Genomic DNA, 101,933 nt, shown 5'->3' with positions numbered 1-101,933 from the left:
ACATAATGTCGAATATCGTGAGAAAGTAATAGAGATTTTGAGCGATATTAATAACTGGTTGGTTAAGATTGCGAAAGAAGAATCGGATGGGCCAGAAAAAATAGCAATTAATAAAATAATAGATAATATATCAAAACATGAAACTGCTTTACTGTCTTATGCTGGAAATTTAGTTGTTTTAGACAAATTATCTGACGGAATGAGAGATTCTGCTAGAGATGTTGATGATGCCTTTGATATGCATAGGCAAAAGGCTAAAAAAGAATTATATGGACTGCTAAATCAAGAACGAAATATATATCAAAGTAGTGCACATAGTCTTATCGATAGAGCAGATGATTCCAATAGACTGATAAAATATATGTTGGAAGCAAGGAGAGCAGAAAAAAACTATGTGATATCTAAAAATATAGAGTATATAACAGAAATAAATGAAATTGTTAGTAAAATGAAAAAGCTAACGTCTTCTACATTTTCTGGGGAGGATGAAAGTGCATTAATTAAATTAATTTCTTATTATAGTGTATCGTTTAATCAATATGTAGAAGTGCAAAGGAAGTCAGAAAAAGATGGACTTTTATTAGCTAAAAATACTATCGAAATAGAGGACTTAGCTGAAGCGTTGAGAGTTCAAGCACAAATAAACCTTGATGAAAGTGGTGATCAGATGGTTTTGATGAACTTTTCAATCGCGACTTTGGCTGTTCTTTTCGGAGGCGGAATATCCTATCTAATGAGTCGTTCTATTGTATTACCGTTATCTAACTGTGTGGATGGTATCCAGAAAATCGCTGATGGAGATTTGGATGTTAGCTTATCTACTGAACGAAAAGATGAGTTGGGTATACTAGCAAATGCTACTAGTGATATGGCTAAACGGTTACGGGATATGATCGGAGGGATGAAAGACAACATTTCATATATAGCGACTTCGTCCGAAGAGCTATCTGCTTTGACCAATGAAACGAGTAACGGTGTTGTTGCACAACAACAAGATATTGAGCAAGTTGCAACGGCAATGACGGAGATGAGTGCATCAGCGCATGAAGTAGCATTGAAAGCAGAAAATACTCTACAGTCAGCAAACCTTGCTTATGAAGAAGCCAAAAAAGGGAATAACCTCGTTATCGCAACTGTCACTGGTATGAACGAGTTAGCTGAAGCTATCAATGCATCAGAGCAAGTGATTCAATCCGTTCGTGTAGATAGTGAGAATATTGTATCTATTCTCGATGTAATAAAAAATATATCAGATCAAACTAATCTACTGGCTTTAAATGCTGCAATTGAAGCGGCTAGAGCGGGTGATCATGGGCGCGGTTTTGCTGTTGTTGCTGATGAGGTTCGTTCATTAGCACAAAAAACACAAAATTCGACAGTGGAAATCGAAAAAATGATCGACAACTTGAAGTCTGGGGCCGAATCTGCCGTTGATAAGATGGTTGAAAGCAAGACACAGGTATCGGCAATGGTGATTCAAACAGAAGAAGTGAATAACTCGTTGACTTCGATCTCGACGGAAATTGGTCAGATTACCGATATGAGTGCACAGGCTCATCAAGCTGTTACAGAGCAAGGTACTGTAGCAGAAGAAGTAAGTACACGAATGAACACGATACAAGGGGTTGTTGAGCAAACGTCACTAGCTTCACAACAAACAGAGGAAGCAGGTAAGGAGTTAGCTAGAATTGGGGAAGATCTTAGAGCTTTGAGTGATACGTTTATTTTGAAGAGCTAAACGGACATGCGTCAGGTGGATAATATAAATGCCCCCAAGTTTATATTGTACACCTGATTTTGAGGGCTATAATCTACTCGCTCTCGCCAACAGTTTTAATCGCTGTTGGCTTTTTTTATTTATTTGGAAAACCCGAAATAAACCGCAAACCCGATCCAGCTGAGTGCCAAAAGTATCCAAGGAAGCTTAGAGGATTTGGTCGTCATCCGAGGTTCAGTTATTGCGACTTCCATATTGTCGGCGTTTTCTGCTTGTCTTTGTTTTTTTATTTTCTTCTTCGCTTTATCTGCTTGGCGCGATTTCTCTTTTTGCTGTTTTTTGTATAGAGCAATGCCTTTTTCTATACCTTGGGCAACCAGTTTGGTCTGCTCTTTGGTTTGGCCGGGTTTTTGGGTTGCTTTGGCTATTTTCATTGCTTCTTGTTGAGTTTGCTCTGATGGGACAACTTTCTGTTTCATTGTAACGTCTTCATTATTCCTGATATTTGCCAGTCTACCATGGGGTAGTTTGTTGGTCTGCTTCGCGTTCCTGTAATTGAGATTAGAAATGCCACTTTAAGATGGGGTATTACTAAAGTGATGAATGACTGCGAGAGATGTGCATGAAAAAAATTGTCTTGGTATTGGTGATGACGCTAGTTTTTTCTGTGGTGCTTGTTGTCGGTGTTCGCCAAGGTAACTTAGGGCCTCAGTTGTCTGCTTCTACGCAGCGTTTACCAACCATCGATGTTAAAGAGCTGCACTCTCCACAAGCGTTGTCGTTACAAGATTTAATCAGCCACGATATGCAGTTAATTAATGTTTGGGCGTCATGGTGTGGTTACTGCCGGGCAGAGCATGGTTTTATCGAAGAGTTAAATGCACAAGGTATCCCCATTATAGGGGTTAACTACCGAGACAAGCGCTCATCGGCCATTCATTTTCTTAATCAAATGGGTAACCCTTTTCAGCATGTTATTTACGACCCTAAGGGAGAGTTGTCTGATCAGCTTTCGGTAACGGTCGTGCCGGTGACTTTCTTAGTTAATGGTCAAGGTGAGATTGTTTATAAACACGTGGGGCAACTTGATGCAAAGAGTTGGCAGGCAAGATTTGCAGAATATTTTCATCAATGAGTAGCAAGCTAACCAAATTTGAGTAAAGTAATGGCTGTTTTCCTTTCTATATCGCAGGCGAGATATGCGTTACGCCATTGAAGCATACGATAAAAACGGTTTTCTCCAAGCACCAAAGTGGCTTTGGCTAGGGTGGTTGCTGCTCGCGAGAGCCTGGATCGTTTTTATTGCCGTAGGAGTCACTCGTAACAGTGGTGATAAAATCCTCAATTATGTCTATCCTGATTACCACATGCTTTATTTAGGCCTTGCCATGGGTGTACCAAGTATTCTCTTTATGTGGCTGATTGGTTTACGCTCACCAGAGCGTCGTTGGGCAGTGAATTTAGTAAAGTGGTTAGCCAAACCAGTGACTCTAGTGATAACGATTATCCAACTCGGGCAAAGTTTGTATCACGTCTATCTACAGGCGGGGGCGTTCAGTTGGGTAAATGGCATGATCATGTTGGCACTTTTATGGTTTTCGATTTATCTCTATCAAAGTAAAACCGTCTCTGACTGTTTTAAGTCAAATACCGACTAAGTAAACGTATAAGTAAATTCAGTTAGGCGCTCAAACAACAGTGATGCGCCTGATCATAATCAATATCTAAGCTGAAATAACAATTACACTGAGCAAAAATACAATAACAACTGAGGAGCAAATAATGTCACACCCTCAAACGGCAATTCTTCCTGAAGCAGGACCATTTGCGCAGTACACGCTGCTAAAAATTAAGCAGAATCCACAGCAAGTCATTAACCAACTTCAAGCATTACCGCAGTTGGTTTCGGAGTTAAATGAGCAGCAACCAGATGCGAACTTAACCCTTTCGATTGCATTCACACACCAATGTTGGGCGATGTTAAATCAAACGATGCCAGCAGAGCTTATTGAGTTTCCTGTACTAGGTGAGGGCGATGTGGTTGCGCCAAGTACAGACGTTGATGTGTTGATTCACCTTCATTCAAATCGCCATGATTTGCACTTCTATACACTGCGCAACCTATTAAGTGAGATTGCAGACGATGTGGAAGTGGTCGATGAAACTGCAGGTTTCCGTTACCTAGACTCACGCGATATGACCATGTTTGTTGACGGTACAGAGAACCCGAAAGAGGCGGTACGTGAAGAAGTTGCGATCATTCCTCAAGGTGAGTTTGTTGGTGGGTCTTACGTGATGGTGCAACGTTTTGTGCATAATCTGCCGGCATGGAATCGTTTGAACATTTCAGCGCAAGAAAAAGTGATTGGCCGCACGAAGCCAGATTCTATCGAGCTAGATGATGTTCCTGCGCAATCTCACGTTGGGCGTGTGGATATTAAAGAAGAAGGCAAAGGCCTTAAGATTGTTCGCCATAGCTTGCCTTATGGCAGCGCAAGTGGTGATCATGGTCTGCTGTTTATTGCTTACTGTAATACGCTGCACAATTTTAAAGCGATGCTAGAAAGCATGTACGGTGCAACAGATGGCAAGACGGACCAAATGCTTCGCTTTACCCATGCGGTGACAGGCGCTTATTTCTTCGCTCCTAGTAACGAAATGCTACAAGCGCTTGCTGTGAAATAATCGATATCACCTGCTGTGAATTATAAAGCCGAGCCATAGTGCTCGGCTTTGTCGTTTAGTGAACAATTTAAACTAAAGAAATCCAACTCTTGCCGATACAGAGAGTAATCCCAAATAGAGTTGTATGCATTCATGACGATTACCGTTAATACCAATGTTTCTGCAATGACCGCGCAGCGCCACTTGAGCAATGCGACAGAGTTGTTGAACCAATCCTTGGAGAGACTCTCTTCAGGGAGTCGTATTAATAGCGCCAAAGATGATGCTGCCGGCTTACAAATCTCTAATCGTCTTGAAACTCAAATGAGTGGTCTAGATGTGGCGATGCGTAATGCCAATGATGGGATCTCTATCATGCAAACTGCAGAAGGGGCGATGAATGAATCGACCAATATATTGCAGCGTATGCGTGATCTTTCTTTGCAGTCAGCAAATGGCGCAAACAGTTCTGCAGAGCGTCAAGCGTTACAAGAAGAAATGAGCGCTTTGAATGATGAATTGAATAGAATCGCTGAAACGACCTCTTTTGGTGGTCGAAAATTGCTCAATGGTTCGTTTGAAAATTCAGCATTTCAAATTGGCGCAAGTTCAGGTGAAGCGGTTCAACTGACATTAAAAAACATGCGTACTGATGATATTGCGATGGGGGGCTTTAGTTATATTGCTAACGCGAAAGCCGATTCTACATGGCAGGTTTCATCGGGTCAGCAGCAGTTGGATATGACTTATACTGACGCAAGAGGCGTGCAACAGACAATCAATGTAGAGGCTAAGGTCGGCGACGATATCGAAGAACTAGCCACTTATATTAATGGTCAAACAGACAAAATATCGGCGTCAGTGAATGAAGAGGGTCAGTTACAGATCTTCATGGCGGGAAAAGAAACGTCGGGCACGATTAACTTCTCTGGCTCTTTAGCAAATCAGCTTCAACTTAATACAGCGGGTTATGAAGCGGTTGATAATATTGATATAACCAGTGCTGGTGGCGCGCAACGAGCAGTGGCGGTATTAGATACTGCGATGCAATATGTCGATAGCCACCGCGCAGAGCTGGGTGCAATGCAGAACCGTTTTGGTCATGCGATTAATAACCTAAGCAATATCAATGAAAACTTAGCGGCGTCGAATAGCCGTATCAAAGATACTGACTACGCAAAAGAAACCACACAGATGATTAAGCAGCAAATTTTGCAGCAAGTAAGTACATCAATACTCGCGCAGGCAAAACAAGCGCCTAATTTGGCTTTGACGTTGCTGGGATAGAGATAAATTCTCGAAAAAGAGAATGGTATCGACCTAACGAAGGAAAGCTTTAGCAGAAATATGCACTTTTTATTGTTTTTATCCTTTTCGTCACACCTTTCTCGCCAAACAGACTTTTTTCAAAAAAAACTTAAAAAAATACTAAAGGTTTCCAAAACCGCGCCGTTAAAGAAAGTAACTTTGAGAGAACTACTTGGTTTTCCGAGACGTCGGAAACCGGAAACATCGGAAAATCAATTGGAGAAATCACCATGGCAGTGAATGTAAATACTAACGTTTCAGCAATGACAGCTCAGCGTTACCTAAATCAAGCGACAAACTCACAACAAACTTCAATGGAGCGTTTGTCTTCAGGTTCGAAAATCAACAGCGCAAAAGATGACGCAGCTGGTCTTCAAATCTCTAACCGTCTAAACGTTCAAAGCCGCGGCCTAGACGTAGCAGTACGTAACGCGAACGACGGTATCTCTATCGCACAAACAGCTGAAGGTGCGATGAACGAGACTACGAACATCCTGCAACGTATGCGTGACCTATCTCTACAATCTGCAAACGGCTCTAACTCAAAATCTGAGCGTGTTGCGATTCAAGAAGAAGTGACAGCACTGAACGACGAATTGAACCGTATCGCTGAAACAACTTCTTTCGGTGGTAACAAACTACTAAACGGTACGTTCGAAACTAAATCTATGCAGATTGGTGCGGACAACGGTGAAGCAGTAATGCTTACACTAAACGACATGCGTAGTGACAATGCTGGCATGGGTGGTTCAAGCTACGCAGCTGCGAACTCTAAAGGTTCTGATTGGACGGTTGCTGCTGGTACTCAAAACATCACTATGGCATTTAACGATGTATCTGGTACTGCACAAACTATCTCTATCGATGCTAAAGAAGGCGACGATATCGAAGAAGTTGCAACCTACATTAACGGTCAACAAGATTTCGTTAAAGCTTCTGTAAACGAAGACGGTAAACTTCAGCTATTCGCTGGTCAAAACAAAGTAGACGGCGCTGTAACACTATCTGGTGCACTATCTACTGACCTAGGTATGGCAGCATCTGGTGACAAGACTGTAGATACTATCGACGTAACATCAGTTGGTGGCGCTCAAGAAGCAGTAGCAGTTGTTGACGCAGCGCTACAATACGTAGATAGCCACCGTGCTGAACTGGGTGCTTTCCAAAACCGTTTCGAGCATGCAATCAACAACCTTGATAACATCAACGAAAACGTGAACGCATCTAAGAGCCGTATCAAAGATACTGACTTCGCGAAAGAAACAACTGCACTAACTAAGTCGCAAATTCTTTCTCAAGCTTCAAGCTCTATCTTGGCTCAAGCTAAGCAAGCGCCAAACTCTGCACTAAGCCTACTAGGCTAATCAGAGTCCCAAATATAAAAATCCAGCTTCGGCTGGATTTTTTTGTATCTAACGGTTGTGGATTTCATCATCAACTAGAAGCGGGTCACGTTTTATCGATGCCAGTAAATAAAATCTAAAAAAATTAAATTTTTCTCTAAAGGTTATATTCCTCTCGCCGTTAAAGGATTGAGAGAAATGAGATGCGTCAAAGTGAGGTGAGAGACACTGAGATGCATTCCCCAATGCCTAAGGAGATCAAAATATGGCAATCAACGTGAATACGAATGTGTCCGCGATGACCGCACAGCGTTACGTAAACAATGCTACTGATGGTATGCAAAAGTCTATGGAACGTTTGTCGTCTGGTTATAAAATCAACAGCGCGAAAGATGATGCAGCAGGTCTGCAAATCTCTAACCGCCTAACGTCACAAAGCCGTGGCCTAGATGTTGCCGTTCGAAATGCCAACGATGGTATTTCTATTGCGCAAACAGCAGAAGGTGCGATGAATGAAACCACCAACATTCTGCAACGTATGCGTGATCTATCGCTGCAATCATCAAATGGTTCGAACTCTCGTTCGGAGCGTGTAGCGATTCAAGAAGAAGTGACTGCGTTAAATGATGAGTTAAACCGTATTGCGGAAACGACGTCATTTGGTGGTAACAAACTACTGAACGGTAAATACGGTAGCCAATCATTCCAGATTGGTGCTGGCTCTGGTGAAGCAGTACAGCTAACCATGAGTAATATGCGCTCAGATACGGCTGAGATGGGTGGTAAGTCATACACAGCAACGACAGGTAAAGCAGCAGATTGGCGCGTGCAAGCGGGTACGACTGACATAACGCTTAGCTATACTGATGTGCATGGTGACGCTCAATCTATCAGCATTGACGCTAAAGTTGGCGATGATGTTGAGCAGCTTGCAACTTACATCAACGGCCAAAGTGAAGATGTGAAAGCATCGGTTGGTGAAGATGGTAAAATGCAGTTATTCGCCGCAACCAATAAAGTCGACGGTAATGTTACTATTGCTGGTGGTCTAGGTACTGACCTTGGCTTTGGTGCTGCACAAGATGTGACAGTGGCTGATATTGATGTATCAACAGTAGCTGGCTCACAACTTGCTGTATCTGTTATTGACGGCGCATTGAAATCGGTTGATAGCCAACGTGCATCATTAGGTGCATTCCAAAACCGTTTTGATCATGCGATCAACAACCTAGACAATATCAACGAGAACGTAAACGCATCGCGTGGCCGTATTCGTGATACTGACTACGCAAAAGAAACAACCCAAATGACGAAATCTCAGATCCTACAGCAGGCGAGTACGTCAGTATTGGCACAAGCTAAGCAGACTCCAACTGCAGCACTAAGCCTATTGGGTTAAAGTAACAGCCGAGCTGACTAGGATGCGTAGCTCGTTTGAGCTACCAACCTATGAGGTGGAAGGGAGATTGTTATGGAGATACCATCCTACACGTCGAACATCCAGTCTTATGGCTCACAAAGTGGCACTAAAATTGCTTCGGGATATGATAATCCGCAAGGAGTTTCCTTACCTTCGAAGAAGGATGTGGCAACAGAATTAGATCAGTTGGCATCACGTTCAGTCGAACAGACAGCCGAAGCCATGCAAGTTAGGCAGAAGCTATCTGAGCAAGAGCGTGAAAAGGTGGTTGAACAGATGAACGAGTTTATCTCTTCAATCAACACCAGTTTATCTTTTCGAGTCGATGAAGAATCAGGTCGAGATGTCGTCACCATTTTTGAAGAAAGCACTGGTGAGATAATTCGTCAGATACCCGATGAGGAAATGTTGGAAGTCTTGCGACGCCTTAGAGAACAAACTGCTCGGTATTCATCGGGCTTGGTGATCGATAAGGTGTAATCGTATTTTGAGGTGATTAGATGAGTTTTGGCCCGATAGGGATGAATACTGGCATGGATATCAATTCCATGGTGAGCAAAATTGTCGATGCAGAGCGCACTCCAAAGCAGCAGCGCATCGACAATGAGCGCACTGAAATTGATACCAGTATTAGTGCTTATGGGCGGCTTAGAGAGTCGCTGGATACGATGAAAAACTTGATGGCAAGTTTCCGTCAAGAAAAGGCGTTTGCTGCGAGAACGGTGGAGTCTACTGATGACACCGTAGTATCAGCAACCGCTACAACTGAAGCTATTGCAGGCCGTTATGCTGTCGATGTGTTGCAACTTGCTCAAAGCCATAAGATTGCCTCTGATGTACTTCCAGAAGATGGCAAGTTTAACGCGGGTAAGTTGCGTATTTCGATGGGCAGCAAGTCGTTCGTTGTTGACGTAAAAGAGCACTCCAAGTTAGGTGATATTGTCCGTGGTATTAACGGCACTAAATCTAACCCAGGAGTGCGTGCTTCTGTTATCAATGATGTCAACGGCCCTCGTCTTATCGTTGCTTCTGACGCATCAGGTCAGGACAACGCCGTTAAAATGAGTGTTGAGACAGATAAGCCAGATAATCTGCTTAAACGTCTTGAATACAAAACCTTAGAGCAACGAGTAGAAGACCTTGAAAGCGCCCGAGCGGCTGCTCAAGAGCTACTCAGCCCGCTCACACCAGAAGAACAATTGGTCGCTGACCGAATTGCCCAAGCGAATATCGATGCGGCAAAAGTTGTCGATCAAGAAATTGCCGATACCACTAAGCAAGCGGCAAGTGTTGTCGACCCAAATGCGGCAAAAGACATCACACCAACTAACGAAATGTCATCCGCGGCACTTACTGCCGCTGCGAACGCAGGCCAAGCTGCAAACAAATATATTAAACCTGAAGACCGTATTCCCGGTTGGACAGAAACAGCATCAGGCACTTTATTGGATTCTTACTGGGAACCAGAGCCAGAGCTAGACTCAAAAGCGCAAGAAAAAGCGGGTGATGTGCCAGGATGGTCGAATACTGCTTCGGGCACATTGACCGATTCTTACGTTACGCCAAAAGAAGCACAAGCAGCACTCGATAAACAAATGGCACAAGAGCAGGCGATGATTGATGCGGCAGATAAAGTGAAAGCCGATAAAATTGATGCTGCTCTCGCGGCTGGTGAGCTTGATGATGCACAAGCAAAGCAAGCCAAACGTGATTTGCTACCGCCTGAGCAACGTGAATATTTAGAACGTATTGATAAAGCTCAAGCGGATCTAAAAGCCGCGCAATCATCTTTTGATGCCTATGGCGGCATGACTCAAGTGCAAGCGGCGCAAGATTCTAAAGTGTTGCTTGATGGTGTTGCCGAGCTCTCAAGTAATAATAACATTATTGAAGATGCCATTGATGGCGTAGATTTAACCTTGAAAGGTCGCAGCGACCCAACTCAGCGACCATCAGAAATCGATATTGAATACGATCGACAAGGTGTGCGTGAAGACATCGAACAATTTGTCGCCGCTTACAACCAGTTCCATCAGCTATCTAAAGACTTAGCAAGTGTAGACCCATTAACGGGTCAAGCGGGGCCGCTTTCAGGAGATAGTACGGTACGTAGCGCAGATTCTCGTTTGAAGTCTGTGTTCTCATCATCGATTGAACCTGCCCCAGAAGATCTAAAATCATTGACCGAGTTCGGTATTACCACGACTCGCCAAGGTACATTAGAGATCAATTACAACATGCTGGATAGGCAGTTGAATAACAACTTTGGTAAGTTGGAAGACTTCTTTGGTGGCAACCAAGGCTTTGCCAAAAAGGTTGAAGATGCGATTCATGGCATTACCGGTGTTCAAGGTTCGCTAAGAACCCGCGAACAGAGCTTGGTAGAAAGAAACTATCGTTTACAAGATGATCAAGTGAAGTTAGACCGTCGTATGGAAGGTCTAGAGAAACGAACTCATGCTAAATTCTCTGCGATGCAAGATTCGACCAGTAAAATGCAAGCTCAATTGGCAGGGATGATGAATGCTCTTGGCCAATAATTTCCTAGAACAGCTAAAGTTATTGAGTGATCTCGATCGCAATATTAAAATCACCCTTACATCCGCTGACATTGATACTGAAGAAATTCATTCGTTGGTCGATAAAAGGGAACAATTGTTGCTAACTATCATTAGCGACGTCAAAAAGTCACCTGAGTTGGCAGAAACAGAACAATGGCAAAAGGCGATTGCTCTGACTAAAGAAGTGGTGGACTTGATGGCGCAGCAGACAGCAGCGATAGGTCAGACCCTACATAAGTATCGACACGGCAGTAAGTCGGTTCAGCAATACAAAAAGTTTTTATAAAGAGGAATGTTATGCGCGGTTCATTACAGGCATACAAGAAGGTATCGGTAGATAGCCAGCTCAGTGCGGCCTCCCCGCATAAGATCGTAACGATGCTGATGTCTGGTGCGATTGAGCGCTTGATTCAAGGTAAAGCTGCAATGCAGCAAGGTAATATTCCAGCGAAAGGTGAGCGTCTAGGTAAAGCGCTAGATATCATTATTAGCTTGCGCAGTTGTCTATCGATGGACGACGGTGGTGATATTGCTCAAAATTTGGATCAATTGTACGAATTCATGATTACACAAATTACTGCGGCAAATCATCAGAACGATCCGCAGCCAATTGACGATGTTATCGACATTATTCGCGAGATTAAATCTGCGTGGGAACAGATCCCAACTGAGTTTCATAACTTAACAGCGCAAGATGTTGGTTTGTAAGCAATTTATTAAATAAGTGTTATTTTATTTGGATATTTAAAAAAAATAGCTTTGGGTTAATATCACACCCCATAATTGCTTGGTTGCCTTATTTTTTTTATCAAATAGAATAGAAGCCACTAACTAGCCTAGTGGCTTTTTTTGTTGCTGAAATTTGTATTTTGACTATCGTTAAAATTACTCGAACAAAGTTAGAGAGCAAATTACATATTATGTCAGCAGCCCCAAGTATTTAATGAAGGCAATCATTCTCACCTATGCAAGGTTTAGCAAAATTACTTGTAATTGAAGACGACGCGCAAGCACAAGCGACCTTATCTAGTATTCTAGAGTTCGTTGGTGAACAGTGCGAAGTTATCAGTGCCGCACAAATTGATACGTTAGATTTATCCGGAGTTTGGTCTGGATGCATTGTTGGCTCTATATCTAACAGCACTGAAGCAAAAAAGTTGGGTGATGCCCTCGCGCGTGCCAATCACATACCTCTTTTGGTTGCGAACAAAGAGTTTCGCAATGTCGATGATTTTACCAACTATGTTGGTGATCTTGCTTTCCCATTGAACTACCCGCAGCTCAGCGAAGCGCTCCGTCACTGCAAAGACTTTTTGGGTCGTAAAGGCGTTAATGTCGTCTCTACTGCTCGTAAGAACACTTTATTTCGCAGTCTAGTCGGGCAAAGCCATGGTATTAAAGAAGTACGTCACCTGATTGAGCAGGTTTCTTCTACGGAAGCGAACGTATTGATTCTGGGTGAGTCAGGTACTGGTAAAGAAGTGGTCGCACGTAATATCCACTACCATTCATCACGCCGTGGTGGGCCGTTTGTGCCAATTAACTGTGGTGCGATTCCGCCAGATCTTTTAGAAAGCGAACTGTTCGGTCATGAAAAAGGGGCGTTTACCGGTGCTATCACCGCGCGTAAAGGCCGTTTTGAACTTGCGGAAGGCGGAACTCTGTTTTTGGATGAAATCGGTGATATGCCGATGCCAATGCAGGTTAAGTTGCTGCGTGTTCTACAAGAGCGCTGTTTTGAGCGTGTAGGTGGTAACAGTACCATTCGTGCTGATGTGCGTATTATAGCGGCGACACACCGTAATCTTGATACCATGATCAACGAAGAGTCGTTCCGCGAAGACTTATACTATCGCCTCAACGTCTTCCCGATCGAGATGCCAGCTTTGCGTGAGCGTAAAGAAGACATCCCATTACTGCTTCAAGAGTTAATGACCCGTATGGAAGCAGAAGGCGCTCAGCCTATCTGTTTTACTCCACGAGCGATTAACTCATTGACTGAGCATGATTGGCCGGGCAACGTGCGTGAGCTAGCTAACCTAGTTGAACGCATGATCATTCTGTATCCAAATAGCTTAGTGGATGTAAACCATCTACCGACTAAGTATCGTTACAGTGATATTCCTGAGTTCCAACCAGAATACAATCCGGTGATTTCCGTTGAAGAGCAAGAGCGCGATGCGCTAGCGAATATCTTCTCTGACGATTTTGATTTGGACGAGTCAGACTTGTTCCCTAGCAGCGAAAACGCGCCGCAATCTCTGCCTCCTGAAGGGGTGAATCTCAAAGAGATGTTGGCTGAACTAGAGGTGACAATGATTAACCAAGCGCTTGAAGCGCAGGGTGGTGTTGTTGCTCGTGCAGCGGATATGCTGGGTATGCGTCGTACTACTCTTGTAGAGAAGATGCGCAAATACAATTTACAAAGATAAGGCGCTGTCAAAAAATCGACTTTACCTTAACTTATTGTAAAATATAATAAAATGGCTTGGCGTGCATTTTGCATTTCAAGCCATTGTAGTATCTGAGGCAAAAAAACGACATGCAATCTAGCCAGCAAAGCGAAAATCACCATTTAGGCTCTTTAGAAGAGCAAGTAGAACGTTACCAACAGGTATTGGATGTTATGCCTGCAGGCGTGATTCTGCTCGATACCCAAGGGGTCGTGCGTGAAGCGAATCCTGAAGCGCTGCGCTTATTGGAAGTGCCGCTAGTGGGGCAGAAGTGGTTTGAGGTGATTCAGCAGGCGTTTGCGCCGCGAGAAGATGATGGTCATGAGATCTCTTTGCGTAATGGACGCAAAGTAAGATTGGCGATTTCAGCTTCTGCAACGGGTCAGCTTATTTTGGTCACTGATTTGACTGAGACTCGCCTGTTGCAATCGCGCATCAGTGACTTGCAGCGTTTGTCGTCGTTAGGTCGTATGGTCGCTTCTCTGGCTCACCAAGTTCGGACTCCGCTTTCAAGTGCGATGCTTTATGCCGCGAACTTAGGTGCGCCGAATCTTCCTCCTGCAACAAAAGATCGCTTTCAAACCAAATTGCTTGATCGACTGCATGACCTTGAAAAACAAGTTAATGATATGCTGTTGTTTGCTAAAGGTGGCGACAACAAAGTGGTTAAGCCATTTAAAGTGTCGGATTTGATTGCAGAGTTTTCTCCGATGGTGGAAACCGCAATTAAAAATAATGCTATCGACTACTGCCTAGAGGTTGAACAAGAAGAAACAACCTTGACGGGGAATGCCAATGCGATTGCTTCAGCATTAAGTAACTTAGTGATGAACGCGATTCAAATCGCAGGCAAAGAATCACAAGTGGACGTATTTTTCCGTCCAGTGAATAACGAATTAAAAATCTCGGTTCAAGACAGTGGGCCGGGTGTGCCGCAGGAATTGCAGCAAAAGATAATGGAACCTTTCTTCACAACTCGCTCGCAAGGTACTGGCCTTGGTTTAGCGGTTGTCCAAATGGTGTGCCGTGCCCATGATGGAAGGTTAGAACTTATTTCAGAAGAGGGTGATGGGGCGTGCTTTACAATGTGCATTCCATTAGAGCGACGCATATCACCTGAACAAGCAGTAACGACTGGAGAATAACAATGGCTCAAAGCAAAGTACTTATCGTAGAGGATGATGAAGGTCTACGCGAAGCACTGGTTGATACTCTAGCCCTAGCAGGTTATGAGTGGCTAGAAGCTGACAGCGCTGAAGATGCCTTAGTTAAACTTAAGTCCAACGCCGTAGATATCGTGGTCTCTGACGTGCAAATGGCCGGTATGGGCGGTTTAGCTCTTCTACGTAACATCAAGCAGCATTGGCCAAATTTACCAGTGCTATTGATGACGGCCTACGCCAACATTGAAGATGCCGTTTCCGCTATGAAAGATGGCGCGATTGATTACATGGCGAAGCCTTTTGCTCCAGAAGTTTTACTTAACATGGTAAGCCGCTATGCGCCCGTTAAGTCTGACGATAACGGTGATGCGGTAGTGGCGGATGAGAAAAGCTTAAAACTACTCGCATTGGCAGATAAAGTTGCAAAGACCGATGCCAATGTAATGGTGCTTGGCCCGAGTGGTTCGGGTAAAGAAGTGATGTCTCGCTACATTCATAATGCTTCAAATCGCAAAGATGGCCCTTTTGTTGCCATCAACTGTGCAGCCATTCCTGACAATATGTTGGAAGCCACTTTATTTGGTTACGAGAAGGGCGCATTTACTGGTGCAGTACAAGCGTGCCCGGGTAAATTCGAACAAGCTCAAGGCGGCACCATCTTGCTCGATGAAATTAGTGAGATGGATCTCAATCTACAAGCTAAACTTTTACGTGTGCTACAAGAAAGAGAAGTCGAGCGTTTAGGTAGCCGTAAGAGCATCAAATTAGATGTCAGAGTTCTGGCCACCAGTAACCGTGACTTAAAGCAGTACGTGCAAGAGGGTAATTTCCGTGAAGACTTGTACTACCGCTTAAATGTATTCCCAATTGCATGGCCTGCGCTTTGTGAGCGTAAAGGCGATATCGCACCGCTTGCTAAACATTTGGTTGAGCGTCACTGCCAAAAATTGGGGATGCCAGTTCCAACTATTAATGAGGAAGCATTGAATAAGTTGGTAGCGTACCCTTGGCCTGGTAACGTGCGCGAGCTAGATAATGTCGTGCAGCGAGCATTAATCTTGAGCGAAAACAGCCACATCACAGGCGATCATATTCTCCTTGAAGGGCTTGATTGGCAAGATGCTACTAGCCTTCAGCACGTGGTTGAAACGGGTCATGTCGCGACGCCAACAGTTAAACCTGTGGCTGAAGCTGAGGCTTCTCAAACACTGCCTTCAGCATCAGGCCTAGGTAATGAACTAAGAGACCAAGAATACGCCATTATTCTTGAGACTTTAGTTGAGTGTGGTGGTCGTCGTAAGGAAATGGCTGAGAAATTAGGTATTAGTCCACGTACTTTGCGCTACAAGCTAGCAAAAATGCGAGATGCAGGGATTGATATTCCAAACTAACGTGCTATTTTCGATACCTTATATCTACGTGGCATAGGATTTGCAGCGTCAGTATTACAGCGAAAGAGTTAGTCAAATAGTTGACATCAGAGGTAATGATGAGAGTTGATGGATTTAATAGTGAAATGCAAGCCATGATGCTTGAAGCCACTAACGCTAAACCAGCGGCGACAGGACAGGCTGTGGGCGCTGATTTTAGTGCGCTATTGAACAACGCTATTAATAACGTTAACGATCTTTCTAAAACCTCAAGTAACCTTCAGATGCGTTTTGACCGCGGTGATGAAGGGGTTTCTCTTTCCGATGTAATGATTGCGCGCAACAAATCCAGTGTCGCATTTGAAGCAACAATTCAGGTACGCAACAAGCTTGTTGAAGCGTACAAAGAATTGATGAACATGCCAGTGTAACTTAGGTATTTTCTGTGGCAGATCCAAACCAATCAACCGATTTGACTCTTTCAGAGTCTAGCTCTGATAACGCTTTGATCACGCAATCTGATGCGGATGCTGGCGTGAGTCAAAATCCTGATCTTGATGAAAAAAGCAGTTCCAAGTTCGATATGGCAGTGGGTGATCTCGACCTACTTCGTCAAGTTGTATTGGTGCTGTCGATTTCTATCTGTGTTGCGTTGATCGTAATGCTGTTCTTTTGGGTGAAAGAACCCGAAATGCGCCCACTAGGTGCATATGAAACAGAAGAACTGATCCCTGTACTTGATTACTTAGACCAACAAAAACAAGAGTACACGCTTGAAGGCAACACCATTATGGTGCCAGTAGCTGAATACAGCGGCCTTAAGCTCAATCTTGCTCGTGCGGGTTTAAACCAAGAGAAAGAAGCTGGCGATGATATCTTGCTGCAAGACATGGGCTTTGGTGTTTCTCAGCGCCTTGAGCTTGAACGTCTGAAACTGAGCCGCGAGCGTCAGCTTTCTAAAGCGATTGAAGAAATGAAACAGGTGCGTAAAGCGCGTGTTTTACTTGCCCTACCAAAACAAAGTGTGTTCGTACGTCACAACCAAGAAGCGTCCGCATCGGTGTTCTTAACGGTGAATACGGGTAACACGTTAAAACAAGAAGAAGTCGATTCGATTGTCGATATGGTGTCGAGTGCCGTACCGGGCATGAAGCCAACTCGAGTCACAGTGACGGATCAACACGGTCGACTACTAAGTTCTGGCTCTCAAGACGCAGCCTCAATGGCGCGCCGTAAAGAGCACGAACTTGAGCGTAAGCAAGAGCAAGCATTGCGCGAAAAGATAGATTCTGTACTTATCCCAATTTTAGGCTTTGGTAATTACACCGCTCAGGTGGATATCGAGCTTGATTTCAGTGCGGTAGAACAAACGCGTAAACGTTTTGACCCTAACACTCCGTCAACGCGTAGTGAGTACACGCTAGAAGATTACAACAACGGTAATGTTGTCGCTGGTGTACCGGGCGCATTGAGTAATCAACCTCCAGCGGATGCGTCGATTCCTCAAGATGTAGCACAGATGAAAGATGGCTCAGTATTAGGCCAAGGTTCTGTACACAAAGAAGCGACCCGTAACTTCGAGTTGGATACAACAATTAGCCATGAGCGCCGTCAAACGGGTGTAGTGAATCGCCAAACGGTCGCTGTCGCGATTAAGAACCGCGCTATCGTTAACCCTGACACTGGCGAAACGACCTATCAGCCGCTATCAGAAACAGAGCTTAACTCGATCCGCCAAGTGTTGGTGGGTGCAGTCGGCTTTAGTGAAACGCGTGGTGACTTACTGAATGTTCTCAGCATGCAGTTTGCTGTGCCAGAGTCTGAAATTATTCAAGATGTGCCGATTTGGGAACATCCAAACTTCAACGATTGGGTTCGTTGGTTTGCAAGTGCGTTGGTTATCATCATCGTGGTTCTCGTTCTAGTACGTCCAGCAATGAAGAAACTTCTCAACCCTGCTTCGGATGAAGATGATGATCAAATGTATGGTCCAGACGGTTTGCCTATCGGTATGGATGGTGAGACGAGCCTAATTGGTGGTGACCTAGATGGTGGGGATCTGTTTGAGTTTGGCTCAACCATTGATCTGCCAAATCTGCATAAAGATGAAGATGTGTTAAAAGCGGTGCGTGCACTGGTTGCGAATGAACCAGAGCTTGCGGCGCAAGTAGTGAAGAATTGGATGCAAGATGCCTAACGAAATCGTACCTCAAGAACAAGGCGGTGAAGTGGCTGAAAATACCGTCGATATTTCAGCGATTCCCGGTGAAGAGCGTGCGGCAATTTTGCTGCTGAGCTTAAACGAAGAAGATGCCGCAGGCATTATCCGTCACTTAGAGCCAAAGCAAGTTCAGCGTGTTGGTAGTGCTATGGCACGCGCGGCTGATCTTAGCCAAGACAAAGTAGGCGTTGTTCATCGTGCATTCTTGGAAGACATCCAGAAATACACCAACATTGGTATGGGCAGTGAAGACTTCATGCGTAATACCCTTGTTGCGGCTCTTGGTGAAGACAAAGCGAATAACCTTGTTGACCAAATCCTATTGGGTACAGGCTCGAAAGGTCTTGATTCACTGAAATGGATGGACCCTCGTCAGGTAGCCAGTATCATCATCAACGAGCACCCTCAGATTCAAACTATCGTATTGTCTTACCTTGAACCGGATCAGTCGGCGGAGATCTTGTCTCAGTTTGCTGAACGTGACCGTTTAGACTTGATGATGCGTATTGCCAACCTTGAAGAAGTTCAGCCATCGGCATTGGCAGAGCTGAACGAAATCATGGAGAAACAGTTCGCTGGTCAAGCAGGTGCGCAAGCTGCCAAGATTGGTGGCCTGAAGGCTGCGGCCGAAATCATGAACTACATGGACAACAATGTCGAAGGCGTGTTGATGGAGCAAATCCGCGACCAAGACGAAGACATGGCAACACAAATTCAAGACCTTATGTTCGTATTCGAGAACCTTATCGAAGTGGACGACCAAGGTATTCAGAAATTGCTGCGTGATGTTCCTCAAGATGTTCTTCAGAAAGCGCTTAAAGGTGCCGATGATGGTTTGCGCGATAAGATCTTCAAGAACATGTCTAAGCGTGCCGCTGAGATGATGCGTGATGATATTGAAGCAATGCCACCGATTAAAGTATCGGATGTGGAAGCAGCACAGAAAGAAGTGTTGGCGATTGCTCGTCGTATGGCCGATGCAGGTGAGCTGATGCTCTCTGGCGGCGCAGACGAATTCCTATAATTTCCATTGTTATATTTCACAATTAGGTAAGTACTATGTCAGGTGAGAGAAAACGAGGCTTTTTGCGCCTTGATGACGACCAACAAGTAGAAAAGCCACAGAAATGGGGCTTGCCTGACTACAGTTCAGAAACCCACTCGCAAGCGCGTGAAACGGCGATGAACTACGACCCTAGTTGGATGCCTAATTTTGAACAACCGGAGGAAGAAGCGCCGGTTGAACTCACCGAAGCTGAAATCGAGCTGATCAAACAGCAAGCGTACCAAGATGGCCTGCATCAAGGCCAAGAGGCGGGTTTCAAGCAAGGTTATGAGAAAGGCAAAGAGCAAGGTTTACAAGAAGGCCATCAAGAAGGCTTAGAAGCCGGAAAGATGGAAGGGGTTGCCGCTGGACAAGAGTTTATTCAGCAGCAAGTTCAAACCTTTGTAAACTTAGCTAACCAGTTCGCTCAACCGCTTGAGCTAATGAATGCTCAGGTTGAGAAGCAACTAGTCGACATGGTACTCACCTTAACCAAAGAGGTGGTGCATGTTGAGGTTCAAACCAACCCTCAAGTTATTCTGGATACCATCAAACAATCAGTAGAATCGCTGCCGGTTTCTGGCCATGCGATTACGTTAAAACTGCATCCTGATGATGTCGAAATCATTCGTTCTTCCTACGGGGACGAGACTCTCGAATTTAGAAATTGGACATTGCATAGCGAGCCTGCGCTAAATCGCGGCGATGTACAGATCGAAGCGGGAGAGTCGAGCGTGAATTACCGTATGGAGGAGCGAATTCGAAGCGTGCTGCAAAGTTTTTGTGGTGTGAACCGCCATCAAGGTGGTGATTAGTGCTGCCACTCGCTGACCGACTCTCCCAATACAAAGTGAATGGTTTAACCTGTCGCCCTGTGGCGTCGGGTAAATTGGTACGCGTGGTGGGTTTAACCCTTGAAGCTACTGGTTGCCGTGCCCCTATCGGCAGTTTGTGTCGTGTTGAAACCATGCATGGCGAGATGGAAGCAGAAGTGGTTGGCTTTTCCGGTGACAGCCTGTTCTTGATGCCGAGTGAACAAATTACAGGTGTCCTGCCGGGCGCGAAAGTTACCCCTTTGACCAGCGAAACGGGTCTACCTGTGGGTATGGAATTACTGGGCCGTGTGATTGATGGCGTGGGTAACCCTTTAGATGGCTTAGGTCCTATCTACACAGAAAAGCGTGCTTCGTTTAACGCTGAACCTATCAACCCGCTGGCGCGTAAACCAATCTCAGAACCTTTGGATGTTGGCCTGAAAGCCATCAACGGTCTATTGACGGTAGGTAAAGGCCAGCGTATCGGTCTGTTTGCTGGTTCAGGTGTCGGTAAATCGGTCACCTTAGGGATGATGACACGAGGTACAACTGCGCAAGTGGTTGTGGTCGGTCTAATCGGTGAGCGTGGACGCGAAGTAAAAGAATTTATTGAAGAAATTTTAGGTGTTGATGGCCGTCAACGCTCAGTGGTGGTCGCCGCGCCTGCGGATTCTTCACCTTTGATGCGTCTAAAAGGTTGTCAAACCGCCTTGACCATTGCCGAATACTTCCGCGATCAAGGCTTAGACGTTTTGTTGCTGATGGATTCGCTCACTCGTTTTGCTCAGGCTCAGCGTGAAATCGCACTCTCCGTCGGCGAGCCGCCAGCAACCAAAGGTTATCCGCCTTCTGTGTTTGCTAAGTTGCCTGCATTGGTAGAGCGTGCGGGTAACGGTAGCCCAGACCAAGGTTCAATAACGGCATTTTTCACTGTTCTAACTGAAGGTGATGATCTGCAAGACCCAATTGCCGATGCGTCTCGTGCGATCCTTGATGGTCACGTGGTGCTGTCTCGTGAAATGGCTGATGCGGGTCACTACCCAGCAATAGATGTCGAGAAATCGGTCAGTCGTGTCATGCCACAAATTACCAGCGAAGAGCATGTGCTAATGTCTAAAGCAGTGCGTCAGGTGCTGTCTATTTGCCGTAAAAACCAAGACCTCGTATCCATTGGTGCGTATAAACCTGGAACAGATCCCGCGATCGATAGTGCCTTTACGCTTAAGCCAAGACTGGACGCTTTCTTGCAACAAGGTATGAAAGAAAGTGTGCCATACGAGATGTGTGTAAACATGCTCGGTAGCTTGCTGAAAGGGGAGTAAGTGAGCCATGGATAACGCGTTAGAGTTCTTAATGGAACAAGCCAAAGATCGTGAGAACCAAGCAGTACTGGCGCTGAACCAAGCTCGCACTGAACTGAGCGGTTACTACCAACAACTTGAGCAGATCGAAAAATATCGTCTCGATTACTGTCAGCAATTGGTAGATCGCGGCAAGCAAGGGCTAACGGCAAGCCAATATACTCACCTAAACCGATTCTTGACGACGCTAGATGACACCTTGTCTAAGCAAAAACAGGCAGAGTCTCACTTTAAAGAGCAAGTGGAAAACTGCGAAAAGCATTGGCTTGAGTGTCGTAAGCAGCGCCGTTCTTATGAATGGATGATTGAGAAGAAAGAGACTGAAAAGCAACGTATCCAAAATCAACGTGAGCAAAAGCAGATGGATGAGTTTTCCACTCTGCAATATTCTCGTCGTTCCTTAAACTAATTCTCTTTACCGTCAACTTATTATTCTTATGGTTGGCGCGTATCTTGCAATAACTAGAACAATCTGGTCTGTTTTAATGCCACTTTTCGTAATCTATTTGACGCAGTTCGGTAGTGCGATTGAGCATTAGAATCCATCTAACTAATATGCCGAAGCGGTTGATTACCCTCGGTTATATGATGAGTTATTGATTTATGAATGTGAATTTGTCACCGACAACGGATGCAGCTAAAGCCACAAAACTGAGTGTGGACGGTTCAAGCTCGTCTAGTGAAACCTCTGAATCTGAGGGCTTCTTTTCCAAGCTTACTTCTTTCATTAAAGGCGATTCTAAAGCCGAAAAAAGTGCCGATGCGGACGCAGACATCAAAGCTGCCACAGAGGCGGGTAAAGCGACGTCGAGTGAGGCGTCTGAAGGTGAAGCCGATGTTAAAGCCGCGGAATCTAAACAAACGGAAGCGGTAGCTAAAGCGCAGGATAGTGAAGAGAGCGAAGCTGCGCCTAAGTCGGCACAGGGAGCGTCTGATAAAGCAAGTATTCCAGCAGAGCTGGAGCGATTTATTGAAAAGCCCGCCGATGAAGCAACCACTAAAGCGGCAAGTGCAACCCAACAGGCAGAACAGACCGTATCAGAGAATGAAGAACTTCTTGGCAGACTTAATCAATCTAGCCAAGCGTTACAACCGAAAGACGGCAATGCGTTGCCACAAGACGCTAAAGCGGTAGCGGTTGAAGAGAGTGAAAGCGGCAATGCTGTCGCAACTGCTACGGCGGCAGGCTTGTCAGCGGGCACTATCGCTGCAACTAATGCCCAGAGCCAAACTGTCGCGCAGGCAAGCGATAAGATGGATTTGGCTGCCTTGCAGCAAGCTCAGTCGGTAGAACCAGAAACAATCACCTTACATGGTGAGCGTATCGTCTTACCTGCAAATAATACCTTGGAAGCACCTGTGGTGTCTGCGGAGCAGCTCGACCCAGAAACGCTAAAAGCAATGTCAGAGGAAGAGATTGCGGCTTTAAAAGCCATGCAAGATGCGCAACCTGCGACAACTCAACCAACGATGGTAGTGACGGGCACTTCATTTAGTGCCGCTTCATCGCAAGTAGATGGTCAAGCACCTATTGTGGCAATGACTACTGAAGAGATGGCTCAAGTCACACAAAACGGCGAAACCGTCGCTCAAGGTGTTGTCTCCGCGGCAACTAACCAAAACGTTGATGGTGTTAGCCCTGAGTCGGTAGACCCAAATGCAGCAGTACCGATGAGCAGCGCTGCGATTGCTTGGTCTACCAATGATAGTGTTCCTCTGACGGATGCGGAACTGGCGGCTCTTGCAGAGAACCAGCTAAAGGCAGGTCATAAACTGGCGGCTAGCCCACAAGCGGTGCAGCAAGCTCAGTTAGCCGCGTTACAGGCTCAACAACAAGGGCAAACGTCTCAAGTTATTCCGCAAAATATGCAACCTAATATGGTTAATGTAGCCAGCCCTGAAGCGGCTATTGCTCAACAGATGCAGGCAATGACAGCTCAGGCGGTTGCCGCGCCAATAAGTCCTGAACAGATGGTGACGAAAGCGGCGCTAGGCGCAAATGCAGCGGCATCAATAGGCAAGCTATCGGCCAAAGATGGCACTAATGCACAGGGTGCAGATGCGACGATCGCTCAGCAGCTCAGCCATGCAGCGGGACAGCAGGGAATCAATAACCAAATGCGTGCCGAACAAACGGCCCAAGCTCAGCCTCCAATGCAGCTAAATAAAGAGATGGCAAGTGACCAAGTGGCAGAGCGCGTGCAAATGATGTTGTCGAAAAACTTGAAGAACATCGATATTCGCTTAGACCCGCCAGAGCTAGGCCGTATGCAAATTCGCATGAATATGAACGGTGACGGTGCCACCGTGCACTTTACCGTCGCCAACCAGCAAGCGCGTGATATTGTTGAACAAGCGATGCCGCGCTTGAGAGAAATGCTCGCTCAGCAAGGTGTTCAATTGGGTGATACGTCTGTTCAACAGCAATCATCCGGGCAGCAGCAAGGGCAGTATGCAGCCGGAAATGAAGGCGGAAGTGGTCAAGGTAACGGCAATCGAACCTTCTCAGGAGAAGAAAACCTTGAACCAGACGTCAAACTTGATTTGAATGTCGCATCAAAGCGTGATGGAATCAGTTATTACGCTTAAACTATGCCTTAAGGCAATTAAAGAACTGAATAGTTAGAGAAAGTTTATCTATGGCAGAAGAATTAGAAAACGAAGCACCAAAAGGAAAAGGCAAACTGATCATCATTATTGCGGTGGTAGCAGTACTGTTACTTGGCGGTGGTGGTGCGGCGTTTTTCTTAATGGGCTCTAGCGAACCAAGTGCTGATGAGTTAGCAGCACAACAGGCAACGACTTCGCTTGAAGCTCCCGTTTCTTATGTGAATATCGCTCAGCCATTTTTGTTTAACGTAACAGGCGATAGCAAAGATCGTTTAGTACAGATTAAAGTGCAGTTGATGGTGCGCGGCAGTGAGAACGAAAACTTAGCTCGTTACCATTCTCCGTTGATTGAAAGCTCGTTGCTTGGCACATTTGCTTCTGCCACGGTAGAGCAATTACGCACCGCAAATGGTCGTGTAGAGCTGCGAGACAAAGCAACAGATGATATTAAAGCGAGTTTAACTCGCGCAGTAGGTGAGCCCGTGATTGAGCGTGTGCTATTTACTGATTTCGTAATTCAGTAGGACTAAGAGTGACTGATTTATTAAGCCAAGACGAAATTGATGCGCTGCTGCATGGCGTAGATGATGTCGATGACGTTGAAGAGGATGAAGTCCTTGGTGATTCCAGTGCGGTAGACTTTGACTTCTCTTCTCAAGACCGCATTGTTCGTGGTCGAATGCCAACGCTGGAACTCATCAACGAGCGTTTTGCTCGTCATATGCGTATCAGTTTGTTCAACATGCTGCGAAAAACCGCTGAAGTCTCGATTAACGGCGTGCAGATGATGAAGTTTGGTGAATACCAAAATACCTTGTATGTACCAACCAGTTTGAACATGGTGCGCTTTAGACCGCTTAAAGGTACAGCGCTGATCACCATGGAAGCGCGTTTGGTATTTATCTTGGTCGAAAACTTCTTTGGCGGTGATGGTCGTTTCCATGCTCGTATCGAAGGGCGTGAATTTACCCCAACTGAGCGACGTATCGTTCAGCTGCTACTGAAAATCGTATTTGAAGACTACAAAGAGGCTTGGTCGCCAGTCATGGGGGTTGAGTTTGAATATCTCGACTCTGAAGTAAACCCTAGTATGGCGAACATCGTCAGCCCGACCGAAGTGATCGTTGTGAGCTCATTCCATATTGAAGTGGATGGCGGCGGTGGTGACTTCCACGTGGTGATGCCTTACTCCATGGTTGAGCCGATTCGCGAACTGCTTGATGCAGGTGTTCAGTCGGACAAAATGGAGACAGACGTGCGTTGGAGCACGGCACTACGTGAAGAGATCATGGATGTGCCAGTGAATTTCCGCGTCGATTTACTAGAGCAAGACATTTCACTGCGTGATTTGATGGAGCTGCAAGCGGGCGACATCATCCCAGTGGATATGCCAGAACATGCAGTAATGTTCGTCGAAGAGCTGCCAACCTATCGAGTTAAGATGGGGCGCTCGGGCGAAAAACTCGCGGTTCAAGTATCAGAAAAAATTAGACGACCAGATGTGGTTAAGACCGATATCGCTTTCCTCGGTAAGGATGTTATTTCCGAACTAGAGCAAGATGACGGTGAAATTGAAGATTAAGACATTAGATAAATATCAGGTAAATAGGTATTAGGTATGGAACCAAGTGACGACCAAAAACTGGCTGACGAATGGGCAGCCGCGTTAGGTGAAGATCCAAGCGCTCCAGAGATTGATGTTGATGAAGTAATGTCAGCGCAACTGGATGAGCTAGAAGATACGTCTTCGCCAATTTCTGATGATGAGCGTCGTAAACTCGATACCATTTTAGATATCCCTGTAACGATTTCGATGGAAGTCGGTCGCTCGCAAATCAGTATTCGTAACTTACTGCAACTGAACCAAGGCTCAGTGGTTGAGCTTGAGCGTCTAGCTGGTGAATCGTTGGATGTACTCGTAAACGGTACTCTGATTGCGCACGGCGAAGTGGTTGTGGTGAACGATAAGTTCGGTATTCGCTTGACGGATGTAATTAGCCAAACAGAGCGTATTAAGAAGCTAAGGTAGCCTATGAACAGGAAAGCATTATCGCTTTTACTGCTTTCGCCCCTGTTTTCTTCAGCGGCTTTAGCGGCTCCTACGGCTCCTACCAGCCAACTAGATTGGGCGACCACCTTTGGGTCGCTCTTGTTCGTTTTAGCTCTTATCTTATTGTTAGCTTGGTTGCTGAAACGGATGCGCATGCCAGCGCTAGGTAATCAGAATGGTTTAAGCGTAGTAAGGCAAGTTGCGGTGGGCACTCGCGAGCGAATCATCATCGTTCAAGCAGGTGAAGAGCAGTTCTTGGTGGGGGTAACTCCACAAGCGATTCAATTAATCTCTAAACTGGAAAAACCTTTGTCTCAGGAGGAGCTGGCATCCAGTCCGTTTGCAAATCAACTGACTCAGCTTTTAAAGAAGAATGATAAAAAATAACGCATTATCTTCCCTGTTGTTGAGCTTGGTATTAGCCTTGTTCTCAACCAGCGTATTGGCACAGGAAGAGCTTGATACCCCAGTGAACAGTAATGTCGCTTCTAACTCAGTTACCGTGAGTGCCATGGAGCAAGAGCAAGGTTCAGCTAAAACCATATCGACCAGCACCATCACTGGTGGCAGTGGCGGTATCCCTGCTTTAACCATGACTACCAACCCAGATGGTAGTGAAGATTACTCAATAAACCTGCAAATCCTTGCGTTGATGACCATGCTTGGCTTCTTGCCTGCCATGGTTATTTTGATGACTTCTTTTACTCGTATTGTGGTGGTGATGTCGATATTGCGTCAGGCAATGGGTTTACAACAGACACCATCTAACCAAGTGATCATCGGCATCGCAATATTTCTGACCTTCTTTATCATGTCGCCAGTCCTTAACAAGGTGAATGATACGGCGATTCAGCCATACATTAATGAGCAGATTTCAGCGCGTCAGGCGTTCGATTTAGCTCAGATCCCGATGAAGGATTTCATGTTAAAACAAACCCGAGTGAAAGACTTAGAAACCTTCGTTAACATCTCAGGTTCAACTGCAACAGCACCAGAAGACGTATCGATGGCCGTATTGATTCCGGCATTTATCACCTCTGAGTTGAAAACCGCCTTCCAGATAGGCTTTATGCTGTTCTTACCGTTTTTGATTATCGACTTGGTGGTGGCCTCAGTATTGATGGCGATGGGTATGATGATGCTTTCGCCAATGATCGTATCTTTGCCATTTAAGTTAATGCTGTTTGTACTGGTTGATGGTTGGAACTTGATATTGTCCACCTTGGCCGGCAGTTTTGCCTTGTAGCGGGAGAAGCCTATGACTCCTGAAATGTTCGTTGAGCTATTCCGTGATGCACTCTGGATGGTGTTGATCATGGTCTGCGCCATTATCATTCCTAGCCTTTTGATTGGTTTGGTGGTGGCGATATTCCAAGCGGCAACTTCGATTAACGAACAAACCCTAAGTTTCTTGCCACGTTTGGTGGTGACCTTGCTGGCGCTGATGTTTTTTGCGCACATGATGACGACTATGATGACTGAGTATTTCTACTCCATCATTGAGCGTCTACCTCAGGTACTTTATTAGGAGCTCTAATGGAGTACCCTGCAAGCGTCGTCCTAGACTGGATAGCCAACTATTTTTGGCCTTACACCCGTATTGCCGCCATGCTGATGGTGATGTCGGTAACTGGGGCGCGCTTTGTTTCAACTCGAATTAGGCTCTATCTCGGCCTAGCGATCACCTTGGCAGTCATGCCGGCGATACCGGCTGTCCCTCAATCTATCGAGTTGCTTTCTTTTGAAGGCTTTATGGTACTGCTTGAGCAGATCATTATTGGTGTAGCCATGGGTACCGTGACGCAATTTATGATCCAAACGTTTGTCATCTTAGGTCAGATATTGGGTATGCAATCGAGCTTAGGTTTCGCATCCATGGTTGACCCTGCCAATGGCCAAAACACGCCGTTGCTTGGTCAGTTATTTATGTTTTTGGCCACCATGTTCTTTTTGGCCACCGACGGTCATTTGAAGATGCTGATGCTGGTGGTGTTGAGCTTCCAGTCATTACCTATTGGGATTGGTAAGCTAAATGCGGTGGATTTTCGTGAGTTGGCGTTATGGCTAGGGACGATGTTCCAGCTTGCGCTTAGTATGTCCTTGTCAGGCATCATTGCTCTATTAACGATTAACTTATCGTTCGGTGTCATGACGCGTGCTGCGCCACAGTTAAACATTTTCTCGTTAGGTTTTGCGTTTGCTCTGATCGTGGGCCTGCTTTTATGTTGGTATATTATTGGCGGTCTGTTTACCCATTACGAGCTGATCTGGTTGCAGGGTGAGCAGCAAGTATGTCGCTTTATTCGCTTAAATTGTTAGTCCATACTTTTGAAGTTATGGTACTAAAAGTCACAGGAGACTGAGTTGGCAGAGTCAGACGGTCAAGAACGCACCGAAGACGCCACGCCCAGACGCTTGCAACAGGCTCGTGAAAAAGGGCAGGTTGCAAGGTCAAAAGAGTTAGCGTCGGTTTCAGTATTGGTTGTAGGTTCAGTCGCCTTGATGTGGTTTGGCGAGGGTTTGGCGCGCGCGCTATTTAATATCATGGGGCGTTTATTCAATCTGCAACGTGAAGAGATCTTCGATCAGACCAAACTGTTTGATATTGCTTTAGGCTCTTTAGGCGCTCTTATTCTTCCTCTGTTACTGATTCTTCTTACTCTGTTTATCGCAGCATTAATTGGTGCTGCAGGCGTGGGTGGTATTAGTTTCTCAGCAGAAGCGGCCATGCCTAAGCTTTCTAAGATGAACCCACTGAGCGGCTTAAAGCGTATGGTGGGGATGCAAAGTTGGGTTGAGCTGATTAAATCAATCTTAAAAGTATCACTAGTGTCAGGTGTGGCTTTTTATCTGATTGAAGCGGCGAAAGAAGATTTGTTCCAACTGAGCTTAGATGTATTCCCGCAAAACATCTTCCACGCGCTCGATATACTGCTCAATTTTATCCTATTGATTAGCTGTTCTTTACTGGTGGTGGTCGCGATTGATATCCCATTTCAGATTTGGCAACACGCGAACCAATTAAAAATGACCAAGCAGGAAGTGAAAGACGAATACAAAGACACCGAAGGTAAGCCAGAGGTGAAAGGGCGTATTCGTATGTTGCAAAGGGAAGCAGCTCAACGCCGTATGATGGCCGAAGTGCCGCAAGCGGATGTTATTGTCACCAACCCGGAGCACTTCTCGGTCGCTCTGCGTTACAACCAGAAAACCGATAAAGCCCCGATTGTGGTAGCCAAAGGTGTCGACCATATGGCGATGAAGATTCGTGAAATCGCCCGCGAGCATGATATCTACATTGTGCCAGCACCACCGTTAGCTCGTGCTCTCTATCATTCTACCGAGCTAGAGCAAGAAATCCCCGATGGCCTGTTTACCGCGGTAGCCCAAGTGTTGGCGTATGTCTTCCAGCTTAAACAATATCGTAAGCGTGGTGGTGAGAGGCCGACCTTGAAAGGTGGTGATTTACCAATTCCGCCAGATTTAAGGCAAGACAATTAAACAAAAAATAGGGAATCAAACATGATTCCCTATTTTGTTTATGCAGTAAGTGGTTACTTCTCTGGAATAGAAAGTAATACCAGCAGTGCTCCATCACCACCAAACTCAAGTGGTGCTTGGTGGAAGGCCATGACATCCGGATGCTGTGCTAACCATAATGGCGCTTTTTGCTTGAGGATGTGTTTGCCAATGCCATGTTGAACACAGGCACAAGAAATCTCGTTCTTAATGCAGTAAGCGATCATCGCGCCTAATTCACGCTTCGCTTCTTGCTGAGTCATGCCGTGCATGTCCAAGAATACGTCCGGAACATATACACCGCGGCGCAGTCTTTTGACCTCATAAGTAGAGACGTCATCACGCGCATAACGGGTTGGGCCCTCTTCATTGAGGAGCGGAACAAACTCATCTGAGAAATAAAACTCAGAATCGGCTGCTTCGCGACCACTTCGAGTGATTTCTTTGTGCTTTGTATTTTTTTTTGGTTGCTGGACTATGGTATCCTGTGGCAACTTTTTTACGCCTTGTACTGCATCCCTAAAGAGGGCAAATTCGTCATCGGCTTCGGTGTCTTTTGAGCTCATGGGAAATAAATACGTTTATAACGATTAATAAATAAATGGTTTGGCAGTATTGTAGCGCTTTTCGGAGGCAATTTTGGATAAGATTTTTGTAGAAGAAGCGGTTTCAGAACTTCACTCGCTTCAAGATATGATCCGTTGGACTGTGAGCCGCTTTAATGCAGCGAACCTATTTTATGGTCACGGCACGGATAACGCGTGGGATGAAGCTGTTCAGCTTGTCTTGCCAACCCTTTACTTGCCAATCGATGTGCCTCCACACGTATTGAACTCTCGCCTAACCACTAGTGAGCGTATGCGTATTGTCGAGCGTGTAGTGAAGCGTATTAATGAGCGCACGCCAACCGCATACCTAACTAACCGTGCTTGGTTCTGTGGTCTAGAGTTCTTCGTTGATGAGCGCGTACTTGTGCCTCGTTCCCCAATCGGTGAACTGATTCAAGCAGAGTTCCAACCTTGGTTGATTGAACAGCCAGAGCGCATCATGGATTTGTGTACCGGTAGTGGTTGTATTGCGATTGCTTGTGCTCATGCTTTCCCTGAAGCAGAAGTAGACGCGATTGATATCTCAACAGACGCACTACAAGTGGCTGAGCAAAATGTTCAAGACCACGGTATGGAACAACAAGTTTTCCCTATCCGTTCAGATCTGTTCCGTGATTTACCAAATGAGAAGTACAACCTAATCGTGTCGAACCCACCATATGTGGACGAAGAAGACATGAACAGCTTGCCAGATGAGTTCACTCACGAACCAGAGCTGGGCCTAGCAGCAGGTACTGATGGCCTTAAGTTGGTTCGTCGTATCCTAGCTAACGCGCCGGACTACTTAACTGACGATGGTATTTTAATCTGCGAAGTGGGTAACTCAATGATCCACATGATGGAGCAATACCCAGAGATTCCATTCACTTGGATCGAGTTTGAAAACGGCGGCCACGGTGTATTCATGCTGACACGCGACCAGTTAGTTGCATGCGCAGATGAGTTCTCGCTATACAAAGATTAATAGGCTTAATCGCTGTATATTAATAAACGCCATGCCAAGTGCATGGCGTTTTTTATTGTCTGTCGTTTACTACTTGGGTTGAAAATTAGTTAGCAATTAGTTGTGGTTTAGGGCTTTACATCAAATCGTAATAAAGCCACTATGAATCCACGAACAATAGGAACAACACTAGCAAACAAGAGTATTTGCGGGTGTAAATTGAGGAAGCAATGGCAGGAAATAGTATCGGACAACACTTTCGAGTGACAACATTCGGAGAAAGTCACGGTATCGCACTAGGATGTATCGTCGACGGTTGCCCTCCGGGGTTAGAAATTAATGAAGAAATGATTCAAGTCGACTTAGATCGTCGCAGACCAGGTACTTCGCGTTATACCACTGCGCGTCGTGAACCAGACCAAGTCAAAATCCTATCGGGCGTATTTGAAGGTAAAACCACCGGTACTTCAATTGGCCTATTGATCGAGAATACCGATCAACGTTCAAAAGATTATTCAGACATCAAAGACAAGTTCCGTCCGGGACATGCTGATTACACTTATCATCAAAAGTACGGTCAACGTGATTACCGAGGCGGTGGTCGTTCTTCCGCACGTGAAACCGCAATGCGAGTGGCAGCCGGTGCGATTGCTAAACAGTACTTAAAGCAAGAGTTCGGTGTTGAAATTCGCGCTTATCTTTCGCAAATGGGTGACGTTTCTATTGAGACAGTGGATTGGAATGAAATTGAAAACAACCCATTCTTTAGCCCAGATGCGAGCAAAGTGGATGAATTTGATCAGCTCATTCGCGATCTGAAAAAGCAAGGTGATTCAATCGGAGCTAAGATCCAAGTTGTTGCCACCAATGTGCCGGTTGGGTTAGGTGAGCCAGTCTTTGATCGCCTAGATGCCGATATCGCTCATGCGTTAATGAGTATCAACGCGGTAAAAGGTGTTGAGATTGGTGATGGCTTTGATGTGGTAAGCCAGAAGGGCAGTGAGCATCGTGATACCTTGTCGCCTCAAGGTTTTGGCAGTAACCATGCTGGTGGTATTTTAGGTGGTATCTCTACCGGACAAGAAATTGTCGCGAACATTGCTTTGAAGCCGACATCAAGTATTACCGTACCGGGTGAGACGATTAACCGCCAAGGTGAGCCAACGGAGTTGATCACTAAAGGGCGTCATGACCCATGTGTTGGTATTCGCGCTGTGCCAATTGCAGAAGCGATGCTAGCGATTGTGGTCATGGATCATCTGCTACGCCACCGAGGCCAAAATCATGGCGTAAGCACTGAAACGCCACAGATTTAACCGCAAGTGAATATAGAAACGGCTCCTAGTTAGGAGCCGTTTTTTATTGCACCGAAGCGTTATTTGGATTGTTTGGATGCGATCCAGTTTTTAACGTTCTCTTCGACCACTTCCATTGGTTGTTGACCATAACTAAGCAGTTGGTGGTGGAACTCGGCATAATCAAACTTATCACCTAGCTCGGCCTGCGCTTTATCTAACATCTCTTTGATCACTAAGAAGCCAGATTTGTAAGAGACAGCTTGACCTACGTGAGCTGCGTAACGGTAGCTTTCAGATTCAATATCACCATCACCTAAAGCAGAGTTCGCACGCATGTAATCACGAGCTTGTTGAATGCTCCAACCCTTCGCGTGGATACCCGTATCAACGGCTAAACGCATGTTGCGCAGCTGTGCTTCGTTTAAACTACCAAAGTATTGTAGGGCGTTACACTCTTCTTCATCGGTATAGATACCGCCTTGGAACTCACTGTAATCAAGGTCTGCCAAACACATCCCTTTGCCATTAATAAAGGTAGGTTGACCTTGTTGGTTAAGTTCACCATAGATCCCCATCTCAATACCTAGCCACTCAGTGTAAAGTGCCCAACCTTCACCGTAAGCGGTGTACCAAATATCATCCATGTAAGCTGGGATATTCGCTGGCGGGTATTCTTTTGAATACGCATGTTGGAAGTGGTGTCCCGGCGCGGCTTCATGAAGCAATAGGGTAGAAACATTCCATTTTTGCAGGCTGTAGTCTGGGTTGGTGTTGAGAGTGAAGACATTTTCATCGTAAGAGCCTACGCCGTCATATAGCTCACCACCGGCAGGTGTTGGCTCAATGGCGTAATCCGTTTGGATGGTCTTAAAGTAGCTAGCGACGACGTCGTTAGCGTTAACCTTGAACGAGTAGTAATCCAGTAGCGAGCTCTCACACGCTGATTGGTTGGAGGCTTGTTTACATACTTCCGCGTGTTCGGTGCCTGAAACGTCACGGCCATCTCTACCAAAGAAGAACTGCTCACTATTGAGATAGGCAAAAAACTCTGGTAAGTCGATGTCACCGTTTTTATCAACCAGTTTAAATGTCCGCATTGTGACTTTCTTGGTTGCAGGTTCGCGGAATAGGGCTTTGACTTCTGTACCACGTTTAGTCACAACCGTCTTAGCCACGCGAATCATCTCAGCTTTCGCATCAGCAACGAGTTTTTCACCCATCTGATGTAGCTCTTGTGCTGACTTACCGGTGGTACTGTTTCTGTCTAGATGCCATTGATACCAAGCTTGACCGTTAGGTAAATCGCCCCAGCCGATGTGCTTGTCGTTAAGCGACCCTTTACCGCGAGCGGTTTTCGCGTAATCACTGCGGACGTAGTTCAGGAACTCTTTCGTTACACCAATGGCTTGCTTGACGGCGGAGTCATACTCAGCAATGAATTTCGGGCTGTATTCTGTGCGTGACTTAAGATCTTGTAAACCTACTTTCAAAATTGCGTAATCGTCGGTTGCGATCGTATCTAAGCTATTTTGATAGAAGCGATTGACCAATACTTTTGGCAATTGAATGTGTTGCAATTGACCTAAATGGTATTGGCTATGCAGGTTTCTTACCCATGATGTGTAGTCATTCAATTTTTCTAGTTGTTGTCGGTAAGTTGGTTCACCATCAGTTGTTTCTGGGATAGCAGCCCCAGCTTCTTCGGCATGCCACTGCATGTAATTGTAAAAGTGGGTGACGGGTACATCGGGGTTACCAAAGCGAGCATTGGCAAATGAAGCTCCTCTAATCGCCACTTCACGGTCAAAGCGGAATGTGTCGAAGTAGACTTTTTCTTCATCCGTCAATTTGCTGCGATCAACGTGTTTTAATTGTTCTAAGTAGCTTCGATCGAGGCTTTGTCGCGCCGACGCCATTTGATCGTTGATGATGCCAAACTCCGAATTATCGAGGTTTTGCATATCTTGGGTATAGTTGGTCAGCAACGTATCCAGTTGCTGAGACGGAGGAGTTGTCGAGGTGTTCGCACAGCCAGTGATGGCTAAAGCGACAACAGCGGAGCAAAGGGTCAAAGAAAATTTATTTTGCATTTGTTAGTCCTTAAATCATTAGATTGGCAGACATCTGACCCATAATTCGCGGTTTATTATTGGGCTATAGCGCAGAGCTCAGTATGAGTCAGAGTGGCGAAGACTTTCTGCAAAAACTAGGTTATAGAATGGCTTGCTTAAGATGTGTGCAAATGGTCACAGTAACAAGGGGTGAATAAATACCCAACCACGGATAAGATTATTCGTCTTGAATGATTATGCGAGTATTGCCGAGTTTTGAAACGAGTGTTCAGCGATTGGGTGAACATTCTTGCTGGTGGATTAGATATTTTTTAAAGCGATGGCAGCGTAAAGAGCGAAACAATTTGGCTAAAACCGAAACAAGGTCACAGATTAATCGGTTGTAAGTCGTGAATGAGGATATTTATTGCGCAGCGTAATTAGCGTGAGAAGAGAGGCTTATGCCAACAGCAAGTCACTGGCTATCAGTAGATTGCTGTTGGCTGAAAGATGTTGATTGCAGGGTTAGTGAACTGAGCCTTCAGTTTCCAAATGGAACGAAGGTAAGCGCCACTTAAAGCGAACCGCTGCCATGCGCAGTAGATAACCAGTAACCAGAGTGGTAATGGTTGCGGTAACATCTGAAACTTGAAACTCAAGCAGTACGAGGTATAAGCCTGAGGCAATTAAGGCGACAGAGGCGTATAGCTCTTCATGTAATACTAATGGTGTTTGACGGCAGATAAGATCACGCAATAGGCCGCCAAATACGCCAGTTACCAGCGCAGACACCATACAAATGCCCGGATGCAAGCCCATACCAAGCGCCACTTTAGTGCCGATAATGCTGAATACAATTAGGCCCAGTGCGTCTAAGCGGATAAAAAGGCCTTTGAGTTTGATCACCCATTTCGCCAAGCCAGTGGTCAGTACGCCTGCAATACAAGTGATGGCAAGAAACTCAGGGTTCTTAACCCATCCGAGAGGGTAATGGCCTAACAGAATATCGCGAACCGTACCGCCACCAATTGCCGTCGCACTCGCAACTAACATAACTCCAAACCAATCCATTTTACGACGACCAGCACTTAGTGCACCAGTCATCGCTTCAGCGGTAATACCGATGATATACAACACACTTAACAGCATAAGAAAAACTCAAAACGACAATTAAAAGTGATACAAAAGAAGCGTAAGAGTAGACCTCTTGCATCTTATAAAATTAGACGCAGAGTCTAGTGGTTATCGGTGATAAAGGCGAATGAGATTTTGTACTCACGAAATCGTTTTTCAGATAACTAAATCTAATGTCTAACGATTAGTTGAGGTTTGGCAGAGGTTAGGAAAAGTGCGAGAATACACCGGCTCAAGAGAGGTTGGTTTCTACAACCAATGAACTCAATTATTTTAATCAAGATCGAATAGCAAAATGAACCACGATTATAACGACTTAATTGCCATCTTTAATCATACTTTTTATTCCACTTATAACACCAAGCTAGAGTTAGGTGGTGATGAACCCATTTACCTACCTGCGGATAAAGAGTTTGATTATCACCGGATTATTTTTGCACGTGGTTACTATGCGTCAGCACTTCATGAAATTGCGCACTGGTGTGTCGCTGGGCCGGAGCGCCGTTTACGAGAAGATTTTGGTTATTGGTATGAGCCAGATGGCCGAACCGAAGCCGTGCAAGCGGAATTTGAGAAGGTAGAAATTCGCCCACAGGCATACGAATGGATCTTGGCAAAAAGTGCAGGATTTCCTTTTAATGTGAGTTGTGACAACTTGCATGGTGATTTTGAACCAGACCGACTTGCCTTTATGACCAAAGTACATAGTGAGGTGATGTCGATATTAGAGAAAGGCATCCCAAAGCGTGTCGCAATGCTGTCAGAGTCGTTAAGGCTGCATTATCATACTGAGCCACTTCAACCAGAGCAGTTTGTGGTGAGCTAAATGAAGGAAAACCGCCGATGTTGGGCGGTTTTCTACATTTAATGGTTTGCCATTTCTTGGCCTAGTTGATGGTCCAAGTGGTTTCACGCTGATTATTATGGCTAAGGGTGTAGGTAATAGGCTGTCTGCCTTGTTCCATAATCCATATCACCGCAATCAGTTCTTCACAGTGATTGGCGACTCGTAAATCAAAGCTTCCTTTGCCTTGGGTGAGCGAGCTTTTTAATAAGCACATCTCAAAATCAACTTGGCTGATGTCGCCATTAGCTTCGCTGTTATCACACACAGATATAAAAGCGCGTTCCGTTGAGGTTGATGATATATCAACGCTGATATCGACTTGATAAACAGACTCCAGTTTGTTTTCTGGGTCGATAGCCAGATCTTGCACCGTTAGAGTATTGGTCGATGCCGGTGGCGCTGTGCTTCCCGAGCCGCCGCCGTTATTTCCGCCACCACTACTGCCACCATCATCTCCACCGCCGCCGCCACCACAACCGACGAGAAGTGCTGTAAGTAACAAGTAAAAGTTGTATTTAATACGTGTTAGAACATAACTCATGTGACTTCTCCTTAGTCTGAATAGGCATTGTTGCTGTTAGCGTCGGTATACCAATTAGGTTCTGTATTCCCGGAGCTGTCTTGGGAAAAATCCGCAAATTTGGCGTAAGTATCTAGGATGCTGATTGCTTCTTTTGGATGCTGCCAGTCAGTCGGGATCTCAATGGCCCAAGGTAAACCATTGCTGGTTTGGAAATGCGTATTTGAGCCATTGCCACTGTCGATACCAAGATTGCGGTAACGCGTATCGAACTTGTCTGTTGGGGCTTGGTTTTTAAGGTGGATTTCCAGTCCTCTTCCCGGGTAGCCCCCAGTGAGTTGATAACCAATGTCGCCGTAGTAATACCCAGGAGATGCGAAGATGAATGGGTCATAAGGCAGATCAGGCATGCTGCTTATATTGACAGGGTTTTGGAATTTGAATTGTAAAGTCCAAACAGGGCGATAAGTGGTGCCGCATCCTTCTTGGGTTCTAAAGTAAGTACATTGCTCCGCTTCGCCAGCTGTCACAAGCTGCCACAAATCTTGATGAATAATGAACACCGCATCGGTGGTGCCAGATTCTAATATCTCACCCGTCACTGCTTGGCCATTAATGGAAAGCTCGATGGATTCTTCTCTGATATCAGAGACGGGAATATTAGGTAAGTGGATAGCAAAACCTGAATGATAATCGCCGCCTAAAGCCGCGATCTTACCTTCAATTTTCGCGCGAATAACTTGTTCGTTTTGAATGTACTCTGTGTATTTGACGTTCATTAACACGTCATTAAGATCGTAGTCACCAGAGATTGGGTACTGGTCTTCGTAGGCAAAGCTGGTGTAGCTCGACGCAGAAGGGTAGTACTCAGTTGTCACGCCTACTTCAGTTACTTCGACTTGGTAGTCTTCCACTTCCCCTTGCGCGACACCACCAAAGGGGCCGATGCCGCTGGTGTTACTGAGTCGAAAACGTGCCCAAGTATCTCCGGTAGAGGCCCACGCAGGTACATCAATGTAGAGAGTATTGCTGCCATCACTGACGGCTTGGTCTGTCAGGACTTGCTCATCGTCATCAAACTGGCCATTTTGGTCCCAATCAATCCACGCGTTGAGAACGGAATCTGAACTAGTGCCTGATGCCGTTGCGATCACAAGATTCAAACCGCCTGTTTCAAGTTGGGTAGGGAAGGAAATCCCGTCATCGTCATCACTGCCGTCGGAGGCGTCATCACTGAGTGGATATTCATAAGCTTCGGTCTCGCCGTCGACAGTGCTACCTAACATTAAGGACGTAATACCGTGGCGCGCACCGGAAGACGCATACTTGGTTTGATAGCTGTCAGGGGCATCACCAAAATCGGTATTCTCGCTAGGTTCTACGGGCGCGAGTGCACAACGAGCACCATCGTTGGAGTTACTTGATGGACCATAGGAATAAAACGCTGCTGTAGAGCTGTTTCCGTTAATATTTACTTTGTACACATAACCGTTGCTGTTGTTGCTTAAATAGAGGTTACCGTCCACATCGAAATAGATCGCGCCAAAAGTGAGCTTAAAGCCCAAGACACTTTTATCGAGTAATTGGTTAAGACGAGTGCTAGTGCCTTCATTCACGTCAATGCGATGTAAGTAACCGTTGCTATCTACGCTGTAGGCGTATCCGTTGTCTGGGTGAAAAGCAATATCAAAAATGGCAGGTGAACCGAATTGGGCGCTGTTGGCGACCAGCGTCATGTCTAACGTATCAAGGTCAATACGGTATAAGCCGCTTCCCGGTCGGTAGCCATACCACGCGTATTCGTTCACCGCCACATCGCCCACGTAAATTGAGCTAGGGACGTTGCTGGGCATACTCACAGAAAGCGCGTATTTAGTGAAGGTACTATCGATTTTTGTCAGCGTTTTTGCCCCGTAATCCCAACCATAAATAAAGTCGTCTTGTTGACTAAAACCGACACCGTTTATTTTGTCTGTTCCCAAACTAGAGTCGAGAACGGAATAGCTACCTAAGTCGATGTTCATTCCATATGCGACAGGTTCACCGCTCGGGTTTTGGACTAAAAATGCTTGCGTAGGACAGGATGAAAATGGCGTTTCAGCTTGAGCAGACATGCTAAAAGAGAGTGCGCCACTTAATGCCAGTCCAATGGCGGTGAATTTGTTGTTTTTCATTCTAATCCCTCGCGTAAATTATCGGTGTCAGGGATAGATTGCATAGCTTATGCCACACTCTGAGGCCTTGCTATTGTTAGCATTTGCGTTCGTTTTCTCAATGTGAGAAGCTCTGCTCTCTTTTTGAAAGTCAAACTGATTAAACAAAGCGAATACGATGATAATTGAATTTGAAGAGAAGCTTTTAGAGCTGATCGATGCACGAATTGAAACGGCTTCTGATGACGAACTTTTCGCTGGTGGTTACCTGCGCGGCCACATTTCTTTGTCTGCTGCGTCATGTGAAGAAGAAGGTGTCACCGATATTGAAGAATTAAAGAATCGTATTATCGCGAGCCTTGATGAAGCACGTTCAGAGTTGACGCCAGCGGATCGCATTATCGTTAACGATCTTTGGCTAGATTTACTCAATCAAGCTTGATGTTGTTCAGCTATTTCGAATAACTCATTAAATTAATTGTGGTTGTTGCTTTTTTGTTCGCTTTCTATGCTTAGGGCATAGTAAAAACAAAGTAAGGAACGCCACAATGAAAATCATTGCCTTTGGAGCATCGACGAGCTCTACCTCAATTAATAAAACCCTCGCCAGCTATGCCGCACATTTGATTGAAAATGCAGATGTGACCGTGCTTGATCTCAACGATTACGACGTTCCACTTTTTAGTGAAGATAAAGAGAAGGAAATTGGTCAAGCTGAGGGGGCTAAAGCCTTTCTTAATGATATTTCTCAAGCCGATGCTTTGGTCATTTCGTTTGCCGAGCACAACGGCGCTTACACCGCTGCTTATAAGAATCTGTTTGATTGGAGCTCGCGAATCGAGCGTAATGTATTTCAAGATAAACCAGCCATTTATTTAGCCACTTCTCCTGGCCCCGGTGGCGCGCAGAATGTCTTAGCCGCGGCTTCTGGCTCAGCAGGTTACTTTGGTGCTGATGTGAAAGCGTCGCTCTCTATTCCAAGTTTCTACGATAATTTTGATTTGGAAACGGGTGCTTTTAAAAATGAAGCGCTAGCCCAGCAAGTAAAGCAAGCTGTAGATGTATTAAAGCATGAGTGATTAAAATTGATGCTACCTACCTAAGCCAAATGTACGTATACATTTGGCTTTGTTGTTTTATTGAAATATTTCGCAAAAAGTGATGATTTATAAAACTTCGTTTTTTAACAGTTTAAGCGGCTGATAGATTGGCAAGGTCTAGGTGTTTGTCGAGGTTAACCGTTTGTTTTTAAAGTATTCACTGTTTGGAAAAATAATGTCCTTGGTAGGATTTGCTTTCCTATCTCTAACCAGCTTTGGTGTAAGTAGTCACAGCTTTGAAAGAGAAAAATTGGATACATTCCTGAATGCATTAGCTGAAGAGAATGTTTTGTGGGTGAGTGTGGATATTCGGGATAATGCTAATTCGGTTTATAGCCACCAAACGGGGTTCTCTAAGATAGAGTATGGTTGGTTTGGTAAGGTTGAACGTTTGCCGATTCAAAAGAACTCTCGATATAAAATAGCATCCATTTCAAAGACCTTTACGGCAGTGCTCGTCTTCCAACTAATTGAGCAAGGTAAGTTGAGTTTAGATACGCCATTATCGACGTTCTACCCCTCAATTCCTAATGCAGAAAGTATTACCATTGGTCAAATGCTGATGCATTGGAGTGGTATTTTCAACTATACCAGTGTCGAAAAAGAGTTGCTTATCGAGCAATGCAAAGGAGTTTACGATCAAGACAAAATGGTTGATCTAATTGCGTCTTATCAACCGACTTTACCCCCTGCAACGTACAAATCTTACTCCAATTCTAATTATGTACTTTTGTCTGGCATTGTTGAGCAAGTCGCACAGAGAGGTTTTGGCGAGTTGCTCAACGAAAAGATTATTTCGAAGTTAGGTTTAGAAAACACTTTCCTATGTGCAACCAATGAGTGTGAGGGATACATCGATTCATTCTATTTTTATGAAGGTAAGTGGTATGAAGATATGGATTGCTCAGGCAGTTATGTACGAGGTTCTGGTTCAATGGTCTCGACGGCCGAAGATCTTACCCGATTTTCTTATGCGCTGTTTAACGGAGAACTGATTTCTCCGGATTCTTTAACTTTGATGAAAGGAATGACTAATCAACATGGTATGGGCCTAGAAAAGATTCCATACTACTACCGAACTATGCATGGTCATACGGGGTCGTTAGATTCATTTTTGTCAGTCTATGGATATTTTGAAGATGATGGAACATCAATAGCGATGATTGCGAATACGTATTCGGATGGAAAATTTTTTGATGTGTTCAATGCCATTTTAGACATTTATCATGGAAAATCGGTTGATCTAGAGGACGTTGTTCAAAAGTAATTGAGCGTGTAAAAGCGCAGTAATGTTACTGCGCTTTCTATCGGTTTTGGGGTATTAGACCTCAGTAATGGCTTTGCCTTTTCTCAGTTTTCTCACCCACATTCTGCTTGGATCTAGGGTTTCTAATACATCCACAGGCAGAGGTAGTGGGTCACCACAAATTTGCGATGCGAGCAGCTCAGCCATTAAAGGAGCAGAGCTTAAACCACGTGAACCAAGCCCCAACAGACAGAACAGGTTGTCGTGATGAGGTGTTCTGTCTGCGTCATCTTGCGCAGTGGTTTGTAGGTTGGCGTAGCTTTGCTTGATTTGATCGAAGTTACCCACATTGCCGACAAATGGTAAATGGTCACGGCTAACGCAGCGAACGCCTTGACGCGATTGATTACCTGAAGTATCGACATCGTTCGGCCATGCTTGGTTAGGTACACATTTTTGCAGTTTTTCACCATTCTCTTTTTGGGCAATAGGGTCAAATACTGAGTCAATATGGCTGCGATCGTAACTTGCACCAATACAATGATGTTGGTTGTTTGGATTCACAGGAGTCATGTAGCCGTCGTAACACAATACCGTTTTCAGTTTACTGAGGTCATCGGTTGTCGGGATATGGCTAACTTGGCCTTTAACCTGCCCTAATGGAATCTCTTTACTTGGCGATAGCTGATTAAATTGATGGCCATTCGCAATCACCACACAATCGTGAGTAAAGGTTTTCTCTTCAATCGTTAACTGCCATTGCTGTTGCTGTTTTTCTAGCTTATCGACTTTGTTATTAAAGTGAGCAGTAAACAGCGGCGATTGTTCAAGCCGCGTAATGATGCCTTGAGTGAGCTCAGCAGGGCATAACCAGCCCCCTAATGGGTAATGCACGCTAGGTATATCAATCGGTAGGCCGATGGTTTGCTCTGTCTGCTTTTGGTCTAACTCTTGGATGAGCTGAGAGTCAAACTTACCACCGAGCATGTGTTTTAACTTAGTGGTGGATTTCTCATCCCACATTAGCTGAGTTACCCCACACCAATCATGGTCAAACGAAATAGTCTGAGCTGCTTGCTCTACAAACTGGCGGGCAAACAGAAAGCCCGGAGCGAACATACGTGATACGCCCGAATGGTCGCCATTCAGTAGTGGGTAGACCGCACCTTGTCGATTGCCTGAAGCGCCAAGAGCGGGTTTTTCGTCTTGGCAATACAGGGTCACTTTTTGACCACGACGTATGAGCGTATGCGCAAGTGCCGCGCTAGCAATGCCGCCACCAATGATCGCGATGTCGTCATGGGATTCACTTGCAGAGCGGTGGAACCATGGCTTCTCATTACTGTGTTCTTTTCGCTTGGTATACGCACCGGCAATCATTTCTCGTTTGGTGCCAAAGCCTTTGACTTTTTTCATGTCAAAGCCAGCTTCAATTAGGCCTCTGCGAACAAAGCCCGCCGCAGTAAATGTCGCACATGTACAATCTTGTTTGGCTAACTTCGCCATGCCATCGAAAAGATTTTGATTCCACATCTCTGGGTTTTTACTTGGTGCAAAGCCATCCAAGAACCACGCATCGACGACGCCTTGTTTTGGCACTGGCACAAGCGGCATACAATCTTTAATGTCGCCAAACCATAAATCTAGGGTAATAGCACCATCGGCTAACACAACACGCTGACATTCAGGAACGGCAATTGGGTAATGGGCTTGAAGCTGCTCTGCGTACTTAGCGAGCTCAGGCCATGATTGATGAGCTTTGACTAAGTCTTGTTGGCTTAGTGGGTACTTTTCAAAACTGATGAAGTGCAGCTCTTTTAACGGCGCGTCAGGGTTATCTTGTCTAAACTGTTCAAACCATTGCCAAACCGCTAAGAAGTTCAAGCCGGTACCAAAACCTGTTTCAGCGATAACAAAGCGGCGTTGGTCATATTGCTGCCATCTTTGTGGTAGATGATTTTGCTGCAAAAACACATAACGTGTTTCTTCTAGGCCGTTAACGTTAGAAAAGTAGACATCATCAAACTGGTCAGAAACAGGTGTGCCTGCCTCGTTCCAATCGAGCTGAGCGTTAGTTATGATAGTCATAGTGTCTGCAATTTATGAAAAATGACGAGAAAGTGATGACGATTGTACGGTTTTACGGGAAAGCTGACCACTTTTCCTAAGTAACTTGGTTATCATCTAGCGGAAATTGAAATTATAGGAATGTCATAATGAAACGAGTCGTAATCACCGGTATGGGTATTGTTTCAAGTATCGGTAACAACGTCGAAGAAGTTCTAGCGTCTCTACAAACAGGTAAGTCTGGTATTACTGCATCAGAGCAGTTCAAAGAAAAAGGTCTGCGTTCACAAGTATGGGGTGATCTAAAAATCAACCCAGCAGAGCACATCGACCGTAAACAGATGCGCTTTATGGGTGATGCGGCTGCGTATGCATACCTATCAATGCAGCAAGCAATTGAAGATGCGGGTCTAACGGAAGATCAAGTATCTAACGACCGTACAGGTATCGTAGCGGGTTCAGGTGGTGCATCATCACTGAACCAAGCGGTAGCGGTAGATACTCTACGTGAGAAAGGCGTTAAGCGTATTGGCCCTTACATGGTTCCTCGTACTATGTCTTCAACGGTTTCAGCTTGTCTGGCAACTCCGTTTAAAATCCGTGGTGTGAACTACTCAATGAGCTCTGCATGTGCGACTTCAGCACACTGTATTGGTCACGCAATGGAACTGATTCAACTTGGTAAGCAAGACGTCGTATTTGCAGGTGGTGGTGAAGAGCTAGATTGGACTCTAACCATGATGTTTGATGCGATGGGTGCTCTATCAACGAAATACAACGATACTCCAGAAAAAGCATCACGTACTTACGATGCAGACCGTGACGGTTTCGTTATCTCTGGCGGCGGCGGCATGATGGTTATCGAAGAACTAGAACATGCTCTAGCACGTGGCGCGAAAATCTACGGTGAGATCGTAGGTTACGGCGCTACTTCAGATGGCTACGACATGGTAGCACCATCAGGTGAAGGTGCTGTACGTTGTATGAAGATGGCAATGCAAGATGTAGATGCGATTGACTACGTGAACACTCACGGTACTTCAACTCCAGTTGGTGACGTGAAAGAGCTAGGCGCAATCCAAGAAATCTTTGGTGAAAGCAGCCCAGCAATCTCTGCAACTAAAGCGATGACAGGTCACGCACTAGGCGCAGCTGGTGTGCACGAAGCAATCTACTCAACACTGATGCTACACAACAACTTCGTAGCACCAAGTGTTAACGTTGAAAACCTAGATGAAGCAGCACAAGGTCTAGACATCGTAACTGAGAAGCGTGACGTTGAACTGAACACAGTTATGTCAAACAGCTTTGGTTTCGGTGGTACTAACGCAACGCTAGTTATCAAGAAGTATCAAGGTTAACTGAATTCGCCACTCCAACATGTTGGGGTAATGGCAATCCAGTTTCCAGAGCTTGACCGCTGAGAGGCGGTCGAACAGACGCAGATTTTGGCCCATGGAGAGCGGGTCAAATTCCTTTTGTTCTGGAAGTTTACCCGGCTATATAGCCGGGTTTTTTCTTTTTTAGGGTACATGTCGACAATCTCTCGACACTCAACGCGGTTTTTTGCACAATCAAAGCAAATGGATAGCGAACGAACCAAAATGAAAATAGTAATTGACGAAAATATGCCTTACGCAGAAGAGCTGTTTAGCCAACTGGGTGAGGTGGTACTTAAGCCGGGTCGCACTTTAACCGCTGATGATCTTGTTGATGTTGATGCGTTGATGATTCGTTCTGTCACGAAAGTGAATGCGGATCTGATTGCGAAAGCGAATAAACTGAAGTTTGTTGGCACCGCAACTGCGGGCATGGACCACGTTGATCAAGCGCTGATGAAAGAAAAGGGTATTTTCTTTACTGCTGCCCCGGGTTGCAACAAAGTCGGTGTCGCGGAGTACGTGTTTAGTGCCATGATGGTATTGGCGCAGCAACAAGGCTTTTCTGTATTTAATAAGACAGTAGGTATCATCGGTGCAGGCCAAGTAGGTAGTTACTTGCAGCAATGTTTAGAAGGCATTGGTATCAAGGTTCTGTTAAACGATCCGCCTAAGCTGCTTGCGGGCGATACCCGTCAATTTACTCCACTGGATGAGCTACTTGAGCAGGCAGATGTTATTACGCTACATACGCCTATCACGCGTGATGGTGAGCATCCCACTCATCATTTAATCAACCAGCAAGTCTTAGATAATCTGCGTAGTGATCAGATTCTGATTAACGCCGCTCGTGGCCCAGTGGTTGATAACCAAGCGTTGAAACAGCGATTAGCACAAGCAGATGGTTTTACCGCCGTATTGGATGTGTTCGAGTTCGAACCTCAGGTTGATATGGAGCTGCTACCTCTGCTAGCATTCGCCACCCCTCATGTCGCAGGTTATGGCCTAGAAGGTAAAGCCCGTGGCACGACGATGATTTTTAATAGTTACTGTGAGTTTTTGGGTAAACCCCTTGCAGCAACTGCACATGAGTTACTGCCGATTGCCCCTATTCCTCAGCTAGAATTAGATCGAGCGTGGGATGAAGCAACGCTGCACAATTTAACTCAGATAATTTATGATGTGCGCAAAGATGACGCCTTATTCCGCCGTGAGATCCATAAGCCGGGTGCATTTGACCAAATGCGCAAGTCATACTGGGATCGCCGTGAATATGGTGCCGTAAAGCTAGTTGGCCGTGAAAGTTGTAATCTTGCGCCATTAGCAAAACTAGGTTTTCAAATTGAGGTAGATGAATGAGCCAACAATTTAACGTGGCCGTACTTGGCGCAACAGGCGCTGTAGGTGAGACCATTATTGAGGTGCTGCAAGAGCGCAACTTTCCTGTCGGTGAAATCTTCCTATTAGCAAGTGAGCGTAGCGAAGGCAAAACATACCGCTTCAATGGTAAAACGGTACGTGTTCAAAACGTTGAAGAATTCGACTGGTCTCAAGCGCATATTGCTCTGTTTTCAGCAGGTGGCGAGCTATCCGCTAAATGGGCTCCTGTTGCGGCAGACTATGGCGTAGTCGTGATCGATAATACATCACACTACCGCTACGAATACGACGTACCTCTTGTTGTGCCTGAAGTAAACCCAGAAGCTATTGCTGAGTTTCGTAACCGCAATATCATCGCTAACCCGAACTGCTCGACTATTCAAATGCTCGTTGCGTTGAAACCGATTCACGATGCAGTAGGTATTGAGCGCATTAACGTCTCTACTTACCAATCCGTATCTGGCGCAGGTAAAGGTGGCATTGACGAGTTGGCTGGTCAAACGGCGAAGCTTTTGAATGGTCTTCCGGCGGAAACTGAACAGTTTAGTCAGCAAATTGCGTTTAACTGTATTCCACAAATCGATCAGATGATGGAAAACGGTTACACCAAAGAAGAAATGAAGATGGTGTGGGAAACACAAAAAATCTTCAATGACCCATCAATTACGGTTAACCCAACGTGTGTTCGCGTACCAGTATTTTACGGACACGCAGAGGCGGTTCATGTTGAAACTCGTGCTCCAATTGATGCTCAAGAAGTGATTCAAATGTTGGAAAACACCGATGGTATCGAAGTATTCCACGGTGAAGATTTCCCAACTCAAGTTCGTGATGCTGGTGGTAAAGACCACGTAATGGTAGGTCGTATTCGTAACGATATTAGCCACCACAGCGGTATTAACTTGTGGGTAGTAGCAGACAATGTTCGCAAAGGTGCAGCAACCAACGCTGTACAAATTGCCGAAGTATTGATTCGCGATTACTACTGATTTTATTAAATCCCTGCCCAAAGCCCTGCTAATCTAGCGGGGCTTTTTTAATCGATCTTGAAAAAAATGTGTGAGATTAATGCGATTATCGAGCTAGGCACACATTTTTTGGCTCTATAGCTATAGTTTTGCCACCATGATCCGATATATTTAGCAGATCACTGTAAAAATAATTTTTGAGCACCTAGCTGAGCCTTCTATGCGTCGACTTCTTCAACGTCTGCTAATGCCAATCGCTTTAGTAGCCGTGACTCAGACAAACATCGTAAGTGCAGAAAGTATTCGCCTAACAGGGCCGAATGGTGAGTTGCAAAGTTCACCGCAATATTCTGAACAAGTTAATCGTAACCGAGCACCGGTCAGCGAGCCTTCTCGTTTCTACGGGCCAACCTCCCAGCAAGAAACGCTATGGAGTATTGCTTCCCGTTTACGTCCTTCAAATCGAGTTTCTGTTCAGCAAACGCTACTTGCCATTTATCAGCTAAACCCTCAAGCGTTTGAAAACCAAAATATCCATACGCTAATTCCAAACAGCACCATTCGTATCCCTTCATTGACGCAAGTACAAAGCGTTTCGACTGATGAAGCCGTACGTGTGATGAACTTACACCAGGCTCGTTTAGATGCGGAGCAGCCGTCCAGTTCTCCTGCGGCTCAAACTGCAAAAGTTTCTGAGCCTAAAGCTCAACCAACAAAAGCTGATCCAGCCGTTGAAACGACCAAACCTCAAACCGCGAATGTTGACGTTAAATCAGCAACGGATGTTGAAAAGCCGGTTAAAGCTGAAACACCGAAGCCAAGCATTACTGATTCAGCAGAGATGGCTGACAGTGAGTTAGTGGCATTAGAAGAAAAGAATCATCGCTTGCGTTTAATGCTGGCTGAAGTGCAAACAGAAGTTGATGGTCTGAAAGATGAGCTGGGTGATGAAACTCGAATTCGTTCTGAGGTAGAAAAGCTACTTGAAGCGGAACGCCAACGACTTGCTGAGCAGCAACTTAATGCGCCATCAGCCCTAGATAACATTTTGTCGAACGGTTGGCTTGTGGCTGCTTTGGCTATCATCCCAGGGCTACTCATTGGTTTAATCCTAGTGATGGTGCTAGGGCGTAAGAAAGAACAAGCTGCCGCGCCAGCGGTTACTGAACAACCTCAAGCTCCTATGAGCCCAGCTGCGCCAATGGCAGCGGATACATTAGATGAAAGCTTAGATGATGACGAACTTGGCTTAGATGACGACCTATTTGGCGAATCAAGCGATGATGAGCTGCTGTTCTCTGATGAAACAGGTGAAGAGGGCCAAACATCAGACGAATTGGATGTTTTCGCTGACCTTGATGACAACGATTTAGACTTCAACCTAGAAGGTGAAGATGGCGAAGACCCATTTGCTGCAATCGGTGACGATGGCGACCTTGACGAATCGTTGGCGGATCTTGATGTTAGCTCAAATGGCATCAGCGTAAGCGGTGAAGAGAAAGCGCTAGGTCTAGAAGAAATGGAACGCGCGCTTGATGACGTCATTATTGAAGACTCTGATGAACAAGAGCAAGAATTTGACCTCTCTGATGGTGAAGTGAGTCAAAGCGATTTAGATGATCTGTTTAACTCTGCGCTTGAAGGTAGCGAAGATCTAGGCGATTCAGACCTAGACCAAGCGATGCTTGATGAACTGTTGACGGAAGCCAGTGACGATGACGACAGCTTATCGTTTGATAATTTATTAGATGAAGGCGATAGCGCCTTTGATTTAAGTGATGAGAGCGAAGAACAGCTTGATTCAGTCAATATTGCGTCAGACAGTGAAATCGATGATCTATTTGCACAGATTGAATCGCAGGCCAACTTAGAACAATTGGATGCAGAATCGGCTGACACCAGCGCACAAGATGATGGTTTGGCTCAGCTAGAACAAGAAAGCACGGATCTTTTTGATGAGCTGTTTGATGGCTCAACAGAGCAAGCTGAATCAGATTTGAGTCAGACTCAAATGCTCGATGAGTTGCTCGATGAAGCCGATTCAGGCTTCGACCTCAGTGTTGAAGAAGACAATACCGAGCTACTTGACGAGTTATTGCAAGAAGCAGAAGACGATACCTTAACGGATCTTGATACGGATTCTGCGGCGATGCTCGACGAGCTGTTGTCTGATAATGATCTAGATGAAGAGCTAGATTCAGGCGTGAACAGTGACAGTACAGATCTGCTTGATGAACTGCTCGAAGACAATGGCTTTAGTGAAGATGGCTTGACTGATTTGGATGAAAACTCAGTCGATATGCTTGATGAGCTATTGGAAGAGGATGATGTATCTGAGCAAGCCGAAGACAGCACCGCATTATTGGATGAGTTGCTTGCAGATAACGGTTTCGATGAAGAGAACTCTGTTGAGTTAGATGCAGACTCTGTCGATATGCTCGATGAGCTGCTTGAAGATGATGAGCCATCTTTAGAGGCAGCGGAAGTTACTGATAATAGTACTGATCTTTTAGATGAACTTGTTAGTGATGATGCGGAAGTAGACAGCAGCGCAGCATTAGGTGACGATGGTACGGATCTGTTTGAAGAGCTACTCGAAATCGAGAAAAGTTCTGCTGATGCTGATGCTGATGCTGATGCTGATGCTGATGCTGATCTTGAGTCAATCGTTGAACCTAGTGAAGAGGTGCTTTCTGAACTAGATGAGACTGAGCTAGAAGCATCAGAGCCTGACAATCAATCTACTGATGAGTTGTTATCTGAAAGCGAAGTCACTCCAGAGCCTGAAGTTACCAAAGAATTTTCCAGTGAAGACTTCTTAGACGACATGCTTAATGTCGCCCCTGAGGCAGACCCACTGCTTGATGAGTTTGACTATGAAGAAGAGTCGACCTTAGATACTTCTAGTGCAGATATCGCTGAAGAAAATACTGCTGAACCTGAGCTTGAACCACAAACTCCGCAGGTTGAAGAAACTCGCCCAACGTCGTCTCTTGAAACCATTGACAATGAGTTTGGCACGCCAAGTGATGATGATTGGTTGATTGATGATGAAATCGAAGCGGAAAGCCCTTTAGCTCAGCTTCGTTCAGACCCTCAGCTAGAGCCTGACGCTGAACTAGAGGTTGACGATAGAGCATTGGACGCGGTCGAAGAGCCGCAAGAACCTCCTTTCGTTGAGTCAGAATCCGAGGCAGAACTTGAAGCGCCAGCAGAACAAGCAGAAGAGTCATTTAGCTTTGATGATTTAGAACTGCCAGAGTATGGCGAAGAAGATGCTATTGCCGATGCAGTTCAAGAGCCTGTAGTTGAAGCCGAGCTCGAAGCTTCAGCAGAGCAAGCAGAAGAATCATTTAGCTTTGATGATTTAGAGCTTCCTGAGTATAGCGAAGAAGATGCAATTGCCGACGCAGCCCAAGAGCCTGTAGTTGAAGCCGAGCTTGAAGCGCCAGCAGAGCAAGCGGAAGAGTCATTCAGCTTTGATGATTTAGAACTTCCTGAGTATAGCGAAGCAGATGCAATTGCTGACGCAGTTCAAGAGCCTGTAGTTGAAGCTGAACTTGAAGCGCCAGCAGAGCAAGCGGAAGAGTCATTCAGCTTTGATGATTTAGAACTGCCTGAGTATAGCGAAGAAGATGCAATTGCCGACGCAGCCCAAGAGCCTGCGGCCGAAGCCGAGCCTGAAGCACCAGCAGAGCAAGCGGAAGAGTCATTTAGCTTTGATGATTTAGAACTTCCTGAGTATAGCGAAGAAGATGCGATTGCCGATGCCGCTCAAGAGCCTGTAGTTGAAGCCGAACTTGAAGCGCCAGCAGAGCAAGCAGAAGAGTCATTTAGCTTTGATGACCTAGAACTGCCAGAGTATGGCCAAGCAGATGCCATTGCGGACGCAGCTCAAGAGCCTGCAGTAGAAGCCGAACTTGAAGCGCCAGCAGAGCAAGCGGAAGAGTCATTTAGCTTTGATGACCTAGAGCTGCCAGAGTATAGCGAGCAAGATGCTATCGCTGATGCAGCTCAAGAGCCTGCGGCCGAAGCCGAGCTTGGAGCACGAGCAGAGCATGCGGAAGAGTTATTCAGCTTTGATGATTTAGAACTTCCTGAGTATAGCGAAGCAGATGCAATTGCTGACGCAGTTCAAGAGCCTGCGGCCGAAGCCGAGATTGAAGCACCAGCAGAGCAAGCGGAAGATTCATTTAGCTTTGATGATCTAGAATTGCCAGAGTATGGCGAAGCAGATGCAATCGCCGACGCAGCCCAACAGCCTGTAGTTGAAGCCGAGCCAGAAGCGCCAGTAGAGCAAGCAGGAGAGTCATTTAGCTTTGATGACCTAGAACTGCCAGAGTATGGCGAAGCAGATGCCATTGCTGACGCAGTTCAAGAGCCTGCGGACGAAGCTGAACTTGAAGCGCCTACGGAGCAAGCAGAAGAATCATTCAGCTTTGATGATTTAGAACTGCCAGAGTATAGCGAGCAAGATGCTATCGCTGATGCAGCTCAAGAGCCTGCAGTTAAAGCCGAGCTTGAAGCGCCAGCAGAGCAAGTAGAAGAGTCATTTAGTTTTGATGACCTAGAGCTGCCAGAGTATAGCGAGCAAGATGTTATCGCTGAAGCAGTTCAAGAGCCTGCAATCGAAGCCGAGTTTGAAGCGCCAGCAGAACAAGCTGAATCAGAAGCGAACGTAGAGTCTGAACTTGATGATAGAGATGCGTTAGCCGATTTATTTAGTGCTGATACTGATCAGTCAGCAGTGTTACCTGAGTCTGATTTTGATGAGAGCGCCTTCAATGAGCTACTTGCAGAAGGGCAAGATGACTATCAGCCGATCGCTCAATCCGTTGATAAACAGACAAGTGATGCTGCTGGCTTAGACATTGATGCCATGCTTGAAATGGGTGGTGAAGATTGGAATGGCTTTAGCCTTTCTCCTGAGCAGCAAGCGACCATCTCAGACGATATTCCTGAAGATGAGTTACAAGCATGGGATAGTGACAATCAACCTACACAAGCAAAAGTCGTCAACGAAGACTGGGAAAGCCAAGATAGCCTTGCAGACTTCAATCCGAAAGAGAATCAGTACCGAACTATTGATGAGTTAATGGCGGAAGTGGATTTAGAAGAGCAGCAAGTTAACCCTGATGAAGAAGAGTTGAAACTTGACGTTGGTTTAAGTGATTTTCCTGACGTGATTGGTAACGTGTCGCAAACCGATGTTGATGCCAATGCAGAAGCAGCAGGTAAGCTAGACTTAGCTAAAATATACATGGAAATGAATGACTCGAATGGCGCTATTAAGCTGTTAGAGGAAGCCATCGTAGATGGTAGTGATGACATTCGCCGTGAAGCTAAAAACCTGATTGATGCAATCAACGGGCGCTAGCCATCTTCATTTGAAGTCATAGAGGGGCGAGATTCGCCCCTTTCTTATTCTAAATTTTCAAAATAATCGCGGTGACTTGAAGCTCATATTAGTTTCGTTATACTGCCCGCCCCATGTTCTAAGAGAGACCAAGATGAGAATTGCTTTAGGTATTGAGTATAACGGCACTCACTACTTTGGCTGGCAACGTCAAAGAGAAGTTCAAAGCGTGCAAGAAAAGCTTGAGCAAGCATTAAGTAAAGTCGCTAATCATCCGGTAGAAGTTCAATGTGCTGGGCGCACGGATGCTGGTGTGCATGGTACTGGTCAGGTCGTCCACTTTGATACAACAGCCAGCCGTAAAATGGTGGCTTGGACAATGGGAGCGAACGCTAATCTGCCAAGTGATATTGCTGTGCGATGGGCGAAAGAAGTACCGGAAGAAGAGTTTCACGCTCGCTTTTCGGCAACCGCACGTCGCTATCGTTATATTATCTTTAACAGTGCACTGAGACCGGGCATTTTGAGCTCAGGAGTGAGTCATTATCACGGTGAACTGGATGTAGAAAAAATGCATCAGGCGGGTCAATACTTGTTGGGCGAGAACGATTTTACCTCGTTCCGTGCTGTGCACTGTCAGTCTCGCAGCCCATGGCGTAATCTAATGCACTTGAATGTAACTCGTCATGGTCAATATGTGGTGATTGATATCAAAGCGAATGCGTTTGTGCATCATATGGTTCGCAATATCACGGGTAGCCTGATTTGTGTCGGGCGCGGTGAAAAAGAACCAGAATGGATTGAATGGTTGTTGGAAGCAAAAGACCGCAAATTAGCCGGAGCAACGGCAAAAGCGGAGGGGCTATATCTCGTTGATGTGGACTACCCAGAGCAGTTTGAATTACCAAGAGTGCCGATTGGCCCACTGTTTTTGCCTGACGATTTGAACTAAATCGAGGTAAACTGTTCAAATAATGTGAGAATTTAGCTAATTAACTGATAAACCTATATAGTATTTACTGTATGGTATCGACTGTAAACGATTGGCTCAGCTTAGCAAAAATAGGTACAACCAGTTTTTTGTCTACAGTTGGCATTTTATGTGCTTTAATCCTCACGCATAAATTCAGATTTTGTATCTTTCGCATGGCGCGGAAGAGAGATAGAGAAAAGGTCTTCCATGAGTTGGCTTGAAAAGATTTTAGAAAAAAGCAACATCGTTAGTTCACGTAAAGCGTCTATCCCTGAAGGGGTTTGGACTAAATGTACTTCATGTGAGCAGGTGCTTTATCACGCTGAACTAGAGCGTAACCTAGAAGTATGTCCAAAATGTGATCATCACATGCGTATGAAAGCGCGTCGTCGTTTGGAAACTTTCCTTGATGAAAACAATCGAGTTGAGTTAGCGAACGATCTAGAACCAATGGACAAACTAAAGTTCAAAGATTCGAAGCGATACAAAGATCGTATCTCTGCTGCGCAAAAGAGCAGTGGTGAAAAAGATGCGTTAGTTGTAATGCAGGGTGAAGTCGTTGGCATCCCAGTAGTAGCATGTGCTTTTGAATTTACCTTCATGGGTGGTTCAATGGGTTCTGTTGTAGGGGCTCGATTTGTGAAAGCAGTTGAAGCCGCGATGGAAAACAACTGTGGCCTTGTATGTTTCTCTGCAAGTGGCGGTGCACGCATGCAAGAGGCGTTAATGTCTCTAATGCAAATGGCGAAAACCAGTGCTGCGCTTGAGCGTTTATCGCAAAAAGGTCTACCGTTTATCTCAGTGATGACAGATCCAACGATGGGCGGTGTATCAGCAAGTTTAGCCATGCTTGGCGACATCAACATTGGTGAGCCTAAAGCATTGATTGGTTTTGCTGGTCGTCGTGTTATCGAGCAAACGGTACGTGAAGATCTACCGGAAGGTTTCCAACGCAGTGAGTTCCTACTTGAGCATGGTGCGATTGATATGATTGTTGATCGCCGTGAAATGCGCCAACGTGTAGGTAGCCTACTTGCGAAATTGACTAACACAGCATCACCATTAGTGGTTTCTGTGAACGATTCTCCGCAAGAACCTGAGTATTCTGTACCAGAAGCAGACGAAAAAGGGTAAAGTAACACACTAACAGCAACCACCAATTTCTTGGTTAAAGTTAGATGAGTCAAACCCAAATTCCTCAAGCCACATCTTCACTTACGATGTGGCTTGATTATTTAACAAATATCCACACCTCTGCGATCGATCTCGGTTTAGACCGTGTCCAAGCTGTCGCAACTAAAGCAAACCTTACTAAACCTGCTCCTACGGTGATTACCGTTGCCGGCACGAACGGTAAAGGGTCAACCTGCGCCATGATGGAAGCTATCTTGCTTGATGCAGGCTACTCTGTTGGGGTTTACAGTTCACCACATCTAATTCGTTACAACGAACGCGTGCGTATCAATGGCCAAGACCTGGCCGATGAAAAGCATGTTCAGGCTTTTGATTTTATAGAGCAGCAACGTGGTGATATTAGCTTAAGCTTTTTCGAGTACGGTACATTAGCTGCGCTTCGCCTGTTTCAAACCGAGAAAGTAGACGTTGTACTGCTTGAAGTCGGTTTAGGCGGTCGATTAGATGCAACCAATGTCGTTGATCACGATGTTTCGTTAATCACCAGCTTAGCTATTGATCATGTTGATTGGCTAGGCGATGACATCAATGTCATTGGTTTTGAAAAAGCGGGTATTTTCCGCTCGGCTAAGCCTGCAATATGTGGTCAACCGAAAGCGCCCGCAACGGTAGCCGCGCATGCGGATGATATTGGTGCTGAGTTTTACCAAGTGGGTATTCAGTATGAGTACCAGACCACCTCAGAATCGACTTGGCGTTGGCAGCATGGCAGTTTTGAACTGACTGATTTACCGATTCCAAATCTACCATTGCCAAATGCGGCTACGGCGCTAATGGCGTTAGCGACAGCTCATTTAGATTTGAGTGACGTTAATATCGTTAATGGTCTACGCAACGCGCAGTTACCGGGGCGCATGCAATTGATTAGCTCTGAGCCTACTGTGTTGCTTGATGTGGCCCACAATCCACATTCTGCGCAATACTTGGTTGAACGAGTTCAACAACAATACCCAGATCAAGCGATCCATCTAGTGGTCGCGATGTTACATGACAAAGATATTAAATCGACGTTAGAAATTTTATCCCCCCTCGCTACTGCGTGGTATCCAGCTTCGTTAACTGGGCCTAGAGCAGCTAAAGCGGAAGAGTTATGTGCTTACTTACCTGATGGGACAACACGCTATGACAGCGCTGTAGCGGCATTTGATGCAGCGATGACAAAAGTCAGCAGTCAAGATGTCATTATTGTCGTTGGCTCGTTCCACACCGTTGGTGAGGTACTTGAGCACTGGCACAGCAAAGGAGCATAAATGGCAAGTAAATTCCAAAATCGCCTAGTCGGTACTGTAATACTCGTCTCTTTGGGTGCGATTTTTTTGCCAGACGTGTTAGATGGCAAGAAAACACATTACCAAGAAGAAATTGCGAGTATTCCAATTAAACCGGAACTGCAAAGTGATGTTGAAACTTTTGAGGTTCTTGAGCCAGAAGAGGACAGCAGCGCACTACCACCGACACCAGTGGAAGTAGTGGTAGAAACGCCTTCTCAAGAATCTAAACCGGCAGTAGAAGAAGACAAACCGCTTCCGGTCGTGGTGAAAGAAGTGCCAGAGAAGAATGAGTACCAAGACAGTGCTTGGATCATTCAGTTAATGGCATTGAAGAATGCAGATAACGCAAAGAATGTGGTGAAAGATCTGCAAAAACGTGGTTATCAAGCGCACACCAAATTAGAAAACGGTTTTACTCGCGTGATCATCGGCCCTGATGTATCAAAAAATAAGCTAGAACGCCAAATATTAGAATTGGAAAAAATTACCGGTTCAAAAGGCCGATTGCTTAAATTTAAACCACTAAATCCTTAAGAAAACGTTTGCGTCGGCATTTTTTCTGTTAAAATGCGCGCCAACTTAGAATGTGAATACACATGAATTGGTTAGATATTGTCATTTTAAGTGTGATCGGCCTATCGGCTGTGATCAGTTTAATTCGCGGTTTCGTTCAAGAAGCCTTGTCGTTGGTAATTTGGTTTGGCGCTGTTTTTATCGCCAGTACATACTACAGTCGGTTGGCGGTGTACTTTACTAAAATTCAAGATGACATGATTCGGGACGGCGCTGCAATTGCTGCACTATTTATAGCAACGCTGATTATCGGTGCGTTGGTTAACTATTTAATACGGCAGCTTGTTCAGAAAACAGGGCTTTCTGGTACTGACCGTATACTCGGTGTGGTATTTGGAGCGTTACGTGGCGTGTTGATCGTCTCTGGTGTGTTGTTCTTTGTTGATATTTTTACTACCTTGAATCAAAACGACTGGTGGCAACAATCTCAGCTGGTAGAACATTTCCAAGTAATTATTCGTCCGTTTTTCGAACATTTACAAGCTAAATCGAGTTTCTTATCTGGCGTGTCTTGACGCGCCAGCCATTGTCGCAAATCGAGGGTTAGGACATGTGTGGTATTGTTGGAATCGTGGGCACTACGCCTGTAAACCAGTCTATTTATGATGCATTGACGGTATTACAGCATCGTGGCCAAGATGCCGCAGGTATTTGTACCATAGAAAGCAATCGTTTTCGTCTGCGTAAAGCGAACGGATTGGTGAAAGATGTGTTTGAAGCAAAACACATGCAACGACTGCAAGGTACAGTAGGGATTGGGCATGTTCGTTACCCGACAGCAGGTAGTGCGAGCGCCTCTGAAGCTCAACCATTCTATGTAAACTCACCATTTGGTATTACGCTGGCGCATAACGGCAACTTAACTAATGCGAATGAAGTTCGTGCTAAATTGTTTGAGAAAGACCGTCGCCACCTAAACACCACTTCGGACTCAGAAGTATTACTTAACGTGCTTGCGCATGAGATTGATACCGTGCGTGGTGATGTTGACTCTGAAGATGTTTTCCGTGCAGTGACGAATGTTCATCGTACTATTCGTGGTGCATACGCGGTTGTCGCGATGATCATTGGCCACGGCTTGATTGCGTTTCGCGATCCAAAAGGTATTCGCCCTCTATGCCTAGGTAAACGTGAAATTGATGGTCGTACTGAGTACATGGTGGCGTCAGAGTCTGTCGCGCTAGATGCCGTTGGTTTTGACTTCGTGCGCGACGTTGCACCAGGTGAAGCGATTTACGCAACCTTTGAAGGTGAGTTGTTCACGCAGCAATGTGCCGACAATCCAGAGCTAAACCCATGTATGTTCGAGTTTGTTTACTTCGCTCGTCCAGATTCATTCATCGATAAAATTTCGGTTTACAGCGCTCGCGTTGAAATGGGTAAAAAGCTCGGTGATCGTATTCGTGACGAATACAGCCACCTAGATATCGATGTGGTTATTCCTATCCCAGAAACCTCGTGTGACATTGCACTGCAAATTGCTCAAGCGATTGATAAGCCGTACCGCCAAGGTTTTGTTAAGAACCGTTATGTTGGCCGTACCTTTATTATGCCGGGTCAGCAGCAACGTAAGAAATCAGTTCGCCGCAAACTTAACGCTATTCGTTCAGAGTTTAAGGACAAAAACGTTCTTCTGGTTGATGACTCGATTGTACGTGGTACTACATCAGAGCAGATTATTGAGATGGCTCGTGATTCAGGTGCTAAAAAAGTCTTCATGGTGTCAGCTGCTCCAGAGATTCGCTTCCCGAACGTTTATGGTATCGACATGCCTAGCGCAAACGAGCTAATTGCTCATGGCCGTGATAATGATCAGATTTGTAAGCAAATCGGTGCTGACGAGCTTATCTTCCAAACCATTGAAGATTTGGTTGACGCTGTTGGTTCAGGTAATCGTGATATCGCTAAATTTGAAACGTCGGTATTTAGTGGCGAATACGTGACTGGCGATATCTCACAGCAATACTTGGAGTACTTAGAGTCACTACGTAGTGATGATGCGAAAGTACAACGCGAGATTCAGCAAGAGCTCGTTAACCTAGAGCTGCACAACGAAGGCGCATAACCAGATTAGTGTGCAAGAGATAAAAGAAAGGCTTCCATCTTGGAAGCCTTTTTTGTGTATTGGTTTTGCTATTTAAGCGACTTTCTTCATTTGGCCAAGTAGGAACATTGCGGTCGCACTGATAACCACCGATGGGCCTGCTGGGGTATCAAAGTGCCAAGACATGCTTAAGCCAAGCAGTACGGCGATAGAGCCGATAACTGAGGCTATCAACGCCATTTGTTCTGGTGTTTGTGCAAAGCGTCGAGCTGTTGCCGCTGGAATGATTAGCAAAGAGGTCATGATCAGAGCGCCGACGAACTTCATACCGACAGCAATCACCATGCCCACTAATAACATCAAGATAAGACGCATTAAATCGGTGTTATGGCCTTCAACTGCTGCAAGGTCTTCGTTGACAGTCGTTGATAGAAGCGGACGCCAAAAAATCGCTAATACAATGGCGACAGCAACTGCGCCTGAATAAATGAAAATCAAATCAGTCGGTGAAACGGCTAATAAGTCTCCGAATAAGTAACTCATTAAATCAATTCGAACATTATCAAGGAAACTGACTGCCACTAAGCCAAGTGATAAAGCACTGTGAGCAAGAATGCCCAGTAACGTATCTGTTGCAACTAACTGCTGTTTTTGCAATGTCACTAGAATCACGGCCAAGGCTAAACAGCAAATAACGAGCGCTAGATATAAATTGATGTCTAGTAAGAAGCCAAGTGCCAAACCCATTAATGAAGCATGGGCTAGGGTATCACCGAAATAGGCCATTTTTCGCCAAACGACAAACGAGCCAAGCGGGCCAGCAATGAGTGCGATGCCAAGGCCAGCAATAATAGAAGGTAATAGAAACTCAATCATGGTGATGGTGCCCGTGAGAGTGATGTGAACAGTTATCCGCCTCTCCAGAAACCGGCTGACCGGCTAAGTCATGGTGATGATGGCTATGCTGGTGATGGTAAAAAGCCAAACTTTCTTGCGGTGAATGATGGCCAAATAGCGCGATATATTTTGGGTGTTGGGTAATCGTTGCTGGCGCGCCTGAGCAACAAATATGATGATGCAGACAAATGACATGATCGGTTTTAGCCATTACTAAATGGAGATCATGCGACACCATAAATACCGCGCAGTTAAAACGATGGCGAATGGTATTAATCAGATCGTAAAGGTCGATCTGTCCCTGAACATCTACACCTTGAGCTGGCTCATCCAATACAAGTAAGCCTGGGCGTTGCAGCAGTGCACGCGCAAGCATCACGCGCTGGTTTTCACCGCCAGACAAAGCGTGCATATTCGATTTGATAAGGTGCTCAGCACCAACCAGCTTTAACGCTTCCAATATCTCTTGCTGGCTATAGCGCCCAGCTAAAGAGAGAAAACGGGTTACGTTAAGCGGCAGTGAATCATTAAGTTTTAGCTTTTGTGGTACGTAGCCGATTTTAAGACCTTTGGGTTTATTTATTTTCCCTTGGTACGACTTCTGTAGTCCGAGTAAAACTTTTACCAGTGTGGATTTACCTGCACCGTTTGGGCCTACAAGGGTGGTAATCTCACCTCGGCTTAAAGATAAGCTAACGTTATCCAGGACTTTACGGCCATCAAACTGTACGGAGATGGTGTCGAGTTCGACGAGTGACGACATGAATGGAACTCATTTGCAATTAACTTGTGTTATAATGTAACATTTGGGCTTCTTAAAAGCTACTCGTGTGTCGAACAAGATGATGAAAAAAAAGATTGCTCTATTTAGTGTCTTAGCAGCCTTGCCAATTGCTGCACAAGCTCAAACGATTTTAACCAGTATTAAACCGATTCAAATGATCACCGCTGAAATCACTCAAGGGGTGAGTGAACCTCAGGTACTCTTGAATTCAAATACTTCTCCTCACGATTATGCGATGCGTCCATCTGATGTAAAAAAAGTAGTGGATGCTGATTTAGTGATTTGGTTTGGCCATGATCTCGAACCTTTCATGGAAAAAGTACTAGAAAAGCAACCTTCAGTGCTAACTATCTCAGACGTTGATGGTTTAGAGCTACGTGAATTTGGCGAAGAACATGACCATCATGATCACCATGGGCATGATCATGGTAGCCATGATCCACACTTCTGGTTGGGTTACAAACCTACACTTCAAGCCGCTGAGGCCATCAAAGATCGTCTAACGAAAGTCGATCCAGAAAACGCAACTGCTTACCAAGCGAACTATGATGCGTTTGTTAAACAATATGCGGATAAAAAGCAGCAGGTAACAGCGCAGCTAGCGGCTGTTAATCAGGAAGGTTACTTTGTATTCCATGACGCTTATACCTATTTTGAGAAAGATTATGGCTTAAACAGCTTAGGCCATTTCACGGTGAGCCCTGAACGTAAACCGGGTGCAAAAACCTTGATTAAAATACGTACCGCGCTGGCTGAAAGCAAAGCGAAATGTGTCTTCTCAGAGCCACAATTTACACCTGCTGTCGTAGAGTCTGTAGTTCGTGGAAGTGACGCTAAGATCGGCGTTCTTGACCCTCTAGGCACCAATATTGATGTAAAACCGGGTAGCTACTTTGAGTTTATCGATCAACTATCTGCGAGTTTTTCAGACTGTTTGTCTAAATAATGGGCTTGCGGGCAAAGTTCATTGCAAAATCGGGTGAATAGATTAGGTATCACCCTCAATATGAAATAGAATGAACGGCATAATTATTGATGAAGTGATTCGGAGTGAGTCACTTCCTTTTTTGCTGTTTATTGCTGCTAGGGATTTAGCTGGTGAAACGAGCCTTTTGGGCGGCTCTGCTCTATTTCATATCAACTGTTGTTTACGCGTTTGACTCTTCGCCTTCGGTATTTTATCCATTACCGATGCAGAGCCAAGGACGCGTCGTGGCAGCAAAACAGCTGTTCTTAGCTGAAGGCGGCGGCCTTTGGATTCATGATGTTAAGGACAAAGTACTCTTCTTTGACGGTCAAACCGTTTCCCCTAAATTTGGTTCAGCGCTGCCTTATGAGGCCGATCAGGTCGTGTTTCACGCAAAACGATTCTGGACCTTTAGCGACAATTCAATCTATCGCTCTACCTCACTAAATGAGAGGGAGTTAGTATTCAGCCTTCCTCCAGGTTCTGAGATCATCAAAATTGGCGCGAGTCGTGGCTACATTTGGGTGACAGATGAAACCGCTTTTTATACCTATCATGTTGCCAGTGGTGAGTTTTCAACTTATTCGCTGATGGAGCTGTATCAATACAGCCAAGGCACATCATTAAAAATCAATGACGCCTTACTTATCCGTTCTAAATGGACATTAGCCACCAATGCTGGGGTGTTTGTTTCTGAAGGGAGCGGTCATTTCCAGTTTGTACCCAAATCGAACAATCGTTATATCGAGAAGCTGTATTTTTCTGAAGAGCGTAGAGAGCTGATTATAGGTTCAAGTAAAGGGGCCGTTGTTGTTGATATTAATGATACGAGCAAACCTAAATTTGTTATCGCAGCGCCACACACTTTAGCGATAGCCGAGACCAAAGAAGAATATTGGATTGGTACCGAAAATGGGTTGTTCGTTTACTCATTTTTGACCGGAGAAACGCGTCAGTATTCAGGTGAAGAAGATGCCGGTTACGCTTTAGAAGGCCGTAAAGTTCATTCGATTATTAATGATGATGCGGGTGGTATGTGGATCGGCACTAACAAGGGCGTGCATTATTTTTCTCTCTTTGGTGATAAGTTCGAGCGCTTTCCTTCCCAAGAACTGAACCAAAGTGGCTCGGGTTCTAAGCTAATCAACCTTACGCCGCTGAAAGATGGCTCGGGCTATATCGCGGTTTCACATAAAGGTGTATTTGTTGTTGAGCATGACTACGAGCATTTGAAAGAGTACATCTACAAAGGGAAAGTAAATGACGTACTAGAGTGGCAGGGCAATGTTTGGATTGCGACCAACCAAGGGATTGTTTGCGTCAACTTGGCAACGGGGCATGTTGTTCAAGACGATAAACTGCCATTGCTGCTTAAAAGTAGCACGGTTAAATTTCTCGAAGTGGACAAGGCGGGCAATATTTGGGGAGCCGATGAGTCTCACTTGTGGAGTTATCATGCAAAGTCTGGTGCGCTGGTGGAGTTTGGCTCCGAATGGATGTCAGCCAAGCACCTGCCTGCACGCTTAACTTACATGCTAGTTACTGAGAGAGGCCATTTGGTGCTTGGCACTGAACACGGTGTTTATGTGTTGAAAGCAGGTCAGCTCCATTTTGTTTCCGGTAGTGTCGATTTTGGGGCGGTGCACAGTATCGCAGAAGCCAATGATGACAATATTTGGGTGGCTAGCAATTATGGCGTCTTTCTGCTCGACTTGCGCACAGAATACTTGCGCACGTTGCCAACGATAGATGAGCACATTACGCCTAAATGTGTCGTGTCGAACACCAATGGCATGTGGTTAACCTCATCTGCTGGCTTGAGTCATTATACTTTTGCAGGTGATCTCGTTGCACATTATGGTCAACCGTTTGGCATTATCAATAATGAGTTCAGCGCCGGTTTTTGTTTAAAAGATACCGATTCTGAATCCGCACTATTGCTTGGTTCATGGCACAGCTTGGTGAGAATCATCACTCAAGATTTGTCAGTGAGCCCAATGCCAGAAGCTCGCGCAATATTCAGTAATGTTCGCGTCAATCAAGAGATGGTGTCTTTTGGCTCAGTCCCACAAGAAAAGGTGGTCGTTCCCTACGGTGAATCTATTGGTTTCCAAATTGGCGTATTACCGCAAGTGAGTGGTTCGACGCTAGAGTACCGTTTGAGTGACGATACTCGATGGACGACATTAGATGGCTTTCAAATCGCGTTTGAAGGCTTATATCCGGGTAAATACACATTGCATGTGCGCCCGGTGGTGAACGGCTTAGAACGGGGTAGAGAGAGCAGTTTCCATTTTAGAGTGACAGAGCCTTGGTATCTATCCACTTGGGCGTTTGCGTTATACATCATTACACTAGTGAGTTTTATTGGGGTAATTGTTTATTGGCGCTCAAGAATCATGACGGTGGCTAACCGAGAGTTAAAATCTCAGGTCGCGTTAAAGACCAATCAGTTACGCCATCAAAGTCGGATCTTGCTGAGCAACAACCATCAACTTCGTAAGCAGCTTCAAGTGCGCCGTCTTATTTTCAGCCAAGCTATTCATTCATTTAGAGAACGCTTGTCTAAGTCACGAGCGTCTCTACCAGATGAAAAGCGCTCTGCCGAGAAAAAGATGATTGATCAGATTTCAAGCGAGTTGGAACTACTGCTCAATGTGCGAGAGAGCCAAAACCTGCAATCCCCAGCTTATAACTTAGGGCTTATCTTTGGCTCTGTTCTGAGTGGGTGGAAAGAAGAAATGGCTAAGTCCGGATTAACGCTAGAGATTGAAGCGCGATCGAATCGGGACAAATATGTGGCACTTGATTACTTCAACTTGGATGTCATGTTCAATTTGGTTTTTGATAGCTTCGTAAAACGTTGTTTCCGTCATCAAACCATCGAAGTACAGATCTGCCAAAAAGAGGAATCTGTTGCCTTAGTGATGACTGACTTTGGTACCGCGATTGATACGTCAAACAACAGCAGTTGGGGCGAAATCTTAACCTTGGTGGAAGTGAGTGGTGGCGTGACAGAGCTTAGCTGCGCTGATGGCCATAATGTAGTGACACTTTCTTGGCCTAGAACCGATCCATTTGATGAGCATACTATCGTTGAGATGGATCGGGGTGAGGACGACGAGTCGTTTGTTCACGCTGGCGTATATCAAGACCCTTGGCTTGAAAAGCTGGAAGGCTTGGTCATAGAGAACTTCTCAGATTCAGATTTTGGCACCTCAACGGCAGCGAAGATGATGTTTGTATCAGAGCGTAGCTTACAGCGCCGCTTCAAGAATGCGACTCAGCGTACCTTTACTGATTACCTCAATGAAACTCGTCTTGATAAGGCCTGTAGACGACTATTGGCAGGAGAGAAGGTTTCAGACGTAGCGTTTGAGTGTGGTTTCAATGACCCTTCCTATTTTAGTCAGAAATTTAAGCATCGCTTTGGGGTTTCTCCGACACAGTTTGTTGAAGAAAAAGATTCGAATTACGAAATCGGGGCAGATATATAGCGTCACGTTAAGTGGTTTGTAACGCCCTAACTAGGCAACGTGTAGATAAACGCCTAGATTGAAATAAGCTAACAAAGTTAAAGACTTAGTCAGGAGGTTGTGTGCTCTGGATTGTTACCAAGTACTTATTAACAGCAGCTATCGTTGTTCTTATTTCCGAAGTGGCTAAGAGAAGCGATAAATTTGGTGCTTTAGTTGCTGCATTACCGACGGTTACGATTTTAGCGTTGGTTTGGATGTATATTGAAGGGCAGGGGACGGAAAAGCTATCAAACCACGCGTACTATACGTTTTGGTTTGTCGTGCCAACGTTGCCAATGTTTCTTCTCTTTCCTTATTTACTCGGTAAATATTCTTTCTGGGTTACATTGATGTTGAGTTGTTTAATATCAGTGGCTTGTTTTGCTATTGTGAATTTCGTGGCGAAGTATTTTGGAGTGAACCTGCTCTCTTGAGTGTTTAAGCCAAACGACGACTTTAAGGTAGGTTTGCAACGTTATGTGAGACGTTTGCTGGGTGTTTTATTTCCAGCCTTGGAGCCACTTTTCGCTGTCCTTCAAATCTTTCCAATCAATGGAATATTCCTTCTTAGACAGTACTGCCTCAAGTGTGCAGGAGCTTACCGAACCATCCTCTTCGAACGCAATCGCTGACACTAAAAAATGCTTTTCTCTTTTTGACGGTTTGATTGCCGTCCACTTGCTATTGTGTAACTTGGCTGGATTAATTCGATTCATTATAACCTCATCAAATGATGGTATTTAACTCGCTGCGAACTTGTACGAACTGCGTACTTGTAGAGTTCAATCAATCCTTACGACAATAGAGGCAACCTCAACGCCTGATAAATTTCGTTTGTTCGCCTTTGTTAATTGCCCTCCAACTTTATCTTAGGCTCATTGTATTTAGGGAATAAGCTTTGTGTCGTTGATAGTGTGGTATTGATGTGACACGCGTTTGTCTTAAGGAGTGAGTCACGGCATGAGCGATGTACTTGTTGGCTAGTTTGATATTTGGTGACGAAAATTATTAACAATTAACTTAATGCGATGATTTGTAAGGATTTAGTTTCTATTAGGGGATGGCTGTTAAAAGATTCGGGTATTTTCTAAGGGAGGGGTTTAGAAAAAAAATATCGTGGTATAGCCGGGGGGACTATACCACGGGTGTCAATGACACCTTCGCTTGCTGCCGGAGTGGTGCGGTTGCACCACCTCTGGAATTCTGTATCAAGGGGCAATGCCCTCTCGATGGGAGTAACTATAATTCGATTTACTTTTTTTACTTATAAAATTAACGCCAAGGTAGTATGACAAAAGCGACACTTGGTTAAGCTGTTGTTTTTATTTGATTAAATAAAGATATGAATGCAATTTACAAAATTGATCCGTATTGCTAAAACCTAGCGGTGGTGAGTTTTGACGTTTTTGACGATGTGATTTTTGACGTTTTTTACGCGAGTGAACCACGTAATGTGAGTGTTTCATTAACGGAAATATTGATTCCAGACAACTAAAACTTGTCTTAAATTCGTTACAATCTGTAACCTAAATGACAATACGTCTTATTATTAAAACAATCACACTGGTCTTAATATGCAACTATCGCAATTACAACAAGGGCAAGAAGCAACCATTACTGGATTCTCAACCCTTTCTAATGATGTTAGGAAGAAATTGATGGTCATGGGTTTGCTGCCAGATACTGCCGTTAAATTGGTTCGCACTGCGCCAATGGGCGACCCTCTTCAAGTTGAAGTTCGTGGTGTATCACTTGCTGTACGCACCAATATTGCCGATTCAATTCTGGTTGAGGTGAAGTAATGAAATACCAAATTTTAACGGTTGGTAACCCAAATAGCGGTAAAACCACCCTATTCAATGGCCTTACAGGCGCTAAGCAGCAAGTAGGTAACTGGGCTGGTGTGACTGTTGAGAAAAAAACGGGTCGTTTTAGCCATTCTGGTGATGACTTTGCCCTTACCGATTTACCGGGAATCTACGCACTCGATAGTGGTAATGACGGTAATAGTATTGATGAATCGATCGCATCTCGCGCTGTTCTTACTCATCCTGCCGATTTGATCATCAATGTTGTTGATGCAACCTGTCTAGAGCGCAGCTTATACATGACGCTTCAGCTTCGCGAACTAGGGCGTCCGATGATTGTCGTGCTGAATAAAATGGATGCTCTTAAGCGAGAGCGCCAAACTATCGACCTAAAAGCTCTAGAAAAAATGTTGGGCTGTCCTGTATTTGCTATTTCAGCAAACAGTGGCGGACAGGTTCAGAAATTTAAAGAGCAGCTGCATAAATCCGTTGTGCAGGGCGTTAACCTTGACGCGATGCAGATTGAGTACGATGCAGAGTTTGAAGCGGCAATTAGCCAGCTTGAACCTTCGTTTGTTGGCCAAGAAGTGGCTGAGCGTGCGCTAGCAATTCGTGCCTTAGAGAACGATGTGCTTGTCCTTAACACGCTTAAACCAGAGCAACGCGAGTTAGCACTTACTTGCCAAAATGACTTATCTCTAGATATCGACCTGCATGTTGCGGACACCAAATACACGTTATTACATGAGCAGTGTAAGAAAGTGCGCCGTAGTGAAGGCAAGTTAAGCCATAGCTTCACAGAGAAAGTCGATAACGTAATCCTAAACAAATGGGTTGGCGTACCATTCTTCTTTGTTGTGATGTACTTGATGTTTATGTTCTCGATTAACATCGGTGGTGCATTCATTGATTTCTTTGATATTGGTGTCGGTGCGGTGCTGGTTGATGGCGGTCACTATCTTTTAGATGATCACTTACCAGTATGGTTGGTAACACTGATAGCTGATGGTCTAGGTGGCGGTATTCAAACGGTTGCGACCTTTATTCCTGTGATTGCTTGTCTGTATTTGTTCCTTGCTGTTCTAGAAAGCTCAGGCTACATGTCACGAGCTGCATTTGTGCTCGATAAAGTAATGCAGAAAATTGGCCTACCGGGTAAAGCGTTTGTACCACTCGTTCTAGGTTTTGGTTGTAACGTGCCATCTATTATGGCTACACGTACGCTAGACCAAGAGCGTGAGCGTAAGCTTGCAGCATCAATGGCGCCATTTATGTCTTGTGGTGCACGTCTGCCTGTATATGCACTGTTTGCAGCGGCATTCTTCCCTGAAAGTGGTCAAAACGTTGTTTTCGCTCTTTATCTGCTCGGTATTGTTGCTGCGGTATTTACTGGTTTGGTATTGAAAAACACGTTATACCCAGGCTCAAGCGATAGCTTAGTAATGGAAATGCCGGACTACGAGTTGCCAACCATGCAGAATGTCATGATTAAAACATGGCAGAAATTGAAGCGCTTTGTTCTTGGTGCGGGTAAAACCATCGTTGTCGTTGTGACGGTATTGAGCTTCTTTAACTCTGTTGGTATGGACGGTAGCTTCGGAAATGAAGACAGCGAAAATTCAGTGTTGTCTAAAGCATCACAAGTGGTGACGCCAATCTTTGCTCCAATTGGTATCCAAGAAGATAACTGGCCGGCGACTGTCGGTATCATTACAGGCATCTTCGCGAAAGAAGCGGTTGTTGGTACGCTTAATAACCTTTATGCACCAGCAGAAGGTGAAGATACTGAATTTGATCTCATGGCAAGCTTAGAAGAAGCAGTAATGACCATTCCAGATAACTTGGCGGGTTTGAACTATTCAGATCCACTTGGTGTGGAAGTCGGTGATTTGACTGACGCAGGTGCAGTGGCAGAAGAGCAGAAGGTTGATGCTTCAATCTTTGGTAACTTGAAAGGTTACTTTGCAAGTAGCCATGCGGCATTTGCATATCTAATTTTCATCTTGCTATACACGCCATGTGTTGCAGCAATGGGTGCTTACGTGCGTGAGTTTGGCCATAAATACGCTCGCTTTATTGCGGTATGGACGATGGGTCTTGCGTACGGTGGCGCTGCACTTTATTACCAAACCATGCATTTTGCTGATCACCCGATGAGCAGTGCTCTATGGATTGCAGGAATCTTTGCGGTTTGTGGTTTGGTTTATCGCCGTTTGAAAGTGGAAGGTAAAAAGCAAGCTGAACCACTAGAGGTGCAAGTCGCATGATTCTCGCTGAGCTAAAGCAGCATGTTGATACTCAAGGTAGTGTGACTCGTAGCGAGCTAGCGAAGAAGTTCGCTATGAGCGAAGACGGTGTTGATGCGATGTTGTCAGTATGGATTCGTAAAGGTGTTATCTCCCGTATGATCGATACTAACAAGGCTCAGAAGATCACTCGTGTTCGCTATGCCGCCAATAAGCAAGATGCCTTATCGGTGACAGTGACCATGTAGTCAACGGACAAAAACAAAAATGCCACTCAGTTGAGTGGCATTTTTTTTATCAGCTAATCAAGCTTTGCTGAATAAAGAACTTAAGCCAAGGACATTACCAATACGGGTTTGTAGCGCTTGTTGCTCATCTTCAGTGCGAAATTCACCGTTAGTATTTCCCCATACAGGCCCTGGCCAAGCTACGTCATCTTTGAATCGAGCAATATGATGAATATGCAGTTGAGGGACCATGTTACCTAATGCGCCAAGGTTAAGCTTGTCCGGTTGAAAAGTGGCTTCTAATGCTTGGCTGACAGCTTGAGACTCTAACAGAAACTGTTGTTGCTCTTGCATTGGCAGGTGGTGCAGTTCTTTAAGGTTTTCACGCTTTGGTACAAGGATGACCCATGGCATAGCATTGTCTTTATGTAGTAGCGCCACACAAAGCGGGAAATGGCCAATTACCGTAGTGTCTTTGGCAAGCTGTGGGTGAAGTTCAAAACTCATTGTGAATATTCCAAACTAAATAATATCCAAAATAAAAGGTTGATGCTTTCACATCAACCTTTTTACGTTTTTCGTTCGCTAAGTATCGAGATTACATACGTTCTAGCGTATCGATACCTAGTAGGCTTAGGCCTTGCTGAATTGTCTTAGCAGTTAGTGCTGCTAGTTTCAGACGGCTTTGCTTAACAGCTTCATCTTCGTTGTTCAAGATTGGGCATGCTTCGTAGAAGCTAGAGAATTGGCCTGCTAGTTCGAATAGGTAGCTACACATGATGTGTGGTTGACCTTCACGAGCAACAGATTGAACCGCTTCTTCAAATTGAAGTAGCTTAGCAATTAGCGCTTTCTCTTTCTCTTCAGTGACTTTGATTTCGCCCGCAAGGTTATCCATAGAGATGCCTGCTTTAGCGAAGATAGAAGCAACACGAGTGTAAGCATATTGCATGTAAGGCGCTGTGTTGCCTTCAAATGCAAGCATGTTGTCCCAGTCGAAGATGTAGTCAGTAGTACGGTGCTTAGAAAGGTCAGCGTACTTAACAGCTGCCATCGCAACCGTTGTTGCAATTTTCGCTTTCTCTTCTGCTGCTAGATCTGGGTTCTTAGATTCGATCAGCTTGATTGCACGCTCTTCTGCTTCGTCCAGAAGATCAGCAAGACGAACAGTACCACCAGCACGAGTCTTAAATGGACGGCCATCTTTGCCTAGCATCATACCGAACGCGTGGTGCTCTAGGGTGACTTCTTCTGGCACGTAACCCGCTTTGCGCACGATAGACCATGCTTGCATTAGGTGTTGGTGCTGACGAGAGTCGATGAAGTAAAGTACGCGATCTGCGCCTAGTGTTTCGTAACGGTATTTCGCACACGCGATATCCGTTGTTGTGTACAAGAAGCCGCCGTCACGTTTTTGGATGATAACACCCATCGCTTCGCCGTCTTTGTTTTTGTACTCTTCTAGGAATACAACTTGAGCGCCATCATCTTCTTGTGCGATGCCTTTCTCTTTAAGATCTGCAACGATTGGTGGCAGCATGTCGTTGTACATGCTTTCGCCCATTACGTCATCACGAGTTAGAGAAACGTTTAGACGGTCGTAGTTGCGCTGGTTTTGAACCATGGTTACATCAACAAGCTTCTTCCACATCTCTGCGCAGTATTCGTCACCGCCTTGCAGTTTTACAACGTAGTTACGCGCTTTTGCTGCGAACTCTTCATCTTCGTCGTAGAACTTTTTAGATTCACGGTAGAACGCTTCGAGGTCAGAAAGCTCCATTGAAACTTCGCCTGACTCTTTTTGTACACGCTCTAGGTTTGCGATAAGCATACCGAACTGAGTACCCCAGTCACCGATGTGGTTAGCACGGATAACTTTGTGACCCAAGAATTCTAGAGTACGTACAACGGCATCACCGATGATGGTTGAACGTAGGTGACCAACGTGCATTTCTTTCGCAACGTTTGGAGCAGAGTAGTCAGCAACAATGGTCTTTTGCTCTTCAGCAGTAACACCAAGGCGTGCACCGGAAAGAGCTGCTTCTGCTTGCTTAGCTAGAAACTCTTCGCTTAGGAAGATATTGATAAAGCCAGGGCCTGCAATTTCAGTTTTGCTTGCGATGCCGTCAAGGTCTAGAACGTCTAGAACTTTTTGTGCGAATTCTCGAGGGTTAGTACCTAGCTTTTTCGCAACGCCCATAACGCCGTTTGCTTGGTAATCACCAAATTGTGGTTTCGCTGATTGGCGAACTGCGGCAGGGCTGCCTGCAGGTGCGCCAGCGGCTTCTAGAGCCTGAGATACTTTATCGTTAATAAGTGCTTGAATATTCACACGCGCTTCCTTCAATTCTTGGGAATTGTGTCGATCTGCAAGATTTTCGCGGAGGAAAGATAAATATTCGATTGAATAATATTCATCCTGCGACAGTTTTGTCAGACCGTGTCGAGTTCAGAAATTGGCGCTCATAATACCAATTTTCTTGCTTGGCATATAGGGAGTAATATGGGTATTTTTCTACTTTTCGTGATGATCTTGTTAGTATTAGGGAAAAATCAACGTTTTGGATGAGGAAAAAACGTCATGTCACTAGAAAAAGCTGAATTGTTGCCGGAACAGCTTAAATCAAAACTTGAATTCTTTATGCATAAAATTCAACAATTAAGCGAAGTTTTGCATATTAATCTACAGCCTTATCAGGCAGACCATATCGCGCTGCGTATTAACGATTGGCAACTGGCACAACAAGCACATGATGCATGGTTATCTCACGGTAAAGAGATATCAAATGCTCAAATAAATGGCAGACCGATTATTGTTTTGTTGTTTAATCAGCCATTAGTGGCAAAAGGATGGTCTATTGAGTGTCTAGAGTTGCCATACCCAGCGGCAGGGAAGACCTATCCAGAGCAATCTTGGGAACACGTGGAGTTTGTTGTCCCTTCTAAAGCACAAACCGCTGAGGATTACTTAGCCGACATAAAGCAAGAGTTTCCTGAGTTGGCAAATAATTGGGATGCGTTGATAGAAAAGGGTGTGAAGGTAAAACTGTCGAGTCCAAAGGGTGAGGGTGAGCGATTGAACAACCCAACGGTTGCTTTCAAATACCAAGGGGTGTGCATTAAGCTCCACCCACAACCATTGAAAGCGATTGTTGAGTCAGAACAATCAGCGTAATTGTGAGGTTTTACCCCAGTTCAATGTCTTTCGGTCTCAGTTGAAACTCTTCAATTGAACCTATTTCTTGGCCGAGTCGTAATGGCTCGGCTTCACTATGTGCATTTCCTTTGGTGTGCATGATCAGTCGATTGGCTGTTCGTGGTTTTAGCTCGTTAACTACGAAGCGAATCATGTCGCTGCGAGTGAGTTTTTTCAGCTCCGCCAATACGCGTTGCCTTTGATTAAAGTCGATATCTTTGTTGCCTATCGCGACCCAAAGTCTTTGTGCGCGACCGCGTAGCGTTGTATCTGGCGTAGCAATTTGATTCCATAATCCGCGCTTACTGCTGTGCCATTGGTATTCATTAAGTTCAAGCAATACCATGTAGAACGCATTTAAAAACTCATCAATAGAGCTAATGAGATCGACAGGGGCCGCATTGGGTGATTGCACATAAAGTACGATGCCTGGGTGCTTGTTAAGGGGTAGATTACCCGTTCCCACCATGTAGCCGAGTTGCTGCTTAGTTCTAATCTCGTGGAAGAAGGTGGCAGACATCAGGTGATTGGCAAGTGAGTAGAGCGCGATACTTTTTGCCTCAGTATCATCACACTGATAATAGAGAACGATGGCCGAGTCTTCTTGATCGCATGCGATGTCTCGCTGGAACGTGCCATTTTTACCCAACATGACGAGTGGGCGCAGTGCTTCTTCGTATTGCTGATTGTTTACCCGTAACGCTTCTTTGAGCGTGTTACCCATCTCAAGAGCGTCTTTCTTGGTCCAGTCGCCATAAACAAACATTTCAACATGCAGTTCAGCGAGAATGGCTTGCACAAAGTTAGCCAGCGAATCGACTTCGATGTCTTCAAGTGCTTCTATCAGAGCTGCATAAGGTGGGTTGTTAGGTTGCAAAATACCTGTCATGGCGTTGAACAGCTGAGACATGGGTCTATCTTGCGCGGCATTACGCCAATTTCTCAGCAATTGAGTTTTGATAGTATTGAAGCGTTTTTCACTAAATTCACGATTGGCAAATCGTGACAAAATCATCTTCATCAATTCAGGCTGTTTTTGACTAAAGCCTGAAATAGTCAAAGTCACGCCACCTTGATGAGCGTACAAGTTGTAGCCCATGCCGGCGATTTCAGCTTGGTAGGTTTCTTTGGCAAGCGCGTCAAGAAACATCTCCACGCAGAGACGAGTTTTCACAATATTGGTGGGATTCGCCACCGAATGAGGGCTATCAATCGCAACGTAGATCACCCCTTTAGGCACGCGGAACTGATGATCTTGCAAGTGCCATAGTTTAAAGCCGGGCAACTCTTCAATAACTTGCGGTTCAGTGTGTTCAGATTCCAATGCCTGAGGCGTTAAGTCATAGCAAATAAAAGGGTTACGCTCTGGTAAGTGAACATCAATATCACTTTCTGTATTGAATTTTACGATTTGCTCATTGCTTAGTGGGGCAACTGAGTATGGGGTGAAATACCATTTGGCCTGCTTGTCGTACTCTCGTCCTTTAGCGATTAGGGTTACTCGCAAGTTTTCGACGCTGAAATGGTCGGCCATTTCACGCAACACTGCTGGTTGGTATTCTTCCATCATGAAGTCACCGTAGATGGTATCTTCGCTGGAGTAGTGCTGCATGTTGATGACAATATGGCTGACTAAGTCCATTGGGCGAGTCGGTTCTTGAAAACGAAATGCGGATTCAAGTACGGCTTGCTTTTCCAAATAGCGCCACTCATCGTAACCTTGTTCTTTGACAAGCTTAATGTAATGGAACACCGCCTGAATAATATCATCAGTATGCTCAAGTCCATCTGGGGTCAAAGTACAACTTACTGTAAACTCGCGATAGTTGCTGCCACTCACACCACCCCCTGCTGATAGGGAGGTAATCCATCCTTTGTCTTTCAGCGCTAGCATCAAGCTACCGTCACCTTCATAGCCCATAAGGTGAGCAAAATAGGAAAGTGGCTTAGTGCGATAATAGCCATTGATGCTCGGCATGGGGAAGGTCAAAATGAGCTTGCGTATCTCTTTGATAGGCTCGACCACGACTTGAATTTGAGTTGAGTTTTCGTCTTTGTACTCAGCCGTGATTGCTTTACCAGCCAGCGATAAATTCTCAATAGGATCGAATTTGTCACGAGCCCACTGTTCAAGTTCATCTAAGCTGTGTTGGCCAAGTAGCGCCATGGTCATTAAATCAGCAGAGTATTGTTGCTTGTGAAAATCAATGATTTCTTGGCGAATTGACTGCTCACCACGATCGCCTAACGTCTCAAGGTTACCGACGGAAAACTTAGCAAAAGGATGTGCTGGATTGATGACTTCTTTATGGACTTGGTATAAGCGTCGAGAATCATCGTTGAGCTTCATTTTGTATTCTGAATCAACCGCTTGTCTTTCTTTATCTAGCGCCTCTTCATTAAAGAGCGGAGCTGAGAAAAATTGTGAGAATCGGTCTAGGCTTGATTCAAACGCTTTTGGATCAACGTCGAAAAAATAGCAAGTATGTTCTGTACCTGTCCACGCGTTGTTGTTGCCGCCATGCTGGCTGATGTAACTTTGAAATTCACCGACTTTTGGGTATTTCTCTGTGCCTAAAAACAACATGTGCTCTAAGTAGTGAGCCATGCCGTGACGGTCGTCTGGATCATCGAAGTGGCCTACATTGACCGCGAGCGCTGCTGCAGATTTTTGCGCATGTTGGTCATGAATCAATAACACTTTTAGCCCATTGTTTAGGGTAAGGTAGCGGTATTGGTTGGTGTCATTTGGGCTTACATGCACAATGAATCTCCAAGATTAAGGGCAGAGAGGGGTAGACAAATCTAGTGTGTTTTTGAACTGCAGCGACATTGATAAAAGAGTCGACTAGATCCGTTAAGTATGAACCGGAAAACGCGGCATGCAAACTATCTCCTTGAGAAATATGAGCAAAGCATCGTATTTTGCTGAACGTCAATGAATTTTTAAAACGCGCCGTGAAACCGTTAGTTGCCTTTAAGATTGTTAAGAAAGTCCGAGTCTTTAGCAAGTTACTTGATATAATTATTGTTAGAAAAATAGTAAGCGGCACAGCTTTAGTGGCGTGAACAGGATAAGAATATGAAAATTGTGATTATGCGCCACGGGGAAGCAGAACATTTTGCCGACAGTGATGCGCAGCGAGCCCTCACTCCATTTGGTCGTGCAGCATCGAAAGCGGTAGCGGAAGCGTGCGCAAAACAAGGTTTATCAAAATTTGATAAAGCGTTAGTGAGTCCTTATTTGCGAGCGCAGCAAACATGGCAAGAAATCTCGACTCATTTTGAGGCGTTAAGTATCGAAGAGTGTACGGATATCACGCCTTACGGAGATTCTCCTCACGTGGTGGAGTATTTGAACGCCATTATCGAGGTAGAAAAGCTCGACACTGTATTGTTGGTGTCACATCTGCCACTAGTCGGTTATCTTACCGCTGAATTGGTTGCTGATATTGCACCGCCTATGTTCCCAACTTCCGGTTTAGCGTGTATCGACTATGATCCAATAAGCGGAAAAGGTGAGCTACTATGGAATATTAATCCGTAAGCTCTAACCGCAGTGCAGATGCCATTAAATTGACATTTACACTGGACTAATATTTGCATGCAGAAGCATATATTCGTGCAAGTTGTTATTTATTAAGTCTCTATTAGCCTCTGATATATGAAGTTTTCTCTGCCATTTGCGGATAAATTACCGCCAATACCTCAACGCGCTATGCCTGCTGTCGGTGCACCTGTTATGGTGCTGGCAACGCTGGCCATGGTGGTATTGCCTATTCCCGCGTTTCTACTCGACTTGTTCTTTACCTTTAACATTGCCTTAGCCATGGTGGTGTTGTTGGTAACGGTTTATACCCGTCGCCCGCTTGATTTTGCTGCCTTTCCTACGGTTTTGCTTATTTCAACGTTATTGCGTCTTGCTTTGAACGTCGCTTCTACCCGTGTGGTATTGCTCTACGGTCATGAAGGTTCTGGTGCTGCCGGTAACGTGATTGAAGCGTTCGGTAATGTGGTTATCGGCGGTAACTATGCGGTTGGTCTAGTGGTGTTTATGATCTTGATGATCATTAACTTCATGGTAGTTACCAAAGGTGCCGGTCGTATTTCTGAAGTAAGTGCACGTTTTACCTTGGATGCGTTACCGGGTAAGCAGATGGCGATTGATGCAGACTTGAATGCAGGCCTTATCGACCAAGACCAAGCACGTACACGCCGTTCAGAAGTCACCAAAGAAGCCGACTTTTACGGCTCGATGGATGGTGCATCCAAGTTCGTTAAAGGTGATGCGATTGCAGGTATTTTGATCCTGTTTATCAACATTATCGGTGGTCTATCTATTGGTATGGCACAGTATGGTTTGGGTTTCTCAGAGGCGATCCAAATCTATACCTTGCTGACCATTGGTGATGGCTTGGTTGCTCAAATACCATCATTGCTACTGTCGATTGGCGCTGCGATCATGGTAACGCGTCAAAACACAGATGAGGACATGGGACAACAAGTAGTGTTCCAGATGTTCGATAACCCTAAAGCTTTGATGATCACTGCGGCGATTCTGTTTGTGATGGGTATCGTACCGGGCATGCCTCATTTTGCGTTTCTACTGCTTGCGGCGTTAGCCGGCGGTGGCGCTTATTGGATCACGCGCAAACAGAAAAAACAAAGCGAAGAAAAAGCCAATCTGCCAGCGACCAAAGATGCCGAGCCGAGCACGCCAAAAGAGCTCTCTTGGGATGATGTTCAACCAGTGGACATTATCGGCCTAGAAGTGGGTTATCGTCTCATTCCTTTGGTTGACCGTGACCAAGGTGGAGAACTGCTTGAACGAGTGAAAGGCGTGCGTAAGAAACTGTCGCAAGATTTCGGTTTCTTGATTCCGGCAGTACATATTCGAGATAACTTAGAGCTGACGCCAAACAGTTACCGCATTACCTTGATGGGAGTGGCTGTAGGTGAAGCGGAAATACGTCCAGATCAAGAGTTAGCCATTAACCCGGGCCAAGTGTATGGCATGGTTGAAGGTGAACCTACCATTGACCCTGCCTTTGGTTTAGAGGCGGTATGGATTCGTGAAGAGCAGCGCGAGCATGCGCAAGCTTTGGGCTATACGGTAGTGGATTCTTCAACAGTATTGGCAACCCACTTAAGCCAGTTGCTTACTAACAATGCATCCCATCTTATCGGCCACGAAGAAGTGCAGAACTTGCTTGAAATGCTCGGTAGAAGTACACCTAAGCTGGTGGAAAACTTTGTTCCTGATCAGCTGCAATTGGGTGTGGTGGTTAAAGTGCTTCAGAATCTATTGAACGAAGCCGTACCAATTCGAGATATTCGTACAATCGTTCAGACTTTGTCCGAGTACTCAGCCAAAAGTCAAGAACCCGACATTCTTACAGCGGCAGTACGTATTTCTCTGAAACGACTAATTGTTCAAGAAATCAATGGTATAGAGCCAGAATTGCCAGTAATTACACTTATACCTGAGCTGGAACAAATCTTGCATCAAACAATGCAAGCTTCCGGCGGGGAATCTGCAGGTATTGAACCGGGTTTAGCAGAGCGACTGCAAACCTCGTTGAGCCAAGCAACTCAAGAGCAAGAGCTTAAAGGTGAGCCAGCCGTATTATTGACGTCAGGTGTGCTGCGCTCAACACTCGCCAAATTTGTAAAAAATACTATACCAACATTACGCGTACTCTCTTATCAAGAGATACCCGATGAGAAACAAATACGCATAGTTCAAGCCGTTGGTAATTAGTACTGTTGCGTTGAATAACGGATATCGACATTGAAAATTAAACGATTTTTTGCCAAAGATATGCGCACTGCTTTGCTTCAAGTGAAAGAAGAACTTGGGGTCGATGCGGTGATCATGTCGAATAAAAAAGTCGCGGGCGGAGTCGAGATTGTTGCGGCGGTAGATGGTGATACCTCTACAGCGCGAATTGGAAACAATTATAACTCCAAGCCTCGGACAACTCCGACCCAAGTCTCGGCTTCAATGCCGACTCGCTCTGATTCTCGTCAACTCGACGATGATCGCGTTAGCTTGAATTCTAGCGCGCAAAATGGTCGTTCAATGACCAAGCGATTTGCCAACATGCTTAAGCAGTACAGTAATGGCAAAGGCGACTACGAAGAGAACGACGAGCCAGAAGGTGAAGATTCACTGACGGCGCTTCTTAAGCGTCAAGCGCAATCATCAGGAGGCCGAGCAAATGGCTCTGACGTTCGAATCAAAGAAGATTCGCCTTTAGCTCGCCTTATTGCCGAAGACCGACGCATTGAGCGCCCAGCGCCTAAATTGGACCCTTCACGCTATGAGCGTGGTCAACCAGCAGAGCCACAAGTCTCTAAAGAAGAGCTGAGTGATATGCGCGAAGAGATGACTTCTATTCGTCGTCTGCTTGAGCATCAAGTCTCTGGCCTAATGTGGCAAGAGGTTGAACGCCGCGAGCCATTACGTGCGATGCTGATTAAACGTCTTGAGCGAATGGGCGTTTCAGCGGAACTGGCTGACCAATTGGCTTGCTATATCCCGGAAGACACAGAACCGAAGAAAGCGTGGAAAGCGCTACTGGGTTTGGTTGCCGATCAAATTCCTATTTCGAAGCAAGATATTTTAAAACGTGGCGGCGTTGTGGCGCTATTGGGCCCGACAGGTGTGGGCAAAACCACAACTGTTGCTAAGCTGGCTGCCCGTGCTGCTATGGAGTTCGGCGCAGACAACGTCGCACTAGTCACCACAGATACCTATCGTATTGGTGCACATGAACAATTAGCCATTTACGGCAGAATTATGGGTTGTCCTGTAAAAGTCGCTAAAGATTCCAATGAGTTAGCCGATGTAATATATCAGTTACGCCATCGTCGCCTAGTTTTGGTGGATACAGCGGGTATGGGACAACGAGATGTTCGTCTTTCAGAGCAGCTAGATACATTAATGCAAGATAGCGGTGAAGTGATTCACAGCTACCTAGTTTTACCAGCGACCGCGCAGCGCAAAGTGCTACAAGAAACGCTTGATCATTTTAAACGCATTCCATTATCTGGGTGCATTATGACTAAGCTAGATGAATCGCTGAGTTTAGGTGAGTTTGTCAGTGTGATAGTACAGAATGCACTACCTGTTGCGTATATCGCGAATGGACAGCGCGTACCAGAAGATATCGTCATTGCTCAGCCAAAATACATGGTGGCAAAAGCAAACGACTTATTAGAGAAATCGACGGACGATGAACCTCACTATTGGAACAGTGAATCGGAAAGGTTCTAGGCGGCGACGATTATGACAGAGAATATGATACAAGACCAAGCAAGCGGATTACGCCGCTTAACACAGCCATCACTGACCAAGGTTATTTCTGTAACCGGTGGTAAAGGTGGCGTGGGTAAATCAAATGTCACTCTAGGACTTGCGATTAGCATGGCCCGACAAGGCAAAAAAGTGATGGTATTGGATGCTGACTTAGGTTTGGCAAACGTCGATGTTATGCTTGGCATTCGCCCTAAGCGTAACTTAGGCCATGTACTTGCCGGTGAGTGTGATTTACAAGATGCAATCGTTGAAGGTCCACACGGAATTAGAATAATTCCAGCAACTTCCGGTACGCAATCGATGACGGAGTTGACCCACGCTCAACACGTTGGTTTAATTCGCGCCTTCGGAAGTTTAGAAGATGAAATGGATGTTTTGCTGGTGGATACCGCAGCAGGCATTTCAGATATGGTAATTAGCTTCTCGCGAGCGGCTCAAGATGTGGTGGTTGTGGTTTGTGATGAACCAACTTCGATCACTGATGCATATGCTTTGATCAAACTTTTGAGTAAAGACCATCAGGTTCAACGCTTCAAAATTGTTGCAAATATGGTCAGAAGCTACCGCGAAGGCCGAGAATTGTTTGCAAAGTTGACCTTAGTCACAGAGAGATTCTTGAATGTGAGCCTAGAGCTCGTAGCATGTATTCCTCTAGATGATAAAGTTCGTCAAGCGGTGAAAAAACAAAAGATCGTTGTTGATGCGTTTCCTCGCTCTCCAGCGTCACTTGCGCTAGGTTCTCTTGCTAATAAGGCATTAACCTGGCCAATACCAAAAACACCGAGCGGACATTTAGAGTTTTTTGTTGAACGTTTGTTGAATCGAGTAGAACCATTAGAGGAACCATTTGGTGAATAAGGCGTTGACCTATGACCAATACGGAAATCACAATAGCCAGCGAGCATTTCTCGAGAAATACTCGGTGCTAGTGAAGCGTATTGCTCATCATCTGCTTGGGCGTTTACCGCCAAGCGTGCAGGTCGAAGATCTTATTCAAGCGGGAATGATTGGCCTTCTTGAAGCGCAAAAAAATTACGATGGCAGCAAAGGGGCTAGTTTTGAGACCTACGCTGGAATCCGTATTCGTGGCGCTATGCTAGATGACATTCGTCGCGGAGACTGGGTACCGCGTTCGGTACACAAAAATAGTCGTGAAATCAGCCAAGCTATCGCGACACTGGAAGGGCAGCTCAATAGAGACCCTACCGATGCAGAAGTCGCTAATTTTATCGGTATGAGCCTAGATCAATACCACAGCGTGCTGACTGATATAAATTGTTCCCGTTTAGTAGGCATCGAAGACTTAGGCGTCTCTGAAGATGTGATCACACATGAAGATTCAGAGCAAGAAAATGCCCCATTTCAGGGCGTAGCAGATGAAAATTTTCGTAAAGCTCTGGTAGACTCGATTAAATCGCTGCCTGAGCGCGAGGCTCTGGTACTATCTCTTTACTATGATGAAGAGCTGAACTTAAAGGAAATCGGTGAAGTAATTGGCGTGAGCGAATCTCGCGTGAGCCAAATACTAAGCCAATCAATGCAGCGTTTGCGCACTAAGCTCAGTGCGTGGACAAATAATGACTAGAAATCACTGACATAATACTCAGTGGAGGCAATTTTGAATAAAAACATGAAAATCCTAATTGTTGATGACTTTTCAACAATGCGCCGAATTGTAAAAAACCTACTTCGTGACTTGGGTTTCAACAACACCCAGGAAGCGGATGACGGTTTGACTGCATTGCCTATGCTCAAGAAGGGCGATTTCGATTTTGTTGTAACTGACTGGAACATGCCAGGTATGCAAGGTATCGATTTGCTAAAACATATCCGCGCAGACCAAGAACTAAAACACTTGCCTGTATTGATGATCACTGCAGAAGCGAAGCGCGAGCAGATCATCGAAGCTGCTCAAGCAGGTGTTAACGGCTATATCGTTAAACCGTTCACAGCGGCAACGCTGAAAGAGAAACTAGACAAAATCTTTGAGCGTTTATAGTCCCTCCGGGCTATAAAGAACAGGCGATAAAGGCCAATTCAGAATGATTTCATTAGAACAGGCAAAACAACTTGTTGAACTGTTAGAAAGTGGTCAACAACAAGAGGCAAATACTCTTGTAAAAGACATCTACGAAGCTCCGAAAGACCCAATGTTGCAGGAGATAGGGGAATTGACTCGAGATCTACACGAGTCAATAAAACAGTTCCGCCTTGATGAACGCATGATCGAGCTGACCAATGACGAAATCCCTGATGCAAGGGATCGCCTCCATTACGTCATTGATAAAACAGAAGTGGCAGCAAACAAAACCATGGATGCTGTTGACCGATGTATGCCGATTGCGGACAACCTTCACGAAGGCTTGCTCAAGGTACGTCCACAGTGGAACGAATTGATGCGTGGCAAAATTGAACTGACTGAGTTCAAAGCGCTGTGTCATCGAATTGACGAACTACTAGGACAAGTTGAGGGTAACAGCAGCGAGTTAAGAAGTTTGCTGACCGACATTCTAATGGCTCAAGACTTCCAAGATTTAACCGGACAAATCATTCGTCGAGTGATTGAGTTAGTAACAGAGGTGGAAACCCGCCTTGTCGATATACTCGCTGCGTTTGGTGAATCTCAGGAAGAGACAGCAACAGACAACAAGAACAAAGCATCAACGGACCCAGAAGGTCCTATCTTAAACCCTCACGAAAGGGATGATGCCGTTTCATCACAAGACGAAGTCGATGACTTACTCTCAAGTCTTGGGTTTTAGAGGTAACTTATGAGCTACGAATTAGACGAAGATATTCTTCAGGACTTTCTAGTCGAGGCAGGTGAAATTTTAGAGCTGCTCTCGGAACAGTTGGTAGAGTTAGAAAACAACCCAGATGACAAAGATCTGCTTAACGCTATTTTCCGTGGTTTCCACACGGTTAAAGGCGGCGCAGGCTTCCTGGCGTTAACTGAACTTGTCGACACCTGTCATGGTGCCGAAAACGTGTTCGATATTTTGCGTAACGGACAACGCGAAGTTGATGCTAGCTTAATGGACACAATGCTCCAAGCACTGGACACCGTTAACGAACAGTTTCAAGCCGTGCAAGAGCGTCAGCCATTAACTCCAGCTGACCAATCTCTATTGGATGAATTACATCGTCTAAGTAAGCCAGCTTCAGCAGATGAAGCGGCCGTAGCTCCACCTCCACCGGTTGAAGAGCCAGTGGCTGTTGCGCCAACACCAGAACCGGTTGTTGAAGCACCTGCTGCAGAAACTTCAGCTGGCTCTATCGATGAAATCACTCAAGATGAGTTTGAAAAGCTGCTTGATGAATTACATGGTAAAGGTTCAGCACCTAGCGCACCGGCTGCAAGTGCACCAACGCCAGCGCCTGCTGCGCCATCAGCACCTGCGGGCGATATGAGCGGTGACATCACTGATGATGAATTCGAAAAACTGCTTGATGAACTGCATGGTGTCGGTAAGGGCCCAGGTGAAAACGAGGCTCAAGTAGCCGCTCCTGCTGCGCCAACGCCACCACCTGTTTCAGCTCCAAGCTCAGCAGGTGATGATGACTTGATGACCGACGCTGAGTTTGAAAAGTTATTGGATGAGTTGCACGGCAATGGTAAAGGCCCTTCAATTGAAGAGCTAGACGCTGCAACGAAGCCAGCTGCGCAAAACGTGGCGCCAGCTCCAGCAGCTCCTGCTCCTGCCGCAGCGGTGGCAACGCCTCCACCTGTTGTGACGCCAGCTCCTGCGCCAAAAGCAGAAGTGAAAGCACCAGCGAAGAAAGAAGCGTCTGCGCCAGCGGTTAAAAAACCACAAGCGGAAGCGACAGTACGTGTTGATACCTCAACGCTAGATACCATTATGAACATGGTAGGTGAGCTGGTATTGGTTCGTAACCGTCTTCTTAGCCTTGGCTTAAACAGCAACGACGAAGAAATGTCGAAAGCTGTAGCAAACTTAGATGTCGTTACTGCAGACCTACAAGGTGCGGTAATGAAAACGCGCATGCAGCCAATAAAGAAAGTATTTGGTCGCTTCCCACGCGTGGTACGTGACTTAGCTCGTAGCCTAAACAAAGACATCACGCTTGAAATGCGTGGTGAAGATACCGACCTAGATAAAAACTTAGTTGAGGCACTCGCGGATCCACTAATCCACTTAGTGCGTAACTCAGTTGACCACGGTATTGAAATGCCAGAAGACCGTGTGAAAGCGGGCAAATCACGCACTGGTAAGGTGATTCTATCTGCTGCGCAAGAAGGTGATCATATCGAATTGGCTATCGTTGATGACGGTGGCGGTATGAACCCTGACGTGCTTCGTGGTATTGCGGTTAAACGTGGCATGATGGACGAAGATGCGGCATCGCGTCTGACCAACAAAGAGTGTTTCAACCTGATCTTTATGCCGGGCTTCTCTAGTAAAGAGAAAATCTCAGATATTTCAGGTCGTGGTGTAGGTATGGACGTGGTTAAAACGGCGATCAATACCCTAAATGGCTCTATCGATATCGATTCAGAAATGGGCAAAGGTACACAGATCATCATCAAAGTGCCTCTAACACTAGCGATTCTTCCAACCCTAATGGTTGGCGTAGCTGGCCACCCATTTGCTTTGCCATTGGCAAGCGTAAACGAAATCTTCCACTTAGACCTAAGCCGCACTAACGTCGTTGATGGTCAGTTGACGATTATCGTTCGTGATAAGTCTATCCCTCTGTTCTACTTGCAAAACTGGTTAGCGCCACAAGCAGGCGGTGCAGAACAGCGTAAAGGCCATGGTCACGTGGTGATAGTTCAACTTGGTGGTCAACGTGTTGGCTTCGTTGTGGACACTCTTATTGGCCAAGAAGAAGTTGTAATCAAGCCATTGGATAACCTACTACAAGGTACTCCAGGTATGGCGGGTGCAACCATCACAAGTGATGGCCACATTGCTCTGATTTTAGACGTGCCAGATCTGCTTAAGCAGTATGCAGCAGCGTCTCGTATTTAAATCGTTGAATATTAAAAAGGGAAATCATGGCAATTAGAGTTTTAGTAGTAGACGATTCAAGTTTTTTTCGCCGTCGAGTAAGTGAAATCATTAACTCCGACGCGCGTTTAGAAGTCGTCGATGTTGCCACTAACGGCAAAGAAGCGGTTGAAAAAGCGGCTCAAATTAAGCCCGATGTCATCACGATGGATATCGAAATGCCAGTCATGGACGGTATTACTGCCGTTCGTGAAATCATGGCGAAGAACCCTGTGCCTATTTTGATGTTCTCGTCGCTAACGCATGACGGAGCAAAAGCAACGCTAGATGCTCTTGAAGCGGGTGCATTAGATTTTCTACCGAAAAAGTTTGAAGATATTGCACGTAACCGTGATGAAGCGGTGAGCTTACTCCAGCAACGCGTAATCCAAATTTCGTCGCGCCGCACATTCATGCGTCGCCCTGTAGCGCCTCGCCCTGTCGCAGCTTCAACAGCGCCCGCAACAACTGCGCGCACTGCTCAGCGTCCGACAGCAGCTCCAGTTGCTCGTCCAGCAGCAGCGGCAACTCGTTTTAAAGCGAGTGGTAAAAAATATCAGCTAACCGCGATTGGCACGTCAACCGGCGGCCCTGTAGCTCTGCAGAAAATTCTGACTAAACTACCAGCGAACTACCCGCATCCTATCGTGCTAATCCAGCACATGCCTGCGACGTTTACTGCTGCTTTCGCTAGTCGCTTAAACTCTTTATGTAAGATTCAAGTGAAAGAAGCGGCGGATGGTGATGCACTACAACCTGGTGTCGCTTACTTAGCACCTGGCGGTAAGCAAATGATGATTGAAGGTCGTCCGGGTTCAGCGAAACTACGCATCATTGATGGCGGTGAGCGCATGAACTATAAACCTTGTGTCGATGTGACCTTTGGTAGTGCAGCGAAAATCTACGCAGACAAAGTGTTGTCTATGGTATTGACTGGTATGGGAGCAGATGGCCGTGAAGGTGGTCGCATGCTGAAAACTGCCGGTTCAACCATCTGGGCTCAAGACGAAGAAAGCTGTGTTGTATACGGTATGCCTCAAGCAGTGGCGAAAGCGGGTATTTCAACTGAAGATCTACCATTAGAGCGAATTGCTGAACGTATGCTAGTTGAAGTTGGCCTAGCTTAGAGGGAAGGCAATGATCGTTTGGAGTATCGCAAACCAGAAAGGTGGGGTGGGTAAAACCACAACCACCATTACGTTGGCTGGTTTGTTAAGCAAGCAAGGTAAGCGAGTGTTGTTAGTGGATACGGATCCACATGGCTCGCTGACCACTTATCTGGGGTATGACTCAGATAATGTGCCTTCTAGCTTGTTTGATTTGTTCCAACTGAAAGAATTTAGTGAGCACACGGTAATGCCTTTGGTGATGGATAGTGATATCGAAGGCATTGATATTATCCCTGCTCATATGTCATTGGCGACGTTAGACCGCGTAATGGGTAACCGCAGCGGTATGGGGTTAATCCTCAAACGAGCGCTGATGGCGATTAAAGACAATTACGATTATGTATTAATTGATTGTCCGCCGATTTTAGGTGTGATGATGGTTAATGCTCTTGCTGCAAGTGATCGCATTTTGATTCCAGTACAAACGGAGTTTCTTGCGATGAAAGGCTTAGAGCGAATGGTTAGAACGTTGGCGATTATGCAAAAGTCGCGCAACAAGCCATTTAAAGTAACCATTGTGCCGACCATGTACGATAAACGTACTAGAGCTTCGCTGCAAACGTTGCAGCAGCTGAAAAAAGATTACCCAAATCAAGTGTGGTCTTCTGCGGTGCCAATTGATACAAAATTTAGGGATGCGAGCTTAAAGCATCTTCCGGTTTCACATTTTGCATCAGGTAGCCGCGGAGTGTTCGCTTACAAACAATTGCTAGTTCATTTAGAGAGGCTAGCAATTGATGAGTGATAGCAATCTGATTTCAAGCGAGCAAGCGCTGGATGATTATTTCACATCTCTGCTTAGTGAAGATGATGAGCTAAAAGAGCTTGTTACTCCGGATGATGAAGAGATAATCACTGCAGAGCCAGAGCCAGAGCCAGAGCCAGAGCCAGAGCCAGAGCCAGAGCCAGAGCCAGAGCCAGAGCCAGAGCCAGAGCCAGAGCCAGAGCCAGAGCCAGAGCCAGAGCCAGAGCCAGCGATCTCTGGACCAGAGATTCACGTTAATGGTTTTGAGCTTCAGCCTAAGGCGCAAGAGTGGAGTGAAGATAACTTCTACCACCCAACGACGACCGAGATTGAAGTTCCCAATTTAGAAGATGTTGAGCGACTGCTGCAACAGCTTGAATCTTCAAACCCTGTCGATGATTTGCATCTCGATGAGGTTATGGAGCAGAATACGGTTCAGATAGCTCAAGAAGTGGCGCAGCAAACCATAGAAGAAGAAATTCAAGAATGGGATGTTGAAGTCCTCGCTGAGCCAGAGATTGTCGAGCCAAGTATCGACATTGAGCCTCCTGTTGTCGAAGTTGCTCCTGCTGAGCCTGAGTTAGCGCCAGTAGTAGAGTCGACAATCGAAGTCGAGCAGGTTGAACAAGTCGAAACCGCTGTTGAGTTAGAAACTCAAGCGGGTGGTCATTTAGGTGTTACGTGGGAATCTACGCAGCGCGACCAAGATTTCCAAGTACTGTATTTTGATGTGAATGGTGTAACATTCGCCGTTCCCCTCGATGAACTTGGTGGGATTCACCAGATAGCAGAGTTAAGCCATTTAATTGGTCGTCCAGACTGGTATTTAGGGCTTCAAACTAGCCGAGAAGCTCAACTTGATGTGGTGGACACAGCAAGATGGGTAATGGCCGATAAGCTAACGGATGAATCTTACAAAGAAGAATACCAATACATCGTGATGTTAGGCGAAAGCATGTGGGGGTTAGCTTCTACTCAACTAATGGGTACGGAACTGCTCAATACTGATATGGTTCGCTGGCGTGAAACAGCAGGCAAACGACCGTGGCTTGCTGGCATGGTGAAAGAAAAAATGTGCGCTTTGATCCATGTTGAAGCATTGATCACTATGCTAAATGCTGGACTTGATGTAAAAGCATTAGATAAATAGAAAAGTACGCCTAATAAGGCTTAGAGAGGTTAAGGTATGTCTCAAACTAACGAAGTAGAAATGAGAAAAGATCAGTCTAACGACGAAGTGCTTCAGTGGGTGACGTTCCAGTTAGAAGAAGAAACGTACGGCATTAACGTAATGCAAGTACGTGAAGTTCTACGCTACACAGAAATCGCTCCTGTACCAGGTGCGCCGGACTACGTTCTGGGTATCATCAACCTACGTGGTAACGTTGTGACTGTTATTGATACACGTTCACGTTTTGGTTTGATGGAAGGTGAGATCACAGATAATACTCGTATCATCGTGATTGAATCTGAGCATCAAGTCATCGGTATCCTAGTAGATAGCGTTGCTGAAGTAGTTTACCTACGTTCTTCTGAAATCGACACAACGCCAAGCGTTGGTACGGATGAAAGTGCTAAGTTCATTCAAGGTGTTAGCAACCGTGACGGTAAGCTGCTTATCTTGGTTGACCTTAACAAGCTTCTTACTGATGAAGAATGGGATGAGATGGCTCACCTATAATGGACATCAGCCAGCTGACTAGTACTCCGGTGATTGCCGGAGTCGTTGCGTTTTTCGTACTTGTGATATTGCTGAGCTTATTTAGGCTTAAGCGTTCACAACGTATCGCGGCGGATCAAGCAAGGCAGCAGCATCGCAATTTGGATCGAGAGTTACAAAAGGCGAATAAGCAGCTACTAGAAGTAAGATCGGTCGTTGTCGGACTTGGGCAAAAAGTCAGTGAACAGCAAGACATCATTCATCACTTACTTGAGCGAATTAAAGACCTTGAGCAAGCGGATGGAGATGGGCGTCTTTATTCCAGAGCGACTAAGATGGTTCAGCTAGGTGCAGACCTGAATGAACTGATCGAAGAGTGTGAGCTGCCTAAAGCAGAAGCTGAGCTAATGATGTCGTTGCAGAATAAGTTAGCTGGGCGGGAAAAAATCCCTCCACTCGGTAGCAGTCCGGATAAAAGACGCGCAGCGGCGCAACGGAACGTGAAGAAAAAATAAAGAAAGGATGCCACAAGGCATCCTTTTTTATTGGCGAATTTTCACAAGTCTATTTATGAATAATTTAATTAGGTATGTAGCCATTTAGTGGTAAATACTACTAAATGTGATTGGTTATTAATGGATTCTTACGTAGTTTCGTGACTCGTAAAGGTCTATTGCTATGTTGTCAAAAAGTGGCTGTGGTAAGATAAACCCATACTTTTCCTGTTGTGACTATAAATGTTAGAAGTAAAACAACTGACAGCTATCAGAGATGAAAGAGTTTTGTTTGCGGCTCTGTCTTTTACTATAGATAGCGGTGAATTAGTACAGATCGAAGGCCGAAATGGCACAGGGAAAACAACGTTACTGCGTATCGTTGCGGGCTTAGGTGATCGTGATGAGGGTGAGGTGTATTGGAACGGTGAAACCATCGAATCCAATCGGGATGACTATCATCAAGATTTGCTGTTTTTAGGCCATCAAACGGGTGTGAAGCGCGAGCTTACTGCCTACGAAAACGTGCGTTTTTATCTTTCTATTCATTCTAAGCAATCCGTTGATAAACAAAAGATCTTTGATGCCCTAACTAAGGTTGGCCTGGCAGGTCGTGAAGATGTGCCTGTGGCGCAGTTGTCAGCAGGGCAACAACGCCGAGTCGCGCTTGCGCGTTTATGGCTGAGCGATCATAAGCTATGGATTCTTGACGAGCCATTGACTGCTATCGATAAACAGGGCGTAAAGGTTTTAGAAGCACTGTTTCTGCAGCATGCAGAAAATGGAGGCATTGTGGTTTTGACCACTCACCAAGATATGTTTGCCGATAACCCAAAACTTAGAAAAATAAAATTAGGTGGTTAATCGTGGTATCCGCAATGAATAGCATTATTCGTCGAGAACTCTTGATTGCGTTTCGTCGACAAGCTGACATTTTTAACCCGCTGTGGTTCTTCATCATTGTGATCACGCTTTTCCCGTTGAGCATAGGACCAGAGCCAAATTTACTCGCGCGTATCGCTGCGGGCATTGTTTGGGTTGCGGCGCTACTTTCAGCACTGCTTTCTTTGGAGCGATTGTTCCGTGATGACTTTCAAGATGGTGCACTAGAGCAGATGATGTTGATGCCAGTGCCACTCTCAGTGGTAGTGATTTCAAAAGTCATCGCGCATTGGTTGCTAACAGGGCTGCCACTGATTTTGATTAGCCCATTGTTGGCCATTTTATTGTCGCTAGATTTCAACACATGGTTAGCAGTTGTTCTAACCTTGTTAGTAGGTACTCCTACATTAAGCTTTATTGGTGCGATAGGTGTGGCATTAACGGTTGGGTTGCAAAAAGGTGGTGTCTTACTGAGTTTGCTCATACTACCTTTATATATTCCAATTCTAATTTTTGCTACGTCTGCGATTAATGCTGCCTCTCTGGGTATGGGTTATACCGGACAGCTAGCAGTGTTAGGGGCAATGTTTATGGGAGCATTAACCTTAACGCCTTTTGCAATTAGCGCTGCACTGCGAGTAAGTGTGAATTAATTGTTTTCGATCAAGCACGAAAATTTCCCAATATATAAATTACAAAACTAATAATTATTACGTGGCATTTTTGTGCTGCGTTGCACAATAAATCGAAGTAAAGAGCGAGTTAAAACATGTGGAAATGGCTCCATCCTTATGCAAAGCCTGAATCCGCTTACCAACTGTGTGGTAAGTTACTGCCTTGGTTTTCCATCTTAGCCTTACTGTGTCTATCAGTAGGTACAGTCTGGGGACTAGCTTTCGCACCTTCTGACTACCAGCAAGGTGACAGTTTCCGAATCATCTATATCCATGTTCCGTCGGCTATTTGGTCGATGGGTGTTTACATGTCGATGGCAATTGCAGCCTTTATCGGTTTAGTGTGGCAAGTTCGTCTGTCTGATATGGCGGCATTGGCGATGGCACCTATTGGTGCTGTGTTTACGTTTATCGCGCTTCTTACTGGTGCGGTATGGGGTAAGCCAATGTGGGGAACATGGTGGGTATGGGATGCTCGTCTGACTTCAGAGCTCATTCTGCTATTTTTATACCTTGGTGTTATCGCTCTTTATCACGCGTTTGACGATCAAAAAACCGCAGCAAAAGCGGCAGGTATTCTTGCGATCGTTGGTGTGGTTAACTTGCCAATTATTCACTTCTCAGTGGAGTGGTGGAATACCTTGCACCAAGGCGCAACAATCACCAAATTTGATAAACCTTCGATCTCCAATGATATGCTTTGGCCTTTGTTACTTAACATTTTTGGCTTCGCATTCTTCTTTGGTGCTCTAACCATGGTTCGTTTACGTAACGAGATTATAAGCAAAGAAAGTCATCGTCCTTGGGTGGTTGAGCTTTCTGCTCGTTTAACTCAGAGAGGTAATTAATCATGCATTTTGAATCTTTGAGTGATTTCTTAGCCATGGGTGGCTACGCAGGTTATGTATGGAGCGCTTTCGGTATCACTTTTTTTGTCATGATTGCGTTGCTTGTAAGCAGCGTACGCCGTCATAAAACACTGCTTAAAGATGTACAGGCAAAAGTAGAGCGTCAAGCTCGCATCGATGCCGCTAAGAATCTGGAGAACACACTATGAACCCAAGACGTAAAAAGAGGCTTACCGTTGTTCTGGCGATCTTTATTGGTATCGCATCTACGATTGGCCTGATGCTTTACGCCCTAAATCAAAATATGGATTTGTTCTATACGCCAACTGAGCTTGTGCAAGGTAAACCTGATGGCACAAAACCACATGTTGGTCAGCGTTTGCGTATTGGCGGTATGGTGGTTGAAGGTTCAGTAAAACGTGACAGTGAATCACTGCGCGTTTCTTTTGAACTGCATGATGTTGGTCCTAAAGTGACCATCGTGTATGACGGCATTTTGCCAGACTTGTTTCGTGAGGGGCAGGGCATTGTCGCACAAGGCGTATTGCTTAATGAGACAACAGTTGAAGCTTTTGAAGTGTTGGCGAAGCACGATGAAGAGTATATGCCGCCAGAAGTAGCTGAAGCGATGCAGAAATCTCATCAACCACTAGACTACACAGAACAACAAAAACAAGGAAGCGGTCAATGATTGCTGAAATTGGTCACTTTGCGCTGATCGTTTCGCTTGCGATGGCAGTGTTGCTGAGCATACTGCCATTAGTGGGTGCGTCGCGAAACAATACCATGTTAATGAATACTGCAAGGCCACTGTCTTGGGGTATGTTTATTCTCCTTTCTATCTCATTTGGTGTACTGCTTTGGGCGTTTTATACCAATGATTTCACGTTAAGCTATGTAGCGAATAACTCAAATAGCCAGTTACCTTGGTATTACCGTTTAACGGCAGTATGGGGTGCGCACGAAGGCTCTTTGCTTCTATGGGTGTTGATTCAAGCAGCATGGACAGTTGCGGTTGCTTCGTTTAGTCGTGGTATGCCACAAGAATCGGTAGCACGTGTGCTGGCGGTGATGGGTATGATTACCGTTGGTTTCTTGCTGTTTATCATCGTAACTTCAAACCCATTCTTGCGTACGTTGCCTTTCTTCCCGGTTGATGGTCGAGATTTGAACCCACTACTACAAGACCCGGGTTTGATCATTCACCCACCAATGCTTTACATGGGCTATGTTGGCTTTTCAGTCGCTTTCTCGTTTGCGATTGCATCGCTGATGACCGGCCGTCTTGATACTGCATGGGCACGTTGGTCTCGTCCTTGGACAACTGCGGCTTGGCTATTCCTTACACTGGGTATCGCACTAGGTTCTTGGTGGGCATACTATGAGCTCGGTTGGGGCGGCTGGTGGTTCTGGGATCCAGTAGAGAACGCGTCATTTATGCCTTGGCTTGCCGGCACTGCGCTGATGCACTCGCTCGCGGTAACCGAAAAACGCGGTACGTTTAAAGCTTGGACTGTACTGCTTGCGATTTCTGCTTTCTCATTAAGCTTGCTGGGTACTTTCCTTGTTCGTTCTGGCATTTTGGTTTCTGTACACGCGTTTGCGTCAGATCCATCGCGCGGTATGTTCATCTTAGGCTTCTTAGTGTTTGTTATTGGTGGCTCTTTGTTGTTGTTTGCTGTCAAAGGTGCCTCAGTGCGTGTACGTGGCAATTTCGATTTAGTTTCGCGCGAGAACGCGCTACTAGCAAACAATGTTCTCCTAATTACAGCTTTAATGGTTGTGTTAGTGGGTACGTTGTTGCCATTGGTGCATAAGCAGATTGGTTTGGGTTCCGTATCGATTGGTACGCCTTTCTTTGACATGCTGTTTGCATGGCTGATGATCCCGTTTTCGTTCCTGTTAGGTATTGGTCCTTTGGTTCGTTGGAAGCGCGACAACTTATCGAGCCTTGCTAAACCGATGCTTGTTTCCGGTGTGGCTTCACTTGTTTTAGCTTGGGGATTCAACTCGCTATTTGCAGACCAGTTCCTCATGATGGCTTATATCGGTTGGGTAATGGCAATGTGGATCATTTTGATGCATGGCTATGAAATGTATCAACGCGCCACTCACCGCCATAGCTTCATGGTGGGTATCACCAAACTGCAGCGTAGCCACTGGGCGATGATTCTAGGTCATTTAGGTTTAGCTGTGACCGTAATTGGTATCGCGATGGTACAGAACTACAGTATCGAACGTGATGTGCGATTAGCGCCGGGTGATAACTTCCAATTGCAAGGCTATAACTTCTACTTCTCTGGTGTGCGTGATAGCGATGGGCCTAACTATGATGGCTACATTGCGGACTTTGATATTACGTTGAATGGCAAAGCCATTAATACTTTGCATGCGGAGAAACGTTTCTATCAGACGGCACGTTCAATGATGACCGAAGCGGCAATTGACCGCAGCATCACTCGTGACCTATATGTTGCGATGGGCGACCGTTTAGACGACAACAAATCATGGGCAGTGCGTATTTATTACAAACCGTTCGTAAACTGGATTTGGGCTGGCTCATTCATTATGTCGCTAGGCGGTGCTTTAGCAATTAGCGATAGACGTTACCGTTTCAGAAAGAAAGCCACTAAGCAGGAGGCGTAAATGAACAAGAAACTACTATTTATTCCACTTGTCGCGTTTATGGCTTTGGTCATGGTGTTTATTACTCAGCTTGTGAAAAACGCCGAAGGTGATGACCCAACCAAACTGGAATCGGTGTTGGTCGGTAAAAACGTTCCAGAGTTTCGTTTAGAAGATTTAGCCGAGCCTGGTAAGTTGTACGACCAAGGCATCTTTAAAGGTGAGCCACTGCTACTTAATGTATGGGCAACATGGTGTCCAACTTGTTACGCAGAGCACCAATACCTCAATGAGCTTGCGGGTCAGGGCGTCAAAATAATTGGCCTTAACTACAAAGATCAGCGTGATAAAGCGGTAGGTTGGTTGAATGATTTGGGTAACCCATACCTAATCAGCTTATTTGATGGTGATGGCATGCTAGGTCTTGATCTTGGTGTATATGGTGCGCCGGAAACGTTCTTAATTGATGGTAATGGTGTGATTCGCTATCGCCACGTAGGCGATGTTAATCCGCGTAATTGGGCAGAGAAGCTACAACCTATGTATCAACAAATGGTTGAGGAGGCGAAATAATGAAAAAATGGATTTTCGCATTCCTCATCGCTTGCTCTTTTTCAATGGTGGCTCATGCCACTATTGAAGTGTATGAGTTTGAAAACCTTGAGCAGGAACAGCAGTTTAAAGAGTTAGGCAATACGTTACGCTGCCCGAAATGTCAGAATAACACCATTGCTGACTCAAATGCTGAGCTTGCCCAAGACCTGCGTCAGAAAGTGTATGAAATGACTAAGCAGGGCAAAGACAAAGACGAAATCGTTGATTACATGATTGCTCGCTACGGTAATTTCGTGACGTATAACCCGCCATTTACATGGGCAACCTCCATCTTATGGCTTGGTCCTATTTCCGTTCTTCTGATTGGTTTCGGTTTTATTGTTGTTCGTAGCCGAAAAGGCAAACAACAAGCTGAAACGGTCACAGAAGAGTGGGACCAAGACAAAGAGCAACGTTTAAAAGCGCTGCTTGGTGAAGACAATGATGGAGACAAACAATAATGACACTATTTTGGATTGCCTCGATCATCCTAATCGTTTTAAGCGGCCTGTTGATCGCTTGGCCGCTGATTAAGAACAAGGCAAACAATGATCAAGCGCTGCGTGATGAACTCAACAAAGCGTTCTACAAAGACAGATTGTCTGAGCTTGAAGAAGAGACAAACGAAGGTCTAGTAGAAGACCAGCATGAGCTCATCGCCGACTTAAAACAGTCTTTGCTTGATGATATTCCAGCGGATGATGCACAAGTAGAAACATCAAAGACGAATCCAATGTTAGTGCTAGTGCCGTCAATGCTGCTTTTAATGGGCTTATCTTACGGTATGTACTACAAATTCGGTGCCGCCGAAGATGTGATGCAATGGCAACAAGTAAGTTCTAACCTTGGTGCGTTATCTAAAAAGCTCTCTTCTCCTGAAGCGACCTCGCTGACAGAAGATGAGATGCAAGACTTAACACTTGCCCTGCGTACCCAGCTTTACTATAACCCAGAAGAAGCAGAAGGCTGGTTGTTACTGGGTCGTATTGCTTTAGCCAATCGAGATGTGACAACCGCGACAGGCGCAATGAGTAAAGCGTATGATTTAGAGGGCGATAACCCAGATGTCATGCTTGGTTACGCACAAGCGTTGATGTTGTCTCAAGAGCCAACTGATCAAGATAAAGCGCGTAAGCTGCTGGCAAAACTGATTCAACATGATTACGTCGATTTGCGCGTGTTCTCTTTGTTGGCCTTTGATGCCTACGAGCGTAAAGACTTTAATGCGGCAGTTCGCTATTGGAGCATCATGCAACAAATGATTGGCCCGAAAGATGAGCGCTTTGAAATGCTGTCACGCAGTATTGAAAATGCGCAGCGTCAGATGGGCGTTGCACCAAACAGCGGCAAAACCGTATCAGTATCTATTGACCTTGCGCCAAACGTTCAAGCTGAACCAAATGCAGCATTGATAGTATCCGTACACAATGCGGATGGTTCTCCTGTCCCGGTTGCTGCTGCGCGTTATCCGCTTGGCACTTTCCCAAGAACAGTAGTACTGGATGACGGTAACAGCATGATGCAAGGTCAAAAACTATCGCAACTTGAGAACTATATGGTTCGCGTTCGAATCGATAATGATGGCAATGTTGCGACAAAAGATGGCGACTGGTTTGGTGAAAGCCAAGCAACAGAAATGGGTCAATCTGTTTCAGTTATGGTTGAGAAACAGTATTAATAACACTCATTTATGAGTAAACTAGGCTAGAGTATAACTCTAGCCTTTTTTATGGATATATCAATGAAGTGCAAACTAAGGTACGGACTTTCCTTGCTGACCTTTCTGTTATTATCTGGTTGTGCAAGTGCCCCTGAAGAGCAAGGTTATGATGCGGGTGTTAATGACCCGTTTGAAGGTTTTAACCGCTCCATGTGGGCGATCAATTACGACTATCTAGATCCTTATATAGTCCGTCCGGTGTCTTTGACTTACGTAAATTATACGCCTCGTCCCGTGCGTATCGGTATATCTAATGTACTGAGTAACTTAGATGAGCCTTCGAGTATGGTTAACAACCTTTTGATGGGTAATGGTGGCAAGGCTTTTGATCACTTCAACCGGTTTTGGATTAACAGTACATTCGGTTTATTAGGCTTGATTGATATCGCGTCAGATGCAGGCATTACTGATCACAATGATAAAGCGCTTGGCGATGCAGCAGGTCATTATGGGGTAGGCAATGGCCCTTACGTCATGGTGCCAGGTTATGGCCCATGGACAGCAAGAGAAAGTTTGGATTTTGTTGATGGTATGTATGTGCCGCTCTCTTATTTGAACTTTTGGGCTGGCTTAGGTAAGTGGGCATTAGAGGGAATGGAGTCACGCGCAGCGTTGGTGACTCAAGAATCTTTGTTAGAAAATTCTCCTGATCCATACGCATTAACCCGAGACATTTATTTGCAACACCAAGACTTCAAAGCTGAACTAGATACCGAACAAATAGATGAAGCAGAAGAAGAGTACTTGGACGAATATTTAGAAGATTTCTAATTGATGAATCTTTAAATAGTAAGACCGATAAAGGCTTGGATTATCCAAGCCTTTTTGTTTTGTTAAAGCCAGAAAGTTAAACAAAATCTTCCCTAGAACCTTGGGGCAATTACCACTATAATTTGTCGCCGATAAAGTCAGCGCAGCATCGCACTGGCAGATAACCAACTTGGAGTATTTCATGTCCACTCATACACCGGTAATTACCGTCGATGGGCCAAGTGGTGCTGGTAAAGGCACGCTTTGTATGCAGCTAGCAGATAAGCTATGTTTTCATTTACTTGACTCAGGTGCTATCTATCGAGTGCTTGCTTTGGCTGCGATTCATCACGGAGTGGATCTGGATTCTGAAGACTCGTTGGTTGCATTGGCGACTCACCTAGATGTTCAATTCATCGCTGAAGGTGAGTTGGTTAAGGTTATTTTAGAAGGTGAAGATGTATCGGGTGAGCTACGTAAAGAGCAAACCGGTATGGCTGCATCGAAAGTGGCTGCTTTACCGCGAGTTCGTGAAGCGCTACTTCGTCGTCAACGTGCTTTTGCTGATGGCGCTGGCCTTGTGGCTGACGGCCGCGATATGGGTACGGTTGTCTTCCCACAAGCGGAAGTAAAAATCTTCCTAGATGCGAGCGCAGAAGAGCGTGCGCATAGACGCCTTAAACAGTTGCAAGGCAAAGGGTTAGATGTTAAATTTGACGACCTTTTGAGCGAGATCCAAGAGCGAGACGATCGAGATCGTAATCGCCCAGTGGCGCCACTACGCCCTGCAGAGGATGCGCTTGTGCTTGATTCTACGTCGATGGGTATCGACGAAGTTGTCAAAAAAGCACTACAATATATTGAATCTAAACTGACTGCGTAATTTACGCGGGCAGGTGAGAACGTCGGTCGCAAGGATGATGACTGGCGAATTTAACAACCCCATGAGGTAGGATACCCGTGGACGTTTATTTATTGAAGATTAAATAATGACTGAATCTTTTGCTCAACTCTTTGAAGAGTTTCTAAACGAAACAGAATTCCAACAAGGCAGCATCGTTAAAGGTACTGTAGTAGCTATCGAGAACGGTTTCGTTCTTGTTGACGCTGGTCTTAAGTCTGAATCTGCTATCCCTGCTGAACAGTTCAAGAACGCTGCTGGCGAACTTGAAGTTGAAGTTGGCGCTGAAGTAGACGTAGCTCTAGACGCTGTTGAAGATGGTTTCGGTGAAACTCAACTTTCTCGTGAGAAAGCTAAGCGTCACGAAGCTTGGATCGTTCTTGAGAAAGCTTGCGAAGAAGCTGAAACTGTTGTTGGTATCATCAACGGTAAAGTTAAAGGCGGTTTCACTGTTGAACTAAACGGTATCCGTGCTTTCCTTCCAGGTTCTCTAGTAGACGTTCGCCCAATCCGCGACACTGCTCACCTAGAAAACAAAGAGCTAGAGTTCAAAGTTATCAAACTTGACCAGAAGCGTAACAACGTAGTTGTTTCTCGTCGCGCAGTTATCGAATCTGAAAACAGCGTTGAGCGTGATGAACTTCTTGAAAACCTACAAGAAGGTGCAGAAGTTAAAGGTATCGTTAAGAACCTTACTGACTACGGTGCGTTCGTTGATCTTGGTGGTGTTGACGGTCTTCTACACATCACTGACATGGCTTGGAAGCGTGTTAAGCACCCATCTGAGATCGTTAACGTTGGTGACGAGATCCTAGTTAAAGTTCTTAAGTTCGACCGTGAGCGTACTCGCGTATCACTAGGTCTTAAGCAGCTAGGCGAAGATCCATGGGTAGCAATCGCTAAGCGTTACCCAGAAGGTCACAAACTATCTGGTCGCGTAACTAACCTAACTGACTACGGCTGCTTCGTTGAAATCGAAGAAGGCGTTGAAGGTCTAGTTCACGTTTCTGAAATGGATTGGACTAACAAGAACATCCACCCATCTAAAGTTGTTAATGTTGGCGACGAAGTTGAGGTTATGGTTCTTGAGATTGACGAAGAACGTCGTCGTATCTCTCTAGGTCTAAAACAGTGTAAAGCTAACCCATGGCAGTCATTCGCTGAAGCGCAAGCTAAAGGCGACAAAGTTACTGGTAAGATCAAGTCTATCACTGACTTCGGTATCTTCATCGGTCTAGAAGGCGGCATCGACGGTCTAGTTCACCTATCTGACATTTCTTGGAATGTTGCTGGCGAAGAAGCTGTACGTGAGTACAAGAAAGGCGACGAGATCTCTGCAGTTGTTCTAGCAGTAGATGCTGAGCGTGAGCGCATCTCTCTAGGCGTTAAGCAAATGGAAAACGACCCATTCAACGCTTACGTTTCTGAGAAGAAGAAAGGTGTTCTTGTAACTGGTACTGTTACTGCAGTAGACGCTAAAGGCGCAACTGTTGAGCTAGAAGAAGGCGTGGAAGGTTACATCCGTGTATCTGAAATCGCTCGTGACCGTGTAGAAGATGCATCTCTAATCCTAAGCGCTGGTGACAGTGTTGAAGCTAAGTTCACAGGTGTAGACCGTAAGAACCGCGTAATCAACCTATCTATCAAAGCTAAAGATGAAGCTGAAGAGCAAGAAGCAATGGCTTCACTGAACAAAGCAGACGATGCTTCATTCGGTAACGCTATGGCAGACGCTTTCAAAGCAGCTAAAGGCGAATAATTTAATTCCCCTATAGCAAAAAGGAGCCGCAAGGCTCCTTTTTTATTGGAAAGCATATAAATCAGAGACCTAGTTAAAAACTAGGCTGAAACGTGTGGATTAATACCAATTTGTGCAACGCCGCGTAAATTAACCTAGTTTAACATGCACACATTGCTCAAATTTTGTCTAGAATTGATAGCAAGTGTTTGTTGGAATTGGTATTACTTACTATAATAACTGGTAAATTACTCTACGAGGGCAACTATGACTAAGTCTGAATTGATTGAAAGACTCTGTGCTGAGCAAACCCATCTTTCAGCGAAAGAGATCGAAGATGCCGTGAAGGATATTCTTGAGCACATGGCAACGACGCTTGAGAGCGGCGACCGAATTGAAATTCGTGGTTTTGGCAGCTTCTCACTTCACTACCGTGAGCCACGTGTCGGTCGTAACCCTAAAACGGGTGAAAAAGTTGAGCTTGACGGCAAACACGTCCCTCACTTTAAACCAGGTAAAGAATTACGTGAGCGTGTGAACGTTATTAACTAATCGGTTTACTTATTATAAAAGGCGGTGTGCGATTTCGTACACCGCCTTTTTCATAGAGCGTATTGCTTACCCACAGTGTCATCTTTTGATCATGTAGCATAACTACATCTCGAAGCTTCTGCTTTGTATTAAAGATTACGAACGGCTGCAAAAAGCCTCACGAAAGGTCAATACGCCCTAAGATAACCATGGAGTGTTCCGTGGTTTTACTGCATAATCTTACCGGTAGATTTTCAAATAGGTAACGGACTATGAAAATTATAAAAATCGTTGTTATTTTGGCTTTATTTCTGATTGCTCTCGCACTTGGCGCTCAAAACCAAGCAATAGTGAATTTTAATTACCTCCTTGCACAAGGTGACTTTCATCTGTCTACATTATTGGGCAGCGTTTTCGTTACAGGTTTCGTTATCGCATGGGCGATTTTTGGCACCCTTCATTTGAAATCTAAGTTACAGGTTCGCAAGCTACAGAAACAACTTGGTAAGCTTGCACCAGCCTCAACCGAGGTAGAAGAATCAAAAGCATAAGAGATAGGTAGGCTTTTTACTCGATGCTAGAAATACTGTTCTTGTTGTTGCCGATCGCCGCCGCTTACGGGTGGTATATGGGTAATCGCAGTGCCCAGCAAGACAAGCAGAAACACTCCAACCAGATCTCTCGTCAGTACGTGACGGGTCTGAACCTGCTATTGTCAGATCAATCTGACAAGGCGGTTGATCACTTTATCGAACTTTTGCAGGTCGATACTGACACCATTGATACTCACTTGGCGTTGGGTAACCTTTTCCGATCTCGCGGCGAAGTGGATCGCGCGATTCGTATTCACCAAAATTTAATCTCTCGTTCGGGTTTAACCATCGATCAAAAAAACATCGCCTTGCAGCAGCTTGCGAAAGACTACATGGCATCAGGTTTTTTAGATCGTGCTGAAAAGATTTTTGAACAGCTGGTAGAAGAGCCAGAACACCGCGAGGCAGCATTACAGCAGTTGGTTGCGATATACCAGCAAACTCGCGAATGGAATAAGGCCACTCATTACGCTTCTTTGCTGGTGAAGATGGGGCGTAAGCGTATGCGCACCAGTATTGCTCATTTCTATTGTGAGATGGCAATGCAAGAACAAGCAGATGGTGAGCGTAACAAAGCTATTGGGCACTTTAAGCGAGCTTTGGTCGAAGACCAAAAGTGTGTTCGTGCCAGTATTGCCCTTGGGCGTCTTTTCCTTGAGAGCGAGGATTACGCTCAGACCATTAAATACATGACGATGGTACTTGACCAAGACATCGACTTCATTAGTGAAGTGTTACCTACGTTAGCGGATTGCTATCACCACTTGGGGCAAGAAGATGAGTTACTTGAGTTTTTGCGTCAATGTATCGCTAGCAAGGCAGGTGTGTCAGCGGAGCTGATGTTAGCTCAGTTGGTTGCCCAACATGAAGGTTCAGCGCACGCTCAAGAGCTATTGACTCGACAGTTAGTCAAAAATCCAACCATGAAAGGCTTCTTCCGTTTGATGGATTACCATTTGATGGAAGCGGAAGAAGGTCGCGCGAAGAACAGTTTGGCGACGCTGCAGAAATTGGTTGGTGAACAATTAAAAGTGAAACCACATTATCGTTGTCGTAAATGTGGTTTCTCGACCCACTCAATGTATTGGCACTGTCCTTCATGCAAAGGGTGGGGAACGATCAAGCCAATCCGCGGATTGGATGGTGAGTAATTTAATGCAGCTGGCAGAGTTTCTGTCCGCTGCTTTTTTTTAGCCTTTTATTTAACAAGAACTAAAAATCGTTAGGAGATGAAATGATCGACCAAAAAGTTATTGTCGCACTGGATTATGATAACCAAGCAGATGCGCTTGCCTTCGTAGACAGAAT

General features: G+C 45.3%; 94 protein-coding genes (1 of these 94 running past the window's edge). 81 read left to right on the top strand and 13 right to left on the bottom strand.

The window, feature by feature from the left end; translation table 11 throughout:
* Positions 1–1,738 (top strand): methyl-accepting chemotaxis protein (locus OH461_RS06750; protein WP_270019823.1); only part of this gene is annotated, 1,738 nt, incomplete at its 5' end.
* Positions 1,739–1,857: 119 nt separating this feature from the next.
* On the opposite strand, the gene OH461_RS06745 is transcribed toward OH461_RS06750, so the two are convergent.
* Complete coding sequence (locus OH461_RS06745; RefSeq protein ID WP_270019822.1) at positions 1,858–2,196, bottom strand: DUF2956 domain-containing protein; 339 nt, start codon at positions 2,194–2,196, stop codon at positions 1,858–1,860.
* A gap of 143 nt (positions 2,197–2,339) precedes the next feature.
* Between OH461_RS06745 and OH461_RS06740 the strand changes: the two genes are divergently transcribed.
* The 28 genes from OH461_RS06740 (at position 2,340) to flhB (ending at position 29,602) form a co-directional block, all read left to right on the top strand.
* Positions 2,340–2,852 (top strand): DsbE family thiol:disulfide interchange protein, encoded by a 513-nt coding sequence (locus OH461_RS06740; protein WP_270019821.1) that lies wholly within the window; start codon positions 2,340–2,342, stop codon positions 2,850–2,852.
* A gap of 64 nt (positions 2,853–2,916) precedes the next feature.
* A complete protein-coding gene (locus tag OH461_RS06735) occupies positions 2,917–3,375 on the top strand; it encodes a DUF2919 domain-containing protein (protein WP_270019820.1) in 459 nt (152 codons plus the stop codon).
* A gap of 124 nt (positions 3,376–3,499) precedes the next feature.
* Entirely contained in the window at positions 3,500–4,402 is a 903-nt protein-coding gene (locus tag OH461_RS06730; RefSeq protein ID WP_270019819.1) for a Dyp-type peroxidase, read from the top strand.
* A 132-nt stretch (positions 4,403–4,534) separates the two neighbouring features.
* On the top strand, positions 4,535–5,668 hold the full coding sequence (locus OH461_RS06725; protein WP_270019818.1) for a flagellin: 1,134 nt from the start codon (positions 4,535–4,537) through the stop codon (positions 5,666–5,668).
* Positions 5,669–5,919: 251 nt separating this feature from the next.
* Complete coding sequence (locus tag OH461_RS06720; protein WP_270019817.1) at positions 5,920–7,053, top strand: flagellin; 1,134 nt, start codon at positions 5,920–5,922, stop codon at positions 7,051–7,053.
* Between the two features lie 244 nt (positions 7,054–7,297).
* Positions 7,298–8,431, top strand: a complete 1,134-nt coding sequence (locus OH461_RS06715; RefSeq protein ID WP_270019816.1) for a flagellin — start codon at positions 7,298–7,300, stop codon at positions 8,429–8,431.
* A 72-nt stretch (positions 8,432–8,503) separates the two neighbouring features.
* Positions 8,504–8,932 (top strand): flagellar protein FlaG, encoded by a 429-nt coding sequence (flaG, locus tag OH461_RS06710; RefSeq protein WP_270019815.1) that lies wholly within the window; start codon positions 8,504–8,506, stop codon positions 8,930–8,932.
* A gap of 20 nt (positions 8,933–8,952) precedes the next feature.
* The gene (gene fliD, locus OH461_RS06705) at positions 8,953–10,992 is read left to right on the top strand and encodes a flagellar filament capping protein FliD (RefSeq protein ID WP_270019814.1); all 2,040 of its coding nucleotides are present in this window, start codon (positions 8,953–8,955) and stop codon (positions 10,990–10,992) included.
* Positions 10,976–11,299 (top strand): flagellar protein FliT, encoded by a 324-nt coding sequence (locus OH461_RS06700; protein WP_270019813.1) that lies wholly within the window; start codon positions 10,976–10,978, stop codon positions 11,297–11,299. The genes fliD and OH461_RS06700 overlap by 17 nt, the downstream gene beginning before the upstream one ends.
* Before the next feature lie 11 nt (positions 11,300–11,310).
* A complete protein-coding gene (gene fliS / locus OH461_RS06695) occupies positions 11,311–11,721 on the top strand; it encodes a flagellar export chaperone FliS (RefSeq protein ID WP_260259528.1) in 411 nt (136 codons plus the stop codon).
* Between the two features lie 257 nt (positions 11,722–11,978).
* On the top strand, positions 11,979–13,445 hold the full coding sequence (locus OH461_RS06690; RefSeq protein WP_270019812.1) for a sigma-54 dependent transcriptional regulator: 1,467 nt from the start codon (positions 11,979–11,981) through the stop codon (positions 13,443–13,445).
* Between the two features lie 110 nt (positions 13,446–13,555).
* Entirely contained in the window at positions 13,556–14,611 is a 1,056-nt protein-coding gene (locus OH461_RS06685; protein WP_270019811.1) for a sensor histidine kinase, read from the top strand.
* 2 nt (positions 14,612–14,613) lie between these two features.
* The gene (locus OH461_RS06680; RefSeq protein WP_270019810.1) at positions 14,614–16,020 is read left to right on the top strand and encodes a sigma-54-dependent transcriptional regulator; all 1,407 of its coding nucleotides are present in this window, start codon (positions 14,614–14,616) and stop codon (positions 16,018–16,020) included.
* Positions 16,021–16,118: 98 nt separating this feature from the next.
* A complete protein-coding gene (gene fliE, locus OH461_RS06675) occupies positions 16,119–16,430 on the top strand; it encodes a flagellar hook-basal body complex protein FliE (RefSeq protein WP_270019877.1) in 312 nt (103 codons plus the stop codon).
* A 14-nt stretch (positions 16,431–16,444) separates the two neighbouring features.
* On the top strand, positions 16,445–18,196 hold the full coding sequence (fliF, locus tag OH461_RS06670) for a flagellar basal-body MS-ring/collar protein FliF (RefSeq protein WP_270019809.1): 1,752 nt from the start codon (positions 16,445–16,447) through the stop codon (positions 18,194–18,196).
* Positions 18,189–19,244, top strand: coding sequence for a flagellar motor switch protein FliG (gene fliG, locus OH461_RS06665; protein WP_270019808.1), 1,056 nt, complete (start codon positions 18,189–18,191; stop codon positions 19,242–19,244). Before fliF ends, fliG begins: the two co-directional genes overlap by 8 nt.
* Before the next feature lie 35 nt (positions 19,245–19,279).
* Entirely contained in the window at positions 19,280–20,080 is an 801-nt protein-coding gene (gene fliH, locus OH461_RS06660; protein ID WP_270019807.1) for a flagellar assembly protein FliH, read from the top strand.
* A complete protein-coding gene (gene fliI / locus OH461_RS06655) occupies positions 20,080–21,402 on the top strand; it encodes a flagellar protein export ATPase FliI (RefSeq protein WP_270019806.1) in 1,323 nt (440 codons plus the stop codon). The genes fliH and fliI overlap by 1 nt, the downstream gene beginning before the upstream one ends.
* Positions 21,403–21,409: 7 nt before the next feature.
* A complete protein-coding gene (gene fliJ, locus OH461_RS06650) occupies positions 21,410–21,850 on the top strand; it encodes a flagellar export protein FliJ (RefSeq protein ID WP_270019805.1) in 441 nt (146 codons plus the stop codon).
* A 194-nt stretch (positions 21,851–22,044) separates the two neighbouring features.
* Positions 22,045–24,030, top strand: a complete 1,986-nt coding sequence (locus OH461_RS06645; protein WP_270019804.1) for a flagellar hook-length control protein FliK — start codon at positions 22,045–22,047, stop codon at positions 24,028–24,030.
* Between the two features lie 50 nt (positions 24,031–24,080).
* Entirely contained in the window at positions 24,081–24,575 is a 495-nt protein-coding gene (fliL, locus tag OH461_RS06640; RefSeq protein ID WP_270019803.1) for a flagellar basal body-associated protein FliL, read from the top strand.
* 8 nt (positions 24,576–24,583) lie between these two features.
* On the top strand, positions 24,584–25,633 hold the full coding sequence (gene fliM / locus OH461_RS06635) for a flagellar motor switch protein FliM (RefSeq protein ID WP_270019802.1): 1,050 nt from the start codon (positions 24,584–24,586) through the stop codon (positions 25,631–25,633).
* 36 nt (positions 25,634–25,669) lie between these two features.
* Complete coding sequence (gene fliN, locus OH461_RS06630; RefSeq protein ID WP_005471831.1) at positions 25,670–26,080, top strand: flagellar motor switch protein FliN; 411 nt, start codon at positions 25,670–25,672, stop codon at positions 26,078–26,080.
* A gap of 3 nt (positions 26,081–26,083) precedes the next feature.
* A complete protein-coding gene (gene fliO, locus OH461_RS06625; protein WP_270019801.1) occupies positions 26,084–26,488 on the top strand; it encodes a flagellar biosynthetic protein FliO in 405 nt (134 codons plus the stop codon).
* Complete coding sequence (gene fliP / locus OH461_RS06620) at positions 26,475–27,347, top strand: flagellar type III secretion system pore protein FliP (RefSeq protein WP_270019800.1); 873 nt, start codon at positions 26,475–26,477, stop codon at positions 27,345–27,347. The genes fliO and fliP overlap by 14 nt, the downstream gene beginning before the upstream one ends.
* A gap of 12 nt (positions 27,348–27,359) precedes the next feature.
* On the top strand, positions 27,360–27,629 hold the full coding sequence (fliQ, locus tag OH461_RS06615) for a flagellar biosynthesis protein FliQ (RefSeq protein ID WP_270019799.1): 270 nt from the start codon (positions 27,360–27,362) through the stop codon (positions 27,627–27,629).
* An 8-nt stretch (positions 27,630–27,637) separates the two neighbouring features.
* Entirely contained in the window at positions 27,638–28,420 is a 783-nt protein-coding gene (gene fliR / locus OH461_RS06610) for a flagellar biosynthetic protein FliR (RefSeq protein WP_270019798.1), read from the top strand.
* A 45-nt stretch (positions 28,421–28,465) separates the two neighbouring features.
* Positions 28,466–29,602 carry a flagellar biosynthesis protein FlhB gene (gene flhB / locus OH461_RS06605; RefSeq protein ID WP_270019797.1) on the top strand — a complete coding sequence of 379 codons (1,137 nt, stop codon included), beginning with the start codon at positions 28,466–28,468 and terminating at the stop codon, positions 29,600–29,602.
* 53 nt (positions 29,603–29,655) lie between these two features.
* On the opposite strand, the gene smrB is transcribed toward flhB, so the two are convergent.
* Positions 29,656–30,186, bottom strand: a complete 531-nt coding sequence (smrB, locus tag OH461_RS06600) for an endonuclease SmrB (RefSeq protein WP_260259501.1) — start codon at positions 30,184–30,186, stop codon at positions 29,656–29,658.
* Between the two features lie 73 nt (positions 30,187–30,259).
* Here smrB and prmB point away from each other — a divergent pair, with 73 nt between their 5' ends.
* Entirely contained in the window at positions 30,260–31,192 is a 933-nt protein-coding gene (prmB, locus tag OH461_RS06595) for a 50S ribosomal protein L3 N(5)-glutamine methyltransferase (RefSeq protein ID WP_270019796.1), read from the top strand.
* 209 nt (positions 31,193–31,401) lie between these two features.
* A complete protein-coding gene (gene aroC, locus OH461_RS06590) occupies positions 31,402–32,487 on the top strand; it encodes a chorismate synthase (RefSeq protein WP_270019795.1) in 1,086 nt (361 codons plus the stop codon).
* 59 nt (positions 32,488–32,546) lie between these two features.
* On the opposite strand, the gene OH461_RS06585 is transcribed toward aroC, so the two are convergent.
* On the bottom strand, positions 32,547–34,559 hold the full coding sequence (locus OH461_RS06585; RefSeq protein WP_270019794.1) for a DUF885 domain-containing protein: 2,013 nt from the start codon (positions 34,557–34,559) through the stop codon (positions 32,547–32,549).
* A gap of 486 nt (positions 34,560–35,045) precedes the next feature.
* Positions 35,046–35,669 (bottom strand): trimeric intracellular cation channel family protein, encoded by a 624-nt coding sequence (locus tag OH461_RS06580; RefSeq protein ID WP_270019793.1) that lies wholly within the window; start codon positions 35,667–35,669, stop codon positions 35,046–35,048.
* 280 nt (positions 35,670–35,949) lie between these two features.
* Between OH461_RS06580 and OH461_RS06575 the strand changes: the two genes are divergently transcribed.
* Complete coding sequence (locus tag OH461_RS06575; RefSeq protein WP_270019792.1) at positions 35,950–36,480, top strand: elongation factor P hydroxylase; 531 nt, start codon at positions 35,950–35,952, stop codon at positions 36,478–36,480.
* Positions 36,481–36,541: 61 nt separating this feature from the next.
* Here the strand turns inward: OH461_RS06575 and OH461_RS06570 are convergent, their stop codons facing one another.
* Together OH461_RS06570 and OH461_RS06565 are read right to left on the bottom strand one after the other, a co-directional pair.
* Positions 36,542–37,042, bottom strand: a complete 501-nt coding sequence (locus tag OH461_RS06570; RefSeq protein ID WP_270019791.1) for a hypothetical protein — start codon at positions 37,040–37,042, stop codon at positions 36,542–36,544.
* An 11-nt stretch (positions 37,043–37,053) separates the two neighbouring features.
* On the bottom strand, positions 37,054–39,195 hold the full coding sequence (locus OH461_RS06565; protein WP_270019790.1) for an LruC domain-containing protein: 2,142 nt from the start codon (positions 39,193–39,195) through the stop codon (positions 37,054–37,056).
* Between the two features lie 157 nt (positions 39,196–39,352).
* Between OH461_RS06565 and OH461_RS06560 the strand changes: the two genes are divergently transcribed.
* From OH461_RS06560 to OH461_RS06550, 3 genes are all read left to right on the top strand, one after another.
* Positions 39,353–39,616, top strand: coding sequence for a YfcL family protein (locus tag OH461_RS06560; protein WP_270019789.1), 264 nt, complete (start codon positions 39,353–39,355; stop codon positions 39,614–39,616).
* 106 nt (positions 39,617–39,722) lie between these two features.
* A complete protein-coding gene (locus OH461_RS06555) occupies positions 39,723–40,253 on the top strand; it encodes an NADPH-dependent FMN reductase (protein WP_270019788.1) in 531 nt (176 codons plus the stop codon).
* Positions 40,254–40,449: 196 nt separating this feature from the next.
* Positions 40,450–41,541 carry a serine hydrolase domain-containing protein gene (locus OH461_RS06550; RefSeq protein ID WP_270019787.1) on the top strand — a complete coding sequence of 364 codons (1,092 nt, stop codon included), beginning with the start codon at positions 40,450–40,452 and terminating at the stop codon, positions 41,539–41,541.
* A 54-nt stretch (positions 41,542–41,595) separates the two neighbouring features.
* Here the strand turns inward: OH461_RS06550 and mnmC are convergent, their stop codons facing one another.
* A complete protein-coding gene (gene mnmC, locus OH461_RS06545) occupies positions 41,596–43,608 on the bottom strand; it encodes a bifunctional tRNA (5-methylaminomethyl-2-thiouridine)(34)-methyltransferase MnmD/FAD-dependent 5-carboxymethylaminomethyl-2-thiouridine(34) oxidoreductase MnmC (protein ID WP_270019786.1) in 2,013 nt (670 codons plus the stop codon).
* Between the two features lie 128 nt (positions 43,609–43,736).
* On the opposite strand from mnmC, the gene fabB reads away from it, so the two are divergent.
* The 10 genes from fabB to purF all read left to right on the top strand — a co-directional run bounded on the left by fabB (position 43,737) and on the right by purF (position 58,746).
* The gene (fabB, locus tag OH461_RS06540) at positions 43,737–44,948 is read left to right on the top strand and encodes a beta-ketoacyl-ACP synthase I (protein ID WP_270019785.1); all 1,212 of its coding nucleotides are present in this window, start codon (positions 43,737–43,739) and stop codon (positions 44,946–44,948) included.
* A gap of 243 nt (positions 44,949–45,191) precedes the next feature.
* Positions 45,192–46,325: a 4-phosphoerythronate dehydrogenase gene (locus OH461_RS06535; protein WP_270019784.1), complete on the top strand. Its 1,134-nt coding sequence runs from the start codon at positions 45,192–45,194 to the stop codon at positions 46,323–46,325.
* Complete coding sequence (locus OH461_RS06530) at positions 46,322–47,335, top strand: aspartate-semialdehyde dehydrogenase (RefSeq protein ID WP_270019783.1); 1,014 nt, start codon at positions 46,322–46,324, stop codon at positions 47,333–47,335. The genes OH461_RS06535 and OH461_RS06530 overlap by 4 nt, the downstream gene beginning before the upstream one ends.
* A gap of 199 nt (positions 47,336–47,534) precedes the next feature.
* On the top strand, positions 47,535–52,691 hold the full coding sequence (locus OH461_RS06525; RefSeq protein ID WP_270019782.1) for a FimV/HubP family polar landmark protein: 5,157 nt from the start codon (positions 47,535–47,537) through the stop codon (positions 52,689–52,691).
* Positions 52,692–52,824: 133 nt separating this feature from the next.
* Positions 52,825–53,622 carry a tRNA pseudouridine(38-40) synthase TruA gene (gene truA / locus OH461_RS06520; protein ID WP_270019781.1) on the top strand — a complete coding sequence of 266 codons (798 nt, stop codon included), beginning with the start codon at positions 52,825–52,827 and terminating at the stop codon, positions 53,620–53,622.
* A gap of 228 nt (positions 53,623–53,850) precedes the next feature.
* Positions 53,851–54,777, top strand: coding sequence for an acetyl-CoA carboxylase, carboxyltransferase subunit beta (accD, locus tag OH461_RS06515; protein WP_270019780.1), 927 nt, complete (start codon positions 53,851–53,853; stop codon positions 54,775–54,777).
* Between the two features lie 44 nt (positions 54,778–54,821).
* Entirely contained in the window at positions 54,822–56,087 is a 1,266-nt protein-coding gene (folC, locus tag OH461_RS06510) for a bifunctional tetrahydrofolate synthase/dihydrofolate synthase (RefSeq protein WP_270019779.1), read from the top strand.
* A complete protein-coding gene (locus OH461_RS06505; RefSeq protein ID WP_270019778.1) occupies positions 56,088–56,642 on the top strand; it encodes an SPOR domain-containing protein in 555 nt (184 codons plus the stop codon).
* A gap of 62 nt (positions 56,643–56,704) precedes the next feature.
* Entirely contained in the window at positions 56,705–57,196 is a 492-nt protein-coding gene (locus tag OH461_RS06500) for a CvpA family protein (protein WP_270019777.1), read from the top strand.
* Positions 57,197–57,231: 35 nt separating this feature from the next.
* Complete coding sequence (purF, locus tag OH461_RS06495; protein WP_270019776.1) at positions 57,232–58,746, top strand: amidophosphoribosyltransferase; 1,515 nt, start codon at positions 57,232–57,234, stop codon at positions 58,744–58,746.
* 72 nt (positions 58,747–58,818) lie between these two features.
* On the opposite strand, the gene znuB is transcribed toward purF, so the two are convergent.
* Together znuB and znuC are read right to left on the bottom strand one after the other, a co-directional pair.
* Positions 58,819–59,601, bottom strand: a complete 783-nt coding sequence (znuB, locus tag OH461_RS06490; protein ID WP_270019775.1) for a zinc ABC transporter permease subunit ZnuB — start codon at positions 59,599–59,601, stop codon at positions 58,819–58,821.
* Positions 59,594–60,385, bottom strand: coding sequence for a zinc ABC transporter ATP-binding protein ZnuC (gene znuC / locus OH461_RS06485; protein ID WP_270019774.1), 792 nt, complete (start codon positions 60,383–60,385; stop codon positions 59,594–59,596). Before znuC ends, znuB begins: the two co-directional genes overlap by 8 nt.
* A gap of 82 nt (positions 60,386–60,467) precedes the next feature.
* Between znuC and znuA the strand changes: the two genes are divergently transcribed.
* The 3 genes from znuA (at position 60,468) to OH461_RS06470 (ending at position 65,325) form a co-directional block, all read left to right on the top strand.
* Positions 60,468–61,352, top strand: a complete 885-nt coding sequence (gene znuA / locus OH461_RS06480) for a zinc ABC transporter substrate-binding protein ZnuA (RefSeq protein WP_270019876.1) — start codon at positions 60,468–60,470, stop codon at positions 61,350–61,352.
* Between the two features lie 152 nt (positions 61,353–61,504).
* The gene (locus OH461_RS06475) at positions 61,505–64,870 is read left to right on the top strand and encodes an AraC family transcriptional regulator (protein ID WP_270019773.1); all 3,366 of its coding nucleotides are present in this window, start codon (positions 61,505–61,507) and stop codon (positions 64,868–64,870) included.
* Between the two features lie 101 nt (positions 64,871–64,971).
* On the top strand, positions 64,972–65,325 hold the full coding sequence (locus OH461_RS06470) for a DUF3147 family protein (protein WP_270019772.1): 354 nt from the start codon (positions 64,972–64,974) through the stop codon (positions 65,323–65,325).
* Between the two features lie 66 nt (positions 65,326–65,391).
* On the opposite strand, the gene OH461_RS06465 is transcribed toward OH461_RS06470, so the two are convergent.
* Positions 65,392–65,607: a TIGR02450 family Trp-rich protein gene (locus OH461_RS06465; RefSeq protein WP_270019771.1), complete on the bottom strand. Its 216-nt coding sequence runs from the start codon at positions 65,605–65,607 to the stop codon at positions 65,392–65,394.
* Between the two features lie 858 nt (positions 65,608–66,465).
* Between OH461_RS06465 and OH461_RS06460 the strand changes: the two genes are divergently transcribed.
* The 3 genes from OH461_RS06460 to OH461_RS06450 are packed head-to-tail and all read left to right on the top strand — an operon-like array spanning position 66,466 to position 69,193.
* Complete coding sequence (locus OH461_RS06460; protein WP_270019770.1) at positions 66,466–66,693, top strand: FeoA family protein; 228 nt, start codon at positions 66,466–66,468, stop codon at positions 66,691–66,693.
* Positions 66,693–68,966, top strand: coding sequence for a Fe(2+) transporter permease subunit FeoB (feoB, locus tag OH461_RS06455; RefSeq protein WP_270019769.1), 2,274 nt, complete (start codon positions 66,693–66,695; stop codon positions 68,964–68,966). The genes OH461_RS06460 and feoB overlap by 1 nt, the downstream gene beginning before the upstream one ends.
* Positions 68,963–69,193 carry a FeoC-like transcriptional regulator gene (locus tag OH461_RS06450; protein WP_270019768.1) on the top strand — a complete coding sequence of 77 codons (231 nt, stop codon included), beginning with the start codon at positions 68,963–68,965 and terminating at the stop codon, positions 69,191–69,193. Before feoB ends, OH461_RS06450 begins: the two co-directional genes overlap by 4 nt.
* A 57-nt stretch (positions 69,194–69,250) precedes the next feature.
* Here OH461_RS06450 and OH461_RS06445 read toward each other — a convergent pair whose 3' ends face one another.
* Positions 69,251–69,679 carry an HIT family protein gene (locus OH461_RS06445; RefSeq protein ID WP_270019767.1) on the bottom strand — a complete coding sequence of 143 codons (429 nt, stop codon included), beginning with the start codon at positions 69,677–69,679 and terminating at the stop codon, positions 69,251–69,253.
* Between the two features lie 91 nt (positions 69,680–69,770).
* Complete coding sequence (argS, locus tag OH461_RS06440; protein ID WP_270019766.1) at positions 69,771–71,504, bottom strand: arginine--tRNA ligase; 1,734 nt, start codon at positions 71,502–71,504, stop codon at positions 69,771–69,773.
* A gap of 249 nt (positions 71,505–71,753) precedes the next feature.
* Here argS and OH461_RS06435 point away from each other — a divergent pair, with 249 nt between their 5' ends.
* A complete protein-coding gene (locus OH461_RS06435) occupies positions 71,754–72,347 on the top strand; it encodes a VOC family protein (RefSeq protein ID WP_270019765.1) in 594 nt (197 codons plus the stop codon).
* 10 nt (positions 72,348–72,357) lie between these two features.
* Here OH461_RS06435 and OH461_RS06430 read toward each other — a convergent pair whose 3' ends face one another.
* Positions 72,358–75,132, bottom strand: a complete 2,775-nt coding sequence (locus tag OH461_RS06430) for an insulinase family protein (protein WP_270019764.1) — start codon at positions 75,130–75,132, stop codon at positions 72,358–72,360.
* Between the two features lie 318 nt (positions 75,133–75,450).
* On the opposite strand from OH461_RS06430, the gene sixA reads away from it, so the two are divergent.
* The 29 genes from sixA to pyrF form a co-directional block, all read left to right on the top strand.
* The gene (sixA, locus tag OH461_RS06425) at positions 75,451–75,915 is read left to right on the top strand and encodes a phosphohistidine phosphatase SixA (protein WP_270019763.1); all 465 of its coding nucleotides are present in this window, start codon (positions 75,451–75,453) and stop codon (positions 75,913–75,915) included.
* Between the two features lie 117 nt (positions 75,916–76,032).
* On the top strand, positions 76,033–78,129 hold the full coding sequence (flhA, locus tag OH461_RS06420) for a flagellar biosynthesis protein FlhA (RefSeq protein ID WP_270019762.1): 2,097 nt from the start codon (positions 76,033–76,035) through the stop codon (positions 78,127–78,129).
* 30 nt (positions 78,130–78,159) lie between these two features.
* Positions 78,160–79,647 carry a flagellar biosynthesis protein FlhF gene (gene flhF, locus OH461_RS06415; protein WP_270019761.1) on the top strand — a complete coding sequence of 496 codons (1,488 nt, stop codon included), beginning with the start codon at positions 78,160–78,162 and terminating at the stop codon, positions 79,645–79,647.
* A gap of 12 nt (positions 79,648–79,659) precedes the next feature.
* Positions 79,660–80,547, top strand: coding sequence for a MinD/ParA family protein (locus tag OH461_RS06410; RefSeq protein WP_270019760.1), 888 nt, complete (start codon positions 79,660–79,662; stop codon positions 80,545–80,547).
* Positions 80,540–81,274 carry an RNA polymerase sigma factor FliA gene (locus OH461_RS06405; protein WP_270019759.1) on the top strand — a complete coding sequence of 245 codons (735 nt, stop codon included), beginning with the start codon at positions 80,540–80,542 and terminating at the stop codon, positions 81,272–81,274. Before OH461_RS06410 ends, OH461_RS06405 begins: the two co-directional genes overlap by 8 nt.
* Before the next feature lie 45 nt (positions 81,275–81,319).
* Positions 81,320–81,688, top strand: a complete 369-nt coding sequence (cheY, locus tag OH461_RS06400; protein ID WP_075649797.1) for a chemotaxis response regulator CheY — start codon at positions 81,320–81,322, stop codon at positions 81,686–81,688.
* Between the two features lie 43 nt (positions 81,689–81,731).
* Positions 81,732–82,451 carry a protein phosphatase CheZ gene (locus OH461_RS06395; RefSeq protein WP_270019757.1) on the top strand — a complete coding sequence of 240 codons (720 nt, stop codon included), beginning with the start codon at positions 81,732–81,734 and terminating at the stop codon, positions 82,449–82,451.
* Between the two features lie 9 nt (positions 82,452–82,460).
* Complete coding sequence (locus OH461_RS06390; RefSeq protein ID WP_270019756.1) at positions 82,461–84,683, top strand: chemotaxis protein CheA; 2,223 nt, start codon at positions 82,461–82,463, stop codon at positions 84,681–84,683.
* Positions 84,684–84,709: 26 nt separating this feature from the next.
* Complete coding sequence (locus tag OH461_RS06385; RefSeq protein ID WP_270019755.1) at positions 84,710–85,828, top strand: protein-glutamate methylesterase/protein-glutamine glutaminase; 1,119 nt, start codon at positions 84,710–84,712, stop codon at positions 85,826–85,828.
* A gap of 10 nt (positions 85,829–85,838) precedes the next feature.
* A complete protein-coding gene (locus OH461_RS06380; RefSeq protein WP_270019754.1) occupies positions 85,839–86,615 on the top strand; it encodes a ParA family protein in 777 nt (258 codons plus the stop codon).
* A complete protein-coding gene (locus tag OH461_RS06375; RefSeq protein ID WP_270019753.1) occupies positions 86,608–87,765 on the top strand; it encodes a chemotaxis protein CheW in 1,158 nt (385 codons plus the stop codon). Before OH461_RS06380 ends, OH461_RS06375 begins: the two co-directional genes overlap by 8 nt.
* Positions 87,766–87,801: 36 nt before the next feature.
* Positions 87,802–88,296 carry a chemotaxis protein CheW gene (locus tag OH461_RS06370; RefSeq protein ID WP_260259441.1) on the top strand — a complete coding sequence of 165 codons (495 nt, stop codon included), beginning with the start codon at positions 87,802–87,804 and terminating at the stop codon, positions 88,294–88,296.
* On the top strand, positions 88,296–88,790 hold the full coding sequence (locus tag OH461_RS06365; RefSeq protein ID WP_270019752.1) for a DUF2802 domain-containing protein: 495 nt from the start codon (positions 88,296–88,298) through the stop codon (positions 88,788–88,790). The genes OH461_RS06370 and OH461_RS06365 overlap by 1 nt, the downstream gene beginning before the upstream one ends.
* A gap of 222 nt (positions 88,791–89,012) precedes the next feature.
* On the top strand, positions 89,013–89,633 hold the full coding sequence (gene ccmA / locus OH461_RS06360; RefSeq protein WP_270019751.1) for a cytochrome c biogenesis heme-transporting ATPase CcmA: 621 nt from the start codon (positions 89,013–89,015) through the stop codon (positions 89,631–89,633).
* Positions 89,634–89,635: 2 nt separating this feature from the next.
* A complete protein-coding gene (gene ccmB, locus OH461_RS06355) occupies positions 89,636–90,304 on the top strand; it encodes a heme exporter protein CcmB (protein ID WP_270019750.1) in 669 nt (222 codons plus the stop codon).
* Between the two features lie 116 nt (positions 90,305–90,420).
* Positions 90,421–91,173 carry a heme ABC transporter permease gene (locus OH461_RS06350; RefSeq protein ID WP_270019749.1) on the top strand — a complete coding sequence of 251 codons (753 nt, stop codon included), beginning with the start codon at positions 90,421–90,423 and terminating at the stop codon, positions 91,171–91,173.
* A 2-nt stretch (positions 91,174–91,175) separates the two neighbouring features.
* Positions 91,176–91,382, top strand: coding sequence for a heme exporter protein CcmD (ccmD, locus tag OH461_RS06345; RefSeq protein WP_270019748.1), 207 nt, complete (start codon positions 91,176–91,178; stop codon positions 91,380–91,382).
* Positions 91,379–91,864, top strand: a complete 486-nt coding sequence (gene ccmE / locus OH461_RS06340; protein ID WP_270019747.1) for a cytochrome c maturation protein CcmE — start codon at positions 91,379–91,381, stop codon at positions 91,862–91,864. The genes ccmD and ccmE overlap by 4 nt, the downstream gene beginning before the upstream one ends.
* On the top strand, positions 91,861–93,819 hold the full coding sequence (locus OH461_RS06335) for a heme lyase CcmF/NrfE family subunit (protein WP_270019746.1): 1,959 nt from the start codon (positions 91,861–91,863) through the stop codon (positions 93,817–93,819). Before ccmE ends, OH461_RS06335 begins: the two co-directional genes overlap by 4 nt.
* Complete coding sequence (locus OH461_RS06330; protein WP_270019745.1) at positions 93,820–94,371, top strand: DsbE family thiol:disulfide interchange protein; 552 nt, start codon at positions 93,820–93,822, stop codon at positions 94,369–94,371. It abuts the gene before it with no gap.
* Positions 94,371–94,853: a cytochrome c-type biogenesis protein gene (locus OH461_RS06325; protein ID WP_270019744.1), complete on the top strand. Its 483-nt coding sequence runs from the start codon at positions 94,371–94,373 to the stop codon at positions 94,851–94,853. Before OH461_RS06330 ends, OH461_RS06325 begins: the two co-directional genes overlap by 1 nt.
* Positions 94,853–96,070 carry a c-type cytochrome biogenesis protein CcmI gene (ccmI, locus tag OH461_RS06320; RefSeq protein WP_270019743.1) on the top strand — a complete coding sequence of 406 codons (1,218 nt, stop codon included), beginning with the start codon at positions 94,853–94,855 and terminating at the stop codon, positions 96,068–96,070. The genes OH461_RS06325 and ccmI overlap by 1 nt, the downstream gene beginning before the upstream one ends.
* 63 nt (positions 96,071–96,133) lie before the next feature.
* A complete protein-coding gene (locus OH461_RS06315) occupies positions 96,134–96,883 on the top strand; it encodes an MlaA family lipoprotein (protein WP_270019742.1) in 750 nt (249 codons plus the stop codon).
* Between the two features lie 181 nt (positions 96,884–97,064).
* Entirely contained in the window at positions 97,065–97,745 is a 681-nt protein-coding gene (cmk, locus tag OH461_RS06310; protein ID WP_270019741.1) for a (d)CMP kinase, read from the top strand.
* Positions 97,746–97,851: 106 nt separating this feature from the next.
* Positions 97,852–99,522, top strand: a complete 1,671-nt coding sequence (gene rpsA, locus OH461_RS06305; RefSeq protein ID WP_260259424.1) for a 30S ribosomal protein S1 — start codon at positions 97,852–97,854, stop codon at positions 99,520–99,522.
* 246 nt (positions 99,523–99,768) lie between these two features.
* The gene (gene ihfB / locus OH461_RS06300) at positions 99,769–100,053 is read left to right on the top strand and encodes an integration host factor subunit beta (protein WP_333482214.1); all 285 of its coding nucleotides are present in this window, start codon (positions 99,769–99,771) and stop codon (positions 100,051–100,053) included.
* 251 nt (positions 100,054–100,304) lie between these two features.
* Positions 100,305–100,583 (top strand): LapA family protein, encoded by a 279-nt coding sequence (locus OH461_RS06295; RefSeq protein WP_270019740.1) that lies wholly within the window; start codon positions 100,305–100,307, stop codon positions 100,581–100,583.
* A 23-nt stretch (positions 100,584–100,606) separates the two neighbouring features.
* Positions 100,607–101,776 carry a lipopolysaccharide assembly protein LapB gene (gene lapB / locus OH461_RS06290; protein WP_270019739.1) on the top strand — a complete coding sequence of 390 codons (1,170 nt, stop codon included), beginning with the start codon at positions 100,607–100,609 and terminating at the stop codon, positions 101,774–101,776.
* A gap of 83 nt (positions 101,777–101,859) precedes the next feature.
* Positions 101,860–101,933 carry the beginning of an orotidine-5'-phosphate decarboxylase gene (gene pyrF, locus OH461_RS06285; RefSeq protein WP_270019738.1) on the top strand. The gene runs 622 nt beyond the window's last position, so the window shows 74 of its 696 coding nt (coding positions 1–74); it begins with the start codon at positions 101,860–101,862; the stop codon falls past the right edge of the window.

This window comes from Vibrio sp. LaRot3 (assembly GCF_027587025.1).
Taxonomy (GTDB): Bacteria; Pseudomonadota; Gammaproteobacteria; order Enterobacterales; family Vibrionaceae; genus Vibrio.
The sequence above is the reverse complement of the archived record's forward strand: the minus strand, read 5'-3'. Positions and strand labels throughout refer to the sequence as shown.

Coding starts and splice junctions, on each gene's coding strand:
- OH461_RS06745 (WP_270019822.1), bottom strand. CDS start 2,196: ATGAAACAGAAAGTTGTCCCATCAGAGCAAACTCAACAAGAAGCAATG.
- OH461_RS06740 (WP_270019821.1), top strand. CDS start 2,340: ATGAAAAAAATTGTCTTGGTATTGGTGATGACGCTAGTTTTTTCTGTG.
- OH461_RS06735 (WP_270019820.1), top strand. CDS start 2,917: ATGCGTTACGCCATTGAAGCATACGATAAAAACGGTTTTCTCCAAGCA.
- OH461_RS06730 (WP_270019819.1), top strand. CDS start 3,500: ATGTCACACCCTCAAACGGCAATTCTTCCTGAAGCAGGACCATTTGCG.
- OH461_RS06725 (WP_270019818.1), top strand. CDS start 4,535: ATGACGATTACCGTTAATACCAATGTTTCTGCAATGACCGCGCAGCGC.
- OH461_RS06720 (WP_270019817.1), top strand. CDS start 5,920: ATGGCAGTGAATGTAAATACTAACGTTTCAGCAATGACAGCTCAGCGT.
- OH461_RS06715 (WP_270019816.1), top strand. CDS start 7,298: ATGGCAATCAACGTGAATACGAATGTGTCCGCGATGACCGCACAGCGT.
- flaG (WP_270019815.1), top strand. CDS start 8,504: ATGGAGATACCATCCTACACGTCGAACATCCAGTCTTATGGCTCACAA.
- fliD (WP_270019814.1), top strand. CDS start 8,953: ATGAGTTTTGGCCCGATAGGGATGAATACTGGCATGGATATCAATTCC.
- OH461_RS06700 (WP_270019813.1), top strand. CDS start 10,976: ATGCTCTTGGCCAATAATTTCCTAGAACAGCTAAAGTTATTGAGTGAT.
- fliS (WP_260259528.1), top strand. CDS start 11,311: ATGCGCGGTTCATTACAGGCATACAAGAAGGTATCGGTAGATAGCCAG.
- OH461_RS06690 (WP_270019812.1), top strand. CDS start 11,979: ATGCAAGGTTTAGCAAAATTACTTGTAATTGAAGACGACGCGCAAGCA.
- OH461_RS06685 (WP_270019811.1), top strand. CDS start 13,556: ATGCAATCTAGCCAGCAAAGCGAAAATCACCATTTAGGCTCTTTAGAA.
- OH461_RS06680 (WP_270019810.1), top strand. CDS start 14,614: ATGGCTCAAAGCAAAGTACTTATCGTAGAGGATGATGAAGGTCTACGC.
- fliE (WP_270019877.1), top strand. CDS start 16,119: ATGAGAGTTGATGGATTTAATAGTGAAATGCAAGCCATGATGCTTGAA.
- fliG (WP_270019808.1), top strand. CDS start 18,189: ATGCCTAACGAAATCGTACCTCAAGAACAAGGCGGTGAAGTGGCTGAA.
- fliH (WP_270019807.1), top strand. CDS start 19,280: ATGTCAGGTGAGAGAAAACGAGGCTTTTTGCGCCTTGATGACGACCAA.
- fliJ (WP_270019805.1), top strand. CDS start 21,410: ATGGATAACGCGTTAGAGTTCTTAATGGAACAAGCCAAAGATCGTGAG.
- OH461_RS06645 (WP_270019804.1), top strand. CDS start 22,045: ATGAATGTGAATTTGTCACCGACAACGGATGCAGCTAAAGCCACAAAA.
- fliL (WP_270019803.1), top strand. CDS start 24,081: ATGGCAGAAGAATTAGAAAACGAAGCACCAAAAGGAAAAGGCAAACTG.
- fliN (WP_005471831.1), top strand. CDS start 25,670: ATGGAACCAAGTGACGACCAAAAACTGGCTGACGAATGGGCAGCCGCG.
- fliO (WP_270019801.1), top strand. CDS start 26,084: ATGAACAGGAAAGCATTATCGCTTTTACTGCTTTCGCCCCTGTTTTCT.
- fliP (WP_270019800.1), top strand. CDS start 26,475: ATGATAAAAAATAACGCATTATCTTCCCTGTTGTTGAGCTTGGTATTA.
- fliQ (WP_270019799.1), top strand. CDS start 27,360: ATGACTCCTGAAATGTTCGTTGAGCTATTCCGTGATGCACTCTGGATG.
- fliR (WP_270019798.1), top strand. CDS start 27,638: ATGGAGTACCCTGCAAGCGTCGTCCTAGACTGGATAGCCAACTATTTT.
- smrB (WP_260259501.1), bottom strand. CDS start 30,186: ATGAGCTCAAAAGACACCGAAGCCGATGACGAATTTGCCCTCTTTAGG.
- aroC (WP_270019795.1), top strand. CDS start 31,402: ATGGCAGGAAATAGTATCGGACAACACTTTCGAGTGACAACATTCGGA.
- OH461_RS06585 (WP_270019794.1), bottom strand. CDS start 34,559: ATGCAAAATAAATTTTCTTTGACCCTTTGCTCCGCTGTTGTCGCTTTA.
- OH461_RS06580 (WP_270019793.1), bottom strand. CDS start 35,669: ATGCTGTTAAGTGTGTTGTATATCATCGGTATTACCGCTGAAGCGATG.
- OH461_RS06575 (WP_270019792.1), top strand. CDS start 35,950: ATGAACCACGATTATAACGACTTAATTGCCATCTTTAATCATACTTTT.
- OH461_RS06570 (WP_270019791.1), bottom strand. CDS start 37,042: ATGAGTTATGTTCTAACACGTATTAAATACAACTTTTACTTGTTACTT.
- OH461_RS06565 (WP_270019790.1), bottom strand. CDS start 39,195: ATGAAAAACAACAAATTCACCGCCATTGGACTGGCATTAAGTGGCGCA.
- OH461_RS06560 (WP_270019789.1), top strand. CDS start 39,353: ATGATAATTGAATTTGAAGAGAAGCTTTTAGAGCTGATCGATGCACGA.
- OH461_RS06555 (WP_270019788.1), top strand. CDS start 39,723: ATGAAAATCATTGCCTTTGGAGCATCGACGAGCTCTACCTCAATTAAT.
- OH461_RS06550 (WP_270019787.1), top strand. CDS start 40,450: ATGTCCTTGGTAGGATTTGCTTTCCTATCTCTAACCAGCTTTGGTGTA.
- mnmC (WP_270019786.1), bottom strand. CDS start 43,608: ATGACTATCATAACTAACGCTCAGCTCGATTGGAACGAGGCAGGCACA.
- fabB (WP_270019785.1), top strand. CDS start 43,737: ATGAAACGAGTCGTAATCACCGGTATGGGTATTGTTTCAAGTATCGGT.
- OH461_RS06535 (WP_270019784.1), top strand. CDS start 45,192: ATGAAAATAGTAATTGACGAAAATATGCCTTACGCAGAAGAGCTGTTT.
- OH461_RS06530 (WP_270019783.1), top strand. CDS start 46,322: ATGAGCCAACAATTTAACGTGGCCGTACTTGGCGCAACAGGCGCTGTA.
- OH461_RS06525 (WP_270019782.1), top strand. CDS start 47,535: ATGCGTCGACTTCTTCAACGTCTGCTAATGCCAATCGCTTTAGTAGCC.
- truA (WP_270019781.1), top strand. CDS start 52,825: ATGAGAATTGCTTTAGGTATTGAGTATAACGGCACTCACTACTTTGGC.
- accD (WP_270019780.1), top strand. CDS start 53,851: ATGAGTTGGCTTGAAAAGATTTTAGAAAAAAGCAACATCGTTAGTTCA.
- folC (WP_270019779.1), top strand. CDS start 54,822: ATGAGTCAAACCCAAATTCCTCAAGCCACATCTTCACTTACGATGTGG.
- OH461_RS06505 (WP_270019778.1), top strand. CDS start 56,088: ATGGCAAGTAAATTCCAAAATCGCCTAGTCGGTACTGTAATACTCGTC.
- OH461_RS06500 (WP_270019777.1), top strand. CDS start 56,705: ATGAATTGGTTAGATATTGTCATTTTAAGTGTGATCGGCCTATCGGCT.
- purF (WP_270019776.1), top strand. CDS start 57,232: ATGTGTGGTATTGTTGGAATCGTGGGCACTACGCCTGTAAACCAGTCT.
- znuB (WP_270019775.1), bottom strand. CDS start 59,601: ATGATTGAGTTTCTATTACCTTCTATTATTGCTGGCCTTGGCATCGCA.
- znuC (WP_270019774.1), bottom strand. CDS start 60,385: ATGTCGTCACTCGTCGAACTCGACACCATCTCCGTACAGTTTGATGGC.
- znuA (WP_270019876.1), top strand. CDS start 60,468: ATGAAAAAAAAGATTGCTCTATTTAGTGTCTTAGCAGCCTTGCCAATT.
- OH461_RS06465 (WP_270019771.1), bottom strand. CDS start 65,607: ATGAATCGAATTAATCCAGCCAAGTTACACAATAGCAAGTGGACGGCA.
- OH461_RS06460 (WP_270019770.1), top strand. CDS start 66,466: ATGCAACTATCGCAATTACAACAAGGGCAAGAAGCAACCATTACTGGA.
- feoB (WP_270019769.1), top strand. CDS start 66,693: ATGAAATACCAAATTTTAACGGTTGGTAACCCAAATAGCGGTAAAACC.
- OH461_RS06450 (WP_270019768.1), top strand. CDS start 68,963: ATGATTCTCGCTGAGCTAAAGCAGCATGTTGATACTCAAGGTAGTGTG.
- OH461_RS06445 (WP_270019767.1), bottom strand. CDS start 69,679: ATGAGTTTTGAACTTCACCCACAGCTTGCCAAAGACACTACGGTAATT.
- OH461_RS06435 (WP_270019765.1), top strand. CDS start 71,754: ATGTCACTAGAAAAAGCTGAATTGTTGCCGGAACAGCTTAAATCAAAA.
- sixA (WP_270019763.1), top strand. CDS start 75,451: ATGAAAATTGTGATTATGCGCCACGGGGAAGCAGAACATTTTGCCGAC.
- flhA (WP_270019762.1), top strand. CDS start 76,033: ATGAAGTTTTCTCTGCCATTTGCGGATAAATTACCGCCAATACCTCAA.
- OH461_RS06410 (WP_270019760.1), top strand. CDS start 79,660: ATGACAGAGAATATGATACAAGACCAAGCAAGCGGATTACGCCGCTTA.
- cheY (WP_075649797.1), top strand. CDS start 81,320: ATGAAAATCCTAATTGTTGATGACTTTTCAACAATGCGCCGAATTGTA.
- OH461_RS06395 (WP_270019757.1), top strand. CDS start 81,732: ATGATTTCATTAGAACAGGCAAAACAACTTGTTGAACTGTTAGAAAGT.
- OH461_RS06390 (WP_270019756.1), top strand. CDS start 82,461: ATGAGCTACGAATTAGACGAAGATATTCTTCAGGACTTTCTAGTCGAG.
- OH461_RS06385 (WP_270019755.1), top strand. CDS start 84,710: ATGGCAATTAGAGTTTTAGTAGTAGACGATTCAAGTTTTTTTCGCCGT.
- OH461_RS06380 (WP_270019754.1), top strand. CDS start 85,839: ATGATCGTTTGGAGTATCGCAAACCAGAAAGGTGGGGTGGGTAAAACC.
- OH461_RS06375 (WP_270019753.1), top strand. CDS start 86,608: ATGAGTGATAGCAATCTGATTTCAAGCGAGCAAGCGCTGGATGATTAT.
- OH461_RS06370 (WP_260259441.1), top strand. CDS start 87,802: ATGTCTCAAACTAACGAAGTAGAAATGAGAAAAGATCAGTCTAACGAC.
- OH461_RS06365 (WP_270019752.1), top strand. CDS start 88,296: ATGGACATCAGCCAGCTGACTAGTACTCCGGTGATTGCCGGAGTCGTT.
- ccmA (WP_270019751.1), top strand. CDS start 89,013: ATGTTAGAAGTAAAACAACTGACAGCTATCAGAGATGAAAGAGTTTTG.
- OH461_RS06350 (WP_270019749.1), top strand. CDS start 90,421: ATGTGGAAATGGCTCCATCCTTATGCAAAGCCTGAATCCGCTTACCAA.
- ccmD (WP_270019748.1), top strand. CDS start 91,176: ATGCATTTTGAATCTTTGAGTGATTTCTTAGCCATGGGTGGCTACGCA.
- ccmE (WP_270019747.1), top strand. CDS start 91,379: ATGAACCCAAGACGTAAAAAGAGGCTTACCGTTGTTCTGGCGATCTTT.
- OH461_RS06335 (WP_270019746.1), top strand. CDS start 91,861: ATGATTGCTGAAATTGGTCACTTTGCGCTGATCGTTTCGCTTGCGATG.
- OH461_RS06330 (WP_270019745.1), top strand. CDS start 93,820: ATGAACAAGAAACTACTATTTATTCCACTTGTCGCGTTTATGGCTTTG.
- OH461_RS06325 (WP_270019744.1), top strand. CDS start 94,371: ATGAAAAAATGGATTTTCGCATTCCTCATCGCTTGCTCTTTTTCAATG.
- ccmI (WP_270019743.1), top strand. CDS start 94,853: ATGACACTATTTTGGATTGCCTCGATCATCCTAATCGTTTTAAGCGGC.
- OH461_RS06315 (WP_270019742.1), top strand. CDS start 96,134: ATGAAGTGCAAACTAAGGTACGGACTTTCCTTGCTGACCTTTCTGTTA.
- cmk (WP_270019741.1), top strand. CDS start 97,065: ATGTCCACTCATACACCGGTAATTACCGTCGATGGGCCAAGTGGTGCT.
- rpsA (WP_260259424.1), top strand. CDS start 97,852: ATGACTGAATCTTTTGCTCAACTCTTTGAAGAGTTTCTAAACGAAACA.
- ihfB (WP_333482214.1), top strand. CDS start 99,769: ATGACTAAGTCTGAATTGATTGAAAGACTCTGTGCTGAGCAAACCCAT.
- OH461_RS06295 (WP_270019740.1), top strand. CDS start 100,305: ATGAAAATTATAAAAATCGTTGTTATTTTGGCTTTATTTCTGATTGCT.
- lapB (WP_270019739.1), top strand. CDS start 100,607: ATGCTAGAAATACTGTTCTTGTTGTTGCCGATCGCCGCCGCTTACGGG.